We start from the raw sequence: 113,629 nt of genomic DNA, 5'->3' as shown, positions 1-113,629 counted from the left end.
CGTGCGCGAGGTAGTCAGCGGCATTGCAACGCAGTTGTGGCAATTGCAGCAGCCAATCCGGAAAGCCGCCATTGCGCGCTTCAGCATGCACCCACGGGCCAACGCGCAACGAGAACAACAAGCCAACCTGATCGACCAGCTGCACGAACCGGCGCAAATCCTTGTTGCCTTGCCAATCGAACTGGCCGGTGTTTTCTTCGTGATGATTCCAGAACACATAACTGGCGACGATCTGCACGCCGCCCGCCTTCATCTTGCGCAGCTCGGCTTCCCACTCGTCCGCCGGGTAACGCGAATAGTGGAACTCACCCATGATCGGCAGCCACGGCTGGCCATCCCGCTCGAGATAGCGGCTGTTGACGGTGAGCGTGCCGCGCGGGCCGGTGTTCCAGTGTTGCGCCAGGAAGCCGGTTTCCGGTTCGGCGACGCTCACTGGCAGAGTCAGCCGGATCGTGGATGTAGAGGTCTGCGGGGTAGTCACGGGGGTGCTCACTAGCCTGTGGGTTCCGGTTTTGTAGTCTGCCGGTGCGGCCTTCCAGTTTGGCGATAGGCCCAAATGGCAAATCGCGTTGTCTTGCTGTCGTCCACACCGGCTTACAAGAAAATTTAACCGCTTAAATTTGTAGGTTAAGCGGTTTACCTACATTCAATTTCTCAATGCCCAAGGGATATCGCAATAAGGGTAAATACCTACACAGCACCAGAACTGTGCCGGGATGCGTGTTTGTGCGCCAATTTATGCCAGTTACAGGCCAGATCGAGCGCCACACTGGGCGGATGAACGGTGGCATGGCGGGTAAACACGGTGGAAACAGGTGTCACATTTCCGTCACCTGTAGTCGATTCTACGCAATAACGTAACTATTGACATTCTTTCGGCAGTTTGCTTTGATGGATTAAGCGTTTAATCCGCACCTCTTTGGTGCAACGCAACAAGAATTGGGCATTCACACATCAACAATGACGACACTCGCAGAAGTAGCCCGCCAGGCGGGCGTAACAACGGCAACCGTCTCCAACGTGCTGCGCGGTCGCGGCAAGGTGGGCGAGGAAACGCGTCGCCGCGTGCTGGCAATCGTCGAGGAGCTGGGCTATCGCCCCAACCTCACGGCGCGCGCGCTGGCCGAAGGGCGTCCGCTCACCTTGGCACTGGTGGTGTCGAGCATCGCCAACCCGTTCTATCCGCAATTCGCGCTGGCAGCAGAACAAGCGGCGCGCAAGCAGGGTTACTTCCTGATTGTCTGCAACACCAATGACGACCCGGCGCTGGAACGTGCCTATCTGGACGAAGTAGGCGGATCGCTGGCGCATGGCGTGCTGGTGATGAATGCGGATTTCGTCGAGCAGGATGTACTGCTGGCGGCAGAAAAACGCGGCACGTCGATCGTGTTGTGCATGTGGGAGCGCCCAGAGCAACCGCCAGAGCTGCCCTCCATCGCGGTGGACTTCTACCGCGCCGGCGAAATCGCGGCCGAGCACTTGCTGGAACTGGGCCACCGCCATGTCGGCGCGATTGTCGGTAGTGAACGCAATGGCAACCACATCTGGCGCTATCGCGGTTTCTGCGACGCCATGGCGCGAGCCGGCGTGACCGATGTGGCCGAGCACACCTGTTTTGGTCACGACACCATCGAAGCCGGCCACGACGCCGCCGAGCGCTTGCTGACCGGGCCCAAGAAGCTATCCGCCATCTTCGTCACCAACGATTTGCCGGCGCTGGGCGTGCTGCAGACGGCGGTGGATCTGGGTTTGAAAGTGCCGACCGATCTATCGGTGATCGGGATTACCGATATCCAGCTGGCGCGGCAAATCCGCCCGGCCCTGAGCACGGTGGCCGTGCCGACGCAGGAAGCCGCCGAGATGGCCGTCAATCTGTTGTTGAGTCTGATCAAGGGCACGCCGCGCACCGGGCAGCCACCGATGCTGGTGACATCCGTGCCGCGACTGGTTGTGCGGTCTTCGAGCGGGCCGGCGAGTTTTTGAGCGGCCAATGAAAGCACACAACTCCCCTCGCCCACTTGTGGGAGAGGGGTCGGGGGTGAGGGTCGTGCCAAGTTCAGCGCCCTTTTCAACACCCTCTCCCTAACCCTCTCCCACTTTCCCTGAACAAGGTTAAAAGCCTCGCACGGGATGTGAGAGGGAACAAAAATCGCAAGCAGCTCTACAGGAACACTTTGCTTTGGCTAGTACCACGACTGATGTGTTTTGCCACAACCAGGAGGTCGCCTATCGAAAGTCCCTTACCAAGCAGTCTCAAGTCACACGTATTTGGTTCGTATCACGACATCGTCCCGCATGCAGGCTCAAGCCCGGCGGGATCAACTTGTAAAAGTCGTACCAGTATCAGGAGACAACAGAAATGCAGCATTCATCGTTCGTACGCAGGCTGAAAATCGGCCTCTGCTCGCTGTTCTTTGCATTGCCGCTGACTACCCAGGCAGCCACCTTCGCCAACGGCGCGGATGTGAGCTGGGTGGATCAGGAAGAATCGAGCGGTTACGTATTCCGCAATTCAAGCGGCGTGGCCACCGACCCGTTCGTGTTGTTGAGCAACCTCGGCATCAATGCCATCCGCTTGCGCGTCTGGGTCAACCCGACCGGGGGCTGGAATGACGGTGCCGACGTGCTCTACAAAGCCAAGCGCGCCGCGGCGCTGGGCCAGCGGATCATGATCGACTTCCACTACAGCGATAGCTGGGCCGATCCGGGTCAGCAAACCAAACCAGCGGCGTGGAGCAGCCACACCTTCTCCGCCCTGACCAGCGACGTTTACAACCACACCTACAGCATCCTCAATTACCTGAAAACCAACGGCATCACGGTGGAGTGGGTCCAGGTCGGCAACGAGATCAACAGCGGCATGTTGTGGCCGTCCGGCAGCACGTCCAACTTCTCGCAACTGGCGCAGCTGATCAACCAGGGCTACAGCGCGACCAAGACGGTCTACCCAAGCGCCAAGGTGATCCTGCATCTGGCCAACGGTTATGACGATGCCACCTTCCGCTGGTTTTTCGATGGCGTGAAAGCAGCCGGCGCCAACTGGGATGTGGTCGGCATGTCGCACTACCCGCCGGCAGCCAGCTGGGCCACTTATAACAGCCAGCTCGCCACCACGATGTCCGACATGGTGTCGCGCTATGGCAAGCAAGTGATCATCAGCGAAGTCGGCATGGACTGGACGCAAGCCAGCGTTGCCAAAAGCATGCTGAGCGACGTGATCACCAAGGTGAAGGCGCTCGGCAGCAACGGCTTGGGGGTGTTTTATTGGGAGCCGGAGGCTTATCCGGGCTGGCAGGGCTACACCATGGGCGCCGTCAACGCCTCGGGTGAATTCACCAGCGCAATGTCGGCATTTTGAGCGGATTTCTGAAAAATGTTGCTTACAAACAACAGCTACAAAAATTCCGCAATGCACCATTTAGGGGAGAAAACTGACTACACCTCGCTCGCTCTTGGGGCGCTTTCATGAGGGGTCGATCCATGCAAGCAGGAACAAAAAACCCAATCCACTCAATGGCTTGCGCAGCCAAATCAGTAGCAACCCTAACCCCGGGTCAAAACCCCGGAAAAAGAAAAAGCCCCAAGGCAGTGCCTTGAGGCCTTAAGCAAAACACCTTGTTACACCAGTCCACTTTTCTGGGCAGGCTGGTGATGCACACAAGCATTACAGCGGCATTTATGCAGTACGCCGCTTGTTGTACCCAAACGTGGCAAGGGTCGTTGCAGCGACCCGAGCTACCTGAAGCACCCGTGCGCGCACGGGTATCCCACTTGAGTAGATGAGAGAGTATCAAATATGGCACACAAGTTCCGCATTACCCTCATTGCGGCGGCCGTGATGTTGGCTTCCGGCGCAACGGCTTTTGCAGCAGACGTCGACACCGTGCTCGGCAAGATTTCCACCGACGGCTATTTCCGCGCCGGTTGGGGCGAAGCCGGCAAGGGCGGCACGCAAGAATGTTTTGGTATCGGTTGGGCGGGTAAGTACCGTCTGGGCAACGAGTGCGATTCCTACGCTGAAATCGGCTTGTCCGCTCCGGTCGTCCAGCAAGCCAACGGTGCGCTGTGGAAAGTCCACACCATGATCGCAGCCGATGCGCCGAACGCCGACTGGGGTTCCACCTCCAGCAACGTCAAGTTCGCGCAGAACTATGTGTCGCTCGAGAAGTTCACTACCGATTCGGCGCTCTCCACCGCCACCCTGTGGGCTGGTAAGCGTTACTACGATCGTCCGGACATCCACATCCTCGATTACAAATACTTGGTGGCTGACGGCACTGGCGCCGGTATCGAAAACATCGACATCGCCAACGTCGGCAAATTCAGCTACGCCATCATGCGTCCGACACCAGACGCTACCGGCCATCGCACCGCCATCGAAAACCTGTTCAAGCTGTCCGACGTCAAGGCTGGCCCGGGCTCGTTCACCTTCAACCTCGGCCTGACCAAGGGTCACGCGTCGAGCGACGTAACCAACCCTGATACGCCGAATGGCTGGTATCTGTCCGCACTGTATGACCACCCGGTCAGCGATCTGGGCTGGAACCGCGTCGGCGTGCAATATGGTAAGGGCGGTAACGCTAACGGCAACTTTGGCCAGGTAAACATGTGGGCGAATTCCGGCGATTCGACCACCCAGGTCTTCGACAACTTCACGCTGGAGCCGAAGGGCACCAAGTGGACCGTGCTGGGTAACCTGCTGTATCGCAAGGACAAGGCCGCACTGACCGGTACCGACAACACGACCTTCACTGTCGGCGCACGCCCGCAATACCACTTCACCGATATCTTCGGCCTGGCAACGGAAGTGGGCTACACCACTTTCCAACCGGGCGTCGGCGAGAAGCAAAAGCTGGCCAAGGCTACGGTTGCTCTGACCGCAGCTGCGGGCAGCGGCGCATATGCCCGTCCGGAACTGCGTCTGTACTACACCTACGCCAAGTGGAACAGCGCCGCACGTGCCGCCATGTTTAGCGGCAGCGACGTTTATGCCAACTCGTCGTCGGGCAGCTCGTTCGGTATCCAAGCTGAAGCTTGGTGGTAAGCCGCAGGACTTAACGCAGTACGTAGTACCTGCCCTAGCCTCGTGCTAGCGCAGTGAGCAGCAGACACGCATTCAGGGGGAGGCCATTGGCACTCCCCCTTTTTTTGCTGCTGAAAAATAGGGAGAGACCCGCGTAGCACGGGTTAGCCGCAAGGCGTAACCCGCGATCTTGGCGCGTGATTCAGGCGTCGTTCTGCACGGGTCAGATGACCTGACCTACACGCTCAGGCCGCATGACGGGTAGTTTCATAACGCGGAATACGCGCCAGCACCTCGGTCATGGCTTCACGCGCCATTTCCATGTCGTAATGCGACTGCAGATTGAGCCACGATTGCGCATCCGTGCCGAAAAATGCCGCCAGCCGTAGCGCCGTATCCGGCGTAATGGCTCGTTTGCCGTGGCAGATTTCATTGATGCGCCGCGCCGACACTCCAATGGCCTTGGCCAGCGCGTATTGGCTGATGCCCAGCGGCTCCAGCCAATCGAGTTGCAAGATCTCGCCGGGGTGGGCGAGCGGAATTTCCCTGGTCATGTCCTTGCTCCTTAGTGGTAGTCGACGATTTCAACGTCAGTGGCAATGCCAGCCTCAAAGCGGAAGCACACCCGCCACTGATCATTCACGCGAATGCTGTATTGGCCGGCGCGATCACCCTTCAAAAGCTCAAGCCGGTTGTTGGGCGGAATGCGCAGGAAGTCCAACGACGTCGCAGCATTGAGCTGCTGCAGCTTGCGCAGCGCCACGCTGGCGATATTGGCAAACCGTGCGACATGCCGCCCCTCAAACAACGCTTTGGTATCACGGCATCGGAATGAAGTAATCATGCAGCCAATAGTAACGCAACACGTTACTAACGCGAAGCGTTAATGGCATTGACCACGCCAGATGGATCGAGATACCTTGCACTGTCGCGTTCAATAGCGCGACCGGGTTTAGCAGCCTGAGTATTGTTGGCGGACAGCCGCGTAAGCGGTTTTTTTGTCCCTAATGCCTTAGTACGTCCTCCGTGGCGGGCTGAGGTGGTGAGCCTTCGGGCTGCCGGTTGCCGACAATGCCGGTCTGCTAACGCCGCCTCGTGCCCGCCCCCTTCGTTTAGCAGCGAAGCAGCGGGAATCCATCCCGTAATTGTCGGAGGCAATCATGCCGAACTCTCCACACAGTACCCCCGCCCCACCCGCCCCCAACCACCTCATCGCCCAAGCCCTCGATGGCTTCGCCGAGCTGGACCGGATTTTCACCATCCTCACCAACCTGATCGACCCACGTGGTATCGGCTACCAGCTGGCACGTGACGGCAGCCGGTTGGCGGCACGGCACCGGACAGCAATGCAAATCTTGCAAGCCGGCGCACTCACAGATCGCCGACGGACACCTCGTTGCCCCCGTATCGGAGGCCGCCATGTCTAATCGCCACAGTCCCGCACCCGCGCTCACCATCGACGATTACAACAACATCGCCAACGTCGGCCTGGACCGCATCGCCCAATTGGGCTGCGTATTCCGCGCCTTGGTCGAAACCACCGAGCCGGAATCCCATCCGCATCACCTGGCAAAGATCGGCACGTATCTGTCGGAAGAATGGCATTTCGCGCTGGATACGGCCCGCTACGAGACCGTGCAACGGCTCAAGCCGCCGCGCCCCACGGATCGACGTTAGCGAGGCGGGGGCCCGCGATATAGCGGGTTTGAGAATCAGATGTAGCAAAAACACCGACTGGGACTCCAGTCGGTGTTTTTGTGATGTGCATTTGTAGGGCGGAACACCCAAAGGGCGTTCCGCCACATCTCAAATTGCCATTCGACTCAAGTCACCGTCATCATGCCAGCGACACCTCACTACGTTCGGCTGCAATACGGCGCACTGCCCTACGGGGAGTGCGCCCTACGCGCTGAAAATGAGATTTTTGAAACTCCCTTTCGGTATTCACAATGATGGAATAACTGCTGATGCGGTATCCAGAGTATTCCCATTAATGGAGACACTAAGTGTTGAATCTTTCCAAGAAGTAACGCAAATCGATTCCTCACCACAATCAAGTTCAATGAATGAATTTGCAGCTGGCCCCACACCACACATTCTTACCTCATCATTCAACTTAATTTGAATTTCTTCACCCCAAGGCTCAAGTACAAGTTGCGAGATTTTTTTTGAAGAAATTTTAATTAGCACATTCACTTCAGCTTTGTCACTTTTCTGATATGACATTATTTTCCTCCAAGCTCAAGTATGCGAGCCATGAGTTTCGCGCGCTCAATCGGAGTGGGCGTATTTTTCAAGGCAGTTGGATTGGTGCTTTTCAAGTATGAAGCTACATTCTCATACCAAGTTTGAATGGCTTTAATATCTTTAGCGGCAACCTGCTCCAATATCTCGCTGGCCTTTTCTGAGGTCATGTCGGCCGCAGCCTTGGTGGCATCTGCTGCGCCCCTTCCCCAATTCACGATATTTTTACCAATTTCTTGAACCGACAATTCACTTACCAAAGCCGGCATTCCTGGCTTAATGGCTACCGTTGTGAACATTGACGTAAATCGCAAAAAACTCCAAGAGGGCACAATATAGAATTCGGGGTGAACTTCAATTAAACCGTTGCGCTCCCACGAGGCAGTTGTGGCCGCAAAACCACCTCCAACACAGTTACCGCAGCTCTGCCCCTTGATGCCAAGCATACCCGCATAAGGACCTGCGACTTGATCGGCAGTTGCGCCTTCCCATCTCCCATCAGGATCGACATAGCGGAACGGATTGTTATTTGCATAGGCATAGCTATTAAAGCTCTGTACATTGCTTTCCCGGAAATCCACCGGATCCATGCTTGCAAACCGCCCCACCACCGGATCATAGAACCGCGCGCCGAAGTATTCGAGACCGGTTTCATCATCCAGCACCTTGCCACCGAACCATTGCTTGTTGTTCTCGTTGGCAACGCCACCGGCCAGCTTGGAGCCATATGGATAGTAGTTGGCGTTCCACAGCAAGTTGCCCAGCTTGTCGGTGGCTGCGATCGGGCTACCGACCGGATCAGCGTGATAGTACTCGGCGCTGTTGACCGTGGTGCCGTTGACGCTCTGCTGGATCAGATCGGCGACTTTCTGGATGCCGAGGTACAGGTGTTCACGGGTTTCTCCGGTGTAGGCGTCGTATTCCGCGATCAGGTTGTTGCCACCGTAGAACTGGTGTTTGTCCTGCAGCGGGCCTTGGGTACGGATACGGCTGCCCTTGCCGTCGTAGATGTAGATGTAGTTCTTGGCACCAGTGACGGTGACGAGGTAGCCCAGATCGTCATAGCCATAGTTCTGGCCCGTGCCCCGGTTCTTGATATTGCCGTAGACATCGTACTGGTAGTTGAAGGTCTGGCTGCCGCCGACGCTAAGCAGTTTCTGGCTGGTGGCGTCGTAGTTGTAGTTCAGGACGTAATTGCCGTTGGGCATCGTGACCACATTGCCACCACCGTCCAGCACGACACCGCCGCCACCCATGACTTGTGTGGTGAGGTTGCCATTGCCGTCATAGCTGATCCCGCCGTTGCCCCAAGAGCCGTTGGCGAGCGTCAGGCGATCCAGCGCGTCGTAATCCAGCGTGCGATTGGCCGACGGGTAAGCGGAATCGGTGATGGTTTTGACATTACCGGCCCCGTCGTAGCCGTAGCTGCGATTCAGGTAGGCAGTGCTGGTGCCGGTGGTGGCGCACGGGGTGCTGCTCAGGTAGCCGCTGCCATCCCGCGTTGCGACGACCAGCGGGGTGGAGGTGGTGCCGCCACTGCTGGACGAGCCGGTGCTGGTTTGCGGCGGAATCGGCAGCGGAATGCTCAGGTCGTCGTCAACTGCGAGCATGGTGAACGTCGCCGGGGTACGCACCAGCGTGCCTTCAGCATTCGCCACCCAGTAGTACGGGCCTTGCGCATCGTATTGCAGTGCCGGCGTCACCGCCGGGGTGGTTGGCGTGCTGGTGGAACCGATGGTGCAGCCGGCGCCACTGACGCCCTTGCCGGTAGTGATTTGGCCGACCCACTGGCGGTTGGTCAGGCTTTGGGTAGTGACGGTGCCATTGGCGTACAACAGGCTTTGCACCACGCCATTCGGGTAGTACCACACACCGGGGACGGCATCGCCGACTTGGGTCGGACGGCCAAAGGCATCCGGGCTGTAGTTCACCGTGCGGCCAGATGGATACACGGTATGGTCGTGCGCGTCGTTGCCGTTGTAGTAGTAGCTGAGCGCGAAGGTCTTGGCGCCGTCGCTGCTGGTCTCGGCGATGACGTTGTTGTTGGCGTCGAAGCCCCAGTGGTGCAGCGTGCTGCCGTAGGCAATGTCGGTGACGTTGCTGTTGAGGTCGTAGCTATAGACGGCACTGGTGTTCTGCGCCGGGTTGCTCACCGTCTTGAGGCGATTGAGGTTGTCATACGTGCTGAGGCTGGTGTTGCTGCCGGCGACCTGGTGGCTGGTCATGTTACCGACGGCATCACGGCCGAAGGTGGAGGTGCCGGTTTCCGGATCGGTGCGGTTGACCAGGAAGTAGCGGCCATCATAGGTGTAGCTGCGGCTCTTGCCATTTTGCGTGACCTTGGAGATCTGTCCCATGAGGTTGCGCTGGATCGACACCCCTGCACTTTCCTGGGTTTGGGTCAGGACGTTGATTAGTTGCTTCTGATCCGGGTCGCCATAGCTGGCAAAGGTACGGATGGTCTTGAAACCGCGCTCGTTGGTTTCGCTGACCGTGTTGGCGCCGTCCGCGTCGTATTGGTACACCACCGCAGTATTGTCGCCGTGGGTTTGCTTGGTAACGCGGTTGAGTGCGTCGTAGTTGTTAATGGTTTCGCCGAGCGAGGAGGATGGGTAGGACTCGAAGGTCTTGCGACCCAGCACGTCATAAGTGCGGTTGATGGCCACGCCGTTGTGGATGGTTAAGAGGCTGCGACCGTAACCGTCATACTGCTCTACCAAGCTGTCGTTGCCACGGCTAGCGCTACGAATGAACGGCGTTGTTTTGCTGTAGGTAATGCTGGTCGGATTGTTCAACGGCGGCGTGATACCTGCTAGCCGATCCATCGGGTCATAACTGTAGCGAGTGGTATTGCCCTTGCCATCGGTTTGCGCCGTGATATTGCCGTAGCTATCCACTACTCGCTTCAGCACCACGCCTTCCGGCAGGTCATCCTCTTGCGGTGTACCGAAGGCGTAGGTCCTATAGGTGGTCGTGTTGCTTCGGGCATCGGTCTTGGTATTGACTTTGCCGAATGGCCAGTAGGTATAGGTAGTGGTGACACCGTTATTGGTTTCGCTCAACAGATCGCCTGTAGAGCTGCCATTGGGGGTCTTAGCAAATACCCGTGCAGTAGAAGCCGTTTGGTTGCTACCACTATTGGTACTCGCCGTAACGGTTTCGCTGGTAACCGCACCAAGAATCCAGGCTGTCTGTGCGCTGAGATCCGGATCATAGGTATAGGCGGTGGTACGACTAAACTTACCCGTATCGCCACTGGATTCAGTGATCGAATTCGGGCGTCGATAGGAGTCGGGCGAATTGTAGGCTGTTGTATACGTTGTGCCGTTACGGGTGATCTTCTTTTGCGCAAGGAATGGCGCGTAATAGGCTGGCGCAGTACAAGACATTGCTGTCGTGTTACCGGTAATTGTCCCCCCCATATCCCCAAAAAACCATTGTGGCGTTGAGCCAACCTGTATCGGTTGCCAGCTATAAGTCTCTTGCTGCAGCCCAGCAGTGTCTTTGCTCAATAGCAAGCCGATTTGCCACGGTGTACAACCACTCAGACTGTCATAAATGGTTGCGTACTGGTAAGTGATGACGCCACTAGGAGTATTGATGTGGCGAATACCCGCCGTACCCGAGCCTGGAGTAGGCATCGCCGCGCCAGGCTGGAACTCTGGCAAGGTCCACGTACCACCATCACTGGTCGTTTTTTGCCATAAAACTGGATGATCGTACTCTCGGGCACCTTTTTGAAGAATCGTAGCCGCCCAATCGGTCGAATTAAAACAGCCTGTGGCATTGCTCTGAGGACACGTAAATGGGCCGAGTAGCTGTGGCAAATAATTCCTGAATTGGTAAGTTGTCGTCCCACCGTATGGCGTTTGCGCACTGGTAACTGTAGGGAAATAGCGATCGACAATTCCACCATTCGGGTCAGTGATCTCGAAAACATTATTAAATTTAAACACCCATTTAGCGCCATCTGGCTGCGTAATCGTGGTGCTCAAAGCCGAGTAATAATAAGGAGGGAAATTGCCAACCGGGTCGTAAACCGAATTGCCATCATACGCAAACGACCAAGTTCTGGATCCATAGGAAACCGACGAAACAAAGTCGCCACTCCATTGCAGCGTAATATGGTTACCGTCCACCTGATTCGAAAGATCAACCAAATGGCTAGGGTCAGCCGAATCGTAGACCGCAACCTGAGTTTGATTGTTGCGATCGGTCACATTGACTGCGCCATTGTAGACGCCTTGCCGATAGGTACGAGCATCCCCATAGTCGTAGCCGGTATCATCCGGATTCGTTGACGGATAAGGGGTCAGCCTTGGAAAGACGATCTCATTATAGAGATAGTAATGATTGAAAGAAAATTGAGTACCATCTGGCGAATAACCAACGCATATTTGAGCGCTTTGACAAACCAATTTGAAATTGGAGCTTGATTGCCAAGTCGTGGTTTGCTGCGAAGGGGTGCGTCCAGTCAGAGCCGAAGTAAGAAATAACCATTCGGTGCTACCGTCAGGATGTTCCAATACGGCGGGCGGGGCGTATTGCTGCGATTGTGGTGTCGTCGCAAGCATGAAGTCGGGAAAACGAACACGCCAGTAATGCACGGCGGCACGGGATTGATCCTGCGCATTGAACGACCAGTACACCGAAAGTGGAATGCCGCCGTTACTTGGGATATCAAACATCTTTACCGCAAGCCGCAGGTTTCCCTGGAACGGATCGATGTCTTCAAATTGGCCGCCCATGGCGTCGCGCTTCGAACCTGGCGCATCGATGCTAAATCGTTCCGGGAATGCCTGCGAAACCCAGTCAGTGCTGGTGCCAGAGGCACCTGAGGTATCCGTAGAACCAGAAGATGTGGTTGTGTCGGCTATGGCAAATGGCATAGCCAACATGCTGATACTCAGCACAAAAGCGCGAAGAAGGTTTTTCATGGGCGGGAACTATTGTTATTGGTAATGGGCGATGCAATCGCCGGCGCGGCAGCGGGGTAGAACGTGGCTCAATCAAGCTTCAATTACTTCACCCCCATGCACTACACAGACTTAATTTGTCACCAAGAAGAAAGCCGGATCGGGTGAATTCGAACTCGTCGGCACTTGGTTGCAGGTATAGGTTGGTCCCGCGTAAAACACTTCTGCCGTGAGCTTGGTCGCCAGGGCCATCATCGCCTGAGCCTGCCAGCTCTTGCATGCAGAAACGGTCGTTCCGAAGCGGCTTTGATTGACATTGCACAAGACAATCCAGCCTTGCCCCCAATCTGGATTGATTGCCAAATCACCACTTTGATTCACGTAAACACCATTCACCTTGCCCGCACACATCGTATCTGCCACCGCGGTGCCAGCCGACAGCAAAAGCAGGCAAGAAATTAGTAACGACTTCATCATGAAACACTCCGAATTTAATGACCAATCATCAATAGCGCAACACTGGGTTACATCTCAACCAACTCAATACACTACTGCAAAATCATATAGCCAATATGGCAATAGCCATTCTGAATATTGGTGTACAGCGTAACCGTGCTCCCAGTGGCCTTGGCTTGCATGAGTGCCGCCGCATACATCTTGAAATTGTCATCTGCAACATTCAGATACGCCCAGCCACTTCCTTGGCTTGCAGTGCAGAGGCCTGCGGAATCAAGAATGACACGCAAACCAAAATTATTACCGTCCGTAATATGCAACTGCAGGATTTTGCCGCTGGCAGAGGTATCCCAAGCCAATGCATTCGCGGAAAAAATCCCTGCCACCACTCCAAGCAGCACTGTTACTTTACGGAGACACATAGAAACAGATTTAATTGAACCCATGTCTTCCTACAACTTAGCTATGGTTATTTAAATTGATTTAACAACTTGCAAGCGGTGCATTACATGACCAATTGAACATCATTTACATCCTCACCGTCTGACCAAAGCCCGCAAATACCTTTCCCGGTGATGTTTACCATCTTCCCGGTAGCTGCGGCTTGCATGAGCAAGGCCAGTTGCTGTTTGACGGTTGGCGTGTTGTTATTGATATTCCCAAGCATCCAATAAGGCATGACAGCACATGCCGGCCGACCAGCATTGACACCATTGATCATGAAATAAATCAATCCATCTGACTGCCGAATATCAATGTATTGGATCGTTCCAGAAGTCGTTCCTGCTTGGGCTACCAAGAAACAAAAAGCAAACATCAAACCAATCAGAATATTTTTCACGCTCATCTCACCGGCAAATATTTATATGAATTATCTGAGCAATTTAGCAAAAACCCGGCACAACGCTTTTCATTGGCCGACATACCGCCTGAACATTTCAATTCATTCCGCTCGTTTCAGTTGTTAACCGTTACGGGCGCAACTATCGGACGAGCATTGCCACTGGACACCACCTTTCGACGAAACCATACACAACAAAAACGTTGACCACAGATTTTTGAAATATTCCAGACAGCAAACCGGCGAATCATGCCCATGACATGGGCTCGGCGTCAACACCACTGACCAGTAGTTACGTCAATGCAACAGCTCACCAGCCTAGCAAGTCCCTTGCATTTACCCCCTAAGGGTATAATACACCCCCAACAGGTATCTACCAGAGTCCGCACCATGACCACCACCATCAGCCTCCCCATTACCGGCATGAGCTGCGCCGCATGTGCCGCTCGCATCGAAAAACAGCTGAACAAGCAGCCCGGCGTGGCGGCGACGGTGAACTTTGCGACGGAGTCGGCTGAGATTCGCGCTGATCTCGGCCAGACCGGCATCCCGCAGCTGATCGACACCATCCGCAACACCGGTTACGACGTACCGCAGGCCAGCGTTTCGCTTGCGCTGAGTGGTATGACTTGTGCAGCGTGTGCGGCACGGATTGAGAAGGTGTTGAACAAGCTGCCGGGCGTGAGTGCTGCGGTGAACTTTGCGACCGAGACGGCGGAGGTCACCTTCCCTGCTGGCAGCATCGAGATCGATACCCTGCTCACCACGGTGCGCCGTACCGGTTACGACGCGCATGTCCTCAACGAGGCGGAATCGCCGCAGGCGGATCAAGAGGCAGCATTACGCCTTGCACGCAATCACGTGTTGTTCGCGGCGATCTTCACCTTGCCGTTGCTGCTGGAAATGCTCGCCATGTTCACCGGCATGCATGAGGTGATTCCGCGTTGGGCGCAGTGGGCGTTGGCGACGCCGGTCCAGTTCTGGCTGGGTTGGCGTTTCTATCGCGGCGCGTATCTGTCGCTGCGGGGTGGTGGGGCGAATATGGATGTGCTGGTCGCGCTCGGCACCAGCATGGCATATGGCTTTTCTGCGGTGGTGACGGCGTTGGGGCTGCATCATCAGCATGTGTATTTCGAGGCCAGCGCCGCGATCATCACACTGATCCTGCTTGGCAAGTGGCTAGAGGCCCGCGCCAAGGGCAAGACGGCCGGGGCGATTGCGGAGTTGCTGGCGCTGCAGCCGAAGACGGCGCGCATCGAACGTGATGGGCAACTGATCGAGGTACCGATCACTGCGCTGAATGCGGGCGACACGGTCATCGTCCGGCACGGCGAAGCGGTGCCGGTGGATGGCGAGGTGCTCGATGGCCGTGCCGCAGTGGATGAGAGCTTGCTGACCGGAGAAAGTCTGCCAATAGAAAAGATCGTGGCGAGCAAGGTGTTTGCAGGTACGCGCAACACGGATGGCATGCTGAAAATCCGCGCCGAGGGCGTTGGTAGTCATACGCAGCTGGCCGATATCGTGCGGCTGGTGCGGGCCGCGCAGGGTTCGAAAGCACCGATTCAGGCGTTGGCGGATCGGGTGTCGGGCGTGTTCGTGCCGGTGGTGATGGCCATTGCCGCGCTGACGTTCTTCGCCGCGTGGGGCATCACCGGTTCAGCCACGATTGCGCTAGTCAACGCCGTTGCGGTAATGGTGATCGCCTGCCCGTGCGCACTCGGCCTTGCTACGCCAACCGCCGTGATGGTCGGCATCGGGCTGGGGGCCAAGCACGGCATCCTCTACCGCAACGCTGCTGCGCTGGAGCGCGCCGAGAAGATTGGTGTGTTGGTGGTGGACAAGACTGGCACGCTGACCGAAGGCAGGCCGCGTGTGACGCGAATCGTGCCGTTGGGTACGGCGGATGAAGCAACCATTTTGCAACTGGCGGCCAGTCTGGAAGCAGGCTCTGAGCACCCGTTGGCGCGAGCGATCTTGCAGGCGGCGAACGATGCCAAGGTGACATTGGCGAATGTCGTCGACTTTGCCGCGACTGCCGGTCATGGCGTAACAGGCCGGGTCGATGGTGCAGAAATCCGTGTCGGCGTGCCGCATTGGGTGGCTGGTCTGGCGGCCCCTATTACTAATCAGTTAGAACAATTGGCAGCCAATGGCGAAACGGTGATCGGCGTAGCCAAAGAGGGGCAATGGCTCGGCTTGATCGCGTTGGCGGATATGCTGCGCGCCGATGCGCCAACCACTGTTACCACGCTACACAAGCTAAGCATCGAAGTAGTCATGCTCACGGGCGACAACCCACAAACCGCCGCCGCGATTGCCCGGCAAGCCGGCATCACCCGCTGGCAGGCGCAGGCCCTGCCGCAGGACAAAGCGGCCTTCATCACACAGTTAAAGAAAGAAGGAAAAATCGTCGCGATGGCCGGCGATGGCGTAAACGATGCCCCCGCCTTGGCCGTTGCTGATGTGAGCTTTGCGATGCACTCGGGGAGCGATGTGGCAATCGAAGCGGCGGATGTGACGCTGATGCAGAATCGTCTGGCTGCGGTGGTCGATGCGATTTCCTTATCGCGCGCCACCTTGAAGAAAATCCGCCAGAACCTATTTTTTGCCTTTATCTACAATACGCTCGGCATTCCGCTAGCGGCGTTGGGATTGCTCAACCCGGTGATTGCCGGCGCGGCGATGGCGATGAGCTCGGTATCGGTGGTGAGTAATTCGTTGCTGCTGCGGCGTTGGCGAACAAGACCCACACCTTGAACCACAGAGGGCACAGAGAACACAGAGGTTCACAGAGAAAATCAAAACCGATTGAGAGGAAAACCTGTAGGAGCGAGCTTGCCTTTCTCTGTGTTCTCAGTGTCCTCTGTGGTCCAGGATTTTAGATTTTGTATTTACCCCCTCACCCAAGGAGAACCCCATGGAAACCACCACCATCAAGATCGGCGGCATGAGCTGCAGCGGTTGCGTCCTCACCCTGACCAGCGTACTGGGCCGTTTGCCCGGCGTTCAGCTGGCGGATGTGAGCCTGGATCGCGGCAGCGCCACCATTCAGTTCGACCCGTCCAAGGTCAAGGTCGAGCAGTTCCAGGCCGCCATCGAGAACGCCGGCTATGACCTCGTCTGACGCAACTCAACCCACGGCCGGGACGGACGACGATTGTTGCGCGCCACCGGCCGATGCGAGCGGTCACCACGTCACCCGGCCGGACAAGAAAGCGTTGGTGTCGCGGCTCAACCGCATTGGCGGGCAGATTCGCGGCATCACGCAGATGGTGGAGGACGATCGCTACTGCGTGGATGTACTCACCCAAATCGCCGCCACCCGCGCCGCGCTCGATAGCCTGGCGATGCGGCTGCTGGAAACGCATGCGCATGGTTGTGTTTCCAAGGCGATCCGTGACGGGGATGGCAGCGTGGCGATTGATGAATTGATGACGGTGGTCGCCAAGCTGCGCACTTGAGCGATATGCCGCAAGGCCGTGCCGCATTTGGTTGATCGCGCTCCTATGATGACAAGATCATCTCGGGTTTTCCGGGTTGCGCGATCTGGAGCGATGCCATGCCAACATGCGCGAAACGGTTCCTCCTCATGCGGACACTGCGGCCCGGCCTGCTCGCTGCCGTCTTCGGCATCGCCAGTCTGGCCGCGCTGGCTGACGAGTTCACGGTCGATGCTGGCATGATGCGGCGCGAAGACCGGGCAGACAGTTCCTACGCTTGGTCGGCGAGTTACCTGCACCCGTTCGGCGAACACATCGCTGGCAGTTTTTCCTGGTTGAACGAGGGGCATGTGCGGCACCACCATCGCGATGGCTACAGTGCGCAAGTGTGGCTGCGCAGCACACCGATGCTATCCGACCATCTGATCCTCTCGGCCGGCGTCGGCCCCTACCGCTACTTTGACACCCAGCAAGCCCGCTTCGGCAACACCTACGCCAACAACCATGGCTGGGGCACCGTCTACAGCCTGGCCGCTACTTGGCAGGCGCAGAACGACTGGCTTTACCAACTGCGCCTGAACCACATCAGGACCATCGGCAGCATCGATACCACTTCGCTGGTGTTCGGCGTGGGGTATCAACTCACGCCGGATAACACCGGCTCCTCCAGCGATATTGGCGAGGCGAATCAACGCGAAATCGCCGTGTTCGTCGGCCAGTCGATCGCCAATGACCTCGACAAGAACACCGGTTTTGCCAGCAGCGTGGAGTACCGGCAAACCATCAGCCCGTGGATAAAAGCATCGGCTGCGCTGGTGAATGAGGGGAACAATCAGATCAGGCGCCGCAATGGTGCGATTCTGGAAGGCTGGCTGGAGCCGGAGTTTTTCAAAGGCCGCGTCAGCCTTGGCGTGGGTGCCGGCGCGTATATCAGCATCGACCACCGGGATGTAGCCGGCGACACCCGCAATTACAGCGATGTATCCGGCATCGTCACCCTGACCGCCAGCTACCGCGTCGCCGATCACTGGCGCGCCCGGCTGGATTGGCACCGCATCGTGACGACGTATAGCAAGGATGCGGACATTGTGTTGCTGGGGGCTGGGTATCAGTTTTGAGGGAATTGTGCGGATACCCCATCGTTTCCGGCCGCCGAAGCAGCATGGGTATCACTTCGTTCAACACATCCTACGAGTCGCGCTGTGGTTTTCTCCCCTCGCCCACTTAGTGGGAGAGGGGCTGGGGGTGAGGGTACTTGCCAAGGACCGCGCCCTTTTCCCCACCCTCTCCCTAACCCTCTCCCACTAAGTGGGCGAGGGAATAAAAAGCAATGGCGCTACAAGGCCGGCGCCCGCTTGCGCAAAAACCCCAACAACGCCGCATTGAATGCATCGTTATCTTCAATCTGCGGGATATGCCCGACGTCATCGAGCACGGTCAGCTGCGCGTGTGGTAATAGCGTGGCGATGAACTCGCCCTGGCTGAGCGGCGTCACCGCATCGGTTTTGCCCCACAGCAGCAACGTCGGCAACGCCAGCGCGTGATAGGCAGCCGGGTTACTGGCGCCGGATGGCTGGCCGGTGGCAAAGGCCAGCGCCCAATCGCCGAACGCTTCGGTCGTATCGGCATAACTGAATGGCTTTTGATAGATGGCGACGCGTGCTGGCGTTAGCACCTCGTGACGGCTGGTGAATTGCTCCAGCACCCAACTGGTGAGCAGCGGATTGGTGGCAGTGGTGGCAATCACCGCATTGCGTAGCGGGCCGATTTGCAGGGCGATGTTGATGGCCTTGGATGCACCGGTTTCCGGCGCGGGCTGCAAACCCAGCGCCGCATCAACCAGCGCCAATGCCTTGAAGCGTTGCGGTGCATCCATCACTGCCTGCACCGTTGCTCGTCCGCCGAACGAATGGCCGACCAGTACGGTTTGCTTCACGCCCAAGCTATCCAGTACACCAACGATTCGTTTGGCTTGCGCCTCGGTGGAGTAATCGCCATTGGCCGGCCGTTGCGAATAACCGAACGGCGGCAGATCGATGGCGATGGCGTGATAGCCGGCGGCGGCCAAGGCGGTCATGGTGGGCCGCCATGTTTCGCTCCAGGCTCCCGTGCCGTGAATGAACAGCACCGGCTGACCATTCGCCGGCCCAGCCTCCTGCACGAACATTTCCACATCCGCCGCTTGCACCCAGCTCCCGCTCGATGGCGCGACCACGTGGCGCTCGCCGGTTTCACGCAGTTGCGCCGCAAAGCGGAATCCAGCCAACGTGCCCACCACCAGCAAAAGCACGATGACCAAAAGGGTGAGGCAGGTTTTGAGCAGGCGGCGTAAGAGCGTAACCAACATGGCGGATCAATCGCGGCGAAAATCGTAAGCGTAACGATGAAGTGAGCAAAAGTCTTACGAAATTACTACACAGTTGCAAATTCAGCCTGACCGACACAGTATTCCGGCGAATCAACCCGGATATTGACCCGTCATGGCTGCACTTTCCCTGCTGTTCTCGTTCAAGGCCCGATTGGCGCGTGGCAGTTGGTGGCTGACCGCCATTGCGCTGGGTATCACGTTCACGGTGCTGTTCGTGTTTATCGAAGAAGTGATCGGCCGCGCCGAGACCTTGGCGCTCTATCCATTCTTTTTCTGGATTGCGGCAGCGATCTCGGTCAAGCGTCTGCACGACGCCGGCAAGACCGGCTGGTGGTTGCTGATTCTGATCATTCCCATCCTCGGGCCGTTGTGGCTGTTCATCCTGCTGGCCTTCAAGCGCGGCACGCCGGGCGAGAACCAGTATGGCGATGACCCGCTGACCGTCGATGCCGATTACCTGAAAGTGAAGATCAACCCATGAACCCGGAACTGATCGTCAACGACGTCACGCAGCTCAACCCGGTGCCGGTATGGGCGATTGCCACGCCGACCAGCATCGATGAAGTACAGGAAGCGCTGCGCCGCACCACCGGGCCGATCTCGGTTGGCGGCGGGCATTTCAGCATGGGCGGCCAAACCGCCAGCCCCGGCAGCCTGCATCTGGACATGCGCAAATTCAACCGCGTGCTGTCGTTCCAACCGCAGGAAAAGCTGCTGCGCGTGCAAGCCGGCATCCGTTGGTGCGATATCCAGAAATTCGTCGATCCGCATGGGCTGTCGGTCAAGATCATGCAGACCTACGCCAACTTCACCGTCGGCGGCTCGCTGTCGGTGAACGTGCATGGCCGCTACATGGGCCTCGGGCCGCTGATCCTGTCGGTACGGGCGATCAAGCTGGTACTGGCGAATACCGATATCGTCGACGCCACGCCCACCCACAACGCGCATCTGTTTTACGCTGCCATCGGCGGCTATTGCGCCATCGGCGTGATCGTCGAGGCCGAGCTGGAGTTGGCCGACAACGCCCGCGTCGCCCGGCAGGCAGTGAAGATGCCGATGGCCGCCTACCACGGCTGGTTCAAGAAAAACGTGCGTGATGCGCAAGGCGCGGTGTTCCACAACGCCGACATCTACGCCCCGCATTACAGCAAGGTCCGCGCAGTCAGCTGGTTTGAAACCAAGCACCCGGTGACGGTACCGCATTCGCTGCAACCGCATCGCCGCGCTTATCCGCTGCAGAACTACTTTCTGTGGGCGGTTTCGGAAACGCCGTTCGGCAAGTGGCGGCGCGAGTATCTGATCGACCCGCTGCTGTATCTCTCCAAGCCGGTGCACTGGCGCAATTACGAAGCCGGTTACGACGTGGCCGAGCTGGAGCCGCCATCGCGCAAGCACCGCACCTATGTGCTGCAGGAATACTTCATCCCGGTGGAGAAACAGGCCGAGTTCATCCCGAAGATGGCGGAGATCCTGCAGCGGCATCGGGTGAACGTGCTCAACATCTCCATCCGCCACGCCCGGCCTGATCCCGGCTCGCTGCTGGCGTGGGCGCGCAGCGAAACCTTCGCCTTCGTGCTCTATTACAAGCAGCGCACCCGTGTGAACGCCCGCAACCGCGTGGCGGTGTGGACGCGCGAGCTGATCGATGCGGCATTGGAAGTCGGCGGCAGCTATTACCTGCCCTACCAGCCGCACGCCACGCCGGAACAATTCCACCGCGCCTATCCGCGAGCCCACGAGCTGTTCGCCCTCAAGCGCGAGCTCGATCCCGACTACCGCCTGCGCAACGTGCTGTGGGACAAGTATTACGCGCCGACCCTGCATCCTTCCCCCGGAAAAACCATGCCGAACAGCGATTTCCACGTTGTCTATGACGATGTCTCCTGGCAGGACAAGTTCTACCTGTTCCTGCAGAACATCTACCACCTGTACCCGGAAGATCGTTTCCACACGCTGATCATCGAAGCGACTGCCAAGCATCAGGATGACGAAGCGATCTACCGCTGCATTCAGGATCGCCTGCCGACCATCAAGCCGTTCCTGTCCGAGCTGACCTACGCCCTGCCTGCGCTCGCCAAGCAGAAAAAGGAAATCACCCGCCAGACGCTGCAATTGCTCGGCGACAAACGCAGCATCGACGGCTACGTGGAAATCGGCAGCCCCGGCCGTTATCTGAGCCATCTGCGCAAGGCGCTCAAGATCACCGGCGACATCGTGCTCATCAATGAAACCGAGCCGAGCAATTCGCCGGTCGACATCGTCGAGCGCGGCGGGCTGACCAAGCTCGGCCGCTACGTACCGCTGAACGATTACGAGCCCATCCCCGCCAGCGCGATTGCCGATGCCAGCGTCGAGCTGGTCACGGTCTACATCGGCCTGCACCACATCGCGCCGGACAAACTCGCCGCCTACATCGCCTCGCTGCATCGCATCCTCAAGCCGGGCAGCCTGCTGATCCTGCGCGATCATGATGTGACCCACCCGGAGATGTTTGCCTTCGTCTCGCTCGCGCATGCCGTCTTCAACGCCGGCCTAGGCGCGCCGTGGGAAAACAACGCCGCCGAGCTGCGCCATTTCGTTTCGGTGGATGAATGGGTCAACCGGCTCGAAGCGGCCGGCTTCAAGGACAACGGCCAGCGCATCCTGCAGGCGCACGATCCGTCGTTGAACGTGTTGATGGCCTTCACCAAGGTAGCCTGAGCATGCGACGCCTCTTTGCCCTGTTGGCCTTGCTGATCAGTTTCAATGCATTGGCCGAGCCGGCGACGCCGGCTGCGCCCTTCACACCAACAGCAGACCGCCGCACCGAAGACCAGACCTTCCTCACCTTCCCCGAATGGTTCCTCGTCCACAGCCCGGCCGAATACGCCGCCTATGTCGGCAAGGATCGACCAATCAGCGACTTCCCGTTCTGGGGCCATATCGGCCAGTTATGGGGCAGCTACGCCAAGGTCACCGAAGCGACCAAACCGTATGCATTCAACTTCGGTTACCACGTGATGATCATGGTGATCGCCAGCAGCACCACGGTGGAATACGGCCTGCGCTCGGCCTACGAAACGCTGATCGGCCGCTTGTCCGAGCTGACCCGCAGCGACGAACCGACGGCGGAAGACCGCTACGCCGCGCATATCGCGCAGGACTATGTGGACTTCATCCGCCGCCTGCCCTGGTATCAATACGACTTCGTCGCCGCGCTCAAGGGCGTGTGGCAAGACACCGGCTACGGCGGCCCGAACCTGATCCGCAAATGGGAGCGCAAATACGCGCTGACCACCGAGTACGGCATCAAGGCGGTCTATGGCTACCTGATCAAGCTGGCGACTGGCGCGGCCTATGATGTTGCCGCACTCAACACCATCGTCGTACTCGACCACGCCCCCGTCAGGCCTCCTGCCGATCTGCCGGACTACAAGCCGCTCAAGGCATTGCCGAACAACGAACAATTGGCCAGCCTGCCGCGCTATGAAGCGTTCAAGGTCTACTCCGCCGCGCTCGCCAAGCAAGGTGTGAACTTCGCGGAGATCGCCGGCAATGGACCGAATGCCAAGCTACTGATCACCGTGCTGTCGCCCCGAAGTTGGGAGACATTGCCGGCTGGTAACAGCGTGCTGTTCGTGCAGCCGGTGCTGACCGATCCGGCGCGCAAACGGGTGGCGCTGGTGACGACGGTGGCGGGGTTGGGGGATACGTTGCGATCGTTGGCTAAGGGGGGGATCGAGGTCGAACACGTTTACGATTATTAGTCGCGCGCCTGCTTGGCTCCCCTCTCACATCCCGTGCAAGGCTTTAGCCTTGTTCAGGGAAAGTGGGAGAGGGGACAAAACCACTGTTCAGCCCCTCCTACCAATCCACGCGGCGTTCATACAGTACATCCGGGCAGCGCTCTTCGTTGTCTGCGCCATCCGTAAACACGATGGGCACGAAACCAAATCGCTCATAGAGCCGTCTCGCGCCGCTGTTGACCTGAAACACACGAAGCCGCACCGGGTACGCCACGCCGTCCAGTGCGTGCGTCAGCAACGCCGTGCCTGCTCCCTGCCCAACAGCCCCAGGCTGAACGTATAGCTGATCAATCCACAGGCAGCCATCGGCATTGGAGGTAGCCACAAACCCGACGATCTCCCCGGCGAATTCGGCAACGGTGACGCTGCCGGAAGGCAACAACAGGTGTTCCACCCACGCGCGGACTTCCTCATCGGAATGCGCCAATGGCGCAAAGGACAGAAATGTCTTTCGTGAAGCGAGGTAAATCTGCGCGACAGCAGCCGCATCGAGGTGTGTTGCAAGTCGCAGGTGCATGGGGTGGATGCCGGAGATTGGAGGTGATGTTGGCCGGGTCATTTGACCTGTGTTGGGCGAAGTATGGATCACTGCCGAGTTTGCGGGTTACGCCTTCAGCTAACCCGTGCTGCGGTTTTCGCGTGAAAAGCGCCGCTATTTGAACTGATCCCACGGCATCTTCGGCGGGTAGGTTGGGCTGTGCAAAGTCAGTAGGTTGAGTTGAGCGCAGCGAAGCCCAACATGCCTGGTCATTCGGCCATTGCAAACGTTGGGCTGCATTTCATTTAGCCCAACCTACCAAGCTGGGTTAAACGAACAGCCATCCGGTACAATCCGGCCGTCCAAGGTGCCCGTCATGCCGTCGGAATCCAGTATGCGGATTCGCTGCACCTCGCCCAAACCCGATTCCCGCCATGCCCAGCGCGTGGCTGTTGGAGATAGCACTGCAATGCCGTTCCACCGCGCCCTGTTTATTCCCTTCGTGCTGACCAGCCTTGCCGCCAGCGTATCGGCCCTCGCCGCGGATTTTTATACGCTGCCCGATGTGGTCGTTACCGCCAGCCGCTTGCCACAGCCGATGCGCGATGTGATCGGCGATGTCACCGTGCTCACGCAGGAAGACCTCTCCCCCTACCGTGCGCAATCGCTGGCCGATGTGCTGGCCGATCAGCCGGGTGTGCAGGTCACCAGCAACGGCGGGCCGGGCAAGACCACCAGCTTCTTCATTCGCGGCGCCAATACCGAACAGACCGTGGTGTTGATCGATGGCATTCGCTATGGCTCGGCCACGACGGGCCAGACCGCGATCCAGCATTTGCCGGTGGCGCAGATCGACCGGATCGAAATCCTGCGTGGTGCGGCGGCCAGCCTGTATGGCGCGGATGCCATTGGCGGCGTGGTGCAGGTGTTCACCAAGCAAGGCGGCAAAGTCCCCCATTACGGCGCGGAAATCGGCTGGGGCACACAGGGCACGCGTGAGGCCAGCGCCAATTTATCCGGCAGCGTAGGTAGCACACGCTATTCGATCGGCATTGCCCACAACCAGACCGATGGCGTGAGCGCGCTGATCAACCCGAACAACAGCCGCTATTACGGCGATCTGGATGGCTACGAAAACACCAGCCTGAGCTTCTCTGCCAGCCACAAGATCGACGAGCGCAATGAGTTCGGCGGCAGCGTGTTGGTGACGCAGTTCAAGAACCACTTCGATAGCTCGTTCTTCGATATGACGACCTTTACCGAGGGCGCGCAAAGCTACGACTACCGCAATACGGGCACCAATGGCTCGGCCAATCTGTGGAGCCGTAACCGCATCACCGAACACTGGACCTCCACCGTGCAGGCAGGCGTGAGTGTGGACGAGGACAAGAGCTACTCGCCAACCTCACTGACCAACTACACCGATCACATCGACCGCTTCAAAACGCAGCAGACCCAGCTCTCGTGGCAAAACGCCATCCGCGTCGGCCCCGGCATTGCCACGCTGGGCGCGGAAACGCTGCAGCAGAACGTGAGCAGCACCACCGCGTTTACCGTCGATTCGCGCCGCATCAACAGCGCCATGGGCGGCTACCTGATGAAGCTGGAAGACTGGACGCTGCAAACCAATCTGCGCTACGACCACAACTCGCAATTCGGCGGGCGCACCACCGGCCTCTTCGGCGTGGCACGCGAGCTGGGCGACTACTGGCAGGCCGGCGGCAATTTCGCCACCGGTTACCATGCGCCGAGCATCAACGATCTGTATTTCCCGTTCGATGGTCTGGAGCGGGGCAACCCGAACCTGAAACCGGAAACCTCGACCGGCGGCGAGGGCTTCCTGCGTTTTCATGGCGACATCCTGAACGCTGGCGCGACGGCGTATCGCAACAAGGTGAAGAACCTGATCACCTGGAGCCCGGACAACACCGGCATCTATACCCCGATGAACGTCGGCAGCGCCTTGCTCGAAGGCATCACCCTCAAGAGCGATCTGCAGTTCATGATCTGGCGCTTTGGCGGCAGTTACGACTGGCTCAAGGCCACCGATGCCAGCAACGGCAAATGGCTGCCGCACCGCGCCCGCAATTCGGGGCTGGTCTACGCTGGTTTGAAGCAGGGCAAGCTGGAAGTGCGCGGCGAAATCAAGATGGTGGGTTCCCGCTTTGACGATACCGCTAATACGGTCAAGCTCGATGCCTACAAGGTCGCCAACATCATGGTCAGCATGGCGCTGGGCAAGAACCTGACCGCCAGCGCGCGCTTCAACAACCTCAACGGCGCGCAATACCAGGAGGCCAAGGACTATGGCGTGCTCGGCCGCAATGTGTTGTTCACCTTGAGCTGGCAGCAGTAAGCGCAGCAACCCAAACCCTGCTGGCGGTGTTGTGCTCACTTGCCGTACGTTGAGTACTGTCTGCGTTTCGCACGCCTTGCCAGCACCGCTTCGCTGGATTTGGGTTGCTGCGCAAAATCGGCGTGCTATCGATGAAGCGCAACCACGGAGACCCGCATGACCGATCCCAAGGATAACGCCGAACGCAATGCCCGCCACACCACCCGCATGGCGCGCAAGAAGGCGCTGATCGATGCGCATATCGAAGCGGCCGATACCGATACCGGTGTGCTGCTGGTGCTGACGGGCAATGGCAAGGGCAAGTCGTCGTCCGCCTTCGGCATGGTGGCCCGCGCCCTTGGCCACGGCCTGAAGGTGGGCGTGGTGCAGTTCATCAAGAGCCGCACCGACACCGGCGAGGAAGCGTTTTTCTCCCGCCAGCCGAATGTCGAATGGCATGTGATGGGCGATGGCTTTACCTGGGATACGCAAGACCGCGAGAAGGACACCGCCAAGGCGCAAGCGGCCTGGGTCATCGCGCAACGCATGCTGGCCGATCCGGGTTTCGATCTGGTGGTGTTCGATGAGCTGACCTACGCGATCAGCTATGGCTATCTGGACGCCGACACGGTGCAGCACGATTTGATGTCGCGCCCGGACATGCAGCACGTCGTCATCACCGGCCGCGCCGCGCCGACCTCGTTGACCAGCATCGCCGACACCATTACCGATATGCGGGCGGTGAAGCATGCGTTTGATGAGGGCGTGCGGGCGCAGAAGGGGGTTGAGTGGTGAGGGGATGGGCTGGCCGACCATGGAAAGCCAACTCTTTGCCTCAAGGGCTGGTGCTTGCTGTCCCCCCCTTCGCGGTGGCGTGCGAATCTTTGATTCGTTCAGCCATGAGGGGGCTAGGGGGGATTTCGGTTCAACCTCAACCATTCAGCTCTCAGGAAACAACTCGGCAAATCCAGCTTCAGCGCCTTAAAAGTGTGAATGGCTGGACATCCGCCAAAATCCCCCCTAGCCCCCTCATGGCTGAACGAATCAAAGATTCGCACGCCACCGCGAAGGGGGGGATGCGATGGTTGACTCGTCAGCGAGCCTTGCTACTGCAGCTCTTCCTTGCTCTCGCCAGCCTCCCCACCCAAGCCGCCGTCACCACCCAAGACGACCTCGGCCACACCATCACCCTGCCCACCCCGGCCCAACGCATCATCAGCCTCGCCCCGCATCTCACCGAAGACCTGTTCGCCATCGGCGCGGGCGGCAAGATCGTCGGGGCGGTCAATTACAGCGATTACCCGGCAGCGGCGAATGCCATCCCCCGTGTTGGCGGTTACAACGGCTTTGATCTGGAGCGCATCCGGGCGCTGAAACCGGATCTGATCGTCGCCTGGAAATCAGGCAACCCGCCGCGCCAGCTGGCTCAGCTCGATACGCTGGGCATCCCCGTCTTTTACGACGATGCCAGAACACTCGGGGATGTGCCGACGGTGCTGGAGCGGCTGGGCATGCTGACTGGCAATACCGTAGCGGCCCGCGCCGCCGCAGATACCTTCCGCCAGCGCATCATGGCGTTGGCGAAATATTCCAAGCGCCGACCGGTGCGCGTGTTCTATCAGGTGTGGGATCGGCCGCTGATGACGATCAACCGCCAACAGATCATTTCTGATGCGCTGTTTTTGTGTGGCGCGGTCAACGTGTTCGGCGACCTGCCGGCGCTGACACCCACCGTCGATGACGAGGCAGTGCTCGCCGCCAATCCCGAGATGATCGCGACCAGTGGCGACGCCGGCACACAAGCGCTCGCGCATTGGCAAAGCTGGCCGAATCTCGCCGCCGTGAAAAACAAGCAACTCGTCATCCTGCCTCGCGATGTGCTGGTGCGCATGGGGCCACGGCTCGCGGAAGGCACCGAAGCGCTGTGCCAAGCGGTGGATAAAGCACGGCAATGACAGCGCCGCTGACCCGCGCCCGGCTCGCACTCACCTTGATCGCCATTGCTGCGCTCACGCTGTGCGCCGTCGTCGCCAGCCTGTGCATCGGCAGCACCAGCTACCGGCCGTGGCAGTTGTGGGATGGCAACCCGGATGCGGCGCTGGTGCGGGATGTGGTGTTCTCGCTGCGGCTGCCACGCACATTGGCTGCGCTGGCCGTGGGTGGACTACTGGCATTCGCCGGCACGTTGCAGCAAATCCTGTTGCGCAATCCGCTGGCCGATCCTTATGTACTCGGTACGGCGGGTGGCGCCAGCGTCGCTGCGCTGCTGGCCTTGCTGCTCGGGATGGGGGCTGGTGCGTTGGCGTTGCCAGCGGGCATCGGCGCGCTGCTGACGACCTTGATCGTGTTTGCACTGGCAGGCCGTGATCACTCCACGCGCCAGACCCGTTTACTGCTAACCGGCATTGCGCTGGCCTCGTTCTGCGGCGCGCTCAGCTCCCTGTTACTGAGTCTGGCGCCGGATGGCCTGCTGCGTGGCATGTTGTTCTGGCTGCTGGGCGATCTGGCTGGCGCACATTGGCGGCTGGCTGCGATCAGTCTGGCTCTGCTGCTGGCACTCGTCTGGCCGTTTGCCCGTGATCTCAACTTGCTCAGCCACGGCATGCAATCCGCGCATGCGTTGGGTGTCGACCCGCGCCGGCTACGCTGGCTGCTGTATCTGGTCGCCTCCGCCGCGACCGCCGTCGCCGTGACGACAGCTGGCGTGATCGGCTTCATCGGACTGATCGTGCCCAATGCCCTGCGCATCGCGCTCGGCCACGATACGCGGCTGTTGCTGCCGGCCTCCGCACTGACCGGCGGTGCGGTACTGCTGATCGCCGACATCGTTTCACGCGTGATCCTCGCGCCGCAGCAATTGCCAGTGGGGGTGATCACCGCGCTGGCCGGCGTGCCGCTGTTTCTGTGGCTGTTGCAGCACCGGGGTGTGCAACGATGAACCCCTTTGTGCCGCATCAACTCCAGGCCCGTGGGCTGACGTTGCGGATGGGCGAGCGCACGCTGGTCGAGGCGCTCGATCTCAGCATCCAGCCCGGCGAATGCTGGTTGGTACTGGGCGAGAATGGGTGCGGCAAAAGCACCCTGCTTGCCACGCTGGCTGGTTGGCTGAAGCCGGCGACCGGCTCCGTCCGGCTCGACAACCAAGCACTTGGCAACTGGCCGCCCCGGCAACGCACGTTGGCGCTGGCGTGGCTGGCGCAGCATGACGACAGCCCTTTCCCGCTCACCGTGCTGGAAAAAACCCTCACCGGCCGTCATCCGCATCTGGGCCGCTGGGATTGGGAAAGCGCCGACGATATCGCGCTGGCCAAACAACAACTGGCACGGCTCGATCTGGCCGGGCTGGAAGCACGCGACCTTGCCACGCTGTCTGGTGGGGAACGTCGTCGCGTCGGGCTAGCGGCTGTCTTGACCCAGCAAGCGCCGCTGCTGCTGCTGGATGAGCCGTTGTCACAGCTCGACTTGCGCCATCAGCAACAAACCTTGGCCGTGCTGCGCGAAGAACGACAGGCCGGGCGGGCACTGGCTGTGGTGAGCCATGATCCCAACCACGCGCATGATTTTGCCAGCCACGTGCTGCTGCTGTTTGGTGATGGCCGTTGGCTGGCTGGGCCGGTAGCGGATGTGCTGACCGCTGAACATCTGTCGGCGCTCTATCGCTACCCGGTCACTGCGCTGCAGCGAGATGGCATGGCGTGGTTTGTGCCGGCGTAAAGCCATCCCAATCTGATCCGGTACGCATTCTGTAGGAGCGAGCTTGCTCGCGATCGGCAATGGTGGCATTTCCAATGTCGTCATCGCGAGCACCCCAAGGGTATTTCCACGCTGAGCGATGCCGAGGCATCGCACGCTTGCGGGGCACAAGCTCGCTCCTACAAGGTTCTTCCCTGACAAAAACAAACACCCGCCAAGGCGGGTGTTTGTTTTTGGGCCAGGGCAGCAACCGAATTACTTGCCGATTTCCTTGCTGGTCTGGTTTTCCTGCTGATTCAGCACTTTCTGCTCTTGCTTGGTGATGTGGCCGCCGTTCTGCTTGGCCATATCGCGTTCTTCCTGGCGAATGTTGCGATCTTGCTTGTGCAGCTGACGCGCCTGCTTCTTGCTCAGATCGCCCTCTTTCACTTCCTGGTGGATGCGCTTGTCCTGATTATTCAGGCGGTTATTCACTTGCTCGCGGCGCGGATGTTTCTTTTGCCATTGGGTATCAGCCATGGCGCTGCCAGCGGCAAGCGCAGCGATGAGGGAAACGACCAGGGCTTGGGCAGTGTGCTTGAACGTCAACATGGTAAGGCTCCTCAGTGCTTTGATGGGTGGGCGATTGCGTTCGCCCTGTACCCATCAACGCCCCCGTCGACACGGTGGCTTACAACCCAAATTTTTCCGGGTGTAACACTCTGTGTAACCGTCCAGATGATGACAATTGCTTATTTGATCAGCGTTGTACCCAGCACCAGCGCGCCCACCACCCAGCAATAGATCGCAAACGGCCGCATCGCGTTGACTTCATGCTTCCTGAACCAGCTCATCAACGCCCACACGCTGAAGTACGCCACCACGCCCGCGACCACGCCGCCGATGATGGCGGTATTGAACGTCGCCGCATCAGCCTGACGGGCGAGCTTGGGGAGTTCCAGCACGCTGGCACCGACGATGATCGGGGTAGCCAGCAGCATCGAGAAACGCGCCGATGCGCCGTGGCTCAGCCCGGCCCAGAACCCGGCCACCATGCTGGCGCCCGAGCGGGAGAACCCCGGGACCAGTGCCAGCGACTGTGCAAGACCAACCAGCAACGCTTGGCCATAGCTCAACTCGGTCAATGCCTTGCGGCCACGGCTTCTGGCACGCTCGCCCGCAAACAGGATCACGCCGTTCACCATCAGGAACATCGCAGCGAAGGTCACATTGGCGAACATGCCCTTGAGCGCCTTCTCGAAGATCAAGCCAAGGATAGCGGCCGGAATCGTGCCAACCAGCACCAGCATCAGTTCACGCCGGGCGACTTGATCCGCGTTGAACAGGCTGCGGGCATAGGCAATCCAATCCTTGCGAAAGAACAGCAACAGAGCAACTGCCGTGCCCAAGTGCAGCAACACCACGACCGGCAGGAAGTGCAGCTTCAGGAATTCCGGGGTGAGATTCCAGCCAAATGCCCAAGGCGTAAGAACGGCATGGGCCACGCTGGAAATCGGAAACAGCTCGCTGATGCCCTGGATGATTGCAAGCAGGATGGTCTGGAACAGTGTCATGGAATTAGCTCGAAATGGCTCGGGTGGAAAAAGTTGCCGGGATTGTACTCCGGGCCATGCTGGTAGCGTGTGACGAGACGTAGTTCACAGCCGATGTCGGGCACACGGCCCAAAATAATGACAACGGAGTAACGGGTCGATACTTGCCGTCACGCGGGCGCAGTAAACGCAAAGGCGCGATAGACCGTTTTTGCAACACCTGCATCGATAGTCGATAACGCTCATGGTCATGCCAGAACCCGGGAACCACCTACCTGCAACACGTCACCCCGGCAGGAGAAAGATTTGCCTTACCCTCGCCGCCTATACGGTCACGTTTACGCTCAGCATGACCAGCGCCTGGTTCACCTATACCCATGACGACGCAGAGATGCATGCAACTCCAACCGCCATCCCACCCACGGCCGCGCTAGGCCGCCAAGCCCAGGCTGCATTGCAAGCGCCCCTGAAGATCGCCGATCCACGCCACACCCATACCAACCCCAGCACCGAATCAGTTCATTAAGCGTGCTATTTTTGCCAGCAATGGCAAAATCGGGCTGTCCATCGTTAATGCCAAACCAATATCCCGGCTAGCCCGCACTACTTGCCGACCCTGGTTTGATTTCTTTTGATCCCGCATTCCTCCTCTATCGAGCAAGGTCATGATCCGCCTCAAACATTTCATCAGAGCCCGCCCCCGGCTCACCGCATCCACACTGACCGGCATCCTCTGTTACTTCGTACTCACCCAGTTCGCCCCCCATATCTCGGTGCTGACACGGGGACTGTTCAGCTGGAACGTGACCATGTGGCTTTACGTGCTGGCGCAGTGGTGGCTGATGATGCGCGCTGATCCCGCCCGGATTCGTCGCATTGCGCTCTTGCAGGACGAAACGGCAGCGACCGTGCTGACCATTGTCAGCATCGCCTCAGTGGCAAGCCTCTTGGCCATTCTCTTCGAACTAGCCACGGCCAAGCAGCTCACCGGCACGTTGCGGGTGGTGCATCTGGGCCTGACCGGACTGACATTGGCTGGTGCGTGGCTGCTGGTGCCCACCGCGTTCGCCATCCACTATGCCCATCTATTTTACGGCGACCGATCCGCCGAAAAAGCCCTGCTCTTTCCGAACCCGCCGGCCGAACCCAGTTATTGGGACTTTCTCTATTTTTCGTTCACCATCGGCGTTGCCTCCCAAACTGCAGACGTTGCCGTCGGCAACAGCCGCACCCGCCGAGTGGTGCTCGCACAATCCATACTGTCGTTCATTTTCAACATCAGCATTCTGGGGTTGTCGATCAATGTGGGGGCGAGCTTGCTGGGGTGATCGCTTCGCGGCCAACGCGATAAACGTAGGCCACAAAAAAGCCACACAGACTCATCATCTGTGTGGCTTTCTCGTTTTTGGTGGGCCCTGTGGGGCTCGAACCCACGACCAAAGGATTATGAGTCCTCTGCTCTAACCGACTGAGCTAAAGGCCCGTATTGCTTTACTGGCCTTAGCTGCCTTCGTTACCCAGGCTTTCCAGGAAGCTCTTGAGCCGCTCGGAACGCGTCGGGTGACGCAGTTTACGCAGGGCCTTGGCTTCGATCTGACGAATCCGCTCACGGGTGACGTCGAATTGCTTGCCGACTTCTTCCAGCGTGTGATCGGTGTTCATGTCGATACCGAAACGCATGCGCAGCACCTTGGCCTCACGCGGGGTCAGCGTATCAAGGATTTCCTTGGTCGCTTCGCGCAGGCCGGCGTACACAGCGGCTTCAGCCGGGGCCATGTTGTTCTGGTCTTCGATGAAGTCGCCCAGATGTGAATCGTCGTCGTCACCGATCGGCGTTTCCATCGAGATCGGCTCTTTGGCGATCTTGAGGATCTTGCGGATCTTGTCTTCCGGCATTTCCATCTTGAACGACAGTTCTTCCGGCGTCGGCTCCAGACCGGTTTCCTGCAGGATCTGACGCTGGATGCGGTTCATCTTGTTGATCGTTTCGATCATGTGAACCGGAATCCGGATGGTGCGCGCCTGATCCGCGATCGAGCGGGTGATGGCCTGACGAATCCACCACGTCGCATAGGTCGAGAATTTGTAACCACGACGGTATTCGAACTTGTCCACCGCCTTCATCAGACCGATGTTGCCTTCCTGGATCAGATCGAGGAATTGCAGGCCACGGTTGGTGTATTTCTTGGCGATCGAGATCACGAGACGCAAGTTGGCTTCGATCATCTCGCGCTTGGCGCGGCGGGCCTTGGCTTCACCGGTGGACATCTGCCGGTTGATTTCCTTCAGCTCCTTGATCGGCACCATGGCACGTTCTTGCAGCTCGCCCAGCTTCTGCTGCTTTTCCATGATGGCGTGCTGATAGCGCGCCAGGATCTCGGAATACTTGTGCCCGTAGTTGATCTCTTCGACCACCCACTTGGTATCGGTTTCGCGGCCCGGGAATGTCTTGATGAAGTGCTCGCGCGGCATGCGGACTTTCTGTACACAGAGGTCCATGATCTCGCGCTCGTGGCTGCGGATGTTATCCACCATCGTGCGCAACTGATCACACTGCGCCTCGACCTGACGGGCCGAGAAGCGGATCTTCTGGAACTCCTCGGCAATCTGGCCTTGCAGATTCAGATAGGTCTTGCCGTGCACGCCTTCCTTGGCCAGCGCCTTGAGCATCTTGTCGAACAGGGCGCGGATCACGTCGAAGTGTTCGCGCGCTTGCCCTTTCAGCAGCTCCAGGTTGGCGTGTGCCGCTGCTGCACCGCCGTCGTCCTCACCCTCTTCGCCTTCTTCGCCCTCTTCGGCGAGTTCTTCCGGCAAAGCCTCGGGTGCAGCCGCTTCTTCTTCGACCGCGTTCGGGTCGATGAAGCCGTCGATCACGTCGTCGATGCGGATTTCGTCGGACAGGCCCTTGTCGACCAGCTCCAGAATGGTCTGGATCGTCGTCGGGCAAGCCGAGATCGCGGTGATCATGTGCTTGAGGCCGTCCTCGATCCGCTTGGCGATTTCAATTTCGCCTTCGCGGGTCAGGAGCTCAACCGTACCCATTTCGCGCATGTACATACGCACCGGGTCAGTCGTGCGGCCGAACTCGGCATCCACCGAGGACAATGCCGCTTCGGCTTCTTCTGCCGCGTCGTCGTCGGCAACGGCCGGCGGCGCATCGGACATCAGCAGGTCTTCGGCGTCGGGCGCCTCGTCATAGACCTGAATGCCCATGTTCGAAATCATGCCGATCACGCCTTCGATCTGCTCGGCATCGAGCATGTCTTCGGGCAGGTGATCGTTGATTTCGGCGTACGTGAGATAGCCGCGCTCTTTGCCGAGCACGATCAATTGCTTGAACTTGGCCTTGCGGACTTCCGGATCGAGCTTTTCGGCGTCGTCGCGTTTGCCTTCGCGGAAATCAACCCGCTCTTGGTCTTCCTTGTCGAACTCGTTTGCTGCCGCCATGAACGTGAGACTCAAAAAGATTCGGAAAAACCGAGGATTATATCAGAACTGACGGACATTTTTCCGCCACCAAAATTCCCGCACTGCACAAAAAACCCGTACATAACAACGATGTACTCAATCAGCGCCGCGCCAGCAACGCCAGATATTCTTGTTTTTCAACTTCCGTCAGGCCGCCATTGGCAGCCCGTTGTTCCAATTCGGTACGCCGATCCAGTGTAGCCGGCCTCTCCAACACCTGCCCGGCGCTCACGAGCAAAGCGGCAAACTCGGTTGTACGCTCTTCGTCAGTCATACGACCAAATAGCCGCTCACCTTCAGACTGAGCCGCCTCCAACCGCTCGAACAGCGGCGTATCACGCCAGTGCTCAATCAGTTGCGCCCCCCCTGCATTAGCAGGCTGACTACGCAGGTACTGCAGCACTTCGCACAATGCGCTACTCCGCTCAGGCCAGGTCAACCAGACCGGCTCGCCCGTTTGCGTCAGTGCCGGATCAGTCAGCGCCATCTGCAGCAACCGCGTTGGCGCATCACCGGTCGGGCGCGGGCGCGGCAACGGTCGGAGCGGGCGGTCATCAAAACGCCCACGACCTGGCTTGCCGCCATTCCATCCGCCCTCGTTCCGACGACCCTCGCCGCGAAAACCCTCTTGCCGACGCGACTCACGCGGACGGAACTCGCCACCGTGTGATTCATTGCGTTGTGGCTCGCTACGTAGCTCTTGCGCCTGCCCACCCAGCAAGCCATCCAGCTCAAAGGTCTCCAGCCCGCATAACTCGGCCAAGCGTTTTTTCAGCATCAACGCATAAGCCGGTGCATGAACACGGGCGATCAGCGGTTTAGCCAAATGGATCAACCTGGCTCGACCTTCATCGCTATCCAGCTCGACCTGCGCCGCCAACTCACGCAACAGGAATTGCGCCAGCGGCACGGCCTGCTGTTTTACCTGTATTTCGAACGCATCACGACCAAATTCGCGCACATAAGAATCGGGGTCGTGCTCTTCCGGCAGGAACAAGAAGGTTAATTTCTTACCATCTGCCAGAATTTCAAGACTGTTTTCCAATGCCCGCCATGCCGCTTTACGCCCAGCCTTGTCGCCGTCGAAGCAAAACACCACGTCGTCGGCGAGCTTCAACAACTTTTTCACGTGCTCCGGCGTACACGCAGTACCCAGTGTTGCCACCGCGTATTCGACGCCGTGCTGCGCCAGCATCACGACATCCATGTAGCCTTCAACCACCAGCACCCGACCCACATCGCGGATCGAGGCACGGGCTTGCGTCAGGCCGTACAACTCACGACCCTTCTCGAAGACCGGCGTCTCGGGCGAGTTCAGGTATTTCGGCTCACCCTGCCCCATCACCCGGCCACCAAAACCGATCACCGAGCCACGCTGATTCAAGATCGGAAACATGACCCGATCACGGAAACGATCATAGCGGCGCTTGGTCTCTTCCTTGTCGATCACGAGGCCAGCTTCAGCCAGCAACTTGTTCCAGTCGTAATCCGGAAAAATCTTCTTCAGCGCTTGCCAGTCTTCGCCGCCAGGCGAATAACCCAAACCAAAACGCGCGGCCGTCTTGCCATCCAGACCGCGCCCCTTCAAATAATTGATGGCCTGCGGCGCCGTCTTCAGCGCCTGACGATAAAAATCGCAGGCGGTCTTTAATACATCAAACAGGCCCGGCTCAGCCTTGGCCGACTCTGGCTCGTTGCCCACTTCCTGCGGCACCGGCAAACCGACCGATTCGGCCAGTTTGCGCACGGCCTCAGGAAAACTCAGCCCCTCATACTCCATCACGAAGCTCACCGCCGAACCGTGCGCGCCACAACCAAAGCAGTGATAGAACTGTTTGGTCGGACTGACCGTGAACGACGGCGATTTTTCCTTGTGGAACGGGCAGCACGCCATGTAGTTCTGCCCGCCCTTCTTGAGCGGCAAGTAGCGCTCTACCACGTCGACAATGTCAACGCGGTTCAGTAGATCCTGAATGAAGGAATCGGGGATACGAGCCATTGAGCGCGAGGCGTGAGGCGTAAGGCGTGGGGGGACAGCCCTTAGCCTAGTGCCTCACGCCACATCCTTACGCCATTCGCGCCTTGACCAACTTGTTCACTTCGGCCATATCGGCCCGACCGGCGAGCTTTGGCTTGAGTTCGGCCATGATCTTGCCCATCGCCGCCGGCGCGGTGCCATGCGCAGCAATTGCCGCATCCACGAAAACGGCGATTTCATCGACTGAGAGTTGCTGCGGCATGTAATCCTTCAGCACGGCAGCTTCAGCCTCTTCCTTGATCGCGAGGTCTTCACGATTGGCGGCGCGGTACTGCTCGATGCTGTCTTTGCGTTGCTTGAGCATCTTTTCGATCACGCTGGTGATGGCTGCATCATCGAGATCGATACGCTCATCCACCTCGCGCTGCCTGATCGCTGCCCACAACAAACGAATCGTGCCGAGACGCTCAGTCTGCTTTTCCTTCATCGCCGTTTTCATGTCCTGCTGGACTTGTTCTTTCAGACTCATGGGTACGCCTCGAATGGGGTTTGCGGGGGTGTTTCAGGAATACGTGCCGACATTAAACCGGCACCAGATCGCAGAAGCAGGAAAAGGCCGCTCGATGGCGGCCTTTCTTCGCGAACGCTGTGCTGCTTAGTACAGCTTCGGCGGCAGCTGCTGGCTGCGGATGCGCTTGTAATGGCGCTTCACGGCAGCGGCAAGCTTGCGCTTACGCTCGGCAGTCGGCTTTTCGTAGAACTCGCGGGAACGCAGTTCGGTCAGCAAGCCAGTCTTTTCAACAGCACGCTTGAAGCGGCGCATGGCTACTTCGAACGGCTCGTTCTCTTTTACGCGTACGGAAGGCATCGAGCTAAAATCCTTGGGGGTTGAACCACAGAACACCGTGGAAAGTCTGGCATTTTCGCAAACTCGATGCGCCCTGTCAAAGCATTCCCGCTTTTGTTGACCCTTTTGTTAGCCACCCCAAGCGGGTAGCATGCCCATCCATCCCCGCCTCTTCTGTATATGTATGCTCGTTCTCGGCCTTGAATCCTCTTGCGATGAAACCGGCGTTGCCCTGTTCGATACTGAACGGGGCCTGCTCGCGCACCGTATCCACTCACAAATCGCCATGCACACCGAGTACGGCGGCGTGGTGCCCGAGCTTGCTTCGCGCGACCACATCCGCCGTGTACTGCCGCTGACTGAAGATTGCCTGGCCGAAGCCGGCTGCACGCTCAAACAGCTGGATGCCATTGCTTATACCGCTGGGCCCGGCTTGGCTGGCGCACTGCTGGTCGGAGCAAGCGTAGCCAACGCACTGGGCTTTGCCCTGCAGAAGCCGGTCATCGAAGTGCATCACCTCGAAGGGCATCTGCTCTCACCGCTCCTATCTGATCCGAAGCCCGAATTTCCTTTTGTCGCACTACTGGTTTCCGGTGGACATACGCAACTGATGGCTGTGCGCGGCATCGGCAACTATGAGTTACTGGGCGAAACGGTCGATGACGCAGCGGGCGAAGCATTCGATAAATCAGCCAAGCTGCTCGACCTCGGCTACCCCGGCGGCCCGGCGCTTTCGAAACTAGCCGATACCGGCGATGCCACGCGCTTCAAGCTCCCCCGGCCGATGCTGCATTCCGGCGACCTCGATTTCAGTTTCTCCGGCCTAAAGACTGCCGTGCTCAAGCTGGTGACTGAACAAGCACCCATCGACGATGTGACGCGCGCCGATATTTGTGCCGCGTTCCAAGAGGCGATCGTCGAAGTGCTGGTGAAGAAATGTCTCGCCGCGCTCAAGCAAACCGGCATGCGGCGACTGGTGATCGCTGGCGGTGTCGGCGCAAACCGGCAGCTGCGGGAAGGATTGGACGACGCGGCGAAAAGACGCCAGCTGCAGGTCTACTACCCGCCGCTGGCGCTCTGCACCGACAATGGCGCAATGATCGCCTACGCTGGCGCCATGCGGCTGCAGTACGCCAAGCATGAATACGGTTACGGTGCGAAGCCGCGCTGGGATTTGGCAAGTTTGCCAGCGGTGTCGGCGTAACCAAGCCGCCGACATAACCGGTGAATCAGGCGACGTTGAAGGTCTGATCGATCAACTTGCCGAGCAACAAATGAAGAACATCACCAGAACGAATCGGCCCGACGCCTTCGGGGGTTCCGGTGTAGATCAGATCGCCCGCCTTGAGGCCGAAACGACTGGAAAGCCACGCAATCAGCGTCGGAACGTCAAACGCCATTTGCCGTGTATCCGCATGCTGGCGCAGCTCACCGTTGATCGAAAAATCAAAGGTGACATCAGTCGGTTCAATGGCTGGCGCCGGCACGAAATCAGTCAGCACCGCGGCACCGGCAAAGCCTTTGGATAGCGTCCACGGCATGCCCTTTTTCTTGGCTTCAGCCTGCACATCCCGTGCAGTCAGATCGAGCCCAAGCGCGTAACCGGCGATATAGGAGCGCGCAGCAGCCCGGTCAACGTTATTGCAATCCCGGCCAATCGCGACGACCAGCTCTGCCTCATGGTGGATCTCGTTCGACCATTCTGGCAGCGCGATGGACGACCCCGGAAACAGCAATGCGGATGTCGGCTTGAGGAAGACCACCGGCTCCGCGCCAATGGTTGCACCCATCTCGGCGGCATGGGCAACGTAATTGCGTGCCACGCAGTAGATATTGGCGACAGGCAACTCAGCATTGGCGATACGGATGGCAGGCATGAGGAACTCCAAAAAGCAGACGGGGAGTCGCCACCTTACTCAGTAGCCACTCCCCGAAACAATCAGCAAAAACATCAAGCCAGCCACTGCCCCAAACTAAACAGCAGAACCAGCGCCAGCCACAACAGGATCGAGCGCCAGATCAGACCGACAGCGCTGGCGAGATAGTCAGCATTCGCCGCATCGCCAATACCGATCTCCGGCCGGAACTTGACCGTGTGATCCATGTGCAGTGCTTCGCCCAACCGAATGCCGATGGCACCTGCACCAGCGGCCAGAATGATGCCTTGCGCATAGTTGCCCCATGCTTGCGCCTGCGAGCGCCAGCAATAAACGGCATCTTCAAAATCACCCATGATCGCAAACCCGGCTGCGGTGAAACGAACAGGCAAGTAATCGAGTACCGCCAGAACGCCTTGTGCGCAGCGACCAAATGAATTGGCCTCTTCGTGCGAGCCCCACTTCTGTTCCAGCAAACACGCAGCGCGGTATAGAACAGCGCCAGCCGGGCCGGCAATCCACGCCAGCGCCACAAACCAGAACACCGTCCCGAACACATAACGGTAGGAATCGAGCAGACCTTGCTCAATGGCAAAGCGCGAGACTTCGTCATCGTTCATTTGCGAGGTGTGTTGGCCAGTCCAGTCGGACAACAAAGCGCGTGCGGCATCGATATCACCGGTCTGCAGCGCTTTGGAAATACCGGAGAACGCATGGCTGAATTGGCGAAAACCCATCGTCAGATAGAGCACCACCACGTTCCAGCCCCACGCCAGAAACGGGCTGATCCGATACAGCAACCAGTAGCCACCCACACTGACAATCAGCAGCGGCAATGTCGCGATCAGCCAGCCGTAAACCCCGTTGCGAAACTCGCCGGCGTTAAGCGCACGCTCAAGCTTGTTGGCAGCACGGATGAAGGCCAGATAGACAGGATTGCGGCTGCTGATCGGGCGAAGCTGTTCGAGCAGAAGCGCAAGGATCAGGGATAGAATGGTCATGAGTTTTATTTTGCTGAATGCGACGGCTGGATTCGTGTCGCAAGATAACATAGCCACCTAGCGAGGCCCAACCCAAGGCCCCAATCCGGCGCCTTTCTGGACCGCCGCGACAAGACACTTGAAATACTAACGAATCACCCTGATATGCGATTCGCCATCTCTCCAACACCACGAATCAGGAGTCTGCAATGGAACACAAACTGCCCGAACTGCCGTACGCCCAAGACGCTCTGGCGCCGTACCTGTCTGCTGAAACGCTGTCCTACCACTACGGCAAGCATCACCAGACCTACATCACCAACCTGAACAACCTGATCAAGGGCACCGACAACGAGAGCAAGTCGCTCGAAGAGATCGTCAAGACTGCTCCGGCGGGTGGCCTGTACAACAACGCGGCACAAACCTGGAACCACACCTTCTACTGGCTCGGCTTCGCTCCGAACCCGCAAGGTGCCGATCGCGCTCCGGCCGGCAAGCTGGCTGATGCCATCAACACCAAGTGGGGCTCCTTCGACGAATTCAAGAAGGCGTTCAACACGTCGGCCGCCGGCAACTTCGGCTCTGGCTGGACCTGGCTGGTGAAGAAGGCAGACGGCAGCCTCGACATCGTCAACACGGGCGCCGCCGGCACCCCGCTGACTACCGCTGATGTGGCGCTGCTGACCTGTGACGTGTGGGAACACGCGTACTACATCGACTATCGCAACAGCCGCCCGAACTACCTCGAAGGCTTCTGGAAGCTGGTCAACTGGGACGCAGTGGCGCAACGCCTCGGCTAATCGCCAGCGATTCAAACCAGCGCTTCAAAAAAAGGACGGCTTGCCGTCCTTTTTTCATGCCCGGCCCCCTGCTCGCTTAAAACGAGTCAGCTGACACGCATCATCACCGAACCACCGGACGACCCGAACACTTCCAACTGGCGATATTGCACCGCAAAAGCACGCCCCGCTTTGATTCCATCACACAACACCTCAATGGCATAGGGCTTGCGGGGCACCAACGCCGCAGTTAGGATGGCGAGCACAGGATGGATTAAAACAATAAATACTTACACCGACAAAACCAAAGAAGACCACCCATGATCGCCCCGCGCCCATTGCAACGCTCACTTGCCCGCGGCTTCACCTTGCTCGAATTGCTGGTGGTGCTGCTGATTATTGCCCTGCTTGCCGGCTATGTCGGCCCCAAGCTATTTGGCGAAGTTGGTAAAGCCAAGAGCAAGACCGCCTTGAGCCAGATGAAGTCCATCGCGGATGCGCTCGATCACTACCGACTCGACATCGGCCAGTATCCCAGCACGGAACAAGGCCTGGCAGCGTTGATGACCAAGCCGACCGATGTCAGCGGCAAATGGGCTGGTCCTTACCTGATGAAAGATGTCCCCGCCGACCCTTGGGATCGGCCCTACATCTATCGCCGCCCTGGCGAGAACGGCAAAGACTTCGACCTGCTGACCTACGGTGCCGATGGCAAACCGGGCGGCACGGGCGAAGACACCGACATCACGTACTAAACCCCGCATAAGACAGCGCCATCATGCGCTACAAAGTCACAGTCCTGCAGGCTGGCCGCCTGCAGGAACTCGACCTCGACGCCGCCAACGAAGACGAGCTGCGCGATCGGCTGTCCGCCCAAGGCGCGACGCTCGTTTCCGCCGAGAAGCAGACGCGCCTTTCGCTCAAGAAAAGCGACTTCGCCCTGTCGCTGTTCACGCAGGAGCTGATTGCGCTGCTGGAAGCCGGCCTGACACTGGTCGAAGCCGTCGAAACCCTGCGCGACAAAAGCCACGACGGCGGGGGCATGGTGCTCGGGCGCATCATCGAAGGGCTTTACCAAGGGCTGCCGCTGTCACGCGTGCTCGGCCAGATGCCGGAGTACTTTCCACCCCTCTATATCGCTACCGTTGGCTCGGCCGAAAAGACCGGCCATCTGGCCGATGCACTCAAGCGCTACCACCACTATGAAACCCGGCTGGCTGGCGTAAAGAAGAAGATCATTTCGGCGCTGATCTACCCGATGGTGATCATCACCATCGGCGGCGGCATCATGTTGTTCCTGCTGTTCTACGTGATTCCCAAGTTCAGCCAGATCTACGCCAGCATGAAACACCTGCCGTTCGCGGCCGAACTGATGCTGTATTGGGGCCAGCTGGTGCACAGCAACGGTCAATTCATCTTCGGCGGCATCATCGGCACCATCGCGCTGGTCGTGATGATGTTGCGCACCGAGTCGATCCAGAATTCGCTGCAAGAACTGTTGTGGAAACTACCCAAGCTGGAGAGCTACCGCTCGTTGTTCTCGCTGACGCGCTTCTATCGCACCGTCGGCCTGCTGCTGGCCGGCGGTCTTTCCGTCGTCGCCGCCATGGAACTGGCCGCGCAGCTGTTGCCCGGCGCCATGCGACTGGCGTTGGCGCAAGCCATCATCGATATCAAATCGGGTCAGTCGCTCTCCAACACGCTGCCACGCTATGGCTTGACCACACCGGTTTCTGAACGGCTTCTCCGCGTGGGCGAGCAAAGCGGCGAGCTGGCGACCATGTGCGAGCGCTCGGCGCAGTTCTGTGATGAAGAACTCGACCGCGCCATCGAAATGTTCACCCGGCTGTTCGAGCCGGTACTGATGTTGTTCATCGGCGTATTGATCGGCGGGATCGTGTTCCTGCTGTATATGCCCATTTTTGAACTCGCCGGGAATATGCAATGAGCGAGCTCACCCTCGACCTGATCCAGCACCTGCGCGCGCACGCCGGTGAGACGCCGTTGCCGCTGCTCGTGCAGCAAGCGCTCGGCTTATCCAACGAAGGCTATTGCGACGAAGTCGGCTCGTTCCTCGGCCTGCCAAGCTTCACCCGCGAAGAGCTAACGGTGTTGTTTCCACGCCACGATCTACTGCCCTATGGCGATGCGGTCTCACGCCAGTGCCTGTTGGCCGATGATGCCGACGGCCACCGCTTCCTGATCCTGGCCGACCCGTTCGATGCCATCACCCGCAACTGGGTGCAGCAGCGGCTGGCCACGCATTACCAGAGCGCGTTTGCCCACTTCGAAGATTTGGCCGACTACCTGGCACAGTTCGAAACCTCGCACCGCGCCATGGATCAACTTGCCATCGGCAGCGACAACGAAGGCGGTGCCGATGCGGTGCCCGAGATTTCACTGTCCACCCTGGCCAAGGACACCAACCCGGTCGTCAAGCTGGTCAACTCCACGCTGTACGACGGCCTGAAATCCAAAGCCTCCGACATCCACATGGAAAGCACGCCCAGCGGCCTGACGATCAAGTACCGGATCGACGGCGTGCTGCTGCATGCTGGTGGCGCGAATGGCACCGAGACCGCCGAACAGATCATCTCGCGGATCAAGGTACTGGCCGAGCTGGACATTTCTGAACGCCGCATCCCGCAAGACGGCCGCTTCAAGGTCATCGTCAACAATCGCGATGTCGACTTCCGCGTCTCGATCATGCCGTCGATCTACGGCGAAGACGCCGTGCTGCGGATTCTGGATAAACAAGGCGGCGGCGACGCCTTCAAGCAATTGCGGCTGGAGGTGCTGGGACACGAAGAAGCCACGATGGCCGCCATCCGCTCGCTGGCCAGCGAACCGTACGGGCTGCTGCTGGTCACCGGCCCGACCGGCTCGGGCAAATCGACCACGCTCTATGCCACGCTGTCCGAGATCAATACCGGCGATGAAAAAATCATCACCATTGAAGACCCGGTCGAATACCAGTTGCCCGGCATCCTGCAGATTCCGGTCAACGACAAGAAAGGCCTGACCTTCGCACGCGGCCTGCGCTCGGTGCTGCGGCATGACCCGGACAAGATCCTCGTCGGCGAAATCCGCGACGGTGAAACCGCCAACATCGCCGTGCAAGCGGCGCTGACCGGTCACTTGGTGCTAACTTCCGTCCACGCCAACAACGTGTTCTCGGTGCTGGACCGCTTCATGCACATGGGCGTGGAGCCCAACAGCTTTGTCGATGCCTTGATCGGCGTGGTCGCCCAGCGCCTGATCCGCAAGATCTGCCCGCATTGCATTACTGACGACCATCCCGATGTCGACCTGCTGGCCCAATCCGGCCTCACTCGCAACCAGGTCGCCACCTGGCGCTTCCGCAAGGGCACCGGTTGCAGCCATTGCCGCGACACCGGCTATCTCGGCCGCAAGGCCATTGCCGAAGTCCTGCGACTCAACGACGAACTCAAACAAGCCATTGCCGGCCGCGCACCCGCGGTAGAAATCAAGCAACTCGCCGCGCAATACGGCTTCCAGAACATGCGCCAGATGGCCATGGCCTCGGTCTCTCGCGGCGAGACGACGCTACAGGAAATCAACCGTGTCACGTTTGTGGATTAAGCATCAGGGCTGGCTCACCCGTGGGCAGGCGTTGCTTTCCAGCAGCGCAGCATTCGCACGCGCACCGGCCACCCGTGCGCAAGCGCCGGTGGACAACACATCCGAAACCGCCGTACTGAAACTGCAGCAGATGCTGTCCGAAGCGCCACGCGGCAGCCTCAAGTTCGATACGCTCGATCTCTACCTTGGTGCGCCGTGGGTGCGTTATGCGGTGATCCCGTGGCAAGACAAGCTCAAGCGCGATAGCGACTGGGAAAACTACGCCCGCGTCGCGATGGCGCAGGTTTATGGCATCGGCACCGACAACTGGCGCGTGCGCGTGGCCGAGGCCGGCTGGGGCAAACCGCGACTGGCTGCAGCCGTCGACCAGGGCATGTATCAAACCTTGTGCGAGCTGGCGCGCAGCCAGAAATTCTCACTGCAACGCGTCGAACCGCTGCTTACCACCGCCATCAACCGTTACAAGGGCCAGCTGCGCCAACGCGAGTTCGTGCTGGTGCATCTTGATGAAGACCAAGCCGTGTGTGCGTTCTGGCGCGACCGGGCTTGGCGCGGTGTGATTACGCTGGCAACACAACCCGACCAACTGAAGAAAGACAGCGCCGCACTCGGTGCACTGGTGCGCGATGCAGCAGTACTCGCCAGTGACTTCCTGCCGGAGCAGATTTATCTGGTCGCCAACAGCTCGCGCTTTGCGCGGATGGAGCTGGATGAATTCGACCTGCAGTGGCTCGGCCCCATCCATGCTGACCTGATGCGGAGGGCAGACGATGCAACTCATGCAGCTTGATTTTCACCGCGTCGCCAAACCTACCCCCTGGATCGGGCTTGCCCTGGTCACGGCGGGCGTGGTCGCCTTGATGTGGGTAGCAGTGCAGCAAGACGTCGTCACCCAACGTCGCCAACAGATCGAAACCACCGAAACCGACCTCGCCTGGAAAAAGAAGCAGCAGCAATACAAGCAACAGGAAGCGCAAAAGGAAAAACCGGCCGACGAGAAGCTCGCCGCCATCCGCCGTGCCCAGCAAGTAAGCGCCCTGCCCGCGTTGGAGGTCATCGAAAGCGCCTGGACGCGCGATATCGGCTTGACCCGCCTCGAACTGAGCCCGACCGACCATGACGTCAAGCTGGAGCTGGAAGCCCGACGGGCAGACGATCTGCTCGAGCTGATCGATGCACTCACGCGTAACCCGAATATCCAGCGCGTGGTCCTGGCCCGCCAATCGGTCAAGCAGAATGATCCGTTCAAGCCCACGCAGGCCGGGCTGGAAGTCTTCCTGAAAGGAGCGCCGCGATGAAGCAGCAACAACTGCTTTGGCTGCTGCGCAAATGGCCCCGCTATACCGGCATCCTCGGTTTTGTCGGCGCGGCACTGCTGGTGGCTGCCGGGCTCATCTGGCTGCAGAAAGTGAAACCGATCGAGCATGATCTCGACCGGCGCGAAGAAACCGTCGATGCAGAAGCCGCCAAGCTCGCCCATCCCGCCGCCAGTGGGGCATCCAGCCTGGCTGCGCTTGCCCCGCTGCGCCACGCTGGCAGCTTTACCGATTTCCTGCGTGAGCTGGCCAAGCTATCGCAAGATCACAAGCTGATCGTGCCGCAAACCGACTACAAATCGAGCCCGGAAGGTGCCGGCCACTTGTTGCGCTATGGCGTGCAGTTCCCCGCCACCGGCAGCTACGCCGACCTGCGCGCCTTCGTGGCCGACATCGAGAAAATCCCAGGCGTACGCGTCGAGACGTTCTCGGTCGGTCGCACACAGATTGCCGAGGAAACCTTGGCGGCACAGATCCAACTCAGCTACCTGACGGAGACGCCGTAATGTTGTCCCGTCCATTGCAAATCGTCCTGGCCATTACCTTGGTTCTGGTGGGCTACAGTTGGTGGAAAAGTCACGATGAGGAGCAGCCACAACTGCAGACCCGTGCCCGCAGCGGCCGCTTGGCCCCGGCCTCCGTTCCAGCGGCCGAAGAAATAGCCAGCGAAGCCGCTGAGGCAGCCACCGGCACAGCTTCAGGCGTCGCAAGCTCGGCGAGCCGCACGGCCCGCAGCGTGGTCTCCAAGACAAAATCCGCATCGGATGCAAGCGAAGTCAGCCTGTTTCCGAAGCAAACCTGGGCGCCGACACCGCCTCCACCCCCGCCGCCAGCCAAACCGACCCCTACCCCGGTGCCGGTTGCGCCACCGCTGCCGTTCAACATCGTCGCCACCTGGCACACCAAGGGCGTTGACGAGATCGTGCTTGAAGCCGGCGGCCAGCAGTACGTTGTTTGCACCCGCTGCGAAGCACTGGGGCGCGTCCAGCAAGGCGAGACGCTGCTTGGCGTCTATCGCGTAGAACAAGTCACACGACAACAGATCGTGTTTACCTTTATGCCGTTGAATCAGCAGCAAGTGCTGCCGATAGGAGGAACGCCGTGAAACGCGCGTTGACCATGACCGTCATTTTCATCGGCCTGCTGGCAGGCTGTGCATCCGAATTGGCACGCAAGCAGTCCGCGCGGCAGATCCAGCAAGGCGAAACCGCCTCCGGCATCAGCACGCTGCAGAATGCGCTGAAAAATGACCCGGAAGACATCGCCCTGCGCGCCAGCTATCAGCGCCAGATCGATATCTACGTGACACGGCTACAGAAGGAGGCCGACGATGGCCGCGCCAGCGGCACCAGCGACGGCTTGGCCAAGGCGCTCGTCAACTATCAGCAGATCCTCGTCTATGACCCGAGCAACCTGCGCGCCAAGGAAGGCCTGCGCACGATCGAATCGCAGGTCAAACAGGATTCGATGCTCAAGTACGCCCGCTCGATCAAGGACACCAAGCCGGACGAAGCGCTCGACATCGCCCGGCAGATCATCGGCGAAAACCCGCGCCATATTGGCGCCGTGCAGCTGAAAGACGATCTGGAGCAGCGCAAATCGCGTGAGGCGAGCCTGAAACCGGCGCTGGCGCAAACCCTGAAAAGCCCCATCTCGCTGCAATTCCGCGATCAGGCGATTTTCAGCGTGTTCGACATCATTTCCCGCATCGGCAAGGTCAACTTCATCTTCGACCGCGATGTGCCCTCCACCTTGCGCACCACGATCTACGCCCGCGATACGACGGTCGAAGACGTGATCAACCTGTTGCTGACCACCAACCAGCTCGACAAGAAGATCCTCAACGACAACACCATCCTGATCTATCCGAAGCGGCCCGATAAGGATCGCGACTACAAGGATCTGGTGATGCGCACCTTCTACTTGTCCAACGCCGACCCCAAGCAAGTGCTGGCGATGATCAAGCAAATGGTGAAGACCCGTGACGTCTATATCGACGAGCGCCTGAACATGCTGGTGATGCGTGACACGCCGGAAGCCATCGCCGTGGCCGAACGCCTGATCGCCGCGCAAGACCTGCCGCAATCGGAAGTGGTACTCGATGTGGAAGTGCTGGAGGTCAACAGCACCGATTTGCTGAACCTCGGTATCCAGTACCCGGGCAGCGTGACAGCGAATATCGGCGGCTTCACGGCCAGCGGCAATGCCTCAGGCGTAGCCGGCACGTTCAATCCAGGCGTGATGACGCTGAGCGAATTGCGCCACCTGAACAGCACCAACGCCCTCGTCAATCTCGGCACACCAACGATCACAGCCAATATGCTGCATCAGAAGGGCAACACCAATGTCTTGGCCAACCCGAAGATTCGCGTCAAGAACCGTGACAAGGCCAAGATCCTGATCGGTAATCGCGTGCCAGTCGTCACCACCACGGTATCCAATGGGGTCACCAGTGAATCGGTCACCTATCAGGATGTCGGCCTGACGCTGAATGTCGAACCCACGCTCACGCAGGACGCGGATATCTCGGTCAAGCTGACGCTGGAAGTGTCCAGCATCACCGACAAGAGCAAGACCAATTCAGGCACCGTGACCTACACCATCGGCACCCGTCGCGCCGAAACCAATATGAGCGCGCATGATGGTGAAACGCAGGTACTCGCCGGCCTGTTGCAGCGTAATGAGCAAGGTAGCGGCTCCGCGATCCCAGGCCTGGGTGAACTCCCGATTCTGGATCGCATTTTCGGCTCCAAATCAAACGAAAGCGACCGCACCGAACTGGTGTTGATGATCACCCCACGCGTCGTCCGCAACCTGCCCACGCCGAGCGGTTACATCACCAACTTCAACAGCGGCACCGACGGCCAGCTGACCACCGAACCGCTGCGACTGCGTGACACCTCGACCGTCAACGTCACCAGCAACGCCAACGGCGCGCCGGCACCGGCGCCCATGCCGGTCGACCAGCAACCCGTACCACAACCTGCTCCGCAGCCGGCGCCGCAACCGCAGGGCGAAACCACGCCAATCCCGCGCGCCAGCATGGGCCGGCATTGATCCGGTGAGCGCGAAGATGCCCCGGCACGGCCTATGTCAGCGCGGCTTTACGCTGATCGAGCTGATGGTCACCCTGACCATCCTCGCCGTGCTGGCGTCCGTCGCCCTGCCCTTGTCGCAGATCGCCGCCACGCGCAATCGCGAGGAGCAATTGCGCCAGGCGCTGTGGCAGATTCGCTCCGGCATCGACGCCTACAAACAGGCTGTCGACGATGGTCGCGTCACCAAATCGCTCGATGAAACCGGTTATCCGCCCACGCTGAAAGTGCTGGTCGATGGCATCAAGGATGCCAAGGACCCGACCGGCAAGAAGATCTACTTCCTGCGGCGGATTCCACGCGATCCCTTCTGTGATTGCGCCAGCAAGCTTGACGAGGAAACCTGGGGCCAGCGCAGCTACGCCAGCCCGGCGGATACGCCAGCCGAAGGGCGCGACGTGTACGATGTCTATTCGTATTCCACCGGGGTAGGCCTGAACGGCATCCCCTATCGCAACTGGTAAGACATCATGCCCCGCCACCGCCCTCGCGGCTTCACCCTGATCGAACTCCTGGTCGTGCTCGCCATCATGGCCAGTCTGCTGACGCTGGTCGTGCCGCGCTACTTCCAGCAGACCGATCGCGCCGCGGAAACCGTGCTCAAGCACAACCTCGTCGCCATGCGCGATGCGGTGGACAAGTTCTATGCCGACACCGGCCACTACCCGACCGATCTGGACGAGCTGGTCAGCAAGCACTATCTGCGCGAAGTGCCGCTCGACCCGATCACCGGGCGGCGCGATTCATGGAAGATCATCGCGCCGGAAGGCGGCACTGGCGTATATGACGTGAAAAGCGGCGCAGACGGAAACGGCAGCGATGGCCAGGCTTTCAACTCGCTCTAGCGCGATCTCCCGCCAACAGGGCATGCGTCCGAACCAGCAGGGTTTCGCCTATCTCTGGGCGCTGATGATGGTGCTGGTGATGGCCATCTATCTGAGTGAAGTCGGCGACGTGTGGAAAACCAAGATCCAGCGTGCGCATGAAGAAGAACTGCTCCGCGTGGGCGATCAGATCCGGCTCGCGATCAAGGCATATGCCGAGCAAGCCGGCAATCAATACCCCAAAACGCTGAACGATCTGGTGCAAGACCCCCGCAGCTCGACCCCCAAACATTACTTGCGCCACGCCTACAAAGACCCGATGACTGGCGATGACTGGGTTCTCATGAGTGGACCGAATGGCGGCTTCCTCGGCGTTTACAGCAAGTCGACGCTCAAGCCGATCAAGACGAGTAACTTCCCGACCCAATACAGCGGCTTCAACGACAAGACCACCTTTCAGGACTGGCGCTTTGCCTATTACCCGACGGGTGGCGGCGGGCGGCGCTAAGTATCGCTCGCCCACAATGAACCGTAGGGCGGGTTAGCAGCCTGCTGCGTAAGCCGCCGCATGCCGCTCAAATCTGCCCGAGAAACCAGTTCACGATGTAGAAGTGGTCTTCGAACAACTGTGTTTCCATCCGGCTGAATTCGAAGAGCGGCACCCAGGACGCGCGATCCGCGTCATCCCCACCGCGTACCTTGGGCAACCCTTCACCGGTCGGGGCCAGCTCAATCAGAAACGCATGCGTAATCGTGCGGCCACGCAGACTGCGTTGCGGGTGGTCGAACACGCGATTGGCACGAATAGAACCCGCCAGCACCGGCGCAGGCACCTTCAGTCGCGTTTCTTCCTTCAGCTCCCGAATGACTGCATCACGCACCAGCTCGCCTTGATCGACGAATCCCCCCGGCAGCGCCCATAGCCCCTTGCCCGGCATACCATGCCGGCGCACCAGCAAGATGTGGCCGGAATGGATCACCACCGCATCAACGGTGACGAAGGTCGGCGGATAGGGCGCAGCGGCCCAGCGCTGGCGGAAGTCGCGCAGATAGCGATGCTCGGCAGCAATCAGCGGGTAGACATCCCCTTGCCGGAAGCGCTGCAACCACGCGTATACAGCAGGCGGCAGCTTGTCGGCACATTCAGCAAAATGCTCACCGCCCTCGGCCAGAAAACAATCACGCAGCCGGGCCGCATCGATGCCCGGTTCGTCTGGCACTTCCAGCCGCTGCCATTGCGGGAACAGTTCGAGATAGTAGTTGTTGCGGTTGTGACTGCTGCCGACGAGGCCAACGCAGAATTCGGCGGCGCGATGGCCCAGGCTGGCGGTATCGACCGCAATCACCTTGTCGACGAGGTTTTGCACCTCCGTCACCCATTGCTGATCGTTGTACATCCGGTCCGAGCAACCCACCACGAACACCCGCTCCTGCCATTCGGCCGGCAGCGCAGCGCGCAGCATTTCTTCGCGCTCGGCAAATGTGAACGGGGTCCGCGGGCTGACGGCCTGGCGGGATGAGCCGCAAATGATGATCAGCTTGTCCGCCTGCGCCAATGCGGCCTCGATCACCTTGAGATGACCGAGGTGCACAGGCTGGAAGCGACCGATGAAAACGAGGTAGTCGTACTTCATACGCACGTGAGGAGCGAGGAGTAAGGGGTGAGGTGCAAAGGCAGGATATTCTTCATTTTTTACACCTCACGCCTCACTGATCACTGGTAGTAGCGCTTCGAGAATTCCAGCATCCGCTCGATGGGCAAGCGGGCTGCTGCCATCTGCGCATCGGTCAGATAGTCGATGCGCGTGCCCTCGCCGGCTTGCGCCCGCTTCACCGCTTCGATGCTGTTCATCTTCATGTACGGGCACTGGTTGCACTGGCAACCGGCATAGATCGGCGCTTGCTGGATGTTCAGGTCTGGCCGGGCCAGGCCCATGTTGTAGAGGATGCCGTCTTCGGTGGCGACGAAGATCACCGCATCCGGCTCTTTATCGAACGACTTGATCCAGTTCAACATGCCGCTGGTCGAGCCGACGTAATCGGCCTGCTGCAGCACTGGCAGCGGCGATTCCGGGTGAGCGATCAGGTACTTCGCACCCGCCACGCCGGCAAAGGCTTCATCCAGCGCGGCCTGATTGAATTTGTCGTGCACTTCGCACACGGCACTCCACAAGGGCATGCCGTAGTCGTACTGAAAGTTGAGGTAGGCGCCCATATTGCGATCGGGCGAGAAGATGACCTTTTTGCCGTCCGCATACAGGTGGGCAATGATGTCGTCCACATTGCGGCTGGTCACGATCCAGTCGGACAACGCTTTGTGCTCGGCCGAGCTGTTGATGTAACTCACGTGCACGTAATCGGCGTGATCTTCGCGCCATTGCTTGAGCGCGTTCACATCGGTCTGGGTAACGAGGGAACAGGTCGAACGCGAATCCGGCAGGATCACTTCGGCGTTCGGATTGAGAATCTTGGCCGTCTCTGCCATGAAACGCACACCGGCGAACACGATAGTGTCCGCGCCGCATTCCTTGGCATAGAGGGAGAGTTCCAGGCTATCGCCGACTTTGTCGGCCATCTGCTGGATTTCGGGCTGGGTATAGTAATGCGCCAGCGTAACGACTTTCTTGGACATGGGGTTCCTCCATGCAATAAAGGTGCGGGCTCATCCCGCAACCGGAACTGACCTCCCAAAGGAGATCAACGACATCAACACGTGGCACCGAAAAGCATCCGATGCATCCCACCGGATAGCGCCACGGCAACGATTTTATACGCTTGCTCAAGCAATTAGGAGCATCGACAGAAAATTTTCCAAGGACGGTGTTGACAGGCGACGAGCGGCTCACCATAATGCGCCTCTCTGTTGCAGCACGAAGACAGATGCGGGAGTAGCTCAGTTGGTAGAGCGCAACCTTGCCAAGGTTGAGGTCGAGAGTTCGAGACTCTTCTCCCGCTCCATATTTCTTCGTGCACTTGCAGCAAACTCCATGCGGGAGTAGCTCAGTTGGTAGAGCGCAACCTTGCCAAGGTTGAGGTCGAGAGTTCGAGACTCTTCTCCCGCTCCAGTTGCAGTAAAAAAAGGGAAACGCAGTTCTGCATTTCCCTTTTTTTAACCCCGCGGCGGGGTAGCAAAATGGTTATGCAGCGGATTGCAAATCCGTCTATGCCGGTTCGATTCCGACCCCCGCCTCCAATACGAAAGCCCTGACCTGCGTCAGGGCTTTTTTGTTTTTTCCCTTCTCGATCCCGCCATCCGTCAGCCTCACTGACGCGACCAGCCGATCCAGCCGGTGCGCCCCGCAGCCAAGGTTGATTGTCGCTGTCCCCATGCTAATGATTAACTTTCAGTCATATCGATTAGACATGCATGAATATCGTAAGCAACAGGGAGCGAAAGATGCGCATTCTGCTTGTGTCCTCGTCGTACAACAGCCTTTCCCAGCACGCCCATGTCGCCCTCACCCGGCTCGGGCATGAAGTCAGTGTTGAGTTGTTCCTGAGCGAGCGACACGTGCGCGATGGCGTGGCCCTGTTCAAGCCCGATCTGGTGCTGTGCCCGATGCTCAAGCAAATCCTGCCGGAGGATGTCTGGCACAGCACGCCTTGCATCATCGTGCACCCCGGCATCACCGGCGACCGGGGCTCCAGTTCGCTCGACTGGGCCATCTTGCGCCAGGATGCCGAATGGGGCGTGACGGCGGTGCAAGCGGCGCATGAAGTCGATTCCGGCCCGATCTGGGCCAGCCGCCGGTTCGCCATGCGGCCGGGCAGCAAGAGCAGCCTCTATCGCGACGAGCTGACCGTGGCAGCCGTCCAGGTGATCATCAAAGCCGTGCAACGCTTCGACAACGGCTTGTTCGTACCGGAGCCGCTCGATTACACCCGGCCGGAAATACGCGGCCGCTATTGCCCGACCATGCCGCAAACCGCGCGGGCGACTGACTGGGCAACGGATAGCGTGGCGACCATCGTCACCAAGATCCGCTCCGCCGATAGCAATCCCGGTGTGCTGGATACACTGTTCGACGAGCAGTACTACCTCTATGGCGCATGTCGCGAAGGCAAGCTGGTCGGCCCGCCCGGCAAGGTGCTGGCCCAGCGCGACGGCGCAATTTGCCGTGCCGCGACCGATGGCGCCGTCTGGATCAGCCACCTGAAGAAAGCCGCGGACAAGAGCAGCCCAGCCGGCAAGCGCCCTTTCAAACTGCCGGCGGCCGTGGCGCTTGGTGATCACCTCGACGACATCCCAGAACTACCCCTGCCCCTGCTCGTCGACGGGCAAGTCCAGACCTTCAAGGAAATCTGGTACGAGGAACAACGGGACGTCGGCTACCTGTACTTCGAGTTCTACAACGGCGCGATGGGGACCGCGCAGTGCCAGCGGCTAACCCACGCGTTTCTGCAAGCCGCCGCGCGCCCGACCAAGGTGCTCGTGCTGATGGGGGGCCGGGACTTCTGGTCCAACGGCATCCACCTGAACCTGATCGAAGCCGCGCAGGCTGACGGCCCCAACGGCGCCGCCGACGAATCGTGGCGCAACATCAACGCCATGGACGATCTGGTGCGCGCCATCATCGACGCCACGGACAAGATCGTGATCTCCGCCATGCACGGCAGCGCCGGCGCGGGCGGCGTGATGTTCGCTCTGGCAGCAGACAAGGTGTTCGTGCGCGATGGCGTGGTGCTCAACCCGCACTATCGCTCGATGGGCGGCCTGTATGGCTCGGAATATTGGACCTACCTGCTGCCACGGCGGGTCGGCAAAGCCTGGGCGGAACGGCTGACCAATCGTTGCCTGCCGCTCGGCTGCTGGAAAGCCAAGGAACTGGGTCTGATCGACGACGTAGTGCAAGACGACGACGAAGGTACCTCCACGTTTCATCGCCAGATCAGCCGGATCGCCGAAAAGATCGCTCACGACCCTGACTACAGCGCCGCTTTGGCCACCAAGCGCGAAGCCCGCGAGCACGACGAGCACGACAAACCGCTGGAACGCTATCGCGCCGAAGAACTGGAAAAAATGTGGGACAACTTTTACGGCGAGGATCACAGCTACCACGTGGCGCGTGCCCAGTTCGTCCACAAAGTCACGCCCAGCGAAACGCCGCTGTATTTGGCAAGGCACCGGCGGGGAGACGATGCCGGGCCTGGCGAGCCGATGTAGCCAGTTCCGACCCGATCGCTGCCTCATGAATACGCTCAGCACGACGACCACGAATAACGTAGCGGCTACGCTCGCAAAAGTGCGGCCGTGGCATTGGCTCATGGTTGTGGTCTGGCTGCTGGGAACAGCATGGGCGCTCTGGTGGTTTCAAGGGCGCAATCTACGGCCCTTTTCCCTCATGTCCGGCCAGACGGCGCATGTCGTCCCGTTCACGCGCCCGGACATCACACTACCGCCCTCATTCACCCAGCAGATCGGCGCAAACCACGCACCCGCCAAAGCACTGCTGGTGCACTTCTGGAACCCGGATTGCCCTTGCGCCCGCTTCAGCGATCTGCACGTCAAAGCATTGCTGGCAGCATTCGGCCCACAAGGCGTCACCTTGCTGGTCGTGCCCAAACCCGGCGTGACCGCTTCAGCACAACTTGCGGACAAAGTCCGCGCCACCTTCGGGCGCTCCGCCATCCTGATCGAACCAGCACAATGGCCAACTGCACTGACGGTGCCAGTCAGCCCAGCTACGGCGGTGTTCGATGGCAGCGGGCACCTCGCCTATCTCGGCCCCTATAGCCTCGACTCGTTCTGCAGCACCACTGACAACGGCCCGGCCGAGCGCGTACTGCAAGGCATTCTGGCTGGCTCACCCGTGAAGCTGGACAGCGTCGCTGCAGTCGGCTGCTTTTGCCCGTGGTCCGACCAACCCGGCGACCAGTCAGCCTAATAGCCCACGCCCATCAATTTCTTACGCAAAACCAATGAAAACTTGCCGAACAATGTCTTGTAGCCACTCAAGCGAACACCTATTTTAAGGTTACGCTCCCGCAACTCCGGCGCTCCCGACCACCGAAAAAGGCTCGTCCATGGATGCCACGCAAAACGCCCATCTGACCAAGCATTTCGTCAAAGTCGACCAACTCATGGTCAAGCTGCTCTGGATCATGGCTGCGGCCGCCCTGTTGCTGGCAACGTGGTACGGCACCTGGCTTGAAGCCCTGCTGATCGGCCTGCCGACCGCCCTGGTCGGCACGGTGCTGGTCTATCAAGCCCCCGGCCAGGCACTGACCCGCCACACCATCGCCGCCGCCTTCATGGTGTTCTCCGCCCTGCAAATCCACCAGGGCCACGGCATGATCGAGATGCACTTCAGCGTCTTCGTCTTCCTCGCCTTCTTGCTGTACTACCGCGACTGGTGGGTGATTGTGACGGCCGTGGTCGTGATCGCCACCCATCATCTGGCCGCCAATTATCTGCAAGCCGCCGGCTACGGCATCTACGTCTTCACCGAAACCAGCTACCTACGCGTGCTGCTGCATTACGTCTACGTGATCTTCGAGGCCGCCATCCTGATCGCGATGGCCTACCAAGGCCGCAAAGAGGCCGTCCAGAATGCCGAGCTGCACAACATCGCCTCCAACTTGGCGGTGGTGAACGAAAAGGTGAACCTCACTTTCCGGCAGGCCGGCGCAGCCAGCGAGTTCGCCAGCAACTTCAACCAGTTCATGCAGGTGATCCACAACGTGGTGCTGGAAGCGCAAAACGCCGCCCGCACGCTGCACGATGAAGCCGAAAAACTGGCCGAGAGCACCAGCTCATCGGTCGAAGACATGCACAAGCAAAAAGGGGAAGCCGAGCAAATGGTGGCGGCCATCAACGCACTGAGCGAAGCGCTCAACGATGTATCCACCCGCTCCAGCACCGCCGCCAACGCAGCGGTCAGCGCCGCCGAGCAAGCTGAACGCAACGCGGTCGATTGCGGCAGCGTGGTCGATACCAACATCACCACCATCAATCATCTGGCTGGCGAAGTGGAAGGCACCACCGGCGCCATGCGCCAGCTGGCCAGCCACAGCGAAGAAATCGGCCGGGTGGTCGACGTGATTCGCGGCATTGCCGATCAGACCAACCTGCTGGCGCTCAATGCCGCCATCGAAGCCGCCCGTGCCGGCGAACAAGGCCGCGGCTTCGCCGTGGTCGCAGATGAAGTGCGCACGCTGGCCCAACGCACCACCGAAGCCACGACCACGATCCAGAAGATGATCGAATTGCTGCAAGGCGGCAGCCACGACGCCCTCGCCGCGATGGAGCGCAGCCAGGGCAAGGCTGCTCATAGCGTCGAGCAAGCCCAACGAACCGGCGGGGCACTCAGCGACATCAATGACTCGATCAAGACCATCCACGCGATGAACGACGAAATCCACAGCGCCATCGCCAAGCAGGCCGAAGTCTCCCGCGAGGTGGTCAGCAAGCTGGGCTACGTCAACCGGCTATCGCAAGACGCCGCCAACTTCGCCGAGCGCTCGTTCTTTGCGAATCGGGAAATCACCCGGCTGGCCGGGAAGCTGCAGGAAGTGGTGGCGCAGTTTGTGGTTTAGGGAAAAGGCAGACACGTGTAGACACTGAGCACACGAAGTGCACGGAGAACAGAGAGAAAACCTTTGTAGGAGCGAGCTTGCTCGCGATGGCAACGGTGGATTATTCAACGCCGCCATCGCGAGCAAGCTCGCTCCTACATAAGGTGTGCTTTTCTCTGTGTTCTTTGTGTTCTCAACGGACTCTGTGTCTACAGGTTTTCGCCTTTGCCTTTCTCCATTGTTCAAGACTTCCAGTCTTGGCGTCCTAACTCACCCGCTTACGCAAATCCGGCAAAAACACCGTCAGCAAGCCCAGCAGCGGCAAAAACGCACACAGCCGGTAAACAAATTCGATGCCTTGCGCATCGGCCAGCTTGCCCAGCACGCCAGCGCCAATGCCGCCCATGCCAAACGCAAAACCAAAGAACAACCCCGACACCATCCCTACCCGCCCCGGCAGCAACTCCTGTGCGTAAACCAGAATGGCGGAGAACGCCGAAGCCAGGATGAAACCGATGATGAAAGTCAGCACGCCAGTCCAGGCAAGACCGACATAGGGCAAGGCCAACGTGAAGGGCGCGGCACCAAGGATCGAGAACCAGATCACGCGCTTGCGGCCGATCCGGTCGCCGATCGGGCCGCCCAGAATCGTGCCGGCGGCGACGGCGAACAGGAACACGAACAGGTGCAGCTGGGCGGACTGTACCGGCAGCTGGAAGCGCTTCATCAGATAGAAGGTGAAGTAGCTATTGATGCTGGCGAGATAGAAATACTTCGAGAACACCAGCGCCATCAGCACCGCCATCGCCCACGCCACTTGCCGTTTGGACAAACCGTTATCGACCACGGCGCGCTTCGCACCCGAGCGATGCTGGTGCTTGTACCAGCCGCCGATCTGCCACAGCACGCCAATTCCGATCAGCGCCGCCAGTGAAAACAAGGCCACGCTGTGCTGACCGTTCGGGATGATGATCAGCGCCGCCAGCAACGGCCCCATGGCGCTACCGGCATTGCCGCCAACCTGAAACACCGATTGCGCCAGACCATGTTTACCACCCGACGCCAGCCGCGCCACACGTGATGATTCAGGATGGAAAATCGATGAGCCGGTCCCCATCAATGCCGCCGCAACCAGCAACATGCCGAAGTTCGGTGCGAACGCCAGCGTCAGCAAACCGGCCAGACTGCAGGTCATGCCGAACGGCAGCGAATAGGGCTGCGGATGCTTGTCGGTGTACATGCCGACCATCGGCTGCAGCAGCGAGGCGGTGATCTGATAGGTCAGCGTGATCAGGCCGATCTGCGTGAAACTGAGATGGAAATTGCTTTTCAGCAACGGGTAGATGGCGAGGATCAGCGACTGGATCATGTCGTTGATGAAGTGCGAAAAACTGATCGCCCCCAACACGTTGAAACCGGTCCGCTCTCGCGCCGGATTGCCGCCGGCCGTGGCAACGGCGCTATTGGATTCGCTCATGGCTTGCTCCGGAAAATGACAGAAACATCGCCATGCTAGTCGCCAGACCAAGGCCCGTCCTGCGAGAATAAGACAATATTCGTCGAGAAACGGACATGACCATTCCCATCAACGATCAACCGCCGCGCTACCTGCAATATCACAGCAGCCAGCTACCGGTCGTCGCCATGGCGGCGGACTACACACCCGACCACGTCACCGCATGGCACCAACACCCGCATGCGCAGCTGATCCATGCGGTGCAAGGTGTGATGATCGTCTCCACCGCTGGCGGTCGCTGGGTCGTGCCGCCAAGCCGCGCGTTGTGGATGCCGGCCAACGTCGAACATCACGTCCGCATGGTCGGCCACGTGCAGATGCGCACCGCCTTCATTCGTCCGGATGCTGCGCCGGGCCTGCCGCAGCAATGTGCGGTGCTGGCCGTATCACCGCTGATGCGCGAGCTGATTCTTGCGGCCATCGACTTGCCGCAACCGTATGCCGATGATTCCCGCGCTGGCCGGCTGACGCGGCTGCTGCTCGACGAAATCCTGCTGCTGCCCACCCTGCCACTGCATTTGCCCCGCCCGACCGACCCGCGCCTGCAAACCATCTGCAATGCACTCGCCGCCGAACCGGATTCGCTCGCCACCGCAACACAATGGGCCGAACGCCTGGGCATCGACGCCCGCACCATTCAACGCCTGTTCGCCCGTGAAACCGGCATGACCTTCGGCCAATGGCGACAACAGGCGCGGCTGTTGGCGGCGCTGGAACGGCTGGCGACCGGCGCAAAGGTGGTCGATGTGGCACTCGACTGCGGTTACGACAGCCCCAGCGCGTTTACCGCCATGTTCCGCCGCCACTTTGGTGTCGCTCCGAGCGCGTTTTTCCGGTGATTGGCGGGATAAAAGACACGTATTTCGGCTACAATTGCCCCTTTTCGCCCCACAGAATTCCGCAGGAGAAATGACCATGTCGATGGCTGACCGCGACGGCTTTATCTGGTACGACGGCAAACTGGTGCCGTGGCGCGAAGCGACCACGCACGTACTCACCCACACGCTGCACTACGGCATGGGCGTATTCGAAGGCGTGCGCGCCTATGAAACCAGCAAGGGCGCTGCAATCTTCCGCCTGCAAGACCACACCAACCGCCTGTTCAATTCGGCCAAGATTCTCGGCATCAACCTGCCGTTCTCCAAAGAAGAAATCAACGCCGCCCAACTCGCAGTGATCCGCGAGAACAAGCTCAAATCCGGCTACCTGCGCCCGATGGCGTTCTACGGCCCGGAAAAGCTCGGCATCGCCCCGCCGGCCAACAATGTGCAAGTGATCGTCGCCGCCTGGCCGTGGGGTGCTTACCTCGGCACCGAAGGTCTGGAGCGCGGCATCCGCGTCAAGACCTCCAGCTTCAGCCGTCACCACGTCAATGTGACGATGTGCAAGGCCAAGGCCAACGGCAATTACATGAACTCGATCCTGGCCCATCAGGAAGCAGCCCAAGACGGTTACGACGAAGCGCTGTTGCTGGATGTGGATGGCTACGTGGCCGAAGGTTCGGGCGAGAACGTCTTCGTCATCCGCGGCGGCAAGCTCTACACGCCGGACCTGACCAGCTGTCTGGACGGCATCACCCGCAACACGGTGTTCCAGATCGCCAGCGAAATGGGCGTACAAGTGATCGAGAAGCGCATCACCCGCGATGAAATCTACATCGCCGACGAAGCGTTCTTCACCGGCACCGCCGCCGAAGTCACCCCGATCCGCGAACTGGACAACCGTCCGATCGGCATCGGCTCACGTGGCCCGATCACGGCGGAAATCCAGAAGCGTTACTTCGACATCGTGCAAGGCCGCGACGAGAAGCACGCCGATTGGCTCACCCTGGTTTGATCGCAAGGAACAACGAGATGAGCGTTCAAAAAGAAAACACCCAACGCGTGATCGAAGTCGGCGCTGCCGACTTGCCGCTGCACTGCCCAACGCCGGACCAGGTCGCCTGGAACTCGCACCCCCGCGTGTTCCTGCCGATCGAAAAATCCGGCGAGGCGCTGTGCCCGTACTGCGGCACGCTGTACAAATTGCGTGCCGGTGAAGTGATCAAGGGTCACCACTAAGAGCCACCAACAAAACCCTGCTGGCGTTGCTGTGCTCGCTTGCCGTACCAGTTGTACTGTCTGCGCTTCGCACGCCTAGCCAGCACCGCTACGCTGGGTTTTGTTAGCGGCTCTAACCGGTGACTGATAAAAGCAAAGCGGCGTCGTGACGCCGCTTTGTCGTTGGAAGACATGAAACGAATCCTGATAGTCGCCCCCGCCTGGGTTGGCGACGCCATCATGGCCCAGCCGCTGTATGCGCGGCTCAAGGCCAAGCATCCCGGTTGCGAGATCGACGTGCTCGCGCCGGCGTGGACGCGCCCGTTGCATGCCCGCATGCCGGAAATCAGCGAGTCGTTCGACAACCCGTTCGGTCACGGCGAACTCAAGCTCGGCGCACGCTGGAAGCTGGCCCGGCAACTGAAAAAACGCCGCTACGACCAAGCCATCCTGCTGCCGAACTCGCTCAAGTCGGCCCTGATCCCGTTCTTTGCCGGCATCCCGCTGCGTACCGGCTGGACCGGCGAAGCGCGTTATTGGCTCGTCAACGACATCCGCACGCTCGATACCTTGGCCCTGCCACAAATGGCGGAACGCTTCGCTGCCTTGGCCGAAGACAGCGGCGTGCCGTTGCCCCGCCCGCTGCCTTACCCGCAGCTGCATGTGAACGATGCCGAGCGCCAAGCCACGCTCACCAAGCTTGGTCTCCATCTCGATCAGCCCGTCATCGTCTGTTGCCCCGGTGCGGAATATGGCCCGGCCAAGCGCTGGCCAGCGCGGCACTTCGCCGAGTTCGCCCGCCAATGCCTCGCGCGCGGTTTGCAGGTGTGGCTGCTGGGTTCCGCCAAGGACCGCGAGATTGCCGACGAAATCGAAGCGCTCGCCCCCGGCGTCCACAATCTATCCAGCCGCACCACCTTGGCCGAAGCCATCGACCTGATGAGCTTCGCCCGCGTCGCCGTCTGCAATGATTCCGGCCTGATGCACGTGGCCGCTGCGCTGCAAGTGCCACTGGCTGCCATCTATGGATCGAGCAGCCCAGAGTTCACCCCTCCCTTGTCCAACCATGCCGAGATCGTCACGCTTGATCTCGAATGCAGCCCCTGTTTCGAGCGCATCTGCCCGCTTGGCCATATGAATTGCCTGAACCAGCTCGAAGCCGACCGCGTCACTGCGGCGGTATCCCGGCTGGCCCCCGATCTGTGGCCCGCGCCGCCTACCGCATCGATCCATCTGACCCCCATCTAACCCGTTCCGAGACCTCTGAGACCCGCCCATGGAATTCCTCGACCTCTCCCCGATTTCCCGCGTTGCCGGCAGCGTCGACCTGCCCGGTTCTAAGAGCATCTCCAACCGCACCTTGCTGCTGGCCGCGCTCAGCCGGGGCGAGACGCTGGTGAAGGGCCTGCTGGCCTCGGACGACACGCAACGCATGCTGGAAGCATTGGCTGCGCTCGGTGTGAAGTGGGAACAGCTGGGCGACAGCCGCGATTTCCGCGTTTGGGGTTGCGGCGGTGATTTCCCGGTGAAGGATGTCGACCTGTTCCTTGGCAACGCCGGCACCGCCTTCCGCCCGTTGACTGCTGCGCTAGCGTTGGCTGGTGGCACCTACAAATTGTCCGGCGTGGCCCGCATGCACGAGCGGCCAATTGGTGACTTGGTCGATGCATTGCGCCAAGCCGGCGCGCAGATCGAATACCTCGGCAACGACGGCTACCCGCCATTGCAGATTCGCCCCGGCACGATCGGCGGCGATCGCGTTGCCGTGAAGGGCAATGTATCCAGCCAGTTCCTCACCGGCCTGTTGATGGCCCTGCCGCTGACCGGCCGCGATTTCACTGTGGAAGTGATCGGCGAGCTGATCTCCAAGCCGTACATCGAAATCACCCTGAATCTGCTGCAACGCTTTGGCATCAAGGTGGAACGCAACGGTTGGAACGCGTTCTTCATTCCCGGCCTGCAGACCTACACCAGCCCGGGCGAAATCTTTGTCGAAGGCGACGCCTCCAGCGCGTCCTACTTCCTCGCTGCCGGTGCCATCGGCGCGAATGCCGATGCCCCGGTCACAGTGACCGGCGTTGGCAGACAGAGTATTCAAGGCGACGTGCGCTTTGCAGAGGCACTGGAAGCAATGGGCGCCGTCATCGAGCGTGGCGACGACTGGATCAGCGCCAGCCGCCCGGCCTCCGGCAAGCTCAAGGCCATCGACATGGACTTCAACCACATCCCCGATGCCGCCATGACCATCGCCATCGCCGCGCTATTCGCCGAAGGCACCACCACGCTGCGCAATATCGAAAGCTGGCGCGTGAAGGAAACCGACCGCCTCGCCGCAATGGCGACCGAGCTGCGCAAGCTCGGCGCAACAGTGGAAGAAGGCCAGGACTACCTGCGCGTCACCCCACCGGCCGAGCTCACACCGAATGCCGCCATCGCCACCTACGACGACCACCGCATCGCCATGTGCTTCTCGCTGGCTGCGCTTGGCGGCGTGCCGGTACGGATTCTCGACCCGGGCTGCACGGCCAAGACGTTCCCGACTTATTTTGACGAGTTGGGGCGGATTAGCAGCTGATTCAGCTTCCCGTCAAACGCTTTCTCCCCTCTCACGCTTGCGGGAGAGGGGCCGGGGGAGAAGGTCGTGCAACCTTCAATGACCTTGCTAGCACCCTCTCCCTAGCCCTCTCCCACAAGTGGGCGAGGGGACGAAAAACACCCCCTTCACCCCGGCAACGTAGCCGGACGGCTTTGCCGGCCGGGGTGACACCGCGTCAAGAACCATCCCGGCCCGAGATCACATCGCCCCCGGCCGGCAAAGCCGTCCGGGCTACAAAACCTTCGCGCCCTCGTCACCCCAACCGCTCCACAATAAAATCCACAAACGTGCGCAACTTGGGCGTCGGCCGCGAATCCTTGGTTCGCACGATATGAATCGGCCGCTGCGGCAACTCCCAATCGGGCAACAGCTGCACCAACTGCCCCGATTCCACCGCATCCGCCAGCAACACATCAGCCTGCACCACCACCCCCATGCCGGCTAGCGCGGCAGTCTTCAATGCCTGACCGTTGTTGCTGACGAATCCCCCCTTCACCGGCACGCGCGCCGTTTCATCGCCACGCGTAAAGCGCCATTCATGCCGCCGCCCCCACGGCATGAAGCCAAGGCAATCGTGCTGCGCCAAATCCGCCGGATGCTGCGGCATGCCGCGCTTGGCCAGATACGCCGGGCTGGCCACCGCCAACATGCGCGACGGCTGCAACGGCCGGGCGATGAGGTTGGGGTTATCCAGCCGACCGGAGCGAATACCGACCTCGAATCCCTCTTCCACCAGATCGACCACCCGGTCATTCAAGGTCAGCTCCACCCGCACATTCGGGTAACGCGCCATGTATTCGCCAATCAGCGGCACCAGCTTGTGCGCCCCGTACGACACCGCCGCCGTCAGCCGCAGCGTGCCTTGTGGCACGGCGCGCAACTCCTCGACCACCTGATCCGCCACATGCACGGTGCTCAGCACATCGCGACAGCGCTCCAGATAAACGCTGCCGATCTCGGTCAGGCTGTGACGGCGCGTAGTGCGATCCAGCAGTCGTGTGCCCAGCTGGGTTTCCAGCGCACGCACGTGGTTGGCAACCATGGTGGTCGACAGGCCGAACTCATCGGCCACCGCCGCGAAGCTGCCCTTTTCAACCACGCGCACAAACACCGCCATGCTGGTCAGTCGATCCATATCCGTTCATCCCTGTTCAAGCGCGCCATTCCAAAGCAAAAGTGTGGAATATCCAAAGTCTTGCGCAGTTTATCAATCGGGGCACCGCGAACAGAATCGTTTCATCATCAACCCCCACCCAACCGGCGAGGAAACCACAATGACACGCGCATCCTTCTTGCACCGCTGCTTTCTCCCCCGTACCGCCCTGCTGCTGGCGCTGGCAGGCGGCCATGCCTTCGCCGCTACCACCCCGCCGGCCACGCTGGCATTGCCTGCCGACTGGTATCCCGAAAGCCTCGCCACCGGGCCGGATGGCTCGTTCTATGTCGGTAGCTGGCGGCAAGGCGCGGTAGCCCGCATCAAGCTAGACGGCAGCACACCGGAAACCCTCGTGACACCGGGCTCCAACGGTCTGGGCAATGGTCAGGGTGTACTGGTCGATGCCGAGCGCAAAGTGCTATGGGTCTGCTCTGGCAACCTCGGCTTTACCACCGTCCCGTCCACACCCAGCGCACTGAAGAGCTACGACCTCGCTACCGGTGCGCCAAAGGCTAGCTACCCGATGCCGGACAAGGGCTATTGCAACGATCTGGCAAAAGACAGCCACGGCACGCTGTATGTGACCGACTCCTTCAATCCGCGTGTATTACGTCTGCGTCCGGGCGAGACGACGCTCTCGGTGTGGAAGGAAGATGCTGCATTTGCCGTCGGCAAGGACGGTTACTTTCTGAACGGCATCGCCATCGATCGCGATCAGCGCGTGTACGTGAGCGCAGTCTCCGCCGTGCCCTTCCTGTTCCGCATGGATGTGCAACCGGATGGTTCAGCCAGCGCCATCACCCGCGTCGACACGCCACGCCCCCTGAAAAATGCCGACGCCATCCGCATGGCCGGGCCGGATCGGCTGGTGATCTTCGAGAGCAACGCCTTTGGGAAGGACGGCCCTTATGGCGGGCAGATCAGCGTCGCCAAAGTCACCGGCACGCAAGCCGTGCTGCAGACCATCGTGACCGGGCTCAACGATCCGTCATCCGGCGTGATCGTGGGCAACCGCGTGTATTTCATCGAATCGAAATACTCGCTGCTGTTCAGCCGCAAGCCCGAACAAGTGCCGCTCGGCGTGCCGTTCGACCTGCAATCCGTTGAACTGCCGCAGTAACGCTTTCGTAGCCCGGACGGCTTGGCCGGCCGGGGTTGCAATGCGAACATTCTCGGCCGGATTGGATGGAAATGGGCTGGCTATCCATCACGCCTTTAAGCCAAGGCCGATACTGCCATTGGCACCGGGCCGATATCCTCTCAGCCTTCCTTTTTCCCCGGCCTCGGGCCTTGTCATGCGCAATACCAAGCCCTACGCCAAATTCATCCTGTCCGCCGTTAGCGTGTTGTTATGTGGCATCGCCCCCACCCACGCCTGGGTCGGCAATGCCTTGGAGCGACGCGTGTGGCAGATGAATATCACGCAGCGACAGCGTGAATGGGCCAAGGCCGAAATATTGCGCCAACGGCTCGAACGCAATGCCGACATGCGCTAGATGCCCCCCTCAATGCCATCAACAAACCCGCCTTTACGGCAGGCTTTGTTTTTTTACGCAAGTTGGCTCGTACCGCACTCTTCAACGCAAAGCCGCCTCTCTCAAGGCGGCTTCTTTGTTGCATCAACGACCATCGATCACTCCGATTTTCGATCATTCGCCGGTATTCATTGGAAATCCGCGTTTCTTCAATCACCTTGCGTCGTTCTGCTGCCATGCGCGGCGCCGAGGCATTGGAGAAGGTTATTGACGAAGCCGTCACAGCGATCCGCCTGCAGCGACGGGACCCCAAGGCATGATGCGGGTGTTTCACAAAATCAACGCCCCGCTTCTTGCGGGGCGTTTTTACAGCGCTGGCTACAAATTTAAATGGTTGATGCTCAATACCGCCCACGCTTGATCAGTGACGCATATTGCAAAGCGGAAATGCCGTTGAAGACGAAGCTGATGCCGACCAGGGTGCCAATCGCCCACAGGCCGCTGGCGGGCCATTGCGCAGAGAGCATGAAGCCCAGCAGCGTGGTGATGATGCCGTCGAACAGCATCCAGATTGAGCCGGGCAGTGCACGGATGCCGACCCAGGCGACGATGCGGAAGATGCCGGTGGCAATGAACAGCCAGGCGATGGCGAGGGTGAGCGAGGCGACGGCTTCGATCGGGCTGCAGAGCAGGTAGCCGCCGCCAACGATCAGGACCAGTGCGGCGAGCACGTGCCAGATGCGGCCCATGGCGTGTTGTGGCTGGAAGGCGAGCATCAGCTGCAAGACGCCGGCGGCGGCGACCAGGCCGGCAAACAGCATGGCAATCGCGATGCTGCTGGCGAGCGGGGCAACGATGCTGATGATGCCGACAACGATCAGGATGATGGCCAATGGCTTGGCGTAGTTGGTTTCGGTTGGGGTGAGCGACATGGTGACTCCTTGGTTGATTCCGGTTCGCCGGCGGGGCCGGGATGGAATGGCGGCGTTAGGGAGTCGGGAATGTAGCGCGGCGTGGGTTGGGTGTATCTGCGACGATTCTGATAATTCAGCCCTTGGTAATTAATTGCGGCCAATTACATTTTGATTCAATTGGATCGTGGATTTTTGGGGGAATTGGGCTATCGCAACATCCGCTATTGCGTTTTGCGCGAATTTGAATTCACGCCCGATGGATTTCCATCAAATTGCAATTGCGTCCGGATATTGAATTTTCATTTCAATATGCAGCCCGGATGGTTTTACCGGCCGGGAAGATACGGGTAAGGCGTTGGGTAAAGCCCCGGCCGGTAAAGCCGGCCGGCCTACGGGACGGCCGCTCAAACCTGTGGCACCGTCACCAACATATTGGCATCGCGGCTCAGTAGCCAACCGCCGTTGCGCTTCTCGAATACCGTCAGCGTGTTACCGGCCCGGTGCACGGGTTCGCCGCCGGTGCGCGGGGTGATGGTGACGGCGAGCGTGGTCCAGCAATGGGCGTGATCGCCGTGGATGCGGATTTCTTCAATGGTCGAGGTGTAGTCGATGCAGAACTGGCTGATGGCACTGCGGAACGCGGCAGCGAATGTATCTGCGCCACGCATCGGCGGGCGGCCGGGCTGCAGGAATACGGCATCGTCGGCGCAGAGGTCGATCAGCTGCTGCACATCCCCGGCCAGCGTGGCTTGGCGCCAAGTCTCGAACCAGGCACGAATTGCTTGTCCATCGTTCATCATTTCATCCTTTTCCAAAACGCCGGGCCTGATTGATTGGTTTGACTCTTATTGGTTTGACTCTTATTGGTTTGATTCAATGGTTCAATTGAATCAGCCGGATTGATTGGTCTTTAAATAAAGAGAATGAAGAAATCCCGACATGAGATCGCACTCAATCACCGCAGGCTAGGCCAATCCAGCCAATAACGCCTGTTCATCCACCACATCAACCTGCTGCTGCCGCATAAAGCGCTCGGCGTATTCCAGATACACTTTTTGCCGGATAAAGAGCCGGAACAGGCCAGGGTCGACATGGCCTTCGCGGGCCATGCTGGCCATGATCTTGAGCGATTCAGAGAGCATCTTGCCCTTCTTGTACGGTCGATCGATCGCGGTGAGGGCTTCGAAGATATCGGCAATGGCCATCATTCGCGCCGGCAGGCTCATATCGCCGCCCCTGAGCCGCTTCGGATAGCCGTTGCCGTCCATTTTTTCGTGATGACCACCGGCAATTTCCGGCACCTGTTGCAGATGCTTGGGGAACGGCAGTTTTTCCAGCATGACGATGGTTTGCACGATGTGCTGGTTGATCTTGTAGCGCTCTTCGGCGGAGAGCGTGCCACGCGCGACAGCAAGGTTATAAAGCTCGCCGCGGTTGTAGAGGTACTCCGGCTCTTTCATGTCGAAGCCGTAACCGGCCGGCAGAACATCATGCGGGCCGCGCATGAACAAGTGTTCTGGTCGGTCGACAAGCAGGGGTTCATCCACCGGCAACAGCGATTCGGGCGCTCTGGCCTTGCGCTCGGCTTCTTCGTACGAAATACCGATCCGGTCGGATATCGTGCGCCGCCAAGTCTTCGCGGCGATGGTTTTCAGGCGCTCCACGCGCTCCGGGGCCATGAATTCGCCTCCGAGATTGCATTCGCCGATAAAGGCGAAATCGTCGTCGAGCCGGCGCAGTTGCTGGTCGAGGATTGTTTTGAGTACGGCCGGATCGCCGCCGACAGCGACCGCTTGCCAGTAAGAAAGCTCGGCATCGCGCTTGAGCACCTCAAAGCGCATGCGGACTTCGTGGATGCGGTCGTAGAGGGTTTCGAGCTTGGTGGCTTTGTCGACCACGTATTCCGGTGTCGTCACCTTGCCGCAGTCATGCAACCACGCGGCGATGTGTAGCGCCTCCCATTCATCCAGCGTCGGGTTGAAATCGGCGTATGGGCCTTCGATTTCGCGTTCGGCAGCACGGGCCAGCATCTTGGTGAGTTCCGGCACGCGCTGGCAGTGGCCGCCGGTGTAGGGGCTCTTGGCGTCGATGGCGCCGGCGATGAGCTGGATAAAGGCTTCCAGCAGGTGCTTTTGCTCCAGCACCAGCTGTTGGGCTTCGATGGCGATGGCGGCCGAGCCGGAGAGCGCTTCGACCAAGGCAATCAGCGACGCATTGACCAGGTATTCCTCTTCATCCTGCAGCAACAGCAACACGCCCAGACATTCGTTGAGCTGGTTCTTGAGCGGCACCGCCAATACGGTCAGCGGGTGGTCGAATTCGCTCACGTGATCAAAGCGCTCGGTGAGCTCGGCCGGGCTGAAGGATTCACTGACGGTATTGCCATAGAGATAAGCCTGCATGGCGGGATGCGTGTCGTCACGGCCGCCGATCAATGTCGCCAACTTGTTACCGTCGAACGCTTGCTCGCCCCAACGGGCTTGCACTGGCTTGAGGCCACTTTCCTCCTGGAGGTACACCACCCCGCCGCGGCCGTGCGAGATATCTGCGGTTTCTTCGAGAATGCGTGCGATCAGCGAATCGAAGCGCCGCTCGCTGGCCAGTGCCATGCCGATATCGAGGAAGTTGCGGATCGTGGCTTTGGCTGTCCCCATCGCTTGCGCGAGTTCGTCGATTTCTTCAATGCGCGAGCGCACGGTGAGGGTGGAGTCGAACTGGAGCGCCTGAATCTGCTTGGCTTCTTCGAGCAGGGCCTTGATGGGTTGCGACGCCAGCCGCGACACCCAGAGCGCGATGGCGATAGCGATGATCAACATACCCGCGGAGATTTCCATCGCGCGGTTGCGCACGTTGATGGCATCGCTGAGCAGCTCACTCTGTGGCGCGGCAATTGCCAGATGCATTGGCGTTCCGCCGGGCACTGGAATGGTCGCCAGATAACCTTGCCAGGCGATGCCGCCTGAATCGAAGGTCGGCATCGAATTGCCGGCCTTGGCCGCTTCGACCAGCTGCGATAACGCCGGCACGTGCAAATCGTCCAGCTGCCGGAGCTGCGCACCACTTTGGGTCTGGAGCATCACGCGGGCGGGGTCGCGATAGGCCAGCACCTGCCGTTGATCATCGAACAAGGCCAGTTCGGAATTGGGCGTGATGCGTTGTGCGGCGAGCAGGTTGCTCAGGCTATCGAGCGTGATGTCGGCCGCAACCACGGCTTCGCTGTTTTCGCTACGCCGCGAGATCGTGGTCCCGACTTCCTTGACCGTGAAAAACAGGTAAGGCCGGGTGAAGGACACATCACGCTGCGTGCTCGCGGCCACATACCACGGTCGCTGACGTGGATCGAACTGGTAAGTAGGCTCGGAGCGCTGCTCGATCATTCGCAGGCTGCTGTTGTAGAACAAATAGCGTCCGTCGACATCGGCACCGTGGCGTTCGACGCTTTGCACCATGTACATCGCACCATCCGGGGCATTGAAATGTTCCCGCAGAGCCGGGGATTGGTCGAGGCGCCGCACCAGGAAAAAGTCGCCGTTGTCATAGCCGATATACACCGATGCCAAACCGAGCGAGCCACGCAATATTTCGGCGAAATACGGGAAGCTGTGCAGACGCTCGTACAGCGAGCCAGCTTCCATCACCCCCTGGTGCGACAGCAGGTTCACCACCGTGGAGGTTGGCGTATAGCGGCGTTCCAGCTCGCGCACGGTTTGATCGCCAATGCGGCTGAACAGCGCACCGGAGGCTGTCAGCAACATCCGGCTGGTCTGGCGGTACTGATAGACAATGTTGACGAGCGCAAAGACCACGAGCAGCGCGACGAACAAAATCGAGATATAGGCATACAACGGATAGCGCCGGTGCTTGCCGCTTCCGTCCCGTTGCTTAGGCATCAATGTCCCCTTCTTTCTGGAAAGCCTACCCGTCGATTACACACACGACAAGACATGACAAACCCGCTGGTTAGCATTTGTTGCCTGCGACAACATCAGGTACGGATTGGTGGAATCGGCAAGGGCTTGGCAGCGCCGGCTGGCTTGCTCCCATGCTAAAATCCCAACCTCATATTTTTCTGTTTTGGCCGACGTGTTTCCCCGTCCGCCGTCCTTGTTACCCACTTGTCCCCTCCTACGGAGAGCAGCATGAGCACATCGATATTTGCCGCCGTCGAAATGGCGCCGCGCGACCCGATCCTGGGTCTGAACGAAGCCTTCAACGCCGATACCCGCACCACCAAAGTAAATCTGGGTGTGGGTGTCTACAGCGACGACAACGGCAAGATTCCGCTGCTCGCCGCCGTGAAGGCTGCTGAAAAGGCTCGCCTGGAAACCCAACCGGCACGGGGCTATCAGCCGATCGAAGGCCTTGCTGCCTACAACAACGCGGTGCAGAACCTGCTGTTCGGCGCCGGCTCCGAACTGACCACCTCCGGCCGCGTGATCACCGCCGAAGCGCTGGGCGGCACCGGCGCGCTGAAAATCGGCGCGGACTTTCTCAAGCGCCTGAACGCCGATGCCAAGGTCTATATCAGCGATCCGAGCTGGGAAAACCATCGTGCGCTGTTCGAGTCGGCTGGCTTCACGGTCGAAAACTATCCGTATTACGACGCAACCACCCGTGGCGTGAACTTCGCCGCCATGAAGGCCGCACTGCTGTCTTATGCACCGGGCTCGGTGATCGTGCTGCATGCTTGCTGTCACAACCCGACTGGCGCTGATCTGAACGAAGCGCAATGGGCCGAAGTGGTCGAAGCCTGCCGTGAACGTGGCCTCGTCCCGTTCCTCGACATGGCTTATCAAGGCTTTGCCGATGGCATCGAGCCAGACGCGATCGCGGTGCGCCTGTTCTCCGCCTCCGGCCTGCAATTCTTCGTGTCCAGCTCGTTCTCGAAGAGCTTCTCGCTGTATGGCGAACGGGTTGGCGCGCTGTCGATCGTGTCGTCTTCGAAGGAAGAAGCCGGCCGCGTACTGTCGCAACTGAAGCGCGTGATCCGCACCAACTACTCCAACCCGCCGATCCACGGTGGCGCGGTGGTTGCTGCGGTGCTGTCCAGCCCGGAACTGCGCCAGCAGTGGGAAGACGAACTCGCCGGCATGCGTGACCGCATCCGCGCCATGCGCGTCGGTCTGGTCGAGGCATTGAAGGCCAAGGGCGTCACGCAGGACTTCAGCTTCGTCAGCGCCCAGCGCGGCATGTTCTCCTACACCGGCCTGACCGCCGCGCAGGTGGAAACGCTGAAGAACGACTTCGGTATCTACGCCGTTTCGACTGGCCGTATCTGCCTGGCTGCCCTCAACAGCAAGAACATCGACTATGTGGCTGAGTCGATTGCCAAGGTGCTGTAACACGCTCCGTTGGTAACACTGCAAAACAACACCCCAGCCTAGGCTGGGGTGTTTGTTTTTAGGCGTTGGGTTCTTGATGAATCAAGGTGGCCAAACATTGTAGGAGCGAGCTTGCTCGCGATGACGACGAGGAACGACTCCCCATTGCCATCGCGAGCAAGCTCGCTCCTACAAAAGCAACCGCAACACAGCGTCTAATGCTCAGCTTTTTTAGCCGCGCCCGGCTTATCCGTTGGCCCCGATGCCTGGGTCGCCAGACAATTCTTCCAGTCCGTCCCCTTCTGGCCAGTCGTCAGCACGCAATCCCCCTTGCGGGACAACTGCGCCGCGATAGCGCTGTTCGCCGGCGGGGGGGTCACGGCAGCGGCTACGGCGCTGGCTTGCGACGGCGACTCTTGCTGGGCGTGATGATCGACGGCTTGTTTGGCTTCATCCAGCTTGAGCTCCAGATTGTGGATCTCGTCACGCTTTTCCTTCAGATCCTCGCGCATCTTTTCGATCCGGCCTTCGGCCTCTTTGCGTAGTCCGTCGGTGTCCTGCAGCGCGATTTTCAGTTTGGCGATCTGATCGACATAGCTTTTGCGCTCGAACTGCCGCTTGGCCATGCCAAGCCCGACGCCGACAAACAGCGCCAACAACAGCAGAACGACGCCACCGCCGATCAGTGCCGGCAGCAACCAACGTTTACCGCCAGACGGCGCGGCGGCCTCGGCATCATCAGTCGCGGATTTTTCAGGGGTGTCGGACATGGTGTTTGGACTATCCGTATCAATGAATTCAAGGCCGCTAGCCGGGCGCTTCACCGTCTGGTCAGCCGCTCAGCCCCAACCAACACTTATTTGTACGGCATGACTGCACAACAATGCCAGGGCGGCTTTGTCCGCTGCACTTAGAAGCTGGTGGAACCAGGGACGAGCTTGTTCAGTACATCGTTCAGCATCGGCAACTCGCCGGTGTGGTCGAACGGCACGCCATCCGGGCGCAACGGCACGAAAAGCTTGCCAGTCAGCCGGTAGCTGCCCCGCTGCTGCAAGGCTCGCCATGCCTTGATCAGCGCCGGCAAGTTGGCGGTGACTTCGATCGGCACGGTGGCTTCGCCCAGCGCCGGCAAAGTTACATGTTGCCGCAACACGCCTTGCGCCAGCGGTTTGTCGGCAATGGATAGCTCGGCATCCAGGCCATCGATGGGAATCGAAATGTTGTTGGGGTTTTGCAGCCGCAAGGTGAGTACGAAGCGCTGCTCCAGCAGGCCGACTTCCTTGAGCTCGATGCCGGCCAGGCTGACGCGTGGCTTCTCGAAATGATCCGGCACGTTCATGCACGCGGCGAGCAACAAGGTTGCCAGAACCAGCCAGCGGCGAATCATCATTCTGCGGTCTCCACAATCAACGCCCCAAGCCGCGTAGCCAGCTCGCCTTCGATCATGAGTGCACCTTGTGTGTCGGGATGCACCACCGCGATGGTGACGTCGGCCTCGGCCACGACTTTGCCGTTGTCCGCTCGCACGATGCGCTGCACGATCACGCCGGTGCGCTCCTCGATGCGATCGAGCCGGGTTTCGATGACAATGACGTCCCCCATCGTCGCCGGTCGTTTATAACGGATATCGATGCGCGAAACGACCAGCGCCAGCTGCTGCTGCATGAACCAGCTGATATCGCCACGCTCTTCCAGCAGATTCCAGCGCGCCTCTTCCAGAAACTCCAGATAGCGGGCGTTGTTGACGTGGCCATAGAGGTCGAGGTGATAGCCGCGGACCTTGATTTCAGTAGTGTGGAGCATGATTTTGGCGGGAACTCGCGCAAATGGAGACGATTGAGGACGAAAGAAGCGGCTATTGCGGCAAATATTAGCACTATGATTTCGACCGGGTGTTAGTTGATAATCGCCCGCATCCTCAGCTGGTCAAACCAATCAATCATATGGACCTGCGCCACTCCCGCCCCTTCCGGCTTTGTCTACTGCTCGTCACCATGCTGGTGGCACTTGCAGGTATCGGCCCGTATTTTTTCGAGGCCGACTGGATGCGCACGCTCCTCACGACGCAGATCGAGCGTGATACGCAGCGCGCCCTGCTGATCGATGGTCGTACCCGCGTCGTCCTGTTGCCACGCCCGGCATTGCTGCTGTCGAACACCCGGCTGACGGAACCCGGCAACCGCACCGTCTTCGCCCGCACCGACCAGGTCAAGATCACCCTCGCCCCGTGGCCGCTGTTGCATGGCAAGCTGGAAATCGAAGCCATCGATTTTGAAAACCCGCAGCTGAAGATCGAACGCCACGCCGACGGCAGCTACAACTTCGACGATCTATTGCGCCCGCACGATCCCAACAACAAGCTGCAGTTCGCCCTGAACCGCCTCAACTTCACCGGCGCGCGCTTCGATTATCGCGATCAGTTCCTGGGCGAAAGCGCCGAACTCGGCCCGCTCGACTTCACCATGGACAACCTCGCCGACCCCAGCAAAGGCCGGCTCGATATCGATGGCCGCCTGCTACTTGGCACTGCCCAGGCACCGATCTGGCAAGGGCGGGTCAAGGCCACTGCCGCGATGCGTTATCACCAGGACGAGCGACGCATTCTGGTGGCGGGGCTGAATCTCGCCCTGACGCAAGACGGCGCCAGCCGCCCGGGTGTCGACCTGAAGAATGTCGAGGTCTCCGCCGTCGGCAACCTCGTCTATGGCTGGCAGCCACTGCGACTGACTGGTGGTGATCTCAAGCTCTCCGGCAGTGGCCAGCGCGCCGATCAGCAATGGCAGGGCGAGATCAACATCCCGGAAATTCGCTACACGCAAAATCTGCTTGGCTTGTATCGCATGGGCGTCAAGGTCGATATGAAGAGCCATACCGCCCAGTTCAACGCCAACGTGGCTCTGCCTGCACTCTCGGCCACGCCGCAAGGCACCATGCATGCGGATGACGCAGCGCTCAACGTCCGGCTGCAGACGCCCCACCAGTTGCTGCAACTCAACTTCAAGAGCCCGCTGGACATGCACAGCGGCACGTTGGCACGGATGCCGGCGTATAAGCTCGACGGGCTGTATGCCCACAAGGCCCTTCCACGCGGCGCAATCCCGCTCTCGCTCACTGGCGATGCGCTGCTCGACTTGCGCAACGAATCGCTGCAAGTCACCAGCGCCGGTGAGCTCGACCACTCGCATTTGGCAGCAAGCTTCAATCTCGACGACTTCGTGAAGCCGCGCTATCGCGTCCAGTTCGACCTCGCCAAGCTCGACCTCAGCCCCTATCTGCCAGCGGTTGCCGAGGGCGCGAAGTCGGTCAAGGACGATACCGCGCTTGATCTGGGCTTCCTCAACACGCTCAACGCGCAGGGCGAAGTGCAGATTGGCGAGCTGGTGATGCAAAAACTGCACGTCGACGATCTGTCGATGAAGCTCGATGCGCACGACCGCAAGCTCACGCTCGACCCGCTCTCCGCCACGCTATATGAAGGCCAGCTGGCCGGCCGGCTCGAAGTCGATGCCAGCAACAAGACCCCTGCTTGGCGCGTGACGCAAAAGCTGACCAATATGAACGTCAACACGCTACTGGCCGACGTGCTCGACACCAGCCGCTTCGAAGGCCGTGGTCATCTCGATCTCGATATTTCGGCCGTGGGCGACCGCCCTTCCGACCTCAAACGCACGGCAGGTGGCAATGTGCGGGTGTTGCTCAACAAGGGCGCGATTCGCGGTATCGACATCGAAGCGCTGCTGCGCACCGCCAGCCAGCAATTGAAGGCGCTGCAAGGTTCGCAAACGCAACTGCTCAATCTCGACGCCCGCACGCGCTTTTCTGAACTGAACGCCACCATGCAACTCAAGCACGGCCTCGCCAGCAACAGCGATCTGAATGTCTCGGCCGGCGTACTGCAGCTCAAGGGCGGCGGCACACTCAACCTGTCGGACAACGCCGTCGATTACAAACTGTCCGCCAGCGCCAACCCCAAGGTGCCGGAGCTGAAAGGTCTGGTCGGGCTGACACTGCCGATCACGCTGGCCGGCACGCTGGATGCGCCGCAATACAAGATCGACTACGCCAACCTCAAGGATCAGATCCTGGCGCGGCAGAAAGCAGAGCAAGCGCCGAAAAAAACCCCGGCCAAGGCGAAGCCAGCCGATAAAAAAGCCACGCCAAAGAAGGCCGCCAAGAAGAAATGAGCGCCGCAACGTTTTCCGCCCGCCTGATTGGCTGGCAATCCAGTCACGGCCGTCATGATTTGCCGTGGCAGGTCTCCGATCCGTATCGCGTTTGGCTCAGCGAAATCATGCTGCAGCAAACGCAGGTCGCCACGGTCATTCCGTACTACCAGCGTTTTCTCGACCGCTTCCCCACCATCGCTGATCTGGCCGCCGCTACGCAAGACGACGTGCTCGCCCATTGGAGCGGTCTTGGCTACTACAGCCGCGCCCGCAACCTGCACGCCGCCGCGCAAATGGTCATGGCACGCTTTGGCGGCCAATTCCCGCACTTGCCGGCCGAGATCGCCGAGCTGCCCGGCATCGGCCGCTCTACCGCCGCTGCGATTGCCGCGTTCTCGTTCAACACGCAAAGCGCCATCCTCGACGGCAACGTCAAACGGGTGTTGACGCGCTGGGCCGGCATCGCCGGCTTCCCCGGCGAGAAAGCCATCGAGAACAAACTCTGGTTGCTGGCTGAATCGCTGTTGCCAACCAACGTGACTGACATGCCGGCCTATACGCAGGCGCAAATGGATCTCGGCGCAACGGTGTGCACGCCCAAGAAACCCGCTTGCCTCGCCTGTCCGTTGAGCGACGATTGCATCGCCAAAGCCACCGGCCGTCAGCTCGAACTACCGACAGCCAAACCCAAGAAAGCCGTACCGGAACGCAGTACGGTGATGCTGTTGATCCATGACGACGCCGGGAGGGTCTTACTGGAACGCCGTCCACCTACCGGCATCTGGGGAGGGCTGTGGAGCTTGCCGGAAACAGGCAGCACGCTCGATGCCGAAAACGCCTGCCGGGAACGCTTTGGCTTGCGTGTTGAGCTCGAACCGGCACTGGCAGACTTCACTCATGTGTTCACCCATTTCCGGCTGACCATCACGCCGCAACCGGCCGTCATCACCGGGCCGTGCAATGCATTGCGCGACGACGAGCTGCGTTGGTTCTCGTATCCGGAAGCGCTGGCAGCGGGGATTCCTACGCCGTTGCGCAAGTTGCTGAATCGCTAGATTTAGATCGACCAATTTGGCTCGACCAGAAAAAGCAAAACGGGCCAAAAGGCCCGTTTTGCTTTGGTGCGATCACTGCGTGGAATTACTTGAACGAGTAAGTCAGACCAGCCGACAGCAAGTCTGCATCCGACTTCATGCCGTTGTCGTCCACTACGTTGAAGTAGCGGGCATAACCGGCACGCAGACCAACCTGATCATTCACCTTGAACCCGACGCCCAGGCCTGCGCTGGGTGCGACACGCCAGCCGCTGCTGGAACTGGTCGGGAAGCTGGTCTTCACTTGTAGCGGGTTCAGGCCCAGCGTGCCATACACGCTGAAACGATCACCGAGCGGCACGCTGCCAACCGCTTGGAAGGCCAAACCTTGCGCCTTGAAATCGCCGTGGCCGGAGGCGCTATTGACGTTCATCTTGCCCAGATTCAAATAGCCACCTTCAACCGCGAAATTCTGGTTGAAGCGATAACCGGCACCGAGATTGAAACCGAAATCGGATTTGTCAGCCGATGCGCCGGGGTTCAGCCGATTGACCGCATCGTTATCCTGATAGGTGGATTGGCCCAAGTCGCCGTAGAGGTAGGTATCGCCAGCGAAGGCCGCGGTGGTTGCTGCGCCAAAAGCGACAGCAGCGAGCAGGTGTTTGAAGTATTTCATATGCAGGCTCTCCTTTTGAGAAGCATTCGGGTCGAGCGCCGATTCGGTTCGATTACCGCTGGGCGCGATCCCGGTGGAATGCATCCTAAGAAAATGCTGCCCCCGCCCGCTGTGACTGATTAACGCCATGTGAATTGTCACGACTGGAAACTTTTACGAATTCTTAACGCACTGCCGCAACGCACAAATGCCCGGTCGGCCGGGTACAATCTGCCCTCGTTCCAACCCCGCCGTTTCAACCCAACTCAGCCGAGGACTACCATGCCCGTCAACCTGCCCGAACTCGATCCCTCCAAGCTCTTCCCCGTCGCTGGCGTGGAACTCGGCATTGCTTCTGCCGGTGTGAAGACGGCGGGCCGACGAGACGTGTTGGTGATCAAGTTGGCAGAAGGCTCGCGTGCAGCGGGGGTGTTCACACTCAACAAGTTCTGTGCTGCCCCGGTACGCATCTGCCGCACGCACCTGGAAGAACGCAGCGACATCCGCGCGCTGGTGGTGAATACCGGCAACGCCAACGCCGGCACGGGTCTTGCCGGCTATGAGCGCGGTAACGCGATCTGTCTCGCCTTGGCTGATCTGATGAAGATCGAACCGGCGCAAGTGCTGCCGTTCTCGACCGGTGTGATTCTGGAACCGCTGCCGCACGAGAAAATCATCGCCGCGCTGCCGGCCGCCATCGTCGATCTGCAGCCGACCAACTGGGCTGAAGCCGCCAAGGCCATCATGACCACCGACGTCGCCCCGAAAGCGGCCTCGAAGCAAGTCCAGATCGGTGGCAAGACCGTCACCATCACCGGCATCAGCAAGGGCGCCGGCATGATCCACCCGAACATGGCGACCATGCTCGGTTACGTCGCCACCGATGCCGCCATTGCGCCAGCTGCATTGCAAAAGCTGGTGAAGTGGACGGCAGATCGTTCGTTCAACAGCATCACCGTTGACGGTGACACCAGCACCAACGACAGCTACATCCTGATCGCCACCGGCCAGGCTGGGAACGCCGAAATCGCCGATGAAACCAGCGCCGATTTCACCGCCTTCCGCGATGCGCTCCTGGACGTCGCACAAACACTCGCCAAGGCCATCATTCGCGACGGCGAAGGCGCCACCAAGTTCATGACCATCAACGTCGAAGGCGGTAAGGATCGCGACGAATGCAAAGCCGTTGGTTATGCCATCGGCCGCTCGCCGCTGATCAAGACGGCCTTCTTCGCCAGCGACCCCAACCTCGGCCGCATCCTGTGCGCAATCGGTTATTCCGCCGTACCTGATCTGGACGTGGACACGCTGGAGGTTTGGCTAGGCGACGTGCTGGTGGCCGAGAAAGGCGGCCGTGCCGCCAGCTACACCGAAGAGCAAGGCCAGCGCGTGATGAAGGAAGCCGAGATCGAGATCACGGTGAAACTGAATCGCGGCACAGAAAACGCCACCGTCTGGACCTGCGACTTTTCTTATGACTATGTGAAGATCAACGCGGATTACCGCAGCTAGTACCGCGCTGTCATGCAGCCCGATCCGTAGAATGCAGCGGCCGGATCGGGCCCGGATTCCCATCTGGCCCGATCCATCCACACGGATTTTTGGAGGCTGCAATGTACAACTGGCTCTTTCTCGCCATCGCCATCATCGCCGAGGTCATCGCGACCACGGCCCTCAAGGCCTCCGCCGGCTTCAGCAAGCTGGTCCCATCAGCCATCGTCGTTGCGGGCTATGGCATCGCCTTCTATTTTCTGGCGCTCACCCTGCGCACCATCCCAATCGGTATTGCCTATGCGATGTGGTCAGGCGTTGGCATCGTGCTGATCTCATTGCTGGGCTGGCTGGTCTACAAACAAACCCTGGATGCCCCGGCCGTGATCGGTATTGCCTTGATCATCACCGGCGTGCTGGTGATGAATCTGTTTTCCAAATCAACGATGCATTAAGCCCAGCGGATGAGCGCTCTCCTCAAGACCACCCTCCTATTCGCGCTCACCGCGCTAGCCGAAATCGCCGGCTGCTACCTGCCGTGGTTGTGGCTCAAGCGCGGCGGCTCGATATGGCTGCTGCTGCCGGCCGCAGCCTCGTTGACCCTGTTCGCCTGGCTGCTGACCCTGCACCCCACCGCTGCTGGCCGCACCTATGCTGCGTATGGCGGCGTCTACATCGGCATGGCTTTGCTCTGGTTGTGGCTGGTTGATGGCATCCGCCCGACAGGTTGGGATTTGCTCGGCGGCGCGGTGGCTTTGGCGGGCATGGCGATCATCATGTTTGCGCCGCGCTCATAAGTCTGTAGCTGCGCTTGGTCCTGGAGACGTGATGTCCACTTCCTTCAACCGTGAGCGGTTCACTTCGTTGCGAGCGTATTGATGAAACCCACCGACCAGCAGCCAACCAGCAACAGCACAGAACTCGATGTCGACCACCTGTTGCGAAACATGTTCGACGCTGCGATCGCATCGGCACAGCCCGCCTTGCGCGTGCCCGACTTCCTGCCGCAAAGGCCGCGCGGTCGCACGATCGTCATCGGTGCCGGCAAGGCGTCAGCGGCGATGGCGCGAGCGGTCGAAGACCACTGGGCAGGCCAGCTCGAAGGGCTCGTCGTCACCCGCTACGGCTACCAGGTTGCGTGCGAGCGGATCGAGATCGTCGAAGCGGCGCATCCCGTGCCCGACGAGAACGGACTGAAGGCGGCGCAACGCATGCTGCAACTCGTAGCGGGACTGACGGCCGACGATCTCGTCATCTGCCTGATTTCCGGCGGCGGCTCGGCCCTGCTCCCGCTTCCTGCAGCAGGCCTGACACTGCAAGACAAACAGCAAATCAATCAGGCGCTGCTCGCCAGCGGCGCGACGATTTCCGAAATGAATTGCGTGCGTCGGCACCTATCGGCGATCAAGGGCGGCCGGCTCGCGGCGGCCTGCTATCCGGCACAGGTGGTCAACCTGATCATCTCTGACGTACCGGCCGATGCCCCGAGCGACATCGCATCGGGCCCGACCGTCCCCGACACAACGACCTGCGCCGATGCGCTCGCGGTGCTGCGTCGCTACGAAATCTGCGCGTCGCCCGCAGTCATTGCATTGCTGACGAGCGGCAGCACGGAAACGTTGAAACCGGACGATCCGCGGTTGCCCCGCATCGAAACGCATCTGATCGCAACACCGCAGCTCGCGCTCGAAGCTGCGGCAGCGCAGTCGCGCGCGGCTGGCATCGCCGCCCATATTCTCAGCGACGCCATCGAAGGCGAAGCACGCGACGTGGGCGTGGTGATGGCAAGCATCGCCAAGCAGGTGAGTCGTCGCGGTCAGCCGTTCCAGGCGCCCTGCATGCTGCTCTCCGGCGGCGAAACGACAGTCACGGTTCGCGGCAATGGCCGCGGCGGCCGCAACGTCGAATTCCTGCTGTCGCTCGGTATCGCGCTGAACGGTGAGCCTGGGGTATTCGCCATCGCGGGCGACACCGACGGTGTCGATGGGCAAGAAGAAATCGCTGGCGCATTGCTGCGACCAGATACGTTGCAACGGGCTCGCGAGCACGGGCTCCGTCCGGCCGAGCATCTCCAGAATAACGACGCACACCGCTTTTTCCAGGCACTGGGCGACTCGGTCATCACCGGGCCGACGCGGACTAATGTCAACGATTTCCGGGCCATCTTCATTGCCGCTCAGCACGGCGATCATTCAGGGAGTCGATAGAGATGTGCGCCACAACCGTAACGCCGGGATCGTTGCAACGTTGGGTCCGGTAGGCAAAACAACCAGCACCCGCACTTGCTTTTCAACTTGGCCCTTTAGCCAACAAACAAATACAGCTGCGCATACTGCAGCAACATGATGGTCTTGCCATCCATGATCTCGCCGCGCCCGATCATCGCCAGACTTTCCGCGAACGGGATTTCCAGCACTTCGATGTCCTCGCCCTCGGCCTCCACCCCGCCGCCCGCACTGACTTTCGAAGCCGGGTCATATTCGGCCACGAAGAAGAACAGCTTCTCGGTCACCGAACCGGGGCTCATGAAGGCCTCGAACACCTTGCGTACGCTTTGCACGCAGTAGCCGGTTTCCTCTTCCACTTCCGCCTTGATGCGCTGCTCCGGCGTGGCATCGTCCAGCAAGCCGGCGGCGGTTTCGATCAGCATGCCGCTATGACCATTCACATAAGCCGGAAAGCGGAACTGCCGAGTGAGGATCACGGTGCGCTGCGCGGTGTTATAGAGCAGGATGGTCGCGCCATTGCCTCGGTCGTAGGTTTCGCGGCTTTGCCGTTGCCAGCTGCCATTGTTGCGCCGGTAGTCGAACGTGGTTTTCTTGAGCAGATACCAGTCGTGCGAGAGCACTTCCACATCGACGATCTTGATGCGTTGGGTCGATGTATCGGGTATTTGGCGTGTTTCCATTTGGACGGACCTCTTGGGCGAAGAAAGCGGGATCAAGCAGTGCTATACTTCGGCCAAGTTATCGTGCAATTTCGTGCAACGTCAAGAATTTTCGTGCATACATTAATGCTGACCACTCAAAGAAAACAACACATCCTCGCCGTGCTGCAGCGTGACGGGCAGATCGTCGCCAAGACATTGAGCCAAGAGCTGGACCTCTCCGAAGACACCATCCGCCGCGATCTGCGCGAGCTGGCCGCCGAGGGCTTGCTGCAACGCGTGCATGGCGGTGCGCTGCCAGCCTCGCCGGCGGTGGTCGACTTCGCTGGCCGCAGCACGATCGCATCGGATGGCAAAGCCGCCATCGGCCGCGTTGCTGCAGAAATGATCAACGACGGCCAAGTGGTGATCCTCGATGGCGGCACCACGGCCGTGCAGCTGGCGCGGCATCTGCGGGCCGACCTGAAGGCGACCATCGTCACCCATAGCCCCAGCGTGGCGGTCGAGCTGGCACAACACCCGAGCGTGGAGGTGATCCTGATCGGCGGGCGCTTGTTCAAGCATTCTGTCGTGGCAGTCGGGGTGGCCGCGCTGGAGTCACTGGGCCATATCCGGGCGGACTTGTTTTTCATGGGTGTGACCGGCGTGCATGCCGAGGCCGGCTTGAGTACCGGCGATCACGAAGAGGCCTATATGAAGCGCGCATTGATGGCGCGGGCGGCGGAAACGGTGGTGCTGGCCTCGGCCGAGAAAATCAACGCGGCTTCGGCTTATGTGATCGCATCGCTGGCCGAGATCAGCGGCATCATCACCGAGCATGGCGTGGCGGATGCGTTGCTCGAGCCATTAGGGGCTGCTGGCCCGTCCATTACGCTGGCTTAAGAAGCACCAATCACGTCATCTCCAACTTGTAGGGCAGGCCAGTTCACGATGGCGTCACCTGACCCGGCCTCCGTAGCCCGGACGGCTTTGCCGGCCGGGGTGACGATGCCACCAAGTGCGCTTGCCGCCGGAACTTGATACTGCAGCGGCCCCGGCCGGCAAAGCCGTCCGGGCTACGGGAACTGACGCCCAATTCAGCGCCATCCTGTAGGAGCGAGCTTGCTCGCGATGGCAATGGTGGATTGTCGATGCAATCGCGAGCAAGCTCGCTCCTACAATGTTTTCATCTCACGCAAAACCGCAAAATCTGCAAATCGCCTCGCCCTAAAGTGGCGTTCAGGAGGCAGCATGAAACGAAGCACGCAACAGCTCTACGCCAGTCGTCTGGAGAAGGTCATCATCCATCTTCACCAGCATCTGGACGCTGACCCGGACTTGTACCGGCTGGCCGACATCGCCTGCTTGTCGCCGTATCACTTCCATCGCGTCTGGCGTGCCTGGATGGGCGAGACAGTGACGGAGACGGTGAGGCGGTTGCGCTTGCATCGGGCCGCTGGCGAGTTGATCGCGTCGCCCAAACCGTTGGCGCTCGTTGCCAACCGCGCGGGCTACGAATCACCGGCCGCGTTCAGCCGGGCGTTCCGGCAGGCTTATGGGCTACCGCCCAATTCGTTTCGTACCGCGCATGCCTCTGGCCACCCAACCGAAGAGGAACCCAACATGTACAACGTCACGATTGAAGAAATCGGCCCCTTCACGCTCGCCAGCGTGCCGCACACCGGGTCATACATGGAGATCAGCCACGCGTTTGAGCGGCTGATGCTCTGGACGCAAAAGCAAGGCGTCTCGCTGGAGGGGCACCGCATGTTCGGCATCTATTACAGCGACCCGCAAAGCGTGCCGGTCAACGAACTGAAGTCAGCTGCGGCCATGACATTGCCGGCCGGCGTTAAAGCGGACAACGGCGTGGAGCCGCTGCAAATTGCGCGCGAGCGTTACGCCACGCTCGAATTCATCGGGCCGTACGCCGGGCTAGCGGCTGCCTACAACTGGCTCTATAGCGAATGGCTGCCGAAAAACGGCTTCTTACCGGGTAATGCCCCAGCCACCGAGGAATACCTGAATAACCCGCGCAACACGCCGCCCACCGAGCTGCGCACGTTGATCCGCATTCCACTCGCAAGCTGAGCGTTCAACGGTACTGGCAACGGGGCTCAGGCCCCGTTGTTGTTTACATCCCTGCCCTGCTCACGCCTCGCAAACTAATGCCCGTTCGTGGCAAAAAACGTCTGCTGAATCCTGCCCAGCGTGCCATCTTTTCTCATCGCGGCGAGCACCGAATTCAGGCGGCCTATCAACGTGTCAGCCACCCCCAGATTGCAGGCGATGAACATCTCGTTCTTCCGCACCGTCAGCACCGGCTTGATATGGGTCACGCCCTCCTTGCTGGCCAGATATTGGCCGGTCAGCACGCCGGTCACCCAATAGTCGATCCGGCCGGCTGCCAGCTTGTGCGGGTTGAGGCGTTCCTGCGGCGCATCTTCCACCTTGAAGCCCAAACCCCGCAGATAAGTGGACATGGCCGCGCCGTTATAACTGCCGATCCGTGCAGAGCGGGCATCTTCCAGTTGCTTTACCCGGACAGGCTCGTCAGCACGGGCATACAGCACCTGCTCGTCATCGATCATCGGGCCGACCCATTTGTAGAGCGCCTCCCGCTCGGGCGTGCGGTTGGTGGAATACACGCAGGTGTTCACTTCGTCTCGCGCCATCTGCAAGGCCCGCACCCAGGGGTAGACGTGGATATCCCCCTGAACATTGGCGCGGGCCAGCAGCGCTCTGACGATATCGGTCGATACACCGCCAACGCCTTTGCCGTTATCGAGGCTGATATTGAACGGGGGATAGTCTTCGGTCACCAGCGTCAGCACATCGGCGGCCCGGCTGGTCGTCGCCAGCAGCGCCACCCAAACACCTATCCCGATACAAAACAGCTTGGATGTCATGTGCAGACCCGTTCGGCTCTGGATCACTCAAGCATAGTCGCCTGCTGTTCGCCGCCGCTCACCGCTAATCAGCCACGAACCGCCCAGCCTGAAATGAAAAAGGACAAAGGGGCGTTTCCGCCCCTTTGTCCTTTCAGGAATCACGTTTTACCTGGCCAGGGTAGCTACCGAAATGGTTCCGCGTTTTCGAGGGCGAGGTTCCTCGAATCGTCGTGGTCGAGTTGGGTAGAGGGTTTAAAGGCCCGGAACAAGTTCATCAACGCATCGTTGACCGTACTCGCTAAGCCTTCCAGGAAGTCGAATCGCATTGCGATCTCCTTGTTTCGAAGGTTTCACTATCTACGTCGCAGATTTTGCTGACAGGTGTCATCCCGCTATTACCTACCAGACGGGATAACTCGTTGCCGGAGTGTCGTCTCCGGCCGCGCGACACACCTTTGGGACATGCCGGCCTGTTTGCACAACCGAACGTCCGCCGCGGCAGGATTGCAACGACGGCCTAACCACTCTAGCACCGGCTTCATGCCAGCGTCAAACTCGCCAAAAACAGAACAAATCAATAAAAACAGCAACTTATGTCACTTTCAATCCGTCTTGTGTCTGTTTCGCGACGACAAACAGCGACGCTTGGGTTTACGCTTTCACTCCTTCTTGTTCCCGCTGCCACCTCATCATGGATCAACCCCATCCGCTCGCGCCCTACTTCCTGCAACTGATCGAACGCACCGATACCTTGCTCGGCCGCCTTGAAGACTGGCTGCCCGCCGCCCCGCCCGATATCGACTGGAACGCCGAAGCATTCCGCTGGCGCAACCTGCACGGTCGCGGCCATCTGCAGGCGGTGCGCCACCCGCACAAAGTCCGGCTGGATGACCTGAAGAACGTCGAACTGCAAAAGGACAAGCTGCTCGCCAACACGCGCCAGTTCGTGAGCGGTCGGCTGGCCAACAATGTGCTGCTGACCGGCGCACGCGGCTGTGGCAAGTCCTCACTGGTGAAGGCGGTCTGGAACGGGTTTCGCATCGATGGCTTGCGCTTGATCGAGGTGGAAAAGACCCATCTGGTCGACCTGCCGGATATCGTTGCCCAAGTGGCTGAGCGGCCCGAGAAATTCCTGATCTTCTGCGATGACCTGAGTTTTGAAGAAGGCGACTGGGGCTATCAGGCACTGAAAACCGCGCTGGATGGCTCGATTGCCGCCCCCAGCGCCAACGTGCTGATCTATGCCACCTCGAATCGCCGGCACCTGCTGCCGGAATACCACACGGAAAACCGCGAGACGCGCTACGTGGATGGCGAAATCCACCCCGGCGAAGCGACCGAAGAAAAGATCGCCCTGTCCGAGCGGTTCGGCCTGTGGCTCTCGTTCTACGGCTTCAGCCAAGATGAATACCTCACCGCTTGCCGGCAGTGGTGCAGCAACTTCGGCGTGGCGACGTGGGATGCGGATAGCGAACGCGCCGCATTGCAATGGGCGCAAGGCCGTGGCGCACGCAATGGCCGGGTGGCGTGGCAATTCGCGCGTGATTGGGCCGGGCAGAAGGCTTAAGTAGAGGTCAGGGCAGGTAGCCCGGACACCTTCGGTGGCCGGGCCGACTCAAGCCGGCTGCTGCACCGGGCTCAGCAATTCAATGGTTTCGCCATGCATCGGCTGCGCCGCAGGCAGCAGCCGGTTCACCGTGCTATCGGCCAGCAAAACCGGCGGAATCGCAATCAGGAACCGTGCAACGTCCTCGGCCGGCCAATCGGTCAGCGGCAGGGTTTTCCTGGGCAGGAAAAAGGCCGGGCGGCCGTTTTCGATCAGCATTTCGGTCAACTCGCGCAAGATCGAGAGTCGCCCGCCGCGCAATAGGTAGCTGGAATGCTCCTGTACAATCAGCACGTTGAGCGCCCCGCCCCAACCTGCGCGGGCCACCAGCGTTTGCGGCGAGAATCCGATGATGCTGCATAAGGTGGTTTGCTCGGCCGCGAGCGTGCATAACTGGCGAACCAGCCGGTGATCCGGCCCATGCTGCAGTTCAATCACACGCTCCATGCCAGCTCCAAACTTACACGACGTTTTCGAAACATTATCCATGTCATTCGGCATGTTTCAAGTTTCGCAAGTGTTATCAAACACTTAAATACAGGAAAGCACCAATGAGCCAAGGTAAAACCGTCAATGTCGCCGCCGGCATCCTGATCCGCGCTGACGGCGCATTCCTGCTTGGCAGCCGCCCGGCCGGCAAACCTTATGCCGGCTACTGGGAGTTCCCCGGCGGCAAACTCGAAGCCGGCGAAACCGCGCTCGACGCATTGCGGCGCGAACTGATCGAAGAAATGGGCGTTACCGTCACCGCAGCCACACCTTGGATCGTGCAAACCTTTACTTACCCACACGCCACCGTGCGGCTGCATTTCTTCCGCGTAACCGGCTGGCAAGGCGAACCGCAGCCGCATGAAGGCCAGGCATTCGCCTGGCAACGACCGGGGCAACTGACCGTGTCGCCCATCCTGCCCGCCAACGGGCCGATCCTGCGTGGGCTCATCCTGCCAGAAGTCATGGCGCTATCGAATGCCAATGGCATTGGCACTGACGAATGGTTGCAACGGCTGCAGGATCGGTTGGCCAAGGGACTGCAATGGCTGATCTTGCGTGAGCCGCAACTGGCGACAGACGACTACCGCGCCCTCGCCGCCGAAACCCTCGCCCGCTGCCGCAGCAGTGGCTGCCGTGTGATCCTGCATGGCGATATCGAGCTGGCTCGCGAGCTGGGTGCAGATGGCGTTCACCTGCCGGCCCGGATCGCCGCCACGCTGGAGCGCCGCCCCCGTGGCATCGACCGGTTGGGTGTTTCCACCCACAACGCCGCCGAACTGGCGCACGCGCAAAAGATCGGTGCCGACTACGCCCTGCTCGGCCATGTCCTCGATACTGCCAGCCACCCTGGCGAAACACCGCTCGGGTGGAACGACTTTGCCGGGCTGGTCGGCCAAGGCTGGCCGTTCCCGATCTACGCCCTCGGTGGCATGAATGCCGGGCTGGCAGCTACCGCGCAAACACATGGCGGCCACGGTGTGGCACTGCTTTCTGCGGCATGGCAATGAAACTCAACGGTCGCCTGATCGCGAGCGCCTTGGTCGCCGTTTGCATGTCCGTGCTGCTCGCCGTCAATCTGGGCTGGCGGCCCTTCTCCGCCGCTGGCCCTGCCAAACCCGCACTGGAAGTCACCTGCCCCGATCTCGCCAGCGCGTGCATGTTCTCACTCGATCAGCAGACCTACACGTTACGTAGCGAAGCCACCGTCATCGGCAGCAAACCCGTCGTCCTCACCGTCACCGGCCCCGCCCGCGATGTTCACGCCAGCTGGCAGATGATTGGTATGGAGATGGGGCCGAATCGCTATGCACTGCAACGCCAACCCAATGGCAGCTGGCAGGCCCAGACCTTGCTGCCGTTGTGCACGCAGGCGCGGCGTGACTGGCTGTTGCAGCTGACCGTAGATGGGCAGGTGATCAATGTGCGGACGCAGTCGCGCTAAGCCCGTGCCGACCTACACCTCGTTCCGGCGAAATAGCCGAGGCACAAGAGAAGGGCGAGCTGACCAAACTTGGAAATATGCTGACTTCCTCTATCGTTGAACAGTTGATTGGAGAACGCATGTTCAAGTTACAAACAGCAGCCATTGCAATATGTAGCATCGCAGCCTTCGGCCTCACCGGGTGCTATAGCATCGAAAAAGACAAAAGACTGTCCAGCCGATTGGAAACAACCAGCGCCCCAATAGGGCCGTTTGTGGATATTGTGCATACCCCAGCTTTAGACATTGCCGTTTCGCCAAGAAACGACGTAATTTTATCGTCCTCATGCATCGCTGGACTAATAATCCCGGTAGACATAAGTTCAAACGATAAAAGGAGGCGAAATTACGCTACGACCAAAAATGAATTCATAGTACACATGGCTTTTCAGGCTCACGGTCATGAAATCTTCTTGGCACCTGAATCTTTAGTCCTTGTTATCGATGGAAAATCAACACCCGCAACGGTATTGGCCGCCCCAAGCAATAGCTTCGACACCACGCTCAATCCAGAGATCGCGTGCTCAAACCTACCCCAAGGTGCCGAGCGATCTCACAATCAAAGCCACGATCTAAATGAAGTATTGCCTCAAGGACAATGGCAATGCATGAATGCGGTCTTCCCAGTTGATACCCCTGACCCCGAAACGAAATTCTCCATTGCCTTCCCTCTTATTGGTATTGACGGACATGTTGTGGATCCCCAACTTCAACCGCTCAAATTTTCTAGAAAGGAGTGGCACACCTCATACAACTACGGCGAGCGTGGTTGCTGAATTATTTTCGTTGGGCTGGGCAGAATGAAATAAGGCCCAACATTGGTAGCTAATAAGGAAAGGCATTGTGTGTTGCGCGGTGATGTTGGGCATCGCTTCGCTCAGCACCAACCCTCGAACGGCCGCAGCCGATGGACAATCAGTGGAAGCGTGTTCAATACCATTGTCATCGCCCCACCGCCTCACTCGTTAAGCTGACATCGCGTCCCTTCCGGGCTTTGTCATGCGCTACCCCGCCTGCGTCTTTCCGCTTGCCTTGCTGCTTGCAGGCCCCACCTGTGCCGCGCCGCTGGGCGACGCGAATGCCCGACTATTGCTCAACCGCAGCGGCTTCGATGCCCTGCCGGTGCAGATCGCCGATTACGCCAAGCTGGAGCCGGATGTCGCTGTCAGCCGCCTGCTCAAAGCATCACCGACCGTGGCGCAGACCACCCCGCCGGAGTGGGTGAACGACACGCAGCTGCGCCCTGCCCGGTTAAAAGACATGAACCCGGACGAGAAGCGTGAGCTGCAGAAGCAATTTCGCCAGCGTGGTATCGAGCTGCGGGAATGGTGGCTGACCGAGATGCTGTCCACGCCCTCGCCACTCACCGAGCACATGACCTTGTTCTGGCATAACCACTTCGTTTCCAGCCTGGAGAAAGTCAAAGCGCCGCAGTTGATGTATCGGCAGAACGTGCTGTTACGGCGCGAGGCGCTGGGCAACTTCGGCCGGCTGCTGCATGGCATTGCGCGTGATCCGGCGATGCTGGTGTATCTGGATGGGGCACGGAATCAGAAAGGCCAGCCGAACGAAAACTTCGCCCGCGAGGTGATGGAGTTGTTCACGCTGGGCGAGGGTCATTACACCGAGGCGGATATTCGCGAGGCGGCACGCGCCTTCACAGGCTGGAGCATCAATCCGGAAAACGGCGAATTCCTCTACCGACCACGCCAGCACGATGACGGCAGCAAGACGGTGTTCGGCAAGAGCGGCCATTTCGACGGTGACGACGTGATCGATCTGCTGCTGGCCCGGCCGGAAACCGCGGAATTCGTGGTGACCAAACTGTGGCGCGAATTCGTTTCGCCCGAGCCAGATTCCGCCGAGGTGAAGCGACTGGCGAAGCTATTCCGCGATCAGCAATATGAGATCAAGCCGCTCATGGCAGCGCTGTTCACCAGCCCGGCGTTTTATGCGTCGGCCGGGCAACTGACCAAGTCGCCGGTCGACCTCACCGTCGGTACGCTGCGTGAGTTCGATGTGCAGCCGCCTGATCTGCGGCCCTTGTTGTTCCTCAATCGCCAGCTTGGTCAGGATGTGTTCGCACCACCGAATGTGAAGGGCTGGCCGGGCGGCGAGAGCTGGATCAACAGCCAGACCTTGTCGCTACGGCAGCAATTCCTGGCCCGCTTGTTCCGGGCGGATACCGAGGAAGGCGGCGCCATGCTGCCGCCACGCATGAAGCGCGGTTTTTATGAACCCGATCTGGCGAGCTTCAACGATCGCTGCCCGAAAGCCTGCGCGATCAAGGCCTTGTTGCCACTGCCGCCAGACCCTGTGCCGGAAGGTGATGGCACGGCGGTGTTGCGGGCTTTGGCGCTGGATGCGCGTTATCAACTCAAATAGGAAACCGCCATGATGAACCGCCGCGATGTACTGAAACTGGGCGCCATGGCCGGCTTGGTTGCGCTCTCCCCCACCGTGTTTGCCGCTGCACTGAGTGGCAGCGATGCCAAACCGGGCCGGCTGCTGATCCTGATCGAGTTGAAGGGCGGCAACGATGGTTTGAACACGGTCGTGCCCTACGCCAATGCCAGCTATTACGCACTACGGCCAAAGATCGCCGTGGCGCGTGATCAGGTGCTGCAGCTCTCCGATCACGCCGGTTTGCACCCGGCCATGACCGCGCTGCTGCCACTGTGGCAGGCGAATCAGCTCGCGATCGTGCAAGGCGTGGGTTATCCGGAACCGAACCTGTCGCATTTCCGCTCGATCGAGATTTGGGATACCGCCTCCGCCAGCGATGAATATCTGCACGAAGGTTGGCTGACGCGCGTGTTCCGGCAACAACCTTTGCCAAGCAATACGCTGGCGGATGGCTTGATCGTCGGCAGCCCGGAACTAGGGCCGCTGGCCGGCGGCGCGCGAGCGGTGGTGCTGTCCGGCAACAATCTCAATGGCGGTGGCATGCAAATGGCACAGCAAGCGGCCAGAACACCGGCGCTGGCGCATATCCTCAAGGTGCAGCAGGATTTGAACGTCGCCGCCACCGGCCTCGCCGGCCCGGCGCCACAGCTGAACACAACCTTCCCGGAGCATGGTTTTGGCAAAACGGTGAAAACGGCGGTCGAAGCCTTGGCGAAGAATGGTCATATCGGCGTGTTGCGACTGACGCTGGCCGGCTTCGATACCCACGTGAACCAGCAGGCCACACAGCAACGCTTGCTCAAGGAATTGGCCGAAGGGCTGGCGGCCTTGCAGACAGGGCTGACGGAGCTGAACCGCTGGAACGATACGGTCATCACCAGCTATGCAGAGTTCGGCCGGCGCGCGGCGGAGAACAAGAGTGGCGGCACCGATCACGGCACGGCCAATGTGCATTTCGTGACCGGCGGCGCAGTCAAGGGCGGGCTGTATGGCGGCGCACCGGATCTGGCCAATCTGGAGAACGGCAACCTGAAATACGCCATCGATTTCCGGCAGGTTTATGCAACGGCAGCGGGCTGGTGCTGGGGCGATGCGGCGCTGTCTCCCGCGCTGGGGGGCAGCTATCGTCGGCTTGAACTGATGCGCGTTTAGCGTGATTTGCGAGCCGTAACGACCATTCGTCACTCAGACCAACGGCTGGCCTCGCTTACGCGATAATCCGGTCATGAAATCAGGGTTTCTACCTAGCCTTGCATTGATTGCCCTCCTGGTTGCGACGTTGGCAAACGCCAAGATCTATCAGTGGCGAGATGCGGACGGCCACGTGTTCTATTCCGACCAGCCGCCGGCCGGCCAGAACGCGCGCGAGCGGACGATCCGCCAGAATGTCATCAACACGGGTCTCGCCAGCGCGCCGGCATCGCAGGACGGCACGAATACTTACACGGTGACGCTCTACATCAGCCAAGGCTGTGGCCTGCCCTGTGAGGAAGCGCTGGGCTTGCTCGATTCGCGTAGCGTGGTGTACGAAGTGAAGAATGTGGGCGCGTCCGAAGCGGAAACGATCAAGTTCTACAGCATCGTCGGCACGTTCAATGCCCGCCCGCCCGTGCTGATCATTGGCAAAGAGATCATCAAGAACTGGGATCGGGCGATCTGGAGCGCAGCGCTATCCAAAGCAGGTTACGTCGCGAAGCGTTGAGCGCGGCATCGCAACACCAACTGAAACAGCATGTAATCGGCCGCAGTCTGCGCCACCCGTTCGGCTACACTGTCGGCTTTGATCGGGAGCCCATGCCGATGCGTTTTGCTACCTGGAACGTCAACAGTCTTAAAGTCCGCCTGCCGCAGGTGCTGGAATGGCTGGCCGCCAACCCGGATCTGACCGCGCTCGGGTTGCAGGAAACCAAGCAGGAAGACGTAAACTTCCCACAGGCCGAGATCGAAGCGGCCGGCTTTCACGTCGCCTTCGCCGGCCAGAAGACCTACAACGGCGTCGCCATCATCAGCCGCGAGCCGCTGGCCGATGTCCAGATCAACCTGCCCAATTTCGATGATCCGCAAAAGCGTCTGATCGCAGCAACCATCAGCGGCGTGCGGTTCATCTCGGCCTATATCCCGAATGGTCAGGCGCTCGATTCAGAAAAATACCCCTACAAGCTCGCCTGGCTGGAAGCGCTGCACGCCTACATCGCCGATGAGCTGACGCGCCATCCGCAATTGATCCTGGCCGGCGATTACAACATCGCCCCGGAAGATCGCGATGTGCACGACATCACCAAATGGGAAGGCGGCGTGCTGGTGTCGCCGCCTGAGCGCGAAGCCTTCCAGGGCTTGATCGGCCTCGGCCTGACCGATGCCTTCCGCCAATTCGAGCACCCGGAAAAATCGTTCAGCTGGTGGGATTACCGGGGCTTCTCGTTCAAGAAAAACGCCGGGCTGCGCATCGATCATCTCTTGATCACCGCACCGCTGGTTGCCCGCCTCACTGCAAGTGATATCGACCGCGAGCCTCGCAAGGTCGAACGCCCTTCCGATCACACCCCGGTGTGGGCGGCCTTTTCCTCCTGACCGCGCCATACCAAGGAAAGCCTCATGGACAAAAGCAAACTGCTCTCCGGCAGCACCCTCTTCTGCGAACTGCCGGCCGACGAGCTGGAAGCACTGGCGCAGCATGCTGAATTGCGCAGCGTCAAAGCCAAGCAGGTCATCGTTGCCCAAGGCACCAACGGTCACGAGATGTATGCGGTGCTGCATGGCCGGCTGAAGGTCGTGCGGACCAACGAGGAAGGCCGCGAGGCGACGCTGGCGATTCTGGAAGGCGGGGAAGTCTTCGGCGAAATCGCCATGCTCGACGGCGGCCCGCGCACGGCCAGCGTCGAAGCGCTGGAACCGTGTGAGCTGCTGGTGCTCAAGCGCGACATGGTGCTGGGCCACCTCGAATCGCACCCGAAAGTGATGCGCCAACTGATTGCGGCGCTGTGCCAGCGGCTACGTAGTGCGGATGAATTGCTGCAGGACGCGTTGTTCCTGCCGATGACGCAACGACTCGCCAAAGTACTTCGCCAGCTCGGTGCGCAGCATGGTTCTTCGAGCGATGACGGCGTGCTGATCGACTTGAAACTCACGCAGCAGGAAATCGCCAATCTGGTCGGCGCCAGCCGCGAATCGGTGAACAAGCAGCTGAATGCGTGGGTGGATGAAGGCTTGATCGAACTGGCTGGCGGCTATATCCGCTTGCTGAAGCCGGATGATTTGCCGGTTTGAGTGGTGACGTATTTGATACGCCGGGTGCATCGTAGGGCGGGTTAGATGCATCGCATCGTAGCCCGCCGAACCGCCTTGGTAGGGCCACATGCGGCGGGTTATGCAGCAAGCTGCTAACCCGCCCTACGGTACTGTGGTTCAAGATTTGGGTTTAAACCTCAATCCCGCTCCACCGCATCGCGCCGCCGGCGAATCACATTCGTCATCCGCGATATACAGACCAGCCCGCCTGCCTCGTTTTCGATCTTGATTTCCCACACGTGCTGACTGCTGCCAAGCCGGATCGGTCTGGCCGTCCCGGTGACCAAACCTCGCGTGGCTGGCCGCAAATGGCTGGCATTGATCTCGCAACCCACCGCGTAAAACCCATCCGGATTCACTACCAGATTGCTCGCCAAACTTGCCAGCGTTTCGGCCAAGGCACACGAAATACCGCCATGCAGAATGCGCATTGGCTGCACGGTGCGCGAGTCGACCGGCATCGTGGCGGTCAGGTAATCGTCGCCAATTTCGGTGAAGTGGATATCCAGATGCGAAACCGCCGTATCGGCGCACATGCGCTCTAATTCGGCGAGGGTGTAGGCACGGTGCCAAATGGACATGAAATGCTCCATGGAAACGGGAAGGCAAAACTAGCATGGCGAAGCGGCACAGCCAATCGGCTTTACCGCGAGACCGCTGCTTGAAACATCAGGGCTTGAAACAGATCCACACTGCGCAAATCAGCGCTGCGCGACTTGCTGCGTTGGCGGCACCCAGGCGTAGTTGTTCTTCCATGCGCCGTAGACCAGATTCGGGTACTCCGCCTTACCGAGGCTGCCGTTATAGCGGCCGAGTGCACGGAACAGGTCGCCATTCTCGATATCAAGGTAATGCCGCAGGATGGTGCAGCCGTAACGCAGATTGGTGGCAAGGTCGAACAGGCTTTGCTGCGGATTCCCGATCTGCCGCTGCCAGAACGGCATCACCTGCATCAATCCACGCGCGCCAACCGGGCTGATGGCGTAGCGGTTGAAACCACTCTCGACATGAATCAACCCCAGCACCAATTGCGGATCGAGCCCGGCGCGGGTGGCCTCGTATTGCGCCACGGTCAGCAGGCGCTTGCGCATGAACTCGTCCGGAATGCGCTTGGCAAGTCGGGCCGACATCTCGTTCAGCCACACTTCGCCTTCGGCCGCATTGGCAAACACCAGATGCGGCTGCATGCCATCGCCAATGGCGCGGGACATGGCCGATTGCACCGAGGCGGACAACGCTTCTTCTTCCTGCGCGCCAGCCCAGGCAAACGCAGCGGTCAGCCAGATCAATAGAGAGAGAAGAAGCTTCATGGTTATCGACAACAATTCAATCGGACTATCAGTCTAGATAAAGAACGGCACAAATATTCCAAATAAACAAACGAGTACAAAGCGGGAGAACCACAGCGTACCCATGCTCAATCGGCGATGCCACAAGGACGGAATCTGCTTCCATTCACCGCTTTTCAATACCGGGGGAACCTTGAACAACGCCTGGAATGGCTGATCAAGATTAACCCGATAGTGATGCGGCTCCATCGCGACCAATGCCGGATAGTGCGTTTTGTAAATCTCGTACAAGGTATGCGTTAAATAGCAATAAATCAGCGAGCCAAACAACGAACCCAATACACAAACCGGCAGCAGGTAATCCAGCAAAAAGCGATGCAGCATCTCAAGATTACCCAGTGTTCAATTTCATCATACGCCTGGCATTTCGGTAGGCCGATAGCGCTCAGACCAACGCTTTGGCAAACGCGGCAACTTCAGCCAGCGCCACTTTTTGCATCTCGCCACCTGCTCGGGCCACGTACTCGACCACGCCATCGGCCAGACCCTTGTCACCGATGGTGAAGCGATGCGCCACGCCGATCAGTTCCATATCGGCAAACATCGAACCGGGGCGCTCGTTGCGATCATCCAGCAAGACATCGACGCCAGCAGCGACAAGTTGAGCGTACAGCTGATCAGCGGCCGTTTTGACCGCCTCAGAGCGGTGATAGCCGACGGCAACGACAGCCACTTCGAACGGGGCCATGGCGGCCGGGAACTTGATGCCACGCTCGTCGAAATTCTGCTCGATGGCCGCGCCAACGATGCGGCTCACGCCGATGCCGTAGCAGCCCATCTCGAAGACTTTCTGCGCACCATCCACATCAGTGAACACGGCATTCAGCGCTTCGGAATACTTGCTGCGCAGCTGGAAGATATGGCCGACTTCAATGCCACGGCACAGTTCGAGCTTGCCCTTGCCGTCCGGCGACGGATCACCGGAAACCACATTGCGGATGTCGGCAACGATGCTCGGCTCCGGCAGATCACGGCCGAAATTGACCCCGGCCAAGTGGTACTTGGGCTTGTTCGCGCCGCAGACGAAATCGCTCATCTGCGCCACGGTTCGGTCAGCGATGACCTTGATATTCGCGCCAACACCAACCGGGCCGAGGAAACCCGGCGGGCAGTTGAGGTGGGCACGGATTTCTTCATCGGTAGCAAAGCGGAATTCGCCCAACCCGGCCAGCTTGGTGACTTTGACTTCATTCAGGCTGTGGTCGCCGCGCAGCAGCGCCATCACGAATTGATCGCCCTCGCCGACCAAGGCGATGACCTTGACCGTGTGTTCGATGCCGATTTCCAACAAAGCGGCTACGGCTTCGCAGGTGGTTTGTTTAGGGGTTTCCACGTCGCGCATCTGCTCGCTGGCTGCGGCACGCGGAGTGGCCGGCGCGAGCGCTTCAGCGAGTTCGACGTTGGCGGCGTAATCGCTATCCGGGCAATAGGCGAGCAAATCTTCGCCGGCATCGGCCAGCACGTGGAACTCATGGCTGCCAGAGCCGCCAATCGCGCCGCTGTCTGCCGCCACGGCTCGGAACTTGAGGCCGAGACGGGTAAAGACATTGGAATACGCCTGCGCCATCACCTTGTAGGTCTCTTGCAGGCTCTCGAAATTGGCGTGGAAGGAGTAGGCATCCTTCATCATGAATTCACGCGCACGCATCACGCCGAAACGCGGGCGGATTTCGTCGCGGAACTTGGTTTGAATCTGGAAGAAACTCACCGGCAGTTGCTTGTAGCTGCGCAGTTCGGTGCGGGCGATGTCGGTGATGACTTCCTCGTGCGTCGGACCGAAGCAGAAATCGCGATCGTGGCGATCCTTGATCTTGAGCATCTGCGGGCCAAACACCTCCCAGCGACCGGTTTCCTGCCACAGCTCGGCCGGTTGCACGGCGGGCATCAGCAACTCATGCGCGCCGGCCTTTTCCATTTCATCGCGCACGACCTTTTCCACCTTGCGCAATACACGCAGACCCAGCGGCATCCATGTGTAAAGACCAGAACCCAGGCGCTTGATCAGCCCGGCGCGCAGCATCAGCTTGTGCGAAATCAGCTCGGCCTCGGAAGGCGCTTCCTTGAGGGTGGAGAGGTAAAGTTGCGAGGTACGCATGGTCGGGATCGCGATGATTTGTAATAGGAAAGACGGCGATTCTACCAAGGGTCCGTGAGGGTGTGGGCGGGCCGTGCCGGATGGCCGGTGCCGCCTGCGCCCTCTTTACCCTTGGAGGTTCCGCCAGGATAAACGCTCAGTCGCCCTCGCGCTCCAGCTGCGCGACTTCCGCCGCCACCTTGGCCGCACGCTTGGCGGCAATCTTCGGGCGCAGGATGTTCATCATCACCACGTCGCGCAGGCCGATGAGCACCAGTAGCCAGACGATCATCACCGCAAAGAACAGGAACGAATCGCGCTGCACGCCGGGCGCGAATTTCGCCAATAGCGGCGCAATCACGCCCCACACGCTACCCAAGGCCACCACCAGCAGGATCAGCGACGAGATCATGCGCTCCTTGAGGAAAGTGCCGCGCAACAACACGCGCTGCTCCCAACGGGAAAGACCTTGTAGTTCAGGGACTTGATCCGCTTTCCAGTAAAACGCCATTGCCGTGATTCCTGTTGATTCAGAGCCCGCGAGTTTCCCGTTAGCCTTGCGCAAATGCAAGCCCGCCCGACGCGCTTCCCCAGGCCGCCGCCCGGCCGTCCGGGGCTGACGTTTTTGCTGTAAGTGTGATATGTAAGCGTTTGCGGCCCACGATGCCGCCGACTTCGCCGGATCAAGAACAGACAAATGCGAAGCGATAAACAACCAAAAGAACGATGGAAGGGAAACCCGATGAACCTGCTCAAGACCGGCTTCAGGCTGGCCAAGCTCGCTGGCGCGTTGCTTGCGCTACCTGCCATGGCGGACGAAGTCCGCATTCAACCTCCCGAACTGGCGATCAGCATTACCGAACATGTCGCCATGCCGGCCACGCAAGCACTACAAAAAGAAACATCGCAATTGCTCGTTCGGGTCACCGCGTTGTGCGCCATGCCCAACCGCGACAATCTGCGTGACGCGCAAGACAGCTGGCGGCGTGCCAGCGAAGCCTGGCGACGGCTGGAGGCCACCCGCTTCGGCCCGGCGCGCGTTGAGTCGCTCACCAACCTGTTCGCCCCGTGGCCGTTCGACGTACAGGCGTTGCAGCAGGCCATTGCCTCGGCACCGACTGATCCAACCAGCGGCCAAGCCATCAATGACTGGATGCAACAGCCAACGCAGGCGGGTGGCTTACCCGCCCTCGAATACCTGCTGTTCGCTGAAAACACCCCGGATAAACAGCTCGCCCAGTTCAGTCAGAACAACCGCTGCCGCTATGCGATCTGGCAATCCGCCGGTGTCGCCCGCCGCGCAACCACCCTCGGTTACGAGTGGGCCGGTTTGCGTAGCGGCATGAATTACGACATGTCCTATCACCGACCTTTCCTGACCGAGGCGCTCACCCGTTCGGTGATCAACCTCAAAGAACTCGCGGGCTGGAAGCTCGCCAGCAAGGAAGTGACGCCAACCGAGTCACGCTTCCCGGATTGGCGCGCACACCAGACCAAGCAAAGCCTGCTGGCAACATTCGATGGCATCCAGCAGGTCTTGCTCGGCAGCGCGAAGGGGGTCGGCTTCGACGATTACCTTGCCAGTCGTGGCAAGGACGATCTGGTGACCGAGCTGCGCGCCAAGTTCTTCGAGGCCCGCCAGGCACTCGATCAACTGCCGGACGATCTGGCTGCCCACGCCATGCAGTCACGCGGCGAGCGCTTGCTGGCGCAGCGCAAGCTCAACGCCCTGGCGGACTTCCTGGCCGGGCCGGTGAGTCAGGGCATGGGCTTTGCCATCAGCCTCAGTCAATAAACCTCGTGCAGTTCACCTAGCCGGACGGCTTGCCGTCCGGGGTTGCGTCGCATCAAGTGAGGCCCTGTCGGGGGTCATGCATGCGGAGTCCCCCGGCCGGCGAAGCCGTCCGGGCTACAACTGGCCTTGGTAGGTTGGCGCTGAGCGCAGCGAAGCCCAACAATGCACACCGGTGGCAATGTGTGCGGCAAGTGTTGGGCTGCATTTCATTTAGCCCAACCTACGGGCTTTGCGATCAACCTCGGTCAATGAGCCTCGGGCAGTTCACGTAGCCCGGACGGCTTCGCCGGCCGGGGTGGCGTCGCATCAAGTGACGCCCTGTCGGGAGTCATTCATGCGGAGTCCCCCGGCCGGCGAAGCCGTCCGGGCTACGGGGCTATCCCTTGCTCAGCATGCAGACGATACGGATGTTTATATAAGGCAAAACTCATATTCCTTGGACTTGTAACAGCGGCGTCATCAAACAACCGTATGCTGCGGGCATTACAATTTGCAGCGTCGTGCACCCATGCGCCGGTTCCTTGTCCCGTTATTACTGGCTTTTGCACAGTTTGCTCATGCCGATGTCACCGTTGGCCTGATCGCCACTCGTAACCCCGAAGAGCTGCTCGGCTTCTGGCAGCCGGTCATAGACGACTTGTCGGCCAGCATTGGCCAACCGGTCAAAGTGATCGCCGTTCGCAATTACGACGAGCTGCAGCAGAAATTCCATAACAACGAAGTGCAGGTCGCACGCGTTGGCAACCGGCTGGCGCTATCGATGGTCGAGCACGACAACGGCGAAGTCTTCGCGCGGCTGGTGCAGAACCCCGGGCTGGCCGAATACCGTTCGGTCCTGCTGGTTCGCAAGGATAGCGGCATCAATGATCTCGATACCCTCCTGCGCACCAAGGACCGCTATCGCTATGCGGGCGACTACACTAACTCGACCGCCGGCTTCCTGATTCCGCAGTACTACGCCTTCATCAAGAACAACATCCTGCCCGAGCAGCATTTCAAATCGATGCGCCAGGGCAACTTCGAAGACAACTTCCTCGCGCTTTACCGCAAGGAGGTCGATGTGACGGTCAGCAACAGCTTCGACCTGGAACAGCTGAAGGAAAAGTATCCGCGTGAGTTCGCCGCGATGAAGCCGATCTGGACGTCACAGCCCTTCGCCTTTGATCCGCTGGTTTACAAGGCCAATCTGCCGGCACCGCTCAAGCAGAAGATCACCGCCTTCTTCCTGCGTTACGGCCGTGATGGCGCGCAGGCAACCGCGCAAAAGCAAAAGCTCTATTACGCCGATCAGCTCGATGGCTTCCTGCCTGCCAACAACCGCTTGCTGCGTGAAACCTCCGATTTGCAGCTGTATCACGACCTGTTCCGCCTCACGCTCAACGCCAGCGTGCCCACGGCGCAGAAAACGGTGCAGGAAAAAGACTACTACCGGCGCTACCAACAGCTCGTCGGCTTGCTTGGCGGCGCGAAATAGACAAATAAAATCTCCTAGCACGACTTTGATACGGGCCCCTGTGGCCCGTTTTTATTGGTGGGCGCAACATGATCAGGGCATGGACCGGGGCAGCCCACTACCGCCCCACTATCACCACCAATGGAACAATCCTTCCCGATTACGGGTAATTTTCATTTATCGTTCCAAGCCTCATAGTAATCACATCAAAACCCCTATGGAGGCAGCATCATGACTACGACTCGTCGCATTGCTCGCATCGTGCGCGGCATGGCCGCATCGGATGGCGCTGGCGTCAAACTGCATCGCGTGATCGGCACGCAAGACCTGCCGATGCTCGATCCCTTCCTGATGCTGGACGAATTCCGCTCGGACGATCCGAACGACTACATCGCGGGCTTTCCGGAACATCCGCACCGCGGCTTTGAAACCGTCACCTATATGCTCGCCGGCCACATGCAGCACGGCGACCACATGGGTAACAAAGGCGACCTCGGCCCCGGCAGCGTGCAATGGATGACCGCCGGGCGCGGCATCGTTCACTCCGAGATGCCACAACAGGAAAATGGCCTGATGTGGGGCTTCCAGCTGTGGGTGAACCTGCCGGCCAAGGACAAGATGACGGCACCGCGCTATCAGGATTACCCGGCGGAAGCGATGCCGGTGGTCGCACTCGATGGCGGCGGTAGCGTGAAAGTGATCGCTGGTGAATTCGGCGGCGCACGCGGCCCGATCGAAGGCGTCGCCACCGAACCGGTGTATTACGATGTGGCGTTGCCACAAGGCGCAGCACTGACCTTGCCGCTGCCGGAAACGCACCATGCTTTCGTCTACGTTTACCAAGGCAAGCTTGAAGTGGCCGATGGCCCGCAAGAGCGCCCGTTGGGTACGCGTGAACTGGCGGCATTGACGGCTGGCGGCGCGTTGTCGGTCAGCGCGGGCACGGATGCGGCGCGGTTCATCGTCGTCGCCGGCAAGCCGCTCAAGGAACCCGTGGCGCGTTACGGCCCGTTCGTGATGAATACCGAGACGGAAATCCGTCAGGCGTTTGCGGACTATCAGGCTGGGCGGTTCTGAGGGTGCTTTAACACCTTAAGCCCTTAAGTCTTGAACCACAGAGGGCACAGAGAACACAGAGGTTCACAGAGAAAACCAAAACCGATTGGGGGGACCCCTGTAGGAGCGAGCTTGCTCGCGATGGCGGCATGTCAACCGTCGCTATCGCGAGCAAGCTCGCTCCTACAAAAACCCCACCTCCCGCATTTGCCTTTCTCTGTGAACCTCTGTGGTCCAGGATCTTCGGTCTTCCCATATGACAGCGAAGGAGCAAGCCATGCCCCAACTACTGCAAAGCCACACCACCACACTTGGCGAGGGCATGACCATCCGCCGGGCGTTGCCGAACCGCTCCCGCCGCATGGTCGGCGCGTGGTGCTTTCTTGACCACCTCGGCCCGGTCGCCACCACCGGCGATGGTCTGCGCGTCGGTCCTCATCCGCACATCGGCCTGCAAACCTTCTCCTGGCAGATCGAAGGCGAAGTCTTCCATCGCGATAGCCTTGGTTCTGAGCAATTGATCCGTCCCGGCCAGGTCAACCTGATGACGGCCGGGCGTGGCATTGCCCACTCCGAAGAAACACCGGCTGAGCACGGGACAACGCTGCACGCGGCGCAACTCTGGATTGCCTTGCCCGAAGCGGAACGCCGCCGCGAACCGGCTTTCCATCACTATCCGAACCTGCCGGTGTTCGACCAGGACCGCTGGCAGATCAGCGTGTTGGCCGGCGAGTTCAACGGGCACAGCTCGCCAGCACTGGTGTATTCGCCGCTGGTCGGGCTGGAGCTGCTTGCCGCCGATGCCGCCAACACCACCCTGCCACTACGCGCAGATTTCGAATATGGCGCGATGCTGCTGTCCGGCAGCGCCACCTTGGCCGGCCAAGCGCTTGAAGTCGGCGAGCTCCTGTATTTCGAACCGGGCGCGACGGCGCTGGAAATTTCAACGCATGCACCGGCCCGCTTGCTGCTGCTTGGTGGCCAGCCGTTCAGCGAAGAGGTGCTGCTGTGGTGGAATTTCGTCGCCCGCACGCCAGCCGAAATCCGCCAGGCCACCACAGACTGGAATGCCGGCAACGGCTTTGGTGAAGTCCATGGTTATCCCGGCGAGCGCTTGCTCGCGCCAGAAGTCCCCAAACTCAGAGGAGAATGACATGCCCTTCGATGCGGTCGCCGCCACGCTCGGCGCTACACCCTATCAAGTCGCGCTATCCGATGGCCGTCACGGCTGGACCGGCGACACCCCCAGCGCCGGCGACAGCGGCCCCGATCCGCACGCGCAGCTGCTTGCCGCACTCGGCACTTGCACAGCGATCACAGTGAAGATGTACGCCGAGCGCAAGGGCTGGCCGCTGACCGACGTGCAGGTCGCGCTGCGTTACGGCGACGATCATCGCGATGGCGACGCGAAAATCGAACGGCAAGTCGCCTTGACCGGCGAGCTGGATGGCGAACAGCGCGAACGCCTGCTGCAAATCGCCAATGCCTGCCCGATTCACAAGCTGCTATCCGGCGAAATCCAGATCACCACGGCACTTGCTTAGCCGTTACGCCAGCAGCACAACTCGCCAAACCGCGGCTAACCCGTTACAGTCCATGCAATAGAACAGTCGTTCACGCTGCATGGACTTAACTCTCCTCCCGCCCGGCATCCAGACCCGCCTGCTCAAACTCGGCATCAGCCGGCCGTTTGATCTGGTGCTGCATCTGCCATCACGCTACGAAGACGAAACCCAGCTTTACCCGCTGGCCGATGCCCCAATCGGCACCCCGGTATTGGTGGAAGGCGAAGTGCAAAGCGCTGAAACCACCTTCCGCCCCAAGAAACAATTCGTCGCTCGCATCTCGGATGGCACCGGCACCCTGGTCGTGCGCCTGATCAACTTCTACCCGAATCAAGTCAAGCAGTTGGCGGTCGGCAAGCGCGTGCGGCTGTACGGCGAAATCCGCCACGGATTCTGGGGCGACGAGATGGTGCACCCCAAAGTAAAAAACGTTGGCGAATCCAATGGCCTTAACGAGGCGCTCACGCCGGTCTACCCAACCGTGGCTGGCCTCGCCCAAGCGCCGCTCACCAAGCTCATCGCCAAGGCCCTCACCAGCTGCCACCTCAGCGATACGCTGCCCACCGCCCTCATCCACGATCTCGGCCTGCCAGCCTTTGCCGACAGCGTGCGCTTTCTGCATCACCCCACACCGGACGTCGCCCGCGTTCAGCTCACCGAGCGCCTCCACCCAACTTGGCGACGTGTGAAGTTTGATGAGCTGCTGGCACAGCAACTCTCCCTGCGCATGGCCCGCGCAGTGCGGCGTGAACGCAGCGCCCCCAAGATCGCACCGCCGGGCAGGCTCGCCGCGCAACTCGTCGCCAGCCTGCCGTTCGGGCTGACCAAGGCACAGAACCGGGTACTGCTGGAAATCGCCAAGGATTTGAAACAACCCCACCCCATGCAACGTCTGCTGCAAGGGGATGTCGGTGCGGGCAAGACCATCGTCGCGGCGATTGCGGCCTGCCATGCCATCGAAGCCGGCTATCAGGTGGCGCTGCTGGCCCCGACGGAAATCCTCGCCGAACAGCACTATCGCAAGCTGTCGCAATGGCTCACGCCGCTGGGCATCAAGGTCGTCTGGTTGACCGGCTCGCTCAAGGCCAAGGAAAAACGCGCCGCGCTCGAAGACGCAGCCTTGGGCACGGCATCGTTGGTGTGTGGCACGCATGCGATTTTCCAATCCAGCGTCGAATTCAAACGTCTCGGTCTGGCTGTTGTGGATGAACAGCACCGCTTCGGCGTCGCCCAGCGCCTGGCGCTGCGGGAGAAAGGCGGCAGCCCGCACCAGCTGATGATGTCCGCCACCCCGATCCCGCGCACGCTGGCGATGAGCTTCTACGCCGATCTGGATGTGAGCGTGATCGACGAGTTGCCGCCCGGCCGCACGCCGATCGTCACCAAGTTGATCAGCGATGCCCGGCGTGACGAGATTACCGAACGCATTGCCGCCAAGGTCGGCGAAGGGCGGCAGGTGTATTGGGTCTGCCCCTTGATCGAGGAATCGGAAGCGCTGCAATTGCAGACCGCCGTCGATACCCACGCCCAGCTCAGCGAAGAACTGGAAGGCATCAAGGTCGGGCTGCTGCATGGCCGGATGAAGCCGGACGAAAAAGCCGCGATCATGCAGGCCTTCATCGCCAACGAGATTCAGCTGCTTGTCGCCACAACAGTGATCGAAGTCGGCGTGGACGTGCCGAATGCCAGCCTGATGGTGATCGAGCACGCCGAGCGGATGGGTCTGGCGCAGCTACATCAATTGCGTGGCCGCGTCGGCCGTGGTGCGCACGCCAGCTTGTGCATCTTGTTGTATTCAGGGCCGCTCGGCGATACCGCCAAGGAACGGCTCAAGGTCATCTACGAGAACACGGATGGTTTCGTGATCGCCAACGAAGACCTGCGCATCCGCGGCCCCGGCGAGCTCGCAGGCGTGCGGCAATCCGGCGTGCCCATGTTGCGCTTCGCCGATCTGGAGGCCGATGCGGATCTGCTGGAGGCCGCCCGCGAAGCAGCGGGACAATTGCTCAGCCAGGATCGCACCATTGCCGAAGCACACCTGCAGCGCTGGCTACCCGGCCGGGAAGCGTTATTGAAGGTTTAATCCCGTCTTCCAGCACCTTGAGACGACCTGCAAGCCACGCTATGCAACCGCCTGTCGCCACGCCCACAACGCCAAGCACGAATCACACGTAAAATAGTCATACCGATCAATAAGTTGAACCGGTATCGACATGGTATCCGCTCTTCCCTCGCCGGGTATTACAGCCCAGACAGGCCAGATCGTGGCAGCAACAGCGGCCACGACGGATGCGATTGCAAGTAAGAATTTCGACAGCAAAAAAACGTCGGGCGCCTCCCAGCAACTCGACGCAAAACAGCAAGCTGACGTCGATCAGCTGAAGAAGATCGACCAGAACGTCCGGCGGCATGAACAGGCCCACCTCGCGGCGGCAGGTGGCCTATCCACCAGCGGCGCCTCCTACCAATTCCGTACCGGGCCAGATGGCAAGCAGTATGCCGTCGCCGGCGAAGTGAGAATCGACGTGTCCCCTGGCAACACGCCAGACGAAACGATCAAGCGGGCTCGCGTCATTCAGGCAGCGGCATTGGCGCCTGCCGATCCATCCAGTCAGGACCGGGCCGTTGCGGCGCGTGCGGCGCAGATGGAAGCCGAAGCCTACGCCCAGCTGGCCCAGCAATCCTCCCAACAACGCAAGCTTGGCCAAACCTATGGCAGCAGCAGCGTTTCAACATCCAACTTCGCGGTTCAGGCCTGACAACGCGTGCCGAGCGTATGGTGCTTTCCTGACAAGCTCGGATTGTGGAATAGTCCTTTTCCCCTCTACACTCGCGTAATGCTTACATCATTTTCCACTGCTTGCCGGGCCGGGTTCGCTGGATGAACGCGCGCTTTCGCTTCGCGCTCTGGGTTGCCTCGTTGCTGCTCGTCCTGTCGCTCGGGCTCTCGGCACTGTTCGAGGTCTATCAGCGCAAGCAACTGGAACGGGTGACCGACTACGCCACGCAGGATGCGTTCTGGTATTCGGTTCATCTCACCAAGGAATACATGCGGCTGCGTGAGGTGGCGACACTGGCCCGCACCGATCCAACCCAATACCCGGCAGTACGCACGCGCTACGACATCGTTGCCGGCCGGCTCACTTCGATGCAGAACGGCGGGCTGCATTACGTTGTACTCGATCGGGCCGAATATCTCAGTGATATGGCCACCGTCAATCAGGCGATCGTCGAGATCGACCACCGTTGGCAAACCGGCCCGGCGCCCAGCGCGGCGGAAGTGGATTGGCTGCTGGCCAAACTGACCGAGATCGAGCCCGCGTTGCAGGGCGCCATCGACCAGCTGCAGTGGGGCTTTTCCGATCAGCTGCACAAGAACGATCTGCTGGTGAATCGGTTAGGCAATATCCGGCTGATGCTTGCGATCTTCCAATCGCTGCTGCTGTTGGGTTTTGGCGGCTTTGCGCTGACCGAACTCTGGCGCAGCCGCCGCCGTGAGGAAGAACTTGCCAACGCCCGTGCCGATGCGCAAGCCGCAACGGAGGCCAAGAGCCGCTTCCTGGCCAATGTCAGCCACGAGATGCGCACGCCGCTGACCTCGGTGCTCGGCTACGCCAGCCAGGCCCTCAAAGACCCGCAGCTCCAGGCCACCACCCGCCGACAAATCTCCTTGATCGAACGGAGCGGCGAATATCTGGCGAGCCTGCTGGGCAACGTGCTCGATATGTCGCAAATCGAAGCCGGCCGCGCCCAATTGCATGAAGAAACCATTTCATTGGCGACGCTGGTCGATGATCTGCGCGGTCTGTTCGCCTTGGAGGCCAGCAAGAAGGGGCTGACGTTCGAAATCGTGCTCGGGCCGGATATGCCCACTTGCGTCTCCCTCGATGGCGGCAAGCTGCGGCAAATCCTGATCAACCTGATCGGCAATGCGGTGAAGTTCACCACCACCGGCGGCGTGCACGTGCGACTGGATGCTTCTGCGGCCGGCGAAGAAAACTTCCTGCTCGAAACCCGCGTGACCGATACCGGTGTGGGCATCACCCAAGCGGAACAGGACATCCTCTTTTCCGCCTTCGAGCAGACCGCCAGCGGCCGCAGTGCCGGCGGCAGCGGCTTGGGGCTCGCGATCAGCCGTGACTTTGCGCGGCTCATGGGCGGTGATGTGTGCTGCGTCAACAGCAATGCCCAAGGCAGTGAATTCCTGGCTTCGGTGCTGGCCTACCGCGCCAGCAGCCCGCTGACCGAGAAAACTGCGCAACCGGCTGCCGTTTCACTGGCGGGCACGACCATCCTCGTGATCGAAGATCAGGCCATCAACCGCGAACTCTTGGTCGATCTGCTCGGCGAAGCCGGTGCCGACGTAATCGAGGCCGAAAACGGCAACAGCGCGATCAGCGCATTGGCGGCCCGCAATGTGGACACGATCCTGCTCGATTACAACCTGCCGGACTGCGATGGCCTGACCCTGGCGCGGCGCATGCGCGCAGGCGGCTGGCAAGGCCGCATCGTGATGCTCAGCGCCGCACTACGCCCGGCGCAAGTCGAACTCAACGCCGTCAACATTGCAACCTGGTTAAGCAAGCCGTTTGAGCCGCGCGAGCTGTTGGTCACGCTGGCCGGGCACGCCGCCGCGCCACTACCCGAGCAACACCATGCGCTGCTTGAACAGGAAGCCGCGCGCGAGCGGCTCGGTTACGGCCAGGAGCGTTATCTGGTGTTGGCCAGCAAGGGGCTGGAACGCATCGAGAGCCTGCTCAACGACTGCACCAAGGCGGATCACCTCACGCGCCAACGTTTGGCCCACAGTGCGCGTGGCGTGGCGCTGCAGATCGGCGCACAGGCACTTGCCCATGCCTGCGGCCAGCTTGAAGTGCTCACCGAGCAGGATGCCGACCGCGCCCCCAGCTTGTTAGCCGACGCGCAAGCGCTGAACCGGGCAACCCGTGCCGAACTGGAAGCGACGACCGAGTCCCCTCCGTAGCGCACTATGACCCGGTCAGCGACAGTGAGGCGGGTACGCTAAAACGACATAACAACAAGGAAACCACGCATGAATTTGAAAATCTGGCAGACGCTACTCGCCACCGCCCTGATCACCTGCGCAGGCATCGCCGCGGCGCTGGATGCGCCCAAAGGCCCGGTTGTGCTGACACTGACCGGCAAGGTGGTGCAAAAGAACCACGGCGAGGCAGCCGACTTCGACGATGACATGCTCGGCCGTCTGCCCCAGAAAAAAATGACCGTGCCGACCCCGTGGTATCCGACGCCGCAAACCTTTGAAGGCCCGCTGCTGCGCGACGTGCTCAAGGCGGCTGGCGCCAGCGGCGCCAAGCTCGACTTCAAGGCACTGAACGACTACACCATCACCATTCCCGGCGAGGATGCGGACAAATACGACGTCATCGTCGCCCGCCGCCTGAATGGCAAACCGATGTCGATCCGCGAGAAAGGGCCGCTGTTCGTGATGTATCCGTTCGACACCAAACCTGAACTGCGCGAAGGCGAGTTTTATCGCCGCTGCGCCTGGCAGCTGAGCCAGATTGTGGTGGAGTAAGCAGGAGTGAGGGGCAAGGAAAGCGGCGCTTTTTTTCATTCCCTCTCCTATCCCGTGCAAGGCTTTTAGCCTTGTTCAGGGAAAGTGGGAGAGGGTTAGGGAGAGGGTGCTAAACAGGACGCTGCAATTGGCACGACCCTCTCCCCCGGCCCCTCTCCCACACGTGGGAGAGGGGAGAGTGTAGTGGTTCACGTGCGGCGGGTTACGCAACAAGTTGCTAACCCGCCCTACGAAGTTGGTTGGAAATGGCGCGGTGAGGCGAGCCGCTTAACCGACCGGCCACATCGTCAATAACAACGGCAAGGCAATGGACGTCCACACGCCGTTCAAGCCCATCGCCAGCCCACCAAACGCGCCAGCGGTCTGGGAGATCTGGAACGCCCGTGCGGTCCCAACGCCGTGAGCGGCGATCCCCAAGGCAAAGCCACGTTCGATATCGCCATCCACCTTGATCAGTCGGAACAGCGGCACAGCGATGACCGCACCGGCAACGCCGGTCAGGATCACCGCGCCGGCCGTCAGTGATGGCAACCCGTTGAGATGCGCCGAGAGCGCCATCGCAATCGGCGTCGTCACCGATTTGGGCGCAAGGGACACCTGCACCGGCCAGCTCAAATCAAACAGCCACGCCAGCCCCAGGGCGGAAAGAATCCCTACCAGCCCGCCAACAGCCAGCGCAATCATCAACGGCCCCAGCAAGCTACGCACGCGCTGCAGGTTGTCATACAGCGGCACCGCCAGGGCGACGGTTGCCGGCCCCAGCAACCAGTGCAAGGGCTTGGCCCCGGCAAAGTAATCGGTATAAGACACGCCACTGAGCAGCAGCAGTCCCATCACGATAAGGATGGCCACCAGCGTCGGGTTCAACAACGGAAAATGCCGTGACCGGTGATAGAGCTTTTCCGCCAGCAAATAAGCCAGGCCGGTGATGGCCAGCCACAGCAGCGGCTCCGTCTTGAGCGCCGCAACTTCAACCGCCACAAGCTTGATCATTTGCGCCTCGCCAATAGCCATTTGAGCAGCAAACCAGTCACCGAGAGCGTGACCACCAGCGATACCAGCACAACGGCCACAATCGCCAGTCCGTTTGCCTTGAGCATGGGCCCCAGCGCCATCAAGCCGACACCGGCCGGCACGAACAGCAGGCCGAGATACCCCAGCAAGCCCTCCGCCACCTTCGCGACGCGTTCATCGGTGCCACGTTGAATCAGGCACCAAGCTGCCAGCAGCAGCATGCCCATTACCGGCCCCGGTATTGGCAGGCCAAAACCGCGGCTGAGCAACTCGCCAGCGAGTTGAAACAGGATCAACAGCGTGATGCCAAAGAGCATGGGCAGGCTCCGTTGAGATGGGTTTCGTAGCGATACCGGGCAAGAACACGATCATGACCTTGCCATACTCTTTCATTTCAATGAAAGATGTCTACAGGTCCACCCGTTCAATCTGGTTGAGACTACGCCCAAGGAAGCGCTCGCCAATGGTCTGGAATTTCACCGGCACATCCGTCACCACGTAGCGGTAGTCCGGTATCTCGCGACTTGGATTGGCAAGACCACGCGATTGCAGCAACTCGGCAGTCTGATCCGCGATGGACAGCGCCGAATCGACCAATTGCATGCGGTCGCCCACCACATCGAGCAACAGCGGTTTGATCAGCGGGTAATGGGTGCAACCGAGGACAAGGGTGTCGATTTGCTCGACGAAGACCGGCTTGAGGTATTCCTGCGCCGTCATCTTCGTGACCGGGTGATCCAGCCAGCCTTCTTCGACCAGCGGCACGAACAACGGGCAGGCTTGCGAGTAAACGCGGCAATCCGGGTTGAGCTGGTGAATGGCGCGGGCGTAGGCGTTGGAATTGATGGTGGTCGGCGTACCGATCACGCCGATGCTGTTGCTGTTGGTGCGTGCCACCGCGTTTCTGGCACCGGCTTCGATGACATCGAGTACCGGCACTGGCGATCGCGCCCGCACCGCATCGGCAGCCACGGCGGCCATGGTGTTGCAGGCGATGATCAACAGTTTGACGTCTTGCCGCAGCAGAAAATCGGCGATCTGTTGCGTGAAGCTCTGGATGGTCGACACTGACTTCACGCCGTAGGGCACGCGGGCGGTATCACCGAAATAAACGATGTCTTCGAACGGCAGCCGATCCATCAGCGCACGCACGACGGTGAGCCCGCCAACGCCGGAATCGAACACACCAATGGGATGGGAAGGCAGGGAGCGGGACATCAACGGTTCTCAAAACGCCGAAAGCCGGCATTTTACGCTGGCTGACGCTCGACCGGCAGCCTGCCGCCTTCCCTATGTGAACATCATTGGTTTCGCGTTCAAGGCAAAGCCGCCGCGATCGTCACCGAACGCTCAGCCAGCCGCGCACGCAAGGCACGCAGAAAATCCAATGCGTGCGGATTGTCACCGTGTACGCAGATCGAATCCGCCCGTAACGGCAGCCAGGAACCATCGTTCGCAATCACGCCGCCGCGCTCGATCAGGCTCAATACCTGTGCGAGCGCTTCTTCGTCGTCCAGCACTGCGCCGGGCTGATCTCGCGGCACCAAGCGACCGTCTGCTGAGTAAGCGCGATCGGCAAATGCTTCGGAAATGGTGGCGAGCCCGGCACGCTCGCCAGCGGCGATCAGCTCGCTGCCCGCCAAGCCCATCAAGGCCAGGCCACGGTCGATTTCGTGCACGGTGTTGGCAATCAGATCAGCCAGCGCCGGGTCACGCGCGGCTTCGTTGTAGAGCGCGCCATGCGGTTTGACGTAGGCAAACGACTCATCGGCCTCGAAGCAGACGGCTTTCAATGACCACAGCTGAGCGGTGATCTCGATCGCCAGTCTGGATGGGCTCATTTCGATATGGCGACGACCGAAGCCTTCGCGATCCGGATAGCTCGGGTGAGCGCCAATCCGCACGCCGTGGGCTCTGGCGAGCGCCACGGTCGCACGCATGGTATCGACATCGCCGGCGTGGCTGCCGCAGGCGACATTGGCCGAGGTGATCAGCGGCATCAGCGCGACATCGAACGGAAAGCCTTCGCCTAAATCGGCGTTGAGATCGATGCGCGCGCTCATGCTGTCCTTTTCGTACATGTGGAACTTCGAAGCCACCAACAAACCCCCGTGCCACTGACGAGCGAAGCGAGGCTCCCTCGCGGCGGCGAGGGCGGGGGGAGTGGAATCGACCAAGGAGCGCCGGCGTTTCCACATCCCAATAGGTAAGAACCCGGCTTGGCCGGGTTCCTGACGCAGGTTATCCACAACAATAGGCAACCGGGTAAATGCAGGCGCTTAGCCGAAGCGGCGTTGCCGCATCCACTTGGTGGCAATCCACTTCTCGCCCTTGGTGACGGGCTTGCCGCCGTGCAAGGTCAGCGGATCGACCTGATCGAGGCTGTTGTAATACTCGAAATACACCGCCGAGCCCTTCTTCGGCGCCACGGTCATGCCGATTTCCGGAAAGACCGTTTCGCCGCCCTCTTCCACGTCATTCAGATACATCACCATGGTGGAAACACGTTGGCCGCCATTGGCGAGGTGACGCTTGCTGCCGGGATCGGTGGGCGGGAAGTAGTCGAAGTGCGGCTTGTATTCGCCGCTGGTCTGGTAATTGAGAATCTGGATGCCCTCGCCGTTTTCGACTGGACAGTGCATCACAGCGGAAATCCGCGCGTCGAGCTTGGCGATGAAGTCGTTCTCGTTCAGGGCGAAGAACGTGCCGTGGCTGGTGCGGTCGGCAATCAGTGCATCGCTGCCGGTGGTCGGATCGACCACCATCGAGCGCTCCAGCTTGTGGCGCGACAGCTCGATCAGCTCATCGCACTCCTCGTGGCTCAATACGCCATCGAACACGATGATGTAGGGCTTCTCGATCCGGGCTGCGACACGCACCTCGCGATCCCCCAGCAGGAACGCGTTGCCGACGGCAGGCACGCGCGGGGTTTCATAGGTGTAACCGGTCGATGCCGTCCGCTGGGTAGCGGTGGGTGCACC

Annotated in this window: 113 protein-coding genes and 4 tRNA genes (2 of these 117 cut by a window edge); 72 read left to right on the top strand and 45 right to left on the bottom strand. The window is 60.0% G+C overall.

Going from position 1 to position 113,629, the window contains the following annotated elements; genetic code table 11:
• On the bottom strand, positions 1-481 hold the 5' end (the start) of the coding sequence (locus tag BR41_RS04125) for a beta-galactosidase (protein WP_156970554.1). It extends 1,997 nt beyond the left edge of the window; only the first 481 of its 2,478 coding nucleotides appear in the window; the start codon lies at positions 479-481; its stop codon lies beyond the left edge, outside the window.
• 479 nt (positions 482-960) lie between these two features.
• On the opposite strand from BR41_RS04125, the gene BR41_RS04120 reads away from it, so the two are divergent.
• The 3 genes from BR41_RS04120 to BR41_RS04110 all read left to right on the top strand — a co-directional run bounded on the left by BR41_RS04120 (position 961) and on the right by BR41_RS04110 (position 5,044).
• Positions 961-1,983, top strand: a complete 1,023-nt coding sequence (locus BR41_RS04120) for a LacI family DNA-binding transcriptional regulator (RefSeq protein WP_035053145.1) — start codon at positions 961-963, stop codon at positions 1,981-1,983.
• A 376-nt stretch (positions 1,984-2,359) separates the two neighbouring features.
• Entirely contained in the window at positions 2,360-3,358 is a 999-nt protein-coding gene (locus tag BR41_RS04115; protein WP_035053143.1) for a glycoside hydrolase family 53 protein, read from the top strand.
• A gap of 438 nt (positions 3,359-3,796) precedes the next feature.
• Positions 3,797-5,044 (top strand): maltoporin, encoded by a 1,248-nt coding sequence (locus tag BR41_RS04110; RefSeq protein ID WP_035053141.1) that lies wholly within the window; start codon positions 3,797-3,799, stop codon positions 5,042-5,044.
• 224 nt (positions 5,045-5,268) lie between these two features.
• Here BR41_RS04110 and BR41_RS04105 read toward each other — a convergent pair whose 3' ends face one another.
• Both BR41_RS04105 and BR41_RS04100 read right to left on the bottom strand, forming a co-directional pair.
• On the bottom strand, positions 5,269-5,577 hold the full coding sequence (locus tag BR41_RS04105) for a HigA family addiction module antitoxin (protein ID WP_035053140.1): 309 nt from the start codon (positions 5,575-5,577) through the stop codon (positions 5,269-5,271).
• Between the two features lie 11 nt (positions 5,578-5,588).
• A complete protein-coding gene (locus BR41_RS04100) occupies positions 5,589-5,867 on the bottom strand; it encodes a type II toxin-antitoxin system RelE/ParE family toxin (protein ID WP_035053138.1) in 279 nt (92 codons plus the stop codon).
• A gap of 316 nt (positions 5,868-6,183) precedes the next feature.
• On the opposite strand from BR41_RS04100, the gene BR41_RS23975 reads away from it, so the two are divergent.
• Both BR41_RS23975 and BR41_RS04095 read left to right on the top strand, forming a co-directional pair.
• Positions 6,184-6,450 carry a hypothetical protein gene (locus tag BR41_RS23975; RefSeq protein WP_156970552.1) on the top strand — a complete coding sequence of 89 codons (267 nt, stop codon included), beginning with the start codon at positions 6,184-6,186 and terminating at the stop codon, positions 6,448-6,450.
• The gene (locus BR41_RS04095; RefSeq protein WP_035053136.1) at positions 6,443-6,700 is read left to right on the top strand and encodes a hypothetical protein; all 258 of its coding nucleotides are present in this window, start codon (positions 6,443-6,445) and stop codon (positions 6,698-6,700) included. The genes BR41_RS23975 and BR41_RS04095 overlap by 8 nt, the downstream gene beginning before the upstream one ends.
• 267 nt (positions 6,701-6,967) lie before the next feature.
• Here the strand turns inward: BR41_RS04095 and BR41_RS23970 are convergent, their stop codons facing one another.
• The 5 genes from BR41_RS23970 to BR41_RS04075 form a co-directional block, all read right to left on the bottom strand.
• Complete coding sequence (locus tag BR41_RS23970) at positions 6,968-7,249, bottom strand: hypothetical protein (protein ID WP_156970551.1); 282 nt, start codon at positions 7,247-7,249, stop codon at positions 6,968-6,970.
• Positions 7,249-12,204, bottom strand: coding sequence for an RHS repeat domain-containing protein (locus tag BR41_RS04090; protein WP_084186826.1), 4,956 nt, complete (start codon positions 12,202-12,204; stop codon positions 7,249-7,251). Before BR41_RS04090 ends, BR41_RS23970 begins: the two co-directional genes overlap by 1 nt.
• 111 nt (positions 12,205-12,315) lie before the next feature.
• A complete protein-coding gene (locus BR41_RS04085) occupies positions 12,316-12,660 on the bottom strand; it encodes a hypothetical protein (RefSeq protein ID WP_035053132.1) in 345 nt (114 codons plus the stop codon).
• Positions 12,661-12,731: 71 nt separating this feature from the next.
• Positions 12,732-13,085, bottom strand: a complete 354-nt coding sequence (locus BR41_RS04080; protein ID WP_156970550.1) for a hypothetical protein — start codon at positions 13,083-13,085, stop codon at positions 12,732-12,734.
• Positions 13,086-13,144: 59 nt separating this feature from the next.
• Entirely contained in the window at positions 13,145-13,480 is a 336-nt protein-coding gene (locus BR41_RS04075; RefSeq protein ID WP_156970549.1) for a hypothetical protein, read from the bottom strand.
• Positions 13,481-13,870: 390 nt separating this feature from the next.
• Between BR41_RS04075 and BR41_RS04070 the strand changes: the two genes are divergently transcribed.
• The 4 genes from BR41_RS04070 (at position 13,871) to BR41_RS04055 (ending at position 18,038) form a co-directional block, all read left to right on the top strand.
• A complete protein-coding gene (locus BR41_RS04070; RefSeq protein WP_035053127.1) occupies positions 13,871-16,237 on the top strand; it encodes a heavy metal translocating P-type ATPase in 2,367 nt (788 codons plus the stop codon).
• Between the two features lie 160 nt (positions 16,238-16,397).
• On the top strand, positions 16,398-16,604 hold the full coding sequence (locus BR41_RS04065; RefSeq protein ID WP_035053125.1) for a heavy-metal-associated domain-containing protein: 207 nt from the start codon (positions 16,398-16,400) through the stop codon (positions 16,602-16,604).
• A complete protein-coding gene (locus BR41_RS04060; RefSeq protein ID WP_035053123.1) occupies positions 16,591-16,941 on the top strand; it encodes a metal-sensitive transcriptional regulator in 351 nt (116 codons plus the stop codon). Before BR41_RS04065 ends, BR41_RS04060 begins: the two co-directional genes overlap by 14 nt.
• A 128-nt stretch (positions 16,942-17,069) precedes the next feature.
• Positions 17,070-18,038: a hypothetical protein gene (locus tag BR41_RS04055; protein ID WP_051710051.1), complete on the top strand. Its 969-nt coding sequence runs from the start codon at positions 17,070-17,072 to the stop codon at positions 18,036-18,038.
• Positions 18,039-18,256: 218 nt separating this feature from the next.
• On the opposite strand, the gene BR41_RS04050 is transcribed toward BR41_RS04055, so the two are convergent.
• Positions 18,257-19,267 carry an alpha/beta fold hydrolase gene (locus BR41_RS04050; RefSeq protein WP_035053121.1) on the bottom strand — a complete coding sequence of 337 codons (1,011 nt, stop codon included), beginning with the start codon at positions 19,265-19,267 and terminating at the stop codon, positions 18,257-18,259.
• Positions 19,268-19,400: 133 nt separating this feature from the next.
• On the opposite strand from BR41_RS04050, the gene BR41_RS04045 reads away from it, so the two are divergent.
• From BR41_RS04045 to BR41_RS04035, 3 genes are read left to right on the top strand one after another with little or no spacing between them, the layout of a single operon-like run.
• The gene (locus BR41_RS04045) at positions 19,401-19,769 is read left to right on the top strand and encodes a DUF805 domain-containing protein (protein ID WP_035053120.1); all 369 of its coding nucleotides are present in this window, start codon (positions 19,401-19,403) and stop codon (positions 19,767-19,769) included.
• The gene (locus BR41_RS04040; protein ID WP_035053118.1) at positions 19,766-21,988 is read left to right on the top strand and encodes an FAD-binding protein; all 2,223 of its coding nucleotides are present in this window, start codon (positions 19,766-19,768) and stop codon (positions 21,986-21,988) included. The genes BR41_RS04045 and BR41_RS04040 overlap by 4 nt, the downstream gene beginning before the upstream one ends.
• A 2-nt stretch (positions 21,989-21,990) precedes the next feature.
• Positions 21,991-23,034: a hypothetical protein gene (locus BR41_RS04035; RefSeq protein WP_035053116.1), complete on the top strand. Its 1,044-nt coding sequence runs from the start codon at positions 21,991-21,993 to the stop codon at positions 23,032-23,034.
• Positions 23,035-23,131: 97 nt separating this feature from the next.
• Here BR41_RS04035 and BR41_RS04030 read toward each other — a convergent pair whose 3' ends face one another.
• Entirely contained in the window at positions 23,132-23,590 is a 459-nt protein-coding gene (locus tag BR41_RS04030) for a GNAT family N-acetyltransferase (protein ID WP_051710048.1), read from the bottom strand.
• A 337-nt stretch (positions 23,591-23,927) separates the two neighbouring features.
• Here BR41_RS04030 and BR41_RS04025 point away from each other — a divergent pair, with 337 nt between their 5' ends.
• The 5 genes from BR41_RS04025 (at position 23,928) to BR41_RS04005 (ending at position 29,600) form a co-directional block, all read left to right on the top strand.
• Positions 23,928-25,907: a TonB-dependent receptor domain-containing protein gene (locus BR41_RS04025; RefSeq protein WP_084186825.1), complete on the top strand. Its 1,980-nt coding sequence runs from the start codon at positions 23,928-23,930 to the stop codon at positions 25,905-25,907.
• Positions 25,908-26,063: 156 nt separating this feature from the next.
• Complete coding sequence (gene cobO, locus BR41_RS04020) at positions 26,064-26,681, top strand: cob(I)yrinic acid a,c-diamide adenosyltransferase (protein ID WP_035053112.1); 618 nt, start codon at positions 26,064-26,066, stop codon at positions 26,679-26,681.
• A 281-nt stretch (positions 26,682-26,962) separates the two neighbouring features.
• On the top strand, positions 26,963-27,841 hold the full coding sequence (locus BR41_RS04015; RefSeq protein ID WP_035053110.1) for a cobalamin-binding protein: 879 nt from the start codon (positions 26,963-26,965) through the stop codon (positions 27,839-27,841).
• The gene (locus BR41_RS04010; protein ID WP_035053109.1) at positions 27,838-28,824 is read left to right on the top strand and encodes a FecCD family ABC transporter permease; all 987 of its coding nucleotides are present in this window, start codon (positions 27,838-27,840) and stop codon (positions 28,822-28,824) included. The genes BR41_RS04015 and BR41_RS04010 overlap by 4 nt, the downstream gene beginning before the upstream one ends.
• 8 nt (positions 28,825-28,832) lie before the next feature.
• A complete protein-coding gene (locus tag BR41_RS04005; RefSeq protein WP_211251653.1) occupies positions 28,833-29,600 on the top strand; it encodes an ABC transporter ATP-binding protein in 768 nt (255 codons plus the stop codon).
• Positions 29,601-29,834: 234 nt separating this feature from the next.
• Here BR41_RS04005 and BR41_RS04000 read toward each other — a convergent pair whose 3' ends face one another.
• Both BR41_RS04000 and BR41_RS03995 read right to left on the bottom strand, forming a co-directional pair.
• The gene (locus BR41_RS04000) at positions 29,835-30,170 is read right to left on the bottom strand and encodes a hypothetical protein (protein ID WP_035053105.1); all 336 of its coding nucleotides are present in this window, start codon (positions 30,168-30,170) and stop codon (positions 29,835-29,837) included.
• A gap of 140 nt (positions 30,171-30,310) precedes the next feature.
• The gene (locus tag BR41_RS03995; RefSeq protein ID WP_035053103.1) at positions 30,311-31,132 is read right to left on the bottom strand and encodes an undecaprenyl-diphosphate phosphatase; all 822 of its coding nucleotides are present in this window, start codon (positions 31,130-31,132) and stop codon (positions 30,311-30,313) included.
• A gap of 229 nt (positions 31,133-31,361) precedes the next feature.
• Here BR41_RS03995 and BR41_RS23965 point away from each other — a divergent pair, with 229 nt between their 5' ends.
• Entirely contained in the window at positions 31,362-31,637 is a 276-nt protein-coding gene (locus BR41_RS23965; protein WP_156970548.1) for a hypothetical protein, read from the top strand.
• Here BR41_RS23965 and BR41_RS23960 read toward each other — a convergent pair.
• Complete coding sequence (locus tag BR41_RS23960) at positions 31,626-31,778, bottom strand: hypothetical protein (protein ID WP_156970547.1); 153 nt, start codon at positions 31,776-31,778, stop codon at positions 31,626-31,628. The genes BR41_RS23965 and BR41_RS23960 overlap by 12 nt on opposite strands.
• Between BR41_RS23960 and BR41_RS03990 the strand changes: the two genes are divergently transcribed.
• The gene (locus BR41_RS03990; protein WP_035053102.1) at positions 31,777-32,439 is read left to right on the top strand and encodes a DUF1345 domain-containing protein; all 663 of its coding nucleotides are present in this window, start codon (positions 31,777-31,779) and stop codon (positions 32,437-32,439) included. The genes BR41_RS23960 and BR41_RS03990 overlap by 2 nt on opposite strands.
• Positions 32,440-32,517: 78 nt before the next feature.
• Here BR41_RS03990 and BR41_RS03985 read toward each other — a convergent pair.
• The 5 genes from BR41_RS03985 to rpsU form a co-directional block, all read right to left on the bottom strand.
• Positions 32,518-32,594 (bottom strand) — tRNA-Ile (locus tag BR41_RS03985).
• A gap of 17 nt (positions 32,595-32,611) precedes the next feature.
• Positions 32,612-34,558, bottom strand: coding sequence for an RNA polymerase sigma factor RpoD (rpoD, locus tag BR41_RS03980; protein ID WP_035053100.1), 1,947 nt, complete (start codon positions 34,556-34,558; stop codon positions 32,612-32,614).
• Positions 34,559-34,679: 121 nt separating this feature from the next.
• Positions 34,680-36,578 carry a DNA primase gene (dnaG, locus tag BR41_RS03975; protein ID WP_035053097.1) on the bottom strand — a complete coding sequence of 633 codons (1,899 nt, stop codon included), beginning with the start codon at positions 36,576-36,578 and terminating at the stop codon, positions 34,680-34,682.
• Positions 36,579-36,645: 67 nt separating this feature from the next.
• Complete coding sequence (locus tag BR41_RS03970) at positions 36,646-37,086, bottom strand: GatB/YqeY domain-containing protein (RefSeq protein WP_035053095.1); 441 nt, start codon at positions 37,084-37,086, stop codon at positions 36,646-36,648.
• A gap of 126 nt (positions 37,087-37,212) precedes the next feature.
• A complete protein-coding gene (rpsU, locus tag BR41_RS03965; RefSeq protein ID WP_035053093.1) occupies positions 37,213-37,425 on the bottom strand; it encodes a 30S ribosomal protein S21 in 213 nt (70 codons plus the stop codon).
• A gap of 163 nt (positions 37,426-37,588) precedes the next feature.
• On the opposite strand from rpsU, the gene tsaD reads away from it, so the two are divergent.
• Positions 37,589-38,608, top strand: a complete 1,020-nt coding sequence (gene tsaD / locus BR41_RS03960; protein WP_035053091.1) for a tRNA (adenosine(37)-N6)-threonylcarbamoyltransferase complex transferase subunit TsaD — start codon at positions 37,589-37,591, stop codon at positions 38,606-38,608.
• A gap of 25 nt (positions 38,609-38,633) precedes the next feature.
• Here the strand turns inward: tsaD and BR41_RS03955 are convergent, their stop codons facing one another.
• On the bottom strand, positions 38,634-39,281 hold the full coding sequence (locus BR41_RS03955) for a fumarylacetoacetate hydrolase family protein (protein WP_035053088.1): 648 nt from the start codon (positions 39,279-39,281) through the stop codon (positions 38,634-38,636).
• Positions 39,282-39,355: 74 nt separating this feature from the next.
• Positions 39,356-40,282, bottom strand: coding sequence for a CobD/CbiB family protein (locus BR41_RS03950; RefSeq protein WP_035053086.1), 927 nt, complete (start codon positions 40,280-40,282; stop codon positions 39,356-39,358).
• Positions 40,283-40,470: 188 nt separating this feature from the next.
• On the opposite strand from BR41_RS03950, the gene BR41_RS03945 reads away from it, so the two are divergent.
• The 12 genes from BR41_RS03945 to BR41_RS03890 all read left to right on the top strand — a co-directional run bounded on the left by BR41_RS03945 (position 40,471) and on the right by BR41_RS03890 (position 50,386).
• Positions 40,471-41,061: a superoxide dismutase gene (locus tag BR41_RS03945; RefSeq protein ID WP_035053084.1), complete on the top strand. Its 591-nt coding sequence runs from the start codon at positions 40,471-40,473 to the stop codon at positions 41,059-41,061.
• Between the two features lie 299 nt (positions 41,062-41,360).
• Positions 41,361-41,795: a type II secretion system major pseudopilin GspG gene (gene gspG, locus BR41_RS03940; RefSeq protein WP_035053082.1), complete on the top strand. Its 435-nt coding sequence runs from the start codon at positions 41,361-41,363 to the stop codon at positions 41,793-41,795.
• Between the two features lie 23 nt (positions 41,796-41,818).
• Positions 41,819-42,988 carry a type II secretion system F family protein gene (locus BR41_RS03935; RefSeq protein WP_035053072.1) on the top strand — a complete coding sequence of 390 codons (1,170 nt, stop codon included), beginning with the start codon at positions 41,819-41,821 and terminating at the stop codon, positions 42,986-42,988.
• Positions 42,985-44,643, top strand: a complete 1,659-nt coding sequence (locus BR41_RS03930; protein WP_035053070.1) for a GspE/PulE family protein — start codon at positions 42,985-42,987, stop codon at positions 44,641-44,643. The genes BR41_RS03935 and BR41_RS03930 overlap by 4 nt, the downstream gene beginning before the upstream one ends.
• Positions 44,624-45,433 (top strand): hypothetical protein, encoded by an 810-nt coding sequence (locus tag BR41_RS03925; protein ID WP_156970545.1) that lies wholly within the window; start codon positions 44,624-44,626, stop codon positions 45,431-45,433. The genes BR41_RS03930 and BR41_RS03925 overlap by 20 nt, the downstream gene beginning before the upstream one ends.
• Entirely contained in the window at positions 45,414-45,941 is a 528-nt protein-coding gene (locus BR41_RS03920; RefSeq protein WP_156970544.1) for a hypothetical protein, read from the top strand. The genes BR41_RS03925 and BR41_RS03920 overlap by 20 nt, the downstream gene beginning before the upstream one ends.
• Positions 45,938-46,465 (top strand): hypothetical protein, encoded by a 528-nt coding sequence (locus tag BR41_RS03915; RefSeq protein ID WP_035053064.1) that lies wholly within the window; start codon positions 45,938-45,940, stop codon positions 46,463-46,465. Before BR41_RS03920 ends, BR41_RS03915 begins: the two co-directional genes overlap by 4 nt.
• On the top strand, positions 46,465-47,064 hold the full coding sequence (locus tag BR41_RS25375; protein WP_051710040.1) for a hypothetical protein: 600 nt from the start codon (positions 46,465-46,467) through the stop codon (positions 47,062-47,064). Before BR41_RS03915 ends, BR41_RS25375 begins: the two co-directional genes overlap by 1 nt.
• Positions 47,061-49,016: a secretin GspD/PilQ domain-containing protein gene (locus BR41_RS03905; RefSeq protein ID WP_051710034.1), complete on the top strand. Its 1,956-nt coding sequence runs from the start codon at positions 47,061-47,063 to the stop codon at positions 49,014-49,016. Before BR41_RS25375 ends, BR41_RS03905 begins: the two co-directional genes overlap by 4 nt.
• A gap of 16 nt (positions 49,017-49,032) precedes the next feature.
• Positions 49,033-49,518 carry a type II secretion system protein gene (locus BR41_RS03900; RefSeq protein ID WP_035053063.1) on the top strand — a complete coding sequence of 162 codons (486 nt, stop codon included), beginning with the start codon at positions 49,033-49,035 and terminating at the stop codon, positions 49,516-49,518.
• 6 nt (positions 49,519-49,524) lie between these two features.
• Positions 49,525-49,899: a type II secretion system protein gene (locus tag BR41_RS03895; RefSeq protein ID WP_035053061.1), complete on the top strand. Its 375-nt coding sequence runs from the start codon at positions 49,525-49,527 to the stop codon at positions 49,897-49,899.
• 22 nt (positions 49,900-49,921) lie between these two features.
• Positions 49,922-50,386: a type II secretion system protein gene (locus tag BR41_RS03890; RefSeq protein ID WP_035053059.1), complete on the top strand. Its 465-nt coding sequence runs from the start codon at positions 49,922-49,924 to the stop codon at positions 50,384-50,386.
• Positions 50,387-50,453: 67 nt separating this feature from the next.
• Here BR41_RS03890 and BR41_RS03885 read toward each other — a convergent pair whose 3' ends face one another.
• Both BR41_RS03885 and nadA read right to left on the bottom strand, forming a co-directional pair.
• A complete protein-coding gene (locus BR41_RS03885; protein WP_035053057.1) occupies positions 50,454-51,512 on the bottom strand; it encodes a bifunctional nicotinamide-nucleotide adenylyltransferase/Nudix hydroxylase in 1,059 nt (352 codons plus the stop codon).
• Positions 51,513-51,592: 80 nt separating this feature from the next.
• Positions 51,593-52,510 (bottom strand): quinolinate synthase NadA, encoded by a 918-nt coding sequence (nadA, locus tag BR41_RS03880; RefSeq protein ID WP_035053055.1) that lies wholly within the window; start codon positions 52,508-52,510, stop codon positions 51,593-51,595.
• Between the two features lie 250 nt (positions 52,511-52,760).
• Here nadA and BR41_RS03875 point away from each other — a divergent pair.
• From BR41_RS03875 to BR41_RS03850, 6 genes are all read left to right on the top strand, one after another.
• A tRNA-Gly gene (locus BR41_RS03875) sits at positions 52,761-52,836 on the top strand.
• Positions 52,837-52,867: 31 nt separating this feature from the next.
• Positions 52,868-52,943, top strand: a tRNA-Gly gene (locus BR41_RS03870).
• Between the two features lie 54 nt (positions 52,944-52,997).
• Positions 52,998-53,071 (top strand) — tRNA-Cys (locus tag BR41_RS03865).
• 204 nt (positions 53,072-53,275) lie between these two features.
• Positions 53,276-55,042 (top strand): hydrogenase maturation protein, encoded by a 1,767-nt coding sequence (locus tag BR41_RS03860; protein WP_035053053.1) that lies wholly within the window; start codon positions 53,276-53,278, stop codon positions 55,040-55,042.
• Between the two features lie 25 nt (positions 55,043-55,067).
• Positions 55,068-55,763 carry a DUF6436 domain-containing protein gene (locus BR41_RS03855; protein ID WP_156970543.1) on the top strand — a complete coding sequence of 232 codons (696 nt, stop codon included), beginning with the start codon at positions 55,068-55,070 and terminating at the stop codon, positions 55,761-55,763.
• 139 nt (positions 55,764-55,902) lie between these two features.
• A complete protein-coding gene (locus tag BR41_RS03850; protein WP_035053049.1) occupies positions 55,903-57,414 on the top strand; it encodes a methyl-accepting chemotaxis protein in 1,512 nt (503 codons plus the stop codon).
• A gap of 244 nt (positions 57,415-57,658) precedes the next feature.
• Here BR41_RS03850 and BR41_RS03845 read toward each other — a convergent pair whose 3' ends face one another.
• The gene (locus tag BR41_RS03845) at positions 57,659-58,870 is read right to left on the bottom strand and encodes an MFS transporter (RefSeq protein ID WP_035053046.1); all 1,212 of its coding nucleotides are present in this window, start codon (positions 58,868-58,870) and stop codon (positions 57,659-57,661) included.
• A 95-nt stretch (positions 58,871-58,965) separates the two neighbouring features.
• On the opposite strand from BR41_RS03845, the gene BR41_RS03840 reads away from it, so the two are divergent.
• From BR41_RS03840 to aroA, 5 genes are all read left to right on the top strand, one after another.
• Positions 58,966-59,748, top strand: a complete 783-nt coding sequence (locus tag BR41_RS03840) for an AraC family transcriptional regulator (protein WP_035053044.1) — start codon at positions 58,966-58,968, stop codon at positions 59,746-59,748.
• A gap of 76 nt (positions 59,749-59,824) precedes the next feature.
• Entirely contained in the window at positions 59,825-60,745 is a 921-nt protein-coding gene (locus BR41_RS03835; RefSeq protein WP_035053042.1) for a branched-chain amino acid transaminase, read from the top strand.
• 17 nt (positions 60,746-60,762) lie between these two features.
• Positions 60,763-60,969: a zinc-finger domain-containing protein gene (locus tag BR41_RS03830; protein WP_035053041.1), complete on the top strand. Its 207-nt coding sequence runs from the start codon at positions 60,763-60,765 to the stop codon at positions 60,967-60,969.
• A gap of 171 nt (positions 60,970-61,140) precedes the next feature.
• Positions 61,141-62,196 (top strand): lipopolysaccharide heptosyltransferase II, encoded by a 1,056-nt coding sequence (gene waaF / locus BR41_RS03825; RefSeq protein WP_051710028.1) that lies wholly within the window; start codon positions 61,141-61,143, stop codon positions 62,194-62,196.
• A gap of 28 nt (positions 62,197-62,224) precedes the next feature.
• Positions 62,225-63,523: a 3-phosphoshikimate 1-carboxyvinyltransferase gene (gene aroA, locus BR41_RS03820; RefSeq protein ID WP_035053039.1), complete on the top strand. Its 1,299-nt coding sequence runs from the start codon at positions 62,225-62,227 to the stop codon at positions 63,521-63,523.
• A 274-nt stretch (positions 63,524-63,797) separates the two neighbouring features.
• Here the strand turns inward: aroA and BR41_RS03815 are convergent, their stop codons facing one another.
• Positions 63,798-64,679 carry a LysR family transcriptional regulator gene (locus BR41_RS03815; RefSeq protein WP_035053037.1) on the bottom strand — a complete coding sequence of 294 codons (882 nt, stop codon included), beginning with the start codon at positions 64,677-64,679 and terminating at the stop codon, positions 63,798-63,800.
• Between the two features lie 139 nt (positions 64,680-64,818).
• On the opposite strand from BR41_RS03815, the gene BR41_RS03810 reads away from it, so the two are divergent.
• Complete coding sequence (locus BR41_RS03810) at positions 64,819-65,820, top strand: SMP-30/gluconolactonase/LRE family protein (RefSeq protein WP_035053035.1); 1,002 nt, start codon at positions 64,819-64,821, stop codon at positions 65,818-65,820.
• 175 nt (positions 65,821-65,995) lie between these two features.
• A complete protein-coding gene (locus BR41_RS03805) occupies positions 65,996-66,196 on the top strand; it encodes a hypothetical protein (RefSeq protein ID WP_035053033.1) in 201 nt (66 codons plus the stop codon).
• A gap of 380 nt (positions 66,197-66,576) precedes the next feature.
• Here BR41_RS03805 and BR41_RS03800 read toward each other — a convergent pair whose 3' ends face one another.
• The 3 genes from BR41_RS03800 to BR41_RS03790 all read right to left on the bottom strand — a co-directional run bounded on the left by BR41_RS03800 (position 66,577) and on the right by BR41_RS03790 (position 70,979).
• Positions 66,577-67,107 (bottom strand): HdeD family acid-resistance protein, encoded by a 531-nt coding sequence (locus BR41_RS03800; protein WP_051710025.1) that lies wholly within the window; start codon positions 67,105-67,107, stop codon positions 66,577-66,579.
• A 386-nt stretch (positions 67,108-67,493) separates the two neighbouring features.
• A complete protein-coding gene (locus tag BR41_RS03795; protein WP_211251652.1) occupies positions 67,494-67,886 on the bottom strand; it encodes a YybH family protein in 393 nt (130 codons plus the stop codon).
• A 168-nt stretch (positions 67,887-68,054) separates the two neighbouring features.
• Positions 68,055-70,979: an HD domain-containing phosphohydrolase gene (locus BR41_RS03790; RefSeq protein ID WP_035053028.1), complete on the bottom strand. Its 2,925-nt coding sequence runs from the start codon at positions 70,977-70,979 to the stop codon at positions 68,055-68,057.
• A 249-nt stretch (positions 70,980-71,228) separates the two neighbouring features.
• On the opposite strand from BR41_RS03790, the gene BR41_RS03785 reads away from it, so the two are divergent.
• Positions 71,229-72,431, top strand: a complete 1,203-nt coding sequence (locus BR41_RS03785; RefSeq protein ID WP_035053026.1) for an amino acid aminotransferase — start codon at positions 71,229-71,231, stop codon at positions 72,429-72,431.
• A gap of 194 nt (positions 72,432-72,625) precedes the next feature.
• Here BR41_RS03785 and BR41_RS03780 read toward each other — a convergent pair whose 3' ends face one another.
• The 3 genes from BR41_RS03780 to BR41_RS03770 form a co-directional block, all read right to left on the bottom strand.
• On the bottom strand, positions 72,626-73,180 hold the full coding sequence (locus BR41_RS03780; RefSeq protein WP_035053024.1) for a hypothetical protein: 555 nt from the start codon (positions 73,178-73,180) through the stop codon (positions 72,626-72,628).
• Positions 73,181-73,320: 140 nt separating this feature from the next.
• The gene (locus tag BR41_RS03775; protein WP_051710019.1) at positions 73,321-73,800 is read right to left on the bottom strand and encodes an LEA/WHy family protein; all 480 of its coding nucleotides are present in this window, start codon (positions 73,798-73,800) and stop codon (positions 73,321-73,323) included.
• Complete coding sequence (locus BR41_RS03770; protein WP_035053022.1) at positions 73,797-74,213, bottom strand: acyl-CoA thioesterase; 417 nt, start codon at positions 74,211-74,213, stop codon at positions 73,797-73,799. The genes BR41_RS03775 and BR41_RS03770 overlap by 4 nt, the downstream gene beginning before the upstream one ends.
• 140 nt (positions 74,214-74,353) lie before the next feature.
• On the opposite strand from BR41_RS03770, the gene BR41_RS03765 reads away from it, so the two are divergent.
• Both BR41_RS03765 and mutY read left to right on the top strand, forming a co-directional pair.
• Positions 74,354-76,594, top strand: a complete 2,241-nt coding sequence (locus BR41_RS03765; RefSeq protein ID WP_035053020.1) for an AsmA family protein — start codon at positions 74,354-74,356, stop codon at positions 76,592-76,594.
• Positions 76,591-77,631, top strand: a complete 1,041-nt coding sequence (gene mutY / locus BR41_RS03760; protein ID WP_035053018.1) for an A/G-specific adenine glycosylase — start codon at positions 76,591-76,593, stop codon at positions 77,629-77,631. Before BR41_RS03765 ends, mutY begins: the two co-directional genes overlap by 4 nt.
• Positions 77,632-77,716: 85 nt before the next feature.
• Here mutY and BR41_RS22670 read toward each other — a convergent pair whose 3' ends face one another.
• Positions 77,717-78,286 carry an outer membrane beta-barrel protein gene (locus BR41_RS22670; RefSeq protein ID WP_051710017.1) on the bottom strand — a complete coding sequence of 190 codons (570 nt, stop codon included), beginning with the start codon at positions 78,284-78,286 and terminating at the stop codon, positions 77,717-77,719.
• A gap of 261 nt (positions 78,287-78,547) precedes the next feature.
• On the opposite strand from BR41_RS22670, the gene argJ reads away from it, so the two are divergent.
• The 4 genes from argJ to BR41_RS03735 all read left to right on the top strand — a co-directional run bounded on the left by argJ (position 78,548) and on the right by BR41_RS03735 (position 81,963).
• Positions 78,548-79,777: a bifunctional glutamate N-acetyltransferase/amino-acid acetyltransferase ArgJ gene (argJ, locus tag BR41_RS03750; protein ID WP_035053016.1), complete on the top strand. Its 1,230-nt coding sequence runs from the start codon at positions 78,548-78,550 to the stop codon at positions 79,775-79,777.
• A 101-nt stretch (positions 79,778-79,878) separates the two neighbouring features.
• On the top strand, positions 79,879-80,211 hold the full coding sequence (locus BR41_RS03745) for a DMT family transporter (RefSeq protein WP_035053009.1): 333 nt from the start codon (positions 79,879-79,881) through the stop codon (positions 80,209-80,211).
• Between the two features lie 9 nt (positions 80,212-80,220).
• Positions 80,221-80,553, top strand: a complete 333-nt coding sequence (locus BR41_RS03740; protein ID WP_035053007.1) for a YnfA family protein — start codon at positions 80,221-80,223, stop codon at positions 80,551-80,553.
• 81 nt (positions 80,554-80,634) lie between these two features.
• Positions 80,635-81,963, top strand: a complete 1,329-nt coding sequence (locus tag BR41_RS03735; RefSeq protein ID WP_035053006.1) for a glycerate kinase type-2 family protein — start codon at positions 80,635-80,637, stop codon at positions 81,961-81,963.
• Between the two features lie 95 nt (positions 81,964-82,058).
• Here BR41_RS03735 and BR41_RS03730 read toward each other — a convergent pair whose 3' ends face one another.
• Complete coding sequence (locus tag BR41_RS03730; protein WP_051710014.1) at positions 82,059-82,664, bottom strand: NUDIX hydrolase; 606 nt, start codon at positions 82,662-82,664, stop codon at positions 82,059-82,061.
• 105 nt (positions 82,665-82,769) lie between these two features.
• On the opposite strand from BR41_RS03730, the gene BR41_RS03725 reads away from it, so the two are divergent.
• Positions 82,770-83,525, top strand: coding sequence for a DeoR/GlpR family DNA-binding transcription regulator (locus tag BR41_RS03725; protein ID WP_035053003.1), 756 nt, complete (start codon positions 82,770-82,772; stop codon positions 83,523-83,525).
• A 348-nt stretch (positions 83,526-83,873) separates the two neighbouring features.
• The gene (locus tag BR41_RS03720) at positions 83,874-84,713 is read left to right on the top strand and encodes an AraC family transcriptional regulator (protein WP_035053000.1); all 840 of its coding nucleotides are present in this window, start codon (positions 83,874-83,876) and stop codon (positions 84,711-84,713) included.
• A 74-nt stretch (positions 84,714-84,787) separates the two neighbouring features.
• On the opposite strand, the gene BR41_RS03715 is transcribed toward BR41_RS03720, so the two are convergent.
• Both BR41_RS03715 and BR41_RS23950 read right to left on the bottom strand, forming a co-directional pair.
• Entirely contained in the window at positions 84,788-85,531 is a 744-nt protein-coding gene (locus BR41_RS03715) for a substrate-binding periplasmic protein (RefSeq protein WP_051710006.1), read from the bottom strand.
• A gap of 164 nt (positions 85,532-85,695) precedes the next feature.
• Positions 85,696-85,839 (bottom strand): hypothetical protein, encoded by a 144-nt coding sequence (locus BR41_RS23950; RefSeq protein WP_156970541.1) that lies wholly within the window; start codon positions 85,837-85,839, stop codon positions 85,696-85,698.
• 365 nt (positions 85,840-86,204) lie between these two features.
• Here BR41_RS23950 and BR41_RS03710 point away from each other — a divergent pair, with 365 nt between their 5' ends.
• Positions 86,205-87,080: an ATP-binding protein gene (locus tag BR41_RS03710; RefSeq protein ID WP_051710003.1), complete on the top strand. Its 876-nt coding sequence runs from the start codon at positions 86,205-86,207 to the stop codon at positions 87,078-87,080.
• Between the two features lie 48 nt (positions 87,081-87,128).
• Here BR41_RS03710 and BR41_RS03705 read toward each other — a convergent pair whose 3' ends face one another.
• Positions 87,129-87,566 (bottom strand): hypothetical protein, encoded by a 438-nt coding sequence (locus BR41_RS03705; RefSeq protein WP_035052998.1) that lies wholly within the window; start codon positions 87,564-87,566, stop codon positions 87,129-87,131.
• Between the two features lie 104 nt (positions 87,567-87,670).
• Here BR41_RS03705 and BR41_RS03700 point away from each other — a divergent pair, with 104 nt between their 5' ends.
• From BR41_RS03700 to BR41_RS03670, 8 genes are all read left to right on the top strand, one after another.
• A complete protein-coding gene (locus BR41_RS03700; protein WP_035052996.1) occupies positions 87,671-88,618 on the top strand; it encodes a Nudix family hydrolase in 948 nt (315 codons plus the stop codon).
• Positions 88,615-89,052: a hypothetical protein gene (locus tag BR41_RS03695; protein ID WP_035052994.1), complete on the top strand. Its 438-nt coding sequence runs from the start codon at positions 88,615-88,617 to the stop codon at positions 89,050-89,052. The genes BR41_RS03700 and BR41_RS03695 overlap by 4 nt, the downstream gene beginning before the upstream one ends.
• A 119-nt stretch (positions 89,053-89,171) precedes the next feature.
• A complete protein-coding gene (locus BR41_RS23945; RefSeq protein WP_156970539.1) occupies positions 89,172-89,867 on the top strand; it encodes a hypothetical protein in 696 nt (231 codons plus the stop codon).
• 223 nt (positions 89,868-90,090) lie between these two features.
• The gene (locus BR41_RS03690) at positions 90,091-91,476 is read left to right on the top strand and encodes a DUF1800 domain-containing protein (RefSeq protein WP_084186822.1); all 1,386 of its coding nucleotides are present in this window, start codon (positions 90,091-90,093) and stop codon (positions 91,474-91,476) included.
• Between the two features lie 9 nt (positions 91,477-91,485).
• Positions 91,486-92,649: a DUF1501 domain-containing protein gene (locus tag BR41_RS03685; protein ID WP_211251651.1), complete on the top strand. Its 1,164-nt coding sequence runs from the start codon at positions 91,486-91,488 to the stop codon at positions 92,647-92,649.
• Positions 92,650-92,722: 73 nt separating this feature from the next.
• Positions 92,723-93,199, top strand: coding sequence for a glutaredoxin family protein (locus tag BR41_RS03680; RefSeq protein ID WP_084186821.1), 477 nt, complete (start codon positions 92,723-92,725; stop codon positions 93,197-93,199).
• Positions 93,200-93,297: 98 nt separating this feature from the next.
• Positions 93,298-94,068, top strand: a complete 771-nt coding sequence (gene xth, locus BR41_RS03675; protein WP_035053659.1) for an exodeoxyribonuclease III — start codon at positions 93,298-93,300, stop codon at positions 94,066-94,068.
• A 24-nt stretch (positions 94,069-94,092) separates the two neighbouring features.
• Positions 94,093-94,764: a Crp/Fnr family transcriptional regulator gene (locus BR41_RS03670; protein WP_051710001.1), complete on the top strand. Its 672-nt coding sequence runs from the start codon at positions 94,093-94,095 to the stop codon at positions 94,762-94,764.
• Positions 94,765-94,922: 158 nt separating this feature from the next.
• Here the strand turns inward: BR41_RS03670 and BR41_RS03665 are convergent, their stop codons facing one another.
• From BR41_RS03665 to BR41_RS03645, 5 genes are all read right to left on the bottom strand, one after another.
• Positions 94,923-95,366 carry a hotdog fold thioesterase gene (locus tag BR41_RS03665; RefSeq protein WP_035052990.1) on the bottom strand — a complete coding sequence of 148 codons (444 nt, stop codon included), beginning with the start codon at positions 95,364-95,366 and terminating at the stop codon, positions 94,923-94,925.
• A gap of 120 nt (positions 95,367-95,486) precedes the next feature.
• Positions 95,487-96,095: a lytic transglycosylase domain-containing protein gene (locus BR41_RS03660; protein ID WP_035052988.1), complete on the bottom strand. Its 609-nt coding sequence runs from the start codon at positions 96,093-96,095 to the stop codon at positions 95,487-95,489.
• Positions 96,096-96,128: 33 nt separating this feature from the next.
• Positions 96,129-96,458: a hypothetical protein gene (locus BR41_RS03655; protein WP_035052986.1), complete on the bottom strand. Its 330-nt coding sequence runs from the start codon at positions 96,456-96,458 to the stop codon at positions 96,129-96,131.
• Positions 96,459-96,519: 61 nt separating this feature from the next.
• The gene (locus tag BR41_RS03650) at positions 96,520-98,229 is read right to left on the bottom strand and encodes a proline--tRNA ligase (protein WP_035052978.1); all 1,710 of its coding nucleotides are present in this window, start codon (positions 98,227-98,229) and stop codon (positions 96,520-96,522) included.
• 136 nt (positions 98,230-98,365) lie between these two features.
• Entirely contained in the window at positions 98,366-98,719 is a 354-nt protein-coding gene (locus BR41_RS03645) for a hypothetical protein (protein ID WP_035052969.1), read from the bottom strand.
• A gap of 231 nt (positions 98,720-98,950) precedes the next feature.
• On the opposite strand from BR41_RS03645, the gene BR41_RS03640 reads away from it, so the two are divergent.
• From BR41_RS03640 to BR41_RS03600, 9 genes are all read left to right on the top strand, one after another.
• The gene (locus tag BR41_RS03640; RefSeq protein WP_035052967.1) at positions 98,951-100,003 is read left to right on the top strand and encodes an imelysin family protein; all 1,053 of its coding nucleotides are present in this window, start codon (positions 98,951-98,953) and stop codon (positions 100,001-100,003) included.
• Between the two features lie 508 nt (positions 100,004-100,511).
• Positions 100,512-101,477, top strand: a complete 966-nt coding sequence (gene phnD / locus BR41_RS03635; protein WP_035052965.1) for a phosphate/phosphite/phosphonate ABC transporter substrate-binding protein — start codon at positions 100,512-100,514, stop codon at positions 101,475-101,477.
• A gap of 210 nt (positions 101,478-101,687) precedes the next feature.
• Positions 101,688-102,533 carry a pirin family protein gene (locus BR41_RS03630; protein ID WP_035052962.1) on the top strand — a complete coding sequence of 282 codons (846 nt, stop codon included), beginning with the start codon at positions 101,688-101,690 and terminating at the stop codon, positions 102,531-102,533.
• 256 nt (positions 102,534-102,789) lie between these two features.
• Entirely contained in the window at positions 102,790-103,665 is an 876-nt protein-coding gene (locus BR41_RS03625; protein ID WP_035052959.1) for a pirin family protein, read from the top strand.
• A 1-nt stretch (position 103,666) separates the two neighbouring features.
• Complete coding sequence (locus BR41_RS03620) at positions 103,667-104,056, top strand: OsmC family protein (RefSeq protein ID WP_035052956.1); 390 nt, start codon at positions 103,667-103,669, stop codon at positions 104,054-104,056.
• A gap of 79 nt (positions 104,057-104,135) precedes the next feature.
• Positions 104,136-106,160 carry an ATP-dependent DNA helicase RecG gene (recG, locus tag BR41_RS03615; protein ID WP_035052953.1) on the top strand — a complete coding sequence of 675 codons (2,025 nt, stop codon included), beginning with the start codon at positions 104,136-104,138 and terminating at the stop codon, positions 106,158-106,160.
• 130 nt (positions 106,161-106,290) lie between these two features.
• A complete protein-coding gene (locus tag BR41_RS03610; RefSeq protein WP_051709998.1) occupies positions 106,291-106,836 on the top strand; it encodes a putative metalloprotease CJM1_0395 family protein in 546 nt (181 codons plus the stop codon).
• A gap of 122 nt (positions 106,837-106,958) precedes the next feature.
• Positions 106,959-109,061 carry an ATP-binding protein gene (locus BR41_RS22665; protein ID WP_051709996.1) on the top strand — a complete coding sequence of 701 codons (2,103 nt, stop codon included), beginning with the start codon at positions 106,959-106,961 and terminating at the stop codon, positions 109,059-109,061.
• A 69-nt stretch (positions 109,062-109,130) separates the two neighbouring features.
• Complete coding sequence (locus BR41_RS03600) at positions 109,131-109,634, top strand: putative pterin-binding protein (protein ID WP_051709991.1); 504 nt, start codon at positions 109,131-109,133, stop codon at positions 109,632-109,634.
• 267 nt (positions 109,635-109,901) lie between these two features.
• Here BR41_RS03600 and BR41_RS03595 read toward each other — a convergent pair whose 3' ends face one another.
• From BR41_RS03595 to BR41_RS03575, 5 genes are all read right to left on the bottom strand, one after another.
• Positions 109,902-110,627, bottom strand: coding sequence for an LrgB family protein (locus BR41_RS03595; protein ID WP_035052950.1), 726 nt, complete (start codon positions 110,625-110,627; stop codon positions 109,902-109,904).
• Complete coding sequence (locus tag BR41_RS03590; protein ID WP_035052948.1) at positions 110,624-110,965, bottom strand: CidA/LrgA family protein; 342 nt, start codon at positions 110,963-110,965, stop codon at positions 110,624-110,626. Before BR41_RS03590 ends, BR41_RS03595 begins: the two co-directional genes overlap by 4 nt.
• 91 nt (positions 110,966-111,056) lie before the next feature.
• Entirely contained in the window at positions 111,057-111,866 is an 810-nt protein-coding gene (gene murI / locus BR41_RS03585) for a glutamate racemase (RefSeq protein WP_035052945.1), read from the bottom strand.
• Positions 111,867-111,964: 98 nt separating this feature from the next.
• Complete coding sequence (locus BR41_RS03580; RefSeq protein ID WP_035053648.1) at positions 111,965-112,711, bottom strand: 5-oxoprolinase subunit PxpA; 747 nt, start codon at positions 112,709-112,711, stop codon at positions 111,965-111,967.
• Positions 112,712-112,927: 216 nt separating this feature from the next.
• Positions 112,928-113,629, bottom strand: the 3' portion of a protein-coding gene (locus tag BR41_RS03575; protein ID WP_035052942.1) for a 2OG-Fe(II) oxygenase. Its footprint extends 189 nt past the window's final position; only the last 702 of its 891 coding nucleotides appear in the window; the start codon falls outside the window, past its right edge — the gene reads right to left on this strand; its stop codon occupies positions 112,928-112,930.

The sequence above is a fragment of the Andreprevotia chitinilytica DSM 18519 genome, from assembly GCF_000711875.1.
In the GTDB taxonomy this organism is placed as follows: domain Bacteria; phylum Pseudomonadota; class Gammaproteobacteria; order Burkholderiales; family Chitinibacteraceae; genus Andreprevotia; species Andreprevotia chitinilytica.
The sequence above is the reverse complement of the archived record's forward strand: the minus strand, read 5'-3'. Positions and strand labels throughout refer to the sequence as shown.

Coding starts and splice junctions, on each gene's coding strand:
- BR41_RS03890 (WP_035053059.1), top strand. CDS start 49,922: ATGCGTCCGAACCAGCAGGGTTTCGCCTATCTCTGGGCGCTGATGATG.
- BR41_RS03610 (WP_051709998.1), top strand. CDS start 106,291: ATGGTATCCGCTCTTCCCTCGCCGGGTATTACAGCCCAGACAGGCCAG.
- BR41_RS23950 (WP_156970541.1), bottom strand. CDS start 85,839: ATGCGATTCGACTTCCTGGAAGGCTTAGCGAGTACGGTCAACGATGCG.
- mutY (WP_035053018.1), top strand. CDS start 76,591: ATGAGCGCCGCAACGTTTTCCGCCCGCCTGATTGGCTGGCAATCCAGT.
- BR41_RS04120 (WP_035053145.1), top strand. CDS start 961: ATGACGACACTCGCAGAAGTAGCCCGCCAGGCGGGCGTAACAACGGCA.
- BR41_RS04100 (WP_035053138.1), bottom strand. CDS start 5,867: ATGATTACTTCATTCCGATGCCGTGATACCAAAGCGTTGTTTGAGGGG.
- BR41_RS25375 (WP_051710040.1), top strand. CDS start 46,465: ATGTTGTCCCGTCCATTGCAAATCGTCCTGGCCATTACCTTGGTTCTG.
- BR41_RS03845 (WP_035053046.1), bottom strand. CDS start 58,870: ATGAGCGAATCCAATAGCGCCGTTGCCACGGCCGGCGGCAATCCGGCG.
- BR41_RS03740 (WP_035053007.1), top strand. CDS start 80,221: ATGAGCGCTCTCCTCAAGACCACCCTCCTATTCGCGCTCACCGCGCTA.
- BR41_RS03860 (WP_035053053.1), top strand. CDS start 53,276: ATGCGCATTCTGCTTGTGTCCTCGTCGTACAACAGCCTTTCCCAGCAC.
- BR41_RS03800 (WP_051710025.1), bottom strand. CDS start 67,107: ATGTCGCTCACCCCAACCGAAACCAACTACGCCAAGCCATTGGCCATC.
- BR41_RS03765 (WP_035053020.1), top strand. CDS start 74,354: ATGGACCTGCGCCACTCCCGCCCCTTCCGGCTTTGTCTACTGCTCGTC.
- BR41_RS03830 (WP_035053041.1), top strand. CDS start 60,763: ATGAGCGTTCAAAAAGAAAACACCCAACGCGTGATCGAAGTCGGCGCT.
- BR41_RS03900 (WP_035053063.1), top strand. CDS start 49,033: ATGCCCCGGCACGGCCTATGTCAGCGCGGCTTTACGCTGATCGAGCTG.
- BR41_RS03695 (WP_035052994.1), top strand. CDS start 88,615: ATGAAACTCAACGGTCGCCTGATCGCGAGCGCCTTGGTCGCCGTTTGC.
- BR41_RS04110 (WP_035053141.1), top strand. CDS start 3,797: ATGGCACACAAGTTCCGCATTACCCTCATTGCGGCGGCCGTGATGTTG.
- BR41_RS03970 (WP_035053095.1), bottom strand. CDS start 37,086: ATGAGTCTGAAAGAACAAGTCCAGCAGGACATGAAAACGGCGATGAAG.
- rpsU (WP_035053093.1), bottom strand. CDS start 37,425: ATGCCTTCCGTACGCGTAAAAGAGAACGAGCCGTTCGAAGTAGCCATG.
- BR41_RS04070 (WP_035053127.1), top strand. CDS start 13,871: ATGACCACCACCATCAGCCTCCCCATTACCGGCATGAGCTGCGCCGCA.
- BR41_RS03895 (WP_035053061.1), top strand. CDS start 49,525: ATGCCCCGCCACCGCCCTCGCGGCTTCACCCTGATCGAACTCCTGGTC.
- BR41_RS04035 (WP_035053116.1), top strand. CDS start 21,991: ATGCGACGCCTCTTTGCCCTGTTGGCCTTGCTGATCAGTTTCAATGCA.
- BR41_RS03935 (WP_035053072.1), top strand. CDS start 41,819: ATGCGCTACAAAGTCACAGTCCTGCAGGCTGGCCGCCTGCAGGAACTC.
- BR41_RS03650 (WP_035052978.1), bottom strand. CDS start 98,229: ATGCGTACCTCGCAACTTTACCTCTCCACCCTCAAGGAAGCGCCTTCC.
- BR41_RS04030 (WP_051710048.1), bottom strand. CDS start 23,590: ATGCACCTGCGACTTGCAACACACCTCGATGCGGCTGCTGTCGCGCAG.
- BR41_RS03665 (WP_035052990.1), bottom strand. CDS start 95,366: ATGTCCATTTGGCACCGTGCCTACACCCTCGCCGAATTAGAGCGCATG.
- BR41_RS22670 (WP_051710017.1), bottom strand. CDS start 78,286: ATGAAATACTTCAAACACCTGCTCGCTGCTGTCGCTTTTGGCGCAGCA.
- BR41_RS03590 (WP_035052948.1), bottom strand. CDS start 110,965: ATGCTCTTTGGCATCACGCTGTTGATCCTGTTTCAACTCGCTGGCGAG.
- BR41_RS04045 (WP_035053120.1), top strand. CDS start 19,401: ATGGCTGCACTTTCCCTGCTGTTCTCGTTCAAGGCCCGATTGGCGCGT.
- BR41_RS04025 (WP_084186825.1), top strand. CDS start 23,928: ATGCCGTCGGAATCCAGTATGCGGATTCGCTGCACCTCGCCCAAACCC.
- recG (WP_035052953.1), top strand. CDS start 104,136: ATGGACTTAACTCTCCTCCCGCCCGGCATCCAGACCCGCCTGCTCAAA.
- BR41_RS03640 (WP_035052967.1), top strand. CDS start 98,951: ATGAACCTGCTCAAGACCGGCTTCAGGCTGGCCAAGCTCGCTGGCGCG.
- BR41_RS03580 (WP_035053648.1), bottom strand. CDS start 112,711: ATGAGCGCGCGCATCGATCTCAACGCCGATTTAGGCGAAGGCTTTCCG.
- BR41_RS03700 (WP_035052996.1), top strand. CDS start 87,671: ATGAGCCAAGGTAAAACCGTCAATGTCGCCGCCGGCATCCTGATCCGC.
- BR41_RS23970 (WP_156970551.1), bottom strand. CDS start 7,249: ATGTCATATCAGAAAAGTGACAAAGCTGAAGTGAATGTGCTAATTAAA.
- gspG (WP_035053082.1), top strand. CDS start 41,361: ATGATCGCCCCGCGCCCATTGCAACGCTCACTTGCCCGCGGCTTCACC.
- BR41_RS03945 (WP_035053084.1), top strand. CDS start 40,471: ATGGAACACAAACTGCCCGAACTGCCGTACGCCCAAGACGCTCTGGCG.
- BR41_RS03685 (WP_211251651.1), top strand. CDS start 91,486: ATGATGAACCGCCGCGATGTACTGAAACTGGGCGCCATGGCCGGCTTG.
- BR41_RS04090 (WP_084186826.1), bottom strand. CDS start 12,204: ATGAAAAACCTTCTTCGCGCTTTTGTGCTGAGTATCAGCATGTTGGCT.
- BR41_RS04055 (WP_051710051.1), top strand. CDS start 17,070: ATGCGGACACTGCGGCCCGGCCTGCTCGCTGCCGTCTTCGGCATCGCC.
- BR41_RS03850 (WP_035053049.1), top strand. CDS start 55,903: ATGGATGCCACGCAAAACGCCCATCTGACCAAGCATTTCGTCAAAGTC.
- BR41_RS03770 (WP_035053022.1), bottom strand. CDS start 74,213: ATGCTCCACACTACTGAAATCAAGGTCCGCGGCTATCACCTCGACCTC.
- BR41_RS03670 (WP_051710001.1), top strand. CDS start 94,093: ATGGACAAAAGCAAACTGCTCTCCGGCAGCACCCTCTTCTGCGAACTG.
- BR41_RS03655 (WP_035052986.1), bottom strand. CDS start 96,458: ATGCTGCATCGCTTTTTGCTGGATTACCTGCTGCCGGTTTGTGTATTG.
- BR41_RS03990 (WP_035053102.1), top strand. CDS start 31,777: ATGATCCGCCTCAAACATTTCATCAGAGCCCGCCCCCGGCTCACCGCA.
- BR41_RS23965 (WP_156970548.1), top strand. CDS start 31,362: ATGCCAGAACCCGGGAACCACCTACCTGCAACACGTCACCCCGGCAGG.
- BR41_RS04050 (WP_035053121.1), bottom strand. CDS start 19,267: ATGTTGGTTACGCTCTTACGCCGCCTGCTCAAAACCTGCCTCACCCTT.
- BR41_RS03920 (WP_156970544.1), top strand. CDS start 45,414: ATGCAACTCATGCAGCTTGATTTTCACCGCGTCGCCAAACCTACCCCC.
- BR41_RS03630 (WP_035052962.1), top strand. CDS start 101,688: ATGACTACGACTCGTCGCATTGCTCGCATCGTGCGCGGCATGGCCGCA.
- BR41_RS03745 (WP_035053009.1), top strand. CDS start 79,879: ATGTACAACTGGCTCTTTCTCGCCATCGCCATCATCGCCGAGGTCATC.
- BR41_RS03995 (WP_035053103.1), bottom strand. CDS start 31,132: ATGACACTGTTCCAGACCATCCTGCTTGCAATCATCCAGGGCATCAGC.
- BR41_RS04000 (WP_035053105.1), bottom strand. CDS start 30,170: ATGTTGACGTTCAAGCACACTGCCCAAGCCCTGGTCGTTTCCCTCATC.
- BR41_RS03715 (WP_051710006.1), bottom strand. CDS start 85,531: ATGACATCCAAGCTGTTTTGTATCGGGATAGGTGTTTGGGTGGCGCTG.
- BR41_RS23945 (WP_156970539.1), top strand. CDS start 89,172: ATGTTCAAGTTACAAACAGCAGCCATTGCAATATGTAGCATCGCAGCC.
- BR41_RS03950 (WP_035053086.1), bottom strand. CDS start 40,282: ATGACCATTCTATCCCTGATCCTTGCGCTTCTGCTCGAACAGCTTCGC.
- BR41_RS03690 (WP_084186822.1), top strand. CDS start 90,091: ATGCGCTACCCCGCCTGCGTCTTTCCGCTTGCCTTGCTGCTTGCAGGC.
- BR41_RS03810 (WP_035053035.1), top strand. CDS start 64,819: ATGACACGCGCATCCTTCTTGCACCGCTGCTTTCTCCCCCGTACCGCC.
- BR41_RS04095 (WP_035053136.1), top strand. CDS start 6,443: ATGTCTAATCGCCACAGTCCCGCACCCGCGCTCACCATCGACGATTAC.
- BR41_RS04115 (WP_035053143.1), top strand. CDS start 2,360: ATGCAGCATTCATCGTTCGTACGCAGGCTGAAAATCGGCCTCTGCTCG.
- BR41_RS23960 (WP_156970547.1), bottom strand. CDS start 31,778: ATGACCTTGCTCGATAGAGGAGGAATGCGGGATCAAAAGAAATCAAAC.
- BR41_RS03595 (WP_035052950.1), bottom strand. CDS start 110,627: ATGATCAAGCTTGTGGCGGTTGAAGTTGCGGCGCTCAAGACGGAGCCG.
- BR41_RS03625 (WP_035052959.1), top strand. CDS start 102,790: ATGCCCCAACTACTGCAAAGCCACACCACCACACTTGGCGAGGGCATG.
- BR41_RS03795 (WP_211251652.1), bottom strand. CDS start 67,886: ATGAACGATGGACAAGCAATTCGTGCCTGGTTCGAGACTTGGCGCCAA.
- BR41_RS03735 (WP_035053006.1), top strand. CDS start 80,635: ATGAAACCCACCGACCAGCAGCCAACCAGCAACAGCACAGAACTCGAT.
- BR41_RS03885 (WP_035053057.1), bottom strand. CDS start 51,512: ATGAAGTACGACTACCTCGTTTTCATCGGTCGCTTCCAGCCTGTGCAC.
- BR41_RS04065 (WP_035053125.1), top strand. CDS start 16,398: ATGGAAACCACCACCATCAAGATCGGCGGCATGAGCTGCAGCGGTTGC.
- BR41_RS03930 (WP_035053070.1), top strand. CDS start 42,985: ATGAGCGAGCTCACCCTCGACCTGATCCAGCACCTGCGCGCGCACGCC.
- BR41_RS03780 (WP_035053024.1), bottom strand. CDS start 73,180: ATGTCCGACACCCCTGAAAAATCCGCGACTGATGATGCCGAGGCCGCC.
- BR41_RS03855 (WP_156970543.1), top strand. CDS start 55,068: ATGAATACGCTCAGCACGACGACCACGAATAACGTAGCGGCTACGCTC.
- xth (WP_035053659.1), top strand. CDS start 93,298: ATGCGTTTTGCTACCTGGAACGTCAACAGTCTTAAAGTCCGCCTGCCG.
- BR41_RS03660 (WP_035052988.1), bottom strand. CDS start 96,095: ATGAAGCTTCTTCTCTCTCTATTGATCTGGCTGACCGCTGCGTTTGCC.
- BR41_RS04060 (WP_035053123.1), top strand. CDS start 16,591: ATGACCTCGTCTGACGCAACTCAACCCACGGCCGGGACGGACGACGAT.
- BR41_RS03835 (WP_035053042.1), top strand. CDS start 59,825: ATGTCGATGGCTGACCGCGACGGCTTTATCTGGTACGACGGCAAACTG.
- BR41_RS04080 (WP_156970550.1), bottom strand. CDS start 13,085: ATGGGTTCAATTAAATCTGTTTCTATGTGTCTCCGTAAAGTAACAGTG.
- argJ (WP_035053016.1), top strand. CDS start 78,548: ATGCCCGTCAACCTGCCCGAACTCGATCCCTCCAAGCTCTTCCCCGTC.
- cobO (WP_035053112.1), top strand. CDS start 26,064: ATGACCGATCCCAAGGATAACGCCGAACGCAATGCCCGCCACACCACC.
- BR41_RS04015 (WP_035053110.1), top strand. CDS start 26,963: ATGCGATGGTTGACTCGTCAGCGAGCCTTGCTACTGCAGCTCTTCCTT.
- phnD (WP_035052965.1), top strand. CDS start 100,512: ATGCGCCGGTTCCTTGTCCCGTTATTACTGGCTTTTGCACAGTTTGCT.
- dnaG (WP_035053097.1), bottom strand. CDS start 36,578: ATGGCTCGTATCCCCGATTCCTTCATTCAGGATCTACTGAACCGCGTT.
- BR41_RS03680 (WP_084186821.1), top strand. CDS start 92,723: ATGAAATCAGGGTTTCTACCTAGCCTTGCATTGATTGCCCTCCTGGTT.
- rpoD (WP_035053100.1), bottom strand. CDS start 34,558: ATGGCGGCAGCAAACGAGTTCGACAAGGAAGACCAAGAGCGGGTTGAT.
- BR41_RS04010 (WP_035053109.1), top strand. CDS start 27,838: ATGACAGCGCCGCTGACCCGCGCCCGGCTCGCACTCACCTTGATCGCC.
- BR41_RS03645 (WP_035052969.1), bottom strand. CDS start 98,719: ATGGCGTTTTACTGGAAAGCGGATCAAGTCCCTGAACTACAAGGTCTT.
- BR41_RS03720 (WP_035053000.1), top strand. CDS start 83,874: ATGAAACGAAGCACGCAACAGCTCTACGCCAGTCGTCTGGAGAAGGTC.
- BR41_RS03790 (WP_035053028.1), bottom strand. CDS start 70,979: ATGCCTAAGCAACGGGACGGAAGCGGCAAGCACCGGCGCTATCCGTTG.
- BR41_RS03775 (WP_051710019.1), bottom strand. CDS start 73,800: ATGATGATTCGCCGCTGGCTGGTTCTGGCAACCTTGTTGCTCGCCGCG.
- BR41_RS04085 (WP_035053132.1), bottom strand. CDS start 12,660: ATGATGAAGTCGTTACTAATTTCTTGCCTGCTTTTGCTGTCGGCTGGC.
- BR41_RS03730 (WP_051710014.1), bottom strand. CDS start 82,664: ATGGAAACACGCCAAATACCCGATACATCGACCCAACGCATCAAGATC.
- BR41_RS03915 (WP_035053064.1), top strand. CDS start 45,938: ATGAAGCAGCAACAACTGCTTTGGCTGCTGCGCAAATGGCCCCGCTAT.
- BR41_RS03620 (WP_035052956.1), top strand. CDS start 103,667: ATGCCCTTCGATGCGGTCGCCGCCACGCTCGGCGCTACACCCTATCAA.
- murI (WP_035052945.1), bottom strand. CDS start 111,866: ATGTCCCGCTCCCTGCCTTCCCATCCCATTGGTGTGTTCGATTCCGGC.
- BR41_RS03840 (WP_035053044.1), top strand. CDS start 58,966: ATGACCATTCCCATCAACGATCAACCGCCGCGCTACCTGCAATATCAC.
- BR41_RS03815 (WP_035053037.1), bottom strand. CDS start 64,679: ATGGATCGACTGACCAGCATGGCGGTGTTTGTGCGCGTGGTTGAAAAG.
- BR41_RS03705 (WP_035052998.1), bottom strand. CDS start 87,566: ATGGAGCGTGTGATTGAACTGCAGCATGGGCCGGATCACCGGCTGGTT.
- BR41_RS03725 (WP_035053003.1), top strand. CDS start 82,770: ATGCTGACCACTCAAAGAAAACAACACATCCTCGCCGTGCTGCAGCGT.
- BR41_RS03600 (WP_051709991.1), top strand. CDS start 109,131: ATGAATTTGAAAATCTGGCAGACGCTACTCGCCACCGCCCTGATCACC.
- aroA (WP_035053039.1), top strand. CDS start 62,225: ATGGAATTCCTCGACCTCTCCCCGATTTCCCGCGTTGCCGGCAGCGTC.
- BR41_RS22665 (WP_051709996.1), top strand. CDS start 106,959: ATGAACGCGCGCTTTCGCTTCGCGCTCTGGGTTGCCTCGTTGCTGCTC.
- BR41_RS04040 (WP_035053118.1), top strand. CDS start 19,766: ATGAACCCGGAACTGATCGTCAACGACGTCACGCAGCTCAACCCGGTG.
- BR41_RS23975 (WP_156970552.1), top strand. CDS start 6,184: ATGCCGAACTCTCCACACAGTACCCCCGCCCCACCCGCCCCCAACCAC.
- tsaD (WP_035053091.1), top strand. CDS start 37,589: ATGCTCGTTCTCGGCCTTGAATCCTCTTGCGATGAAACCGGCGTTGCC.
- waaF (WP_051710028.1), top strand. CDS start 61,141: ATGAAACGAATCCTGATAGTCGCCCCCGCCTGGGTTGGCGACGCCATC.
- BR41_RS03710 (WP_051710003.1), top strand. CDS start 86,205: ATGGATCAACCCCATCCGCTCGCGCCCTACTTCCTGCAACTGATCGAA.
- BR41_RS03805 (WP_035053033.1), top strand. CDS start 65,996: ATGCGCAATACCAAGCCCTACGCCAAATTCATCCTGTCCGCCGTTAGC.
- BR41_RS03955 (WP_035053088.1), bottom strand. CDS start 39,281: ATGCCTGCCATCCGTATCGCCAATGCTGAGTTGCCTGTCGCCAATATC.
- BR41_RS04105 (WP_035053140.1), bottom strand. CDS start 5,577: ATGACCAGGGAAATTCCGCTCGCCCACCCCGGCGAGATCTTGCAACTC.
- BR41_RS03785 (WP_035053026.1), top strand. CDS start 71,229: ATGAGCACATCGATATTTGCCGCCGTCGAAATGGCGCCGCGCGACCCG.
- nadA (WP_035053055.1), bottom strand. CDS start 52,510: ATGTCCAAGAAAGTCGTTACGCTGGCGCATTACTATACCCAGCCCGAA.